The following is a 114,815-nucleotide window of genomic DNA, read 5'->3' as shown; positions in this document are numbered from 1 at the left end:
GTCGCTGCTGAACTTCTTGCCCCGATGTGCAGCGAAGTCTTCAGCACCCCACACGTCGGAAGGTTCCTGTTCGCCGTCACGGGGCCAAAGTACGTTTGCCGCGGCCGCCCACTGCTCGTTGGAGAAGACGTCCTCGATTTCGTTTTTGTCGCCGATGTAGTGGCTGTGCTTTGCCGGATTGAGTCCTTCTTTCTTCAGCTTCTCGTCGCTGAAGACGTGTTTTGCGTTCGTCCGCGAGTCGGCGTCGACGACGAACATCACGTTTCGGTTGTGGCGGACGAGGAACTTGGCGAACTTGACGGCGCCTTCGTTGTTGTCGCAGGGCCAGATGGCGATACCGCACGATTCAAGGTGCCGTCCCATCGCGAGACGGAAGAGGACCGGTAGCGCACGAGCTTCCGAGTCCCCTTCGACGCCAACGAACAGTCGTTCGTGGAGCAGGACTGTGTTGCGGAGACCGACGCTCGCGGCGATCGCCCCGAGGTGGTCGCCTACGCCCGCGTCCTCGGTGAGGCGTTCGACCACGGTCCGGTGTCCGACGTGCTTGATGTGCGCGACGTCGGAGATGTCGGTGCCGTCGATGAGGTTCATCGAGTGGGAGGCGATGATGACGGTGACGTTCGGGTTTTTTGTCTGCTCGTGGATGAGTCGCATCAGCTCACGCTGATGCCCGTAGTCGAGGTGCGTGTCGGGCTCGTCATATAGCAGAACGATGTCCTCGGTGGCGTCGGCGAGCAGCGTTGCGTTGTACTCCCAGACCGCCAGGGCGATACGTCGTGCGCGGCCGGCACCGGAGAGCCGCAGGTCGATCGCTTCGCCGCGGGAGTTCTGCACTGTGATCTGGGTGGCCTTCAACCCGTTGCCGTTGCCGAGGTTCACGAGCGGTCGGATTGTCACCTCTCCAACATCGGTGACCTTGTCGGTGATGTGTTCACGGATCGCTTGCGCATCGGCGACGAGCTTCTGCTCGAGACTCTCCTCGATGGCGCGAAGGTTCCCGCTGAACTCGTCCGACTCGAGGTGCGCCCTGAACTTAGTCTGGAGCGTCGATTGGATTGCCGCTTCTGCGTCGACGGCGCTACTCGCATCGAACCGCTTCACCGTCGGGAGTGCCCGATCGACGCTGGTAGGCGCACCAACCCAAAGTTTCTCTTTCGGCGCCGCACTGGCAGCGTCATTGAGGCGCTCGATGAGTTCCGGCTTCAACCCGGTTTGCGGCAAGTCGAGCGTAGCCAGACGGTCCCGCAGCGCTAGTACCGTCAGGCTTTCGTAGTCCCGCAGTCGAGCGTCAACTGGCGCCATCGTCAGCTGTTCGAGTTTTGCGGCATCACCTTCGAACGAGATGCGACGAAGTCGCAGTGTCGCCGCCCCGAAAGTGACGGCCTCATCGTCGGACAACGAGAACGTGGCGTCGACGAAGGTCTCCGCGACCCGGTCCGCCGCGTCCCTGGTCTCACCTTCCTCGGCATCTACGGCGGCAGCGTCGGCGTTCAAGTAGGTCCGGTCCGAGTCGGTGAGCTTGTAGGCGCCGAGGAGGTACAGGATCGCGTCGATGATGGTCGACTTCCCTGCATCGTTGTGCCCGGCAAGGACGAGCGGGGATCCGATACGGAGATCGTTGAGGTGCTCGATGGACCGGAATCCGGCGATCGATACGTTCTGAAGCTTCATCTCTCCCTGAGATTCGTGATGAGGGGATGCACGTAACACCGTCCGTTGACACACCCCGGAGCGGAAGGATCCACTGGTGGCAGCGTTGGTGAGGATGGCGGTGTCGAACTTGGGTGTTCAACCTACTACGGAATGAAACGGCGGTAGCGGTAGCTCGGGACGGCGTGCCGAGCCGTCGACGGAACGACTCAGCGACGCCCTCGAATTGGGCTACTTCTGCAGTCGCTTCCGCATGGTTCGCAGTTGGCCGGCGAACGCTCGATCACAAGGCCATGACGATGCCAGCCTGCCATCGACGCGCCAGGGGCAGGGTCGGCGGCGGCAGATCGAGTGCAACTTATCAACGCAAAGCTCCGACGCATGGGCCCTCCGACAGCAGGCGCCCCTTGAGTCGATCGAGACGCCGGCTCAACCGCCCGCGTTAGTAGCGCTGTGCCGCAGCCGTCACGAGGTTGCGGCGGCAGCGTACTGCGGGGGACGGCGATCGTAGAGGACGTCTAAGGGCGACCCGTCACTCCACATCCCTTGAAAGTCCAGCATCTCACTCGTGGCGAGTTGCAGGTCATCGTCAAAGGTGCCCGCCAGCGCGAGCGCCGCACAGTGCTGTCCGACTCCGGCGATGATGTCCGCGACCTGGATTCGCGAATCGGTTCGAGAGTCAGTTTGGCGGATTGCTTGCAGGTCTGCGGCTGGCAGCAATCGCCCGGTCACGGTGATTTCCTCACGTGCGGTTGAGACGATCGACGCGATGAGCGACTCGGTCAGGGACGAGTACCTGTCGACGAGCAGCTCGAACGGCACGTCGCCGAGGCGTATCCTCCAGTTCGCCGCCACGGCACGGAGCGTACTGAACATGGGGTCCATCTCACGCAGCTCCCCCAAGCGCGCTCCTTCGTAGTCGAACGCGAAGAAGCGCGCCGACCACAAGTCATTGAGCACCTCCTGCACGCTTGGGTCCCTGGAGCGTGCACGAGCTTCGGCAAGGATGGAAAAGAACTTTTCCGAGCTTGGTGGGACGGCGTTCGCTCTCGCGTACACCCGAATCAGGTCGTTGTAGCGCCGCAGAAGTTGCCGCCAGAAGGTTGCTCCGAGATCGACGGGAGCGAGGTTGAATAGCACGGACGCGTAGAATCGTCCGTAGCCGGTGCGTTCAATGTCGATGCCCCGCGCTTCTTGAGCGGCGGCCGTGAGCAGGGCAACCAACTTGGACGACACGTAGTAGGCCTTCTCGACGAGGTTGATGTTCACCCGTGGCGCGAGCGGCTCGAGCACCCGAAGAAGGCCCCCGCGATGGCGCGCGTCGAGAACGATCCCTGATTTCACTTCGTCCCGCGCCGAACCGGTGATTGTCCGCAGTTGTGTCATGACGTCGGCGGCCTCCTCCGTGTCGAGATGCACGCTGGCATGCACGAACACCGGATGCCGAGCGCGCATGAGGTTCTCACCCTCCGACCCCGACTCGTCACACGCAATCGTGACTGGCTCCGCAACTCGCACTGTCCGCCGCTCCCCTCCCGTTAGGCCTTTGACCACGGCGACGGGGTCGGGCCGGCCCGTTCCGGTACTGATCCGCCACGGTACGTCGACCGATGACGTACCGCCTGATCGTGACACATCGAACACCGAGGCAGACCCGCCCGACCCTCCACGGCGGAAGCAACCTCCACCATCGGCAAAACTATGTCGTTCAGCCAACTTTGTCGAGAGAGTCTTCCCAATGATGTCCCGGACGTGCAGGCCGCTGACGTCACCGGCGGTGAGGGAGTCTTGAACTCCGCGAAGGTGGGTGGCTAACAACGAGGACGGATGTGAGCCCTACCAGCGGTGCGGCAAAAGCGGTTGCAGTCCGGCGACGCCCGCCTGCGCCGGGACGGCGCTAGCGAGTTGACCTAGGCCGCTGTCGTGATGCGGCTGTCCGCGATGGTCAGGACACGGTCAGCCAACCGGTCAACGTATTCGCGCTCGTGACTGGTGAACACGATCGTCGTCCCCGCTTCCGCGGCCGCCTGGAGGCGGGCGGCAAGGGCCTCAGCGGACTCGGCGTCGAGGGCATTGAAGGGTTCATCAAGGATGAGTACCTCTGGCGACTCCATGAAGGCCTGGCAGAGTGAAAGCTTCTGCTTCATGCCGAGTGAGTAGTTCCGCACCCGTTGACGGGCTTCGGGGTCGAGCCCGAACGAGCGCATGGTGGTCGCGATGTCGTCGTCGCTGATCCGCTTACGGATTCTCGCGAGGGCTCGCAGGTTGTCCATGCCGGAGAGGTGGGCCAGCGCGCCGGGGCGGTCGATGATGACGCCGAAGTTGTCGGGGAAGGTGCGCCCGGAGTTCAGGTACCGGGGGTTGATCTCGACAGTTCCGGTGTCGGGGCGGAGGAACCCACAGAGCAGTCGGAACATCACCGACTTCCCTGATCCGTTGGGTCCGACGAGCGCGTGTGTTTGGCCCTGCTCGATGGTGAGGGTGACGTCGGTGTAGAGCGGTCGGCCTTGGTAAGCCTTTGAGACGTTGGTCAAGCTGATGACAGACACGATGATTTTCCTCCTGAATCAGCGGAAGGCTGCGGGGGTAGATGAACTGGCGACGAGGCGTGTGACTGCCAGGAGAACGACGGCCGCAACGGCTGGCGCTGTGGCGGCGGACAGCTGCACTCCGGGAACACCCGGGTTGATGCCGAGGCCGGCGAAGATGTTGAGTTGGCCGAGGTCAACGACGAACGGGTAACCGAGCACGAGCGACCCACCAACGGCGATCGGCCAGGCGACGTCAACCGGTGTGACCCAGAACAGGAAGAGGGCGAGAGCGCAGTAGAACAGCGTCTGCGCGGCGACGAGGCCCGCGACTGCTCCAATTGTGCGGAGTGAGCGCTGGTCTTGCTGATGTACAAGGAGGATGAGTGCTGCGCTGCCGGCTGCGACGCCTGTGAACGCGAGGCCGCGGGCGGCGGCGGCGGACACCCACCGGCCATACGTGCCTCGCCGGATCAGGTCGTACGTGAGAAATTCGCTGGTGCGGGCGGCGAGCCAGGCATAGAACACGGTCGCTGTTCCGATCGGTAGAAGCAGCGTGCGCGCATAGCCGTCCACGGACCCGTACGGTCCTGGGAGCAGCGAGGGCAGGATCGTGCTCACCCCGCCCGTGGCGATGAGCGCAGGGGCCATGGTGACCAACGCGCAACCGATTACGACGACGACGCCCCAGCGAGATGACAGCCATCCGATGAGTCCGGTCGTGTTCCGGTCGGCTCTGAGTACCAAGAGAAGTGAGCCGCCGACCATGACTGCGGCTGCGACGACCGCGCCCATCAACCGCTGCCAGCCAAGCGCCCATGCGAGGTTGAACAGCGGTGTCGGATCAAGCAGCGGAACGTTCGTGAGAACGCCGAAGCTTGCTATGGCGGTGAGACCGGCAAACGCGAACAGGAAGACTCCTGCGAGCCGCGGCGCTCTGATCGCGATTGCGTGATGCGCGATCGCGATGACGAGCAACCCGATGAGCAGGTGTCCGCTCTGCAGTATGGCTGCGAGAAGCGGTGCATCGACCGTGCCTGCCAATGTGGTTGGACCGATCACGAGTATCGGTTCTGCGTGCTGCACGGTCTGCAGAGTCACTGGACTCCACGACCAGCTGACTCCGGAGGGAAGTGCGATCACCACGTAGGCGATGTTGGCGAGCAAGATCGCCGCGGCAGCCGCACCCCCAACCTCTCGTAGGTGGGCTGCTGCTCCAGCAGCATGCGACCCGTACCGCATCAGCGCGTCTGGTCGACGAACTGCTGCAGATCCTCGAAGGAGGACGACGGTCCAGACGACGAGCGTCGCCATTCCCACAATCTGTGTGTTGGACGCTTCTACGAGATACAGGTCCCACATGTTCGCGCCACGCGAGGGAGGTCGCACGGCTGCATCTGCGAGCCCGATGAGCACGGCAACGGCTGTGAGCCCGACTACGGCCGGAGAGAGCAGCGCCCTCCCGAACGACTGAATCATGCGAACCGTTGGTTCGTCGGCGACCGGGCTATGAGGACGGTCGCAACTGCCACTGCACCGATCGCCAGGACGACGGTCGCGGCGGACGCAGCAACGATTGATAGGTGCTGAAGTCCGGTGGGGTACACCGCGGTCACCAAGAACGAATACTGCGATTGGCCAGCGATCTGCGCGACAACGCTCTGACCGAGGTACAACGCCACCGGCATCATGAGGGCGATCACGCGGCGGCGGATCAGTAACGCGCTGACGAAGGCCAGAGCGGCGAAGACGGCACCGTTGATGGCAAGCCACGAAGCCGCGGCGAGCCCGAACACCCAGTGGCCGCTGCTGAGGAAACGAGCGAGCGGGTCCGAAGCCTGGACCGCTGTCTGCACCGCCGCAGTGGATCTGCCGAATCCCGACGGGTCAACTGCGTGTGGCCAGGCGGACGGCGCAACGTATTCAGCGACGACGAACCAGACGATGCCGACAATGAAGAACGCGAGCGCAGCGGCGCCGATGCCGCTCAGCGCGCGGTGCGCAAGATGAGTGCGGATTGATCGTCGGGTTCTGCTTGACACGATCCAACGGTCGTGCAGCTCAGCAGCAACTTGCCACCCTCCAAGAAGGGAGGCTGCGATCGGAAGCAGAAGGCGAGTGGGGCCGTTGGCAAACTGGCCGTAGAGCCCAGCGAAGCTACTCACCTGGCTGGAGGCGATACTTGTCGCGCCACTCCAAAGGGTGAGACCTAGTATGACCACTGCGACAAGGACTGCGGCAAGAACATTCTTCATGACGTGCTTCCTGGGCGAGACCGGGCCGCGACGATCCTGCGTCGCGGCCCGGTGAAGGTGACTCAGTTGGTCTTGAACCAACCGGAGATAGCGACATCCACGACAACCCAGGCGTTGTTCGTGACGATCAGCCGGGTCCGCTGTCCCGACTTGGTCTTGTCCTCGATGGCGTAGGTGTAAGCCTCGCCAAGGCCCTTCTTTTCCGTGTACTGCGTGCCCGTCGTCACGTTCTGCGCCTTCACGTTGGCGCTCGAGTCGCCGCCCAGACCGCTGAAGCGAATCGACGCGTTCGCGCCTGTGTTCGCCTTCGTCTGCGTCGCGAAGTACCGCGACTGCTGATACGAGTTCATGATGCCGCCGAAGTCGGTCTGCGACGTGGAGGCTGATGCCGCGGTCGCACCCCCCGCGACAAGGATCCCTGCCAGCGCTACCCCTGCAAGCACGTTCCGAGTCTTGACCATATGAAATCCCCTCTGGTTCCAAAGTTGGGCGAACGCCCAACAGCAGTCTGGTGATCCTTCCGAGAGGTGTCAACCACGTGAGAGACCGAACGTGAGCAGCCCCCTTCCTCCGCTGAGCGAGCGGCTGGTCGACACACCCGTCTGACGTCAGCAGAGGAACGCGGTCACCCTCAGGGAGCGGCTTGCGTCCGCACCCAGCCGTCGGAAATCGGAGACAGGTAGAAGGGCTCGACGGTGTGCTGCGAGAAGGCCGCTTCGGAGAAGCCGGCCATGCACGTGCGGCAGCGGGAGTTACGTGACGACGTTCGCGGTAGCCGCAGGTACGGCGGAGTGTCGAGTGTTGCGCGTCGGTTGTGCTGCCCGCGAGCAGACATTCACCGCGCCGCCGTCTGCAACGCTATGAGTTCGCACCGGTCGCAGGGCCGATCCTCAAATAGCACCGCGCGGAGCGCTCCGTCGACTCTGTTTCGACGCCGGCGGCACCGAGGACAAAAGTAGGCGCCTTACGAAGGGTTCGGGAATCATGCCCGGATGGATCCACTCCGCGGCGCGGCGGGTTGCTTTGAGATACCGATTCCCCAGAAGTCGGCGGTGTCCATGCTGCTAGAGACGCCAAGCATGCTGAGCGCGTTTCGCGACACTCCTCTGTACTTGAGTGTCTCGTAGGCTTGCTCGACGGTCCTGACCGCTGTCGGGAGCGGCCGGCTCGCTGCACGAAAGGGCTGCCGCACGAGGTTCAGAACAGGTTCGGGGTCGATCTCAGCCGCGTGGACGACACCCGGCCGGTGTCCCCTGCCGATGAGGTCCGTCACCCCCACCGCTAATCGCTGCACGCTGATTGCAGCGACGGCAATGTCTGGGCCGCCAAGCCAGGCGTTCTCCGCGAGCATGAACTGCACAAGCGGTGGAACAACCCACCGGTCGCCCGGCCCGTGAATCACGTGCGGTCGAATGACGGTCCCGCCAGCCTCAAGGACGACGTCCTCGGCGGCGGCCCGAGCGACGGACAACGCCGAAGATGGGTTTCGCGGCATCCAACTCGGGTTGCCGAACCTTCCAGATGCTTGGCCGTACACACCGGTGGTGCTGATGTAGACAACCGGCGTATCAGTTCGATTCGCCGCCGCTGTCAGCCGATGCGTCGCACAGACGTTGCCATCCCACAGCAACTCGAGCGGCCCCGCCGTCGTCGACGCAGCGTGCACAACGACCTCGTACCCTTCGAGACCCCTGAGATCATCGTGTCGGAGGTCGGCGACGACAGCCGACGGGAAGGCCCGATTTCGCCTTCGGAACACCGGCGTAACTTCGTGTCCCGCCGCTTCAAGGGCAGTAAGCAGCTGTGCACCGATGAAGCCGCTGGCTCCGGTGAGAAGTGCCCTCATGCGCGCAGCCCAGCGGCCACGACGGTGGGACCGATACGCTCGCTACAACGGTTCAGCGGAAGGATGCACGGATGCCAGACGAACGAGCCCCGCAACAGGAGCGCTCGTTGGCGCGTCGCGCCGCGATTCTGGACTCTGCTGCGTCGGTTTTTGACCGGGTCGGTTATGGCACGGCCAGCTTGTCCCAGATCGCTAATGATGCACGCGTCGGTCAGGGTCTGATCTACTTCTACTTCCGCACCAAGGAAGCGATCGCGCTGGCCGTCATCGAAGAGCAGAACGCCCGAACCTTCGCCGTGATGCGTGAACATGCTGATACGGAGTCTCCACTGTCGATGCTGGTCCGCGCGTCGCGCGGCATCGGGCAGTTGCTTCTGGACGATGCCATCGTCCGAGCCGGCATCAGGTTGTCGCTGGAGCAGGGAATCTTCGCCGATCCGACTTCTGACTTCTACGACCAGTGGATCCAGGGAGTCATTGATGCGTTCGCTGCCGCCGATGCTGCCGGGGAGTTGGATACCGCTCTCTCTCCTGAGCGGCTCGGTGCGAATGTCGTCGCAACCTTTACCGGCGTGCAGCTGGTATCGAACGTCCGCACCGAGCGACGAGATCTGATGAGCTCGCTGGAGACGATGTGGACCGTCTTGGTGCACGGACTTGCAGCGGCGTCGAGCCAGGACCGGCTCAACGCTGTCGTTCGAGAAACCTTCAGCACTGCGAGCGGTATTCATGACCCGGTAGCCAAGGACGCGGTGACCTGAACTCCGAAGACGTCCTCAGCAAGAACATCTGCAGTGCCGACCGCGCGGCCACCCAACATGACGCTTCGGCGATTCTGCAACTGCAAATCAACGACGCTGGCTGACTGTGGGCGCGGCGTGTGCCGGACGAACCGTGCGCGGCGCATCCACATGTTGCCGCTGCGGTCACGCGCTTTCGGGTCACCACCGTAGAGCGCAACTTGCGACATCTGCGCCGTGAGCATCATCGCTTCGAGAAACGACATCAGCGAAGGCTCCGTCGCGCGCCGGGCGTAGGTGCACTGCACCCGGCAGTCCGCGTTAAGACGGATGTCGGAGGCTTCGCCGGGCCCCCAACCTTCGTCAACGATGGGCACTTCGGCCGCCCGGGCGAGCCGCGACTCAACCTTGAGCGTCCCAATCCTGTGCTGCAGGACAAGCTCGTCCTGCTCAGGAGCGAGCGCGACCACCGTGTGCACCGGGACAGCGCCAAGCTGTTCCCAGGGCCGAGCACCCGCGCGCACTGTCAGCGACCGTTCGTCGGCGAACTCCGCAAACGACCCGTGTCTCGTGAGAGACGCGCGAACCTTCCCGGCGACACGGATGGCGTCGACAGTACTGAGGTGCGGAGTGCGTTCAACGCCCGCTTTCTGCGACCAGTCCTCGGGATAAGTCATTCGCGCCGTGCATGTGAACTCGAGTGCTCGCTCCTGGGCGGGCTCGGACATCTGAAGCGCCACGCGACGGTGCCCGCTTCCCAGGTACCTGTTATGAGCCGCACCGAGGTAGGCGTCAAACCCCCGCTGAGGCTCATCGACGTGCTGAACCGTGGATTCAAAAAGTGACAAGGGAGCGCCTTTCAGGTGATCAAGCGTTAGTTGGTCGACCACCTGAATTTAGGGCAGCTCTAAACTTGGTTGAACACCCAGGAATGGGACTTGCGACGAAGGTGCTGTGGCGAGCGCGGCGACTCGGGGCGGGCATCACCCCCCCCCTCCGATGCCGTCATCCGTCGCGCTAGGCCGAGCGGGACGCCATGGCGCGGTCGGATAACCGCGGCTCTATCGCCTCCGAGACGGGTCTGTTCACGATCGTCACGCACGACGTCGCATGCCGACGTACAGACAGCTGCAGACGGCGGCGAGATACCACCTCTGCGAGAAGACCGCCACGAGCTGGAGGCCTCACTGGCCAGAGTTCACGACAAGCCAGACGCACCCAAATTCGCCCTTCACTCCACGCTTGGCCCTCCCGTTGCCCCGCTCTACACGCTTCGTCATAAGTTGGTCGTTCACACAACTATGCTCTGACGAAGGAAGGCCGCGATGGACTGGCGTCGGGGGGGGGGGGGGGGGGGGGGGAGGCCGCATCGCCAAGCGCCGACGGCGCGATGGCCTCGAACGCGACAGGTGCGCTCGAAGCGCAAGGCGTTGCAGGACCCACCCGTGCAAAGCCCCTTCCCTCGAGCTGGTCTGAGCACTGACCAACCGCTCTTCGTCACGCATCGCAGCACGACCCGGACCAGACCGGAAGGGTCGGCATGAACGGTGAACGTCGAGGCGCCCGCCGGAACATCGGAACGGGCCCTCTTCGTGGAAACAGTTCGCTCAGAGCGTCGCGCTCCTCCTGCACCACCCACAACTATTCGCAACCCTGAAAGAGGCACCATGTACGTCCCCTATCTGTATGGCCGCCAAGAGGAACTCCGAGCATTGGCAGACCTCGCGCCGGGATTGGCACAACACGGCCGAGTGATCCCGATGATTGAACCCACGGAGAACCGGTCGCTCCTGCACTCAAAGATCGCGGAGTCGCGCGGGGTCGGTGCTGAAATGATGATCGTGGCGAACCCGACCCGCGGAGATCTTGCCAACCCAGCCGCTGCTGCTGCAGTCCTTACAAGCCTTGCACCGGATCTCGCAGACGCCGCGCACGTGCGTCCAGTGTTCCGAGAGAGCCCGGGGCAAGGGGTCCCGGAACTCGCGGTGTTCCTCACCCAGTACCCGAACCGACCGGTAGGCATCGTGCTGACGTCCAACGCCATCGCCCCCGCGGCGCTCGCAACGGTGCTCGCCAGCAGTGACTACCTTGTTTTCTTCGCTCCGGAGATGGACCCGGCGCCGTACAACGCTTCGATACCAGCAGGGCGAAGCATCGTGATCAGCAACAACTTCCCGGGTCGAACGCGAAACATCGACTACACGGCGACGCTCGACGAGTACTTCAGCGACGAACTCATCGCTTGGCGAGGCGCTGGCTGGGCCGGTTTCTCAGACTTCACGGTCCTGCCGCCCGAGTCGTTCGCATCGTCGGGCGGTCCGGCATTGGCCCTCGCTATCCATCTCTCCTATATGGATGGGCAGCAGATGCGAGTCCGACACTTCGTTTCCGGCGCCGGAGCGCGCGGCCAAAATGCGCCAAAGTGGGCTGTCGTCCTCCCAGATCTGCAGGCCGTTGTGTCCACAAACCCCACCATGTTTGAGGACACCGCGGGCCTTCGAGCGTTCCTCGGCCAGGCCGGCGGAGCCTACACAAGTCCTGGAACCAGCAAGCGGCAGCAGATCGGTCACCACGTGGAGAGCGTCGCCGCGAACATGACACCCTGACGCGTGGCTCTTGCGGTTTGCTGCATGCATCCGCTTAAGCCATCCGGCCGCCGAGATGCTCGCCGAGTGCACCGTCCCGAGCATCTCGGCGGCCGTCGTGTCCATCGCCGCATAGCAGCGGTTGATGAACGAACTTCGCTACACGACTACACTCCCGGACGTGGATGGGACTCCGAATCGAACGCAGGGTGCCCTCCTGGCGTCCGTGTTCTCACCGGTCACCCTGCGAGAACTCAGCCGTGAGCAATTCGGAGGTCACGCCCGAAGGTTGGCAATCCTAGGTGAACTCGTTCGGTCGCGTCCGGAAGCTACGCTAGCTGATGCCTTCGACGCAGCGCGGGACCTTCTTGCTCGTGGCTACCGCAGCGAGTACGTGTTCAAAAACGACATAGTATCCCGCGCTGTGTTCGGTAGGCACAGTCCTCGAACAGCTTCGGCGCTGATCGAACAGCCCATGGGGGGTTCCATCGCGGATGTTGTCGTGCTCAATGGCACGACCACTATTTACGAGGTGAAGACTGACCTCGACGATTTCACTCGACTCCCGGCTCAGTTGCGGGACTACCGCTCCCGAGCGGAGCACGTGTACGTCGTGACATCCGTTGGGAGGGCCGCAGAAGCAGCAGCCATCGCGCCGGACGATGTTGGTGTGCTCGCGCTACGTCGACGGGGCAACCTCAGCACGATTCGTCAAGCATCGTCCAATATTGGGCGCTTAGTTCCGCAGCACCTCTTCGAGCTCTTGCGGACCCCCGAACGGCAAGACGCACTGCGCATCACCCACGGATACACTCCGAACCCACATCAGGGTCACGGGTGGGATGAGATGCAACACCTTTTCGCCGAACTCTCACCTCAGATTGCGCATGATCGCGCGCTTGAGCAGCTCCGGAAGCGCGCAAAGAACGTCGAACACCTAGTCAACTCGCCAACGTTCCCAGCGAGCCTCCGAGCGCTTGCATACGCCGCACCAACATCCGCTATCGGCGCGAGACGGATTGAACACCGGCTATCACAGCCGGCGGCGACCTTTCGATTGGTCGCGTAAGAACGCGTGCACGTGGGCCCTGCTCCTACCGGCGGCCGATATGGGCAAGTTGATTAGACGAATCGACCGCTCGGTCACCAGTCGACAATCTGTACGGGTTTTGCCCGGATCGGCGCGCCGGGTGCCGTGGAGAATAGCTGCTGGTGTCACAAATACAAGGAGCAGCAGGCGCCGTCACTCGACACCCTCGAGAATCTCCGATAACTGCCGAAGCGCCGGTCCAGGATCGCGCACCCTGCGGGTGCTTCGTTAAGACAACGAAGGCCATCGTATGCCACGCTGGGAGGAGTCCCCAACAGATTGGAGCCATCATGGCACAGAAGGTCACCACCCACCTCGTCGACGATCTCTCCGGCGACGTCATCGAACCCGGCAAGGGAAGCACTGTCCAGTTTGCCTTCGACGGCAGCAATTACGAAATCGATCTCACCGACGACAACGCCGATAACCTCCGCGAGGCGTTCTCCGACTACATCGCCGCGGCGCGCAAGGTCACCGGCCGAAGCGGCCGTTCGACGTCCGCGACCTCGTCCGCGAAGGGCCGCAGCAACCCGGACGAGCTGGCGAAGATCCGCGAGTGGGCTGCAGCGAACGGCCACGAGGTCGCCGCCCGCGGCCGCATCAGCCAGCAGGTCCGCGACGCGTACGCCGCGGCAAACTGACCGCCGCCGCTACGCTGAGTTCCGGCTCGCCATACTCGAGCCGAACGACCGGGTCGCCTCCCCCCAAGGCGTCCCGGTCGTTTCTCTTTCACGCTGCGAGGTACTCCCCCGTGTCGGCGTTTCGCCGCTGAGTACGGGTACGTCTGGTCCAGGCGTCCTTGAGCGCTCGCCGCCGCGATTGATTGGCGCAGTCCGGGCAGCCGCTCGGGCTGCCCATGTCGAGGTGGTTCGTGGGCCGCTGTGTGAACGCGCCGTGCGTTCGGCAAAGGATGGTGACCTCCGTGTGTTGGTCTACGAACTCGACTGCCGAGTAGTCGTACCGGTCGCCGTGCATTGCGGCGGCTTGAGTCTCGAACCGTGCACCGCGCACCGTCGCCTTTGAGTTGCGGCGGCCGGAGCAGTCGGGGCAGCGCTGCCCGCGCTTGTGCTCGTTGGGCTCCTGGTCGAAGTCGCCGTGGTCGGGGCAGCCGATGGTGACCTTCGTGTGCGCGTTGACGAACATGGCGGGCACCTGCTCGTAGTCGTACCTTCCGTCATGCCTGACAGTTGCAGCGTCGAGGAAGGCTTGAAGACGGACGTCCCGGGAGTGGGTGGGCATGGGCGGGTGCTCCTTCTGATGTGAGGTACCTGCCCTATGCGCGGTAGCGGGGGTGAGTTGTGCGAACTACTCGCGTCGTAATCGGTACGGTCGTTGCCGTGCATGAGAAGATCGCTCCGTTCCAGCCCGCTCGCCTCCGAGAGGTCTGGCGCTTGGCGTGGGTGAAGGCGGTAGCAACGAGTCCTAGCCAACAGGGCACAGCAGGTGCGGCCCGACGTCACAGACGCGGTGCTCGCAGAACGCAGCGCGAGCTTCGAGGCACCGGTGGAGCAAGACCCGTTCGTCATCGACGCGACTTCCAGGAGCGACCCAGCGACCATCGCAACCACCGCCGAGGCAATCGCGGCCGCCACCGTCCGGTAGGCGATCCTTGGGCCCCCAACCGGGACGCCCCTCCGGATATGTGCTCACGTATGCGGTGTGGAGTCCTTCTTCCGTAGAAGAAGGCCGAGCGGCGCGGTGATGAGGACGGCCAGCGTGAGTGTCATGAGGGATGCGACGTTTGCCTGGCGCGCAGCTTCTGCAGTACCTGCAGCAGTCACGTACTGCGTCCGGGTGAACAGCCTGAAGCAGATGTCCAGCGAGAGTGTGACGAGTAACGCAGTCAGGGGGAGGGCCCACGGCAGCCATGCCGCCGGCGGGCGCGACCAATGCAGGAGAAGACACGCCGCAAGACTGATGGCAATCAGGATCGCGAACGTCACGAACCAGCCCCACCCGAAGTAAGCGAACGCAGTTCGTGTAGCCGCGTTCGACCAGGATGCTTGTTCCGTGGGCCAGTAGCGAACGAGCAGGAGATTACCCAGGACCGTCGCGGCCAGCCAAGACAGAGCGACGACGATCCCGAGCGGCGCTGACCGACGGTCGCTAAACCGTCGAGTGTGCGCGACTGCGCGTGTTCGACTGGTCACGTCGCACATGGTCCCATGACCTCCGCAGATTGAAGAGCAACGCGAATCGCTTGGCAAGAGCATCCTGCCGCTGGGCCAAGTCTTCGAGGAACGCCTCCGCGATGAGTACCCTTGTGGTTTAGCGTCGCATCATGAGCGAGTTCTTCGTCGCAGGCAGCTGGCGGAATCGAGCAGCGGTCCTCACCGTCGTGGAAGCCTTGGAGAGCATCGGGGTGTCGTCCTACTCCTTCGTTCGGACTGAGTGCGACGAGGACGCGGCAGCACTGGCCGCTCCAGGAGGAGCAGATAACGCTGCGCTGGACTCGACGGAGGTGCGGAAGCTCTTCGAGCAAGACCTCGCCGCGCTTCGAGCGGCTGAGCACTTTGTGCTCGTGCTTCCGGCTGGCGCAGCGGCGCATATTGAAGCAGGGATTGCGTTCGGCCTGGGCAAGCGGTGCTGGGCCGTAGGTCCTGTTGATCGATCCGAGACTCTCTACCGATTCTTTGAAGCGATGCCTGCTCACGCGGTCGGTCTGGTCAAACACATCGCGGCTCTGTCAGCAGTCCGGTAGCCGATCCCGATGCGGTTAAGCGGAAGGATCATCTGCCCTCTGCAGCTCGCAGCGCGCGCAGGTGCACCGTGGCCCAGGAGCGATACGGCTTCCACGCCTCGGTGATCTCATCGAAGGAGCGATCGGTTCCGTATCGTCTCGTGATTTCGTCGCTCAGCTTGCCTTCGTGGTGTGGCAGCACGTCGGGGAAGTTCGCGCCGCGGATCACCACGAGCTCGGCCGAGAACGGTCCCATCCCCAGGATGCCCTGCACCTGCACGAACGCCTCAGCCGACGGCATCGATCGGAGGAACGAGCCGGAGAGTCTGCCGTCGAGCGCGGCCTCGGCGATCGCGTGCAGGTACTCCGCCTTGCGTCCGGGCAGGACCAGTGATTCCGCGAACAGCGCGGCAGGAGACGGGAAGGCTCCGTCGTCGCCGAGCTGCTGTGTGAGCCGTGTCTTGATCGCGGCCGCCTGCCGGATTTGCAGGCGTTGCGACAGCACCGACCAGACGGCGGCCTCGTAGGGCGAGAAGAAGCCGCACGGACGGAAGCCACGGAGCTGCGCCTGCGCCTCCGCGATGACCCCGTCGCGCATCGCGACGTCGGGCCAGCTGCGTCCGTCGATGTCGATCGACAGCAGCCGGCGGACCTGGTCGGTCGCGGCATCCAGATCCCCGGTGCCATCGACCACGATGCGGACGGACGGCCCGTCTTGGGTGATGACGGCGTCCACCCGCTGCCAGTCGGTGTCGCACAGGAAGGTGGTCTGGATGCCCGCTGCCTGCGTCTGGGACGCGAGCCTGCCGGGGGTGAAGCCCTCCCAGAACCGCCTGCTGGTGGCGAGCGACCAGGGCCCGACGACGTCGTGGACCGTCTCGAGTCGCGACACGGCGCTCAGTGCACGTACACCGCTGCCTCGGTGTCGGACACCTGGGGCAGCAGCTCGGACTTCGAACCACGGATGAACACGGCCGCGATGATCGACGCGAGCACCAGTCCGATCGCCGCAGCGAGGAACGCCACGGAGTAGCCGCTGGTGAGCGCGTCGAGTCTCGACCCGCCGCCGACGTCAGCCACGCGTGCGGCGTAGAGGGCGGTGAACACCGACAGCCCGATCGACCCGCCGATCTGCAACGCCGAGTTCAGCGTGGCCGAGGCAGCGCCGGCGTCGTGCGGCTCGACACCCGTCAGCGCGAGGTTCTGCAGTGGGACGAACACGAACGCCATGCCGAGCCCCAGCACGATCAACGCAGGCAAGACCTGCGCCAGGTACGAGCCGTCGGCAGTGACGCGGCTGAGGTAGGCGAGGCCGACGGCGGAGACCAGGGGTCCGCCGATCATCATGGGACGCGGGCCGATGGTGGACAGCAGCTTCGTCGCGATCGGCACCATGACCATGATGCTCAGCGTGATCGGCAGCGTCGCAAGGCCGGCGAGCAGCGGGTCCATCCCGAGCACGATCTGCAGGTGGAACGAGACGTAGAGCAGTGCCCCGATCATGACGCTGCCGACGATCATCTGGACCAGGAATGCGCCTCCTCGAACCCGGTCGGTGACGACCCGGAGCGGCAGCAACGGCTGCGCCACGCGGCTCTCGACCACCACGAAGAGCACCAGCAGACCGGCGCCGAGTGCGAGGAACCCGACCGTCTGGATCTGGCCCCAGCCGTGCTCGGCGAGGCTGAACCCGTACACCAGCGAACCCAGTCCGAGCGTGACAGTGACAGCCCCGACCAGGTCGTAGCGGTTGTTGCCCTCGGTCTTGGACTCCTGCACCAGCAGCATCCCGCCGATGAGTCCCACGACCACGAAGAACACGTTCACGAGCAAGCACCACCGCCAGTCGGCGAACTCGGTCAGCACGCCGCCAAGCACCAGTCCGACCGCCGCGCCGGCGCCGGCAACGGCTCCGAACACCGCGAAGGCAGTGTTGCGCTCGCGACCGCTCGGGAAGGTCACGGTCAGCAGCGCCAGTGCCGCCGGGGCCAGCAACGCGGCGAACACACCCTGCAGACCGCGAGCGACGATCAGCTCGGTGCCGTTCTGGGCGAGGCCGCCGAACGCGGAGGCCGCACCGAAGCCGAGCATGCCGACCAAGAAGGTGCGCTTGCGCCCCCAGTAGTCAGCGACTCGACCGCCCAGGAGCAACAGGGCACCGAACGCGAGGGCATAGGCGGTCACGACCCACTGACGTTCCAGGTCAGTGAGGCCGAGTTCCTGCTGCGCCTGCGGCAGCGCGATGGTGACGATCGTGCCATCGAGCACCACGACGAGTTGGGTGAGCGCAAGGACGACGAGCGCCCACCAACGCTTGGGAGAAGCGGATGTGCTGAGCGCGGTCCGCGACGACGTCGACATGGGAAGACCTCCGGGCTTCGATTGGGAACGCCGGAGGTTTTCAGCCCCGGATCGCCTGTGCTGATGCACGAGGTCGACCACACCGATGGGAATCGGTCAGAGCGCCACGATATCCCACATCCGACCCGGCCGCCTCACCTGGAGACCACTTCGTCAGCGATACGATCGACGCGTTCACCTTCGTGAAGCGGTCGTCCTGCAAGGGCGGTCCGGGGCTGGAAACCCTCGCATCCAGCCCCGTTGACCCCGCGTCGACCGACGTCGCGAGAGGTGGCTGGCGTGCGTTCCAAGCACAGGAAGCAGCCATACGCATGCACACCCACCACTCGTTCCCCGCCGCTCCGCTGACCGACCGGGTCGTCATCATCACCGGAGGCTCGAAGGGTCTCGGTGCAGCGATCAGCGCCAGCTGCGCGGCAGCAGGAGCCCGCGTCGTCCTTGTCGGCCGCAATGGTCAGGCACTGCGTGAGCACGCCGCGACGCTGGGGCAGGCTGCCAGCTGGATCCAGGCAGACCTGAACGACCCGGCGGCACCGACCGAGGTCCTCGCACAGACCCTGGAACGCCATGGACGGGTCGACGGGTTGGTCAACAACGCGGGCACCGCGCACTTCGCACCGATCGAGCGGATCAGCGCGAGTGACATCGACGCGACGATGTCACTCGACGTCCGCGCACCGCTGCTGCTGTCCGGCGCGGCCGCACCGGTAATGCGTGACGGCGGGAGCATCGTCAACGTCTCGTCCACGCTGTCTGCTGTCGGCAGCCCGGCAACGGCGCTCTACGCGGCAGCGAAGGGAGCACTCGACGCGGCCACTCGCGCGTTGGCAGCAGAGCTCGGCCCCCGCAACATCCGTGTGAACGGTGTCCGGCCCGGTCTGACCCGCACCGAGGCGACCGAAATCGCCCACAGCGACGGCGTCCTGTTCGAGACGTACCGAGCAACGGTTCCCCTGGGCCGCACCGGGACCGGCGACGAGGTCGGCGACGCAGTGGTGTTCCTCCTGAGCTCGGCCGCCGCGTTCATCACCGGGCAGACACTGGCTGTCGACGGAGGGCACACCACCTCCAACCTCGCCGTCCGCCCATCGGCCGATCGGCACTAGAGCAATCCAGAACAGGCCCCTCGCCCGCGTCGTTCAACCGAGCGACCGGTGAGGGCTCGGCCATGGGCCGAGCAGATCACAGGCGCCGCCCGGTGTTCTTGGACGTCTCGATAGACGTTCGTCTATCGAGACTGGCCCTCTCCGCGGTGCGCGGGCTTCAGGGTGCTGAGGTGGCGCTCGATGCGCGATGGATTGTGACGGCTTCGCAAATCAGGACGAACCGCCGATGCAGGGGTTCTGGAGAGCTAATCGCCGCTGAGGCGAGTACCGCGCCAAGCAGCAGCGCAACGACGTCACTGGTGTCAACGTCGTCGCGGAGCGTCCCGTCGACCCGTCCTGCTGTGAGGATGGCGTCGATTACGGCGGTGACTCGTTCTCTCGCTGACGGCACGCCACCAGCCTCAGTGGTCGCCGCGACCACGAGGACGTCCCGAATCTCCCTCTTGGCGAAGACGAGATCGGCATATCGTCGCGCCCACGCCACAAGAGCATCCGCGGCGGAACTCTTCTCGAGGAGGCCGGCCGCTGAGCTGGTGACCGCGTCCAGTTCCTCGCTGTAAACAGCGACGACGAGAGCCTCCCGAGTTGGAAAGTGTCGGTACAGCGTGCCGATTCCGACGTTCGCCTCGCGGGCGATCCGCTCAAGTGACACCACCTCTCCTGCCGTGAAGGCTGCCCGCGCGACAGTGATCAACCGTGCCCTGTTCTGGATGGCGTGCGCTCGCACCGGCAACCCACCAACAGGGCGTCGGACTGGACGTGACAAGGCCATAACGGAGGTCCCTCCGGTAGTGCTACGGTCGTGTTACCGGAGTGCCCTCCGATAACCCTATGGTAGATGAAGGCGGCGTTTCATGACTGGCACGAACACACCCTCACGCAGCGATGCAACGAAGCGGCCGGGAGGGGTCGGCAGCCTCGGTGGCCGCGCTGTTGCTCGGATCGGTTACGGCGCGATGGAACTCGCCCGGCTTACAGAAGATCGCGCCCAGGGTGTCGCGCTCGTTCGGCGTGCGATCGAGCTGGGCGTCGACCATGTCGACACCGCGGAGTTCTACGGCGGCGGAGCCGTGAACCAGATCCTGCACGACGCCATCCGTCCGTCCGACGGTGTCCTTATCGCCAGCAAGATCGGCGCCGACCCGAACCCCGCCGGTGGAATGGTGCTGGCGCAGCAGCCGAACCAGATCACGGCCAGCGTGGAGACACAACTCACCACGTTGGGAGTCGAGCAGATCGGTGTGATGAACCTCCGCCGACCTGGGGTCAATCCGGAGGTCCCCGCGGAACAACGAGTGGATCTCGATGCGCAGCTTGCTGCACTGCGCGATCTCCGGGACGCTGGCAAGATCGGTGCGATCGGACTGAGCAACGTCACGTTCGACGAGTTGCAGCACGCCCTCCCTCTCGGTATTGCTTGCGTTCAGAACTCCTACAGCCTGCTCGAACGTAGGGACGAGCCGATGCTCGAACTCTGTCGCGACGAAGGCGTCGCATGGGTGCCGTTTTTCCCGCTCGGAAATCGCCACCCAGGCCAACCGCGAGTCACCGACCAGCAGGTTGTACGGGCTATCGCAGAGGCGTCGGGATGGTCACCCGCTCAGATCGGCCTGGCGTGGCTGCTGCACCACGCACCCAACACCTTCGTGATCTCTGGCACAGCGAACCCCGCACATCTCGAAGCAAACCTCGCCGTGAGCGACGTCGTCCTTGACCGAGCGAGCATGGCGGCACTGGATCGCGCCTCCTGAACGACGCCGCCCGGTAGCGGATCGGCTACTTAACGAGAGTCATGAGCGACAGCGCACACTGTCGAGAGATTCAGCTGGCGAGGTGCTCCCGGAAGAAGACGTCGAGGGTCTCGGCGGCTTCGTTGACGTACTTGGGCTCGTCGTACATCTCGTAGTGGCCTGCCCTGTCGATGACGTGGAAGTTCTTGGCTCGGGCGCTTTCTCCCAGAGGGCGAGGCCGTCGGAGTGGGAGAACGTCGTTCCGAGGCGGCCGCCGACGTGCTGGACACGTTGCGCAGCGTCACCGCTTCTCTGGCCATGCCGGCAGATGTCGTCCAGGAGATTCGGGACAAAACCGAGGAGGACGGACGATTCCGCGGGTCGGATCGGGCACTCGATTGGGCGCTGAGAAACGGGCACATCGCAGAACTAGACTCTCGTTCAGGGGTCGATCCTGACGTGGACCGCTACGTCTCCGCGATCCTCGGAATGCCTCACGAACGCCAGCCAGCCCGCGCGAAGGACATCGGCGAACGGATGGTCATCGCTCACGCTCTGGCGCGGCGGAATCGCGGGGAGCGGGTGATCGTCCTCATCGACGACGGAGGAGGTCAGCTCCTTGCTCGTCAGCACGGATTCAAACCGAGGGGCACGCTGCACGTGCTGCACCGCGCAGCACGGCTTGGGTTAGTAGCTGACTGGCCCGAGATACGAGAAATCTACTTGCGCCTGCGCCCGGAACCGGGCTCATCGCAGGCGCCGAAGGATCACGGTCTGCTCCCGCTGACCGATTCGGACGTGCAGCGCGCCCTGCGTGACAAACGCATCTACGGCCGTGGCGCCGGCGCGGCCTAACAGGTCGGCCTCGAATCACCACGACCAAGTTGTCTTCGGTGGACTCGCAGCGGGCGCCGGCTGGAACTCGCAGGCGAGGACCTCCACTCCGGGTTTCGCGGCGCCCTTCCGCGCCCGACGGTGATCCTCGCTTGCGCACCGATGTGGTAGCGGTCGGGGAAGCAGAGCCAGCCGATTTCGTCCGCCTTTTCAAAGGATGCGGCGCTCTTGTGTCAGCCGAAGAACGTCCGTGAAAGCAAAGTGAGCCCGAGCGCTCCTAGAATCACCGAGGGCAGCACCCACCACCAGCGCAATCCGCCGGCTCCGGAACGGAGAGCGACTGCCCCCGCGACGCAGGGCAGGAACGTCAGCGGCATCGCAGACCAAACGAGTTCCGGATCGCGGGCTGAGCCGACAAGCAGCCCCGCAAACATCGCTTCGATCGCGGCCAGCGGAGCCAGGGATACCAGAACCGCGCACATCACCACCAGCGCCGAGCCGGGATCCCTCGCCGCGCACCGACCGGCGCGCGGCCTGGCATCACGAGCTGGAAGGCGCGCCGCCTGTTCTCTCAGGTCAGCGTCGGGCGTTAAGGGACGCTCGTCGAAGAGGGCGAGATGATTTGTCACAGTTCATTCATATGCGGCGGACGGCAGTGGCGATCCGCGTCTACTGTCGCGTTTCATCGTCCGGATACGCCGTGCCTGCTCCGCGATCATGGAGGATGGTGAGCGCTTCGGTGAGCGCAGCGACAACGTCGACGGTGTCGTCGTAGTCGAGTGTGGCGGTCCCGGTGCAGCTGACGATGGTGACGGTGGGTCGTTCGTTGATGCGCACTTCGAGGTCGTCGGTGATCGTTGCGATCTCCGTCCCGTCCGCGGCGGAAGCAAAGCGTGTCGAGTTCATCATCGGTCCGTTCTGCCGGAGCAGGGTGCGGCGGCGTCGACCGTATGCGCGGATCGATCCGGTTTCAGTGGAAGACGCTGGGGCTTGGAGACGACGGCGAGAATCGCGCAACTCCCTCTAGACACCCCCGTGAACGCTCGTTACTATGAGCGTCTGGCGGCGAGATGCAGTGGGCTCCGCCGCTTCGTGGTTAGGAGGCGTTTCGATGACCGATGAAGCTGACCCTGCCGGCGCCGAGAGCCAGAGAACCTCGGGACGAACAGTCCAGCGCGTGCCACTGTCATCTTTCCGGCACGAAGTTCCGCCGCACCTTCGGGAATTCTTCGTCGAGGTCCAAGCCGACGAAGCATTCATCGCAGGTCTGAAGATGGGGGTCGGCGCTCTCACGGTGCAGCGGTGGGACCCGTCTTATGCCGCCGCCGGTTGGACCCTCTACGGCGCGGACCTCACTCTCGACCAGGGTCATCCCTTCGGATCAATGTTCTACCGCAACAACACCGACGGCCGAGTCCTCCGCGTCGGGGTGAAGTGGCATCCGCCCGTGCAGCAGCTCGAGTTCCCCGCGCTGCACCCGTCGAAGCCGGAGCTGACGTCCGACTGCACTGCTGAGGAGGTCACCGCGGTGGCGTTGGATGCGCGGAGTCGGATAGGGACTCTTGTCGCGGTCAATGCGCAGATCGGGTCGTTCGTCGCTACCGAGGAGTCCGAGAACGCGATCCTCGACGCATCCGGGCTCGGGCTGGAGCGGCTGTCGGAGGACGACCCACAGTTGGCTGGCGATGGGTGAGCGTGGGGCGCCGCAGTTCGAGCCGGTGCCGTTGCGGCTGCTGTCGTTGTCGGCGCAGTTCGACGCTGTCATCTGGCCCACGTTGGCGGGGATGACGTTCACGAACTCCACCGGACCAGAGATCCTGCAACGGACCGTCAACGTCCGCACAACAGAGGACGGGTCGGCGTTCACGCTGCTCAACGGAGCACCGTTGACGGACCCTACGGACCCACTCCTGGAAGCAGCGACGCAGGTGCTCGCGGTGCTTTCCGAGCTGCGCGCCGTGGGCCGTGGACCGGAAGCGGTTGGGCCGGCTGATGTCTGACCGGCGATGGGTGCAGAACATCCGCCACGAGCAGACGATCCTGTCGTTGCCGTTCGGGCTTGCCTACACGATTGACGTCACCCAGACGCTCACAGCTCTCGCTGCTGCCGGTATGCCGGCCCGCATCGAAGCGTTCGACCGGCTCCGATTCGACGACGGCCGGACGGCGTTCCTCGCCACCCCGGACCCGACCACCACCGTCATTGACGGCGGTGCTGGCGGGCGTGTTGACGATGTGATCCTGCTGCCTGGCGGGTCCGAGGGTGGAGTGCTGTCGCTGGTGCGCCGATACCCGGACCTGGTGGTGGTGAACGGCAAACGGGGGTGGGTCTGGGCGGACGGCCGGCAGGTGCACGGCACGTCGATGCAGCGGGAAGCGACCCCAGGTTGGAAGACTGTGTTCGCGATCGCCCGCAGCATCGTCATGCACGGCGGCGGCACGCGCGCTATCGCGGACCGCACCGGCATCTCAATGGGCGAGGTCCGCACCGCGCTGCCGACCCTCGGTTCGCACGTGTTCGATACGCCCATCGGATGGGAAGCCACGGATGGGCCCGCGCTGGTCGACTGGGCACTCGCGGCGTATCCGGGGTATGGCGGGGTCCGGACCTGCTGGCGGCGTGACGACACCATCGACCAGCAGGCGGACCAGCTGATCGGGGTGGGTGGGGTGATGTCGGACCGGTGGGCGGCTCAGCAGTCCGGGGCGCTCGTTCCCCCGGACCGGTTGACTGCGTTCTTCGCCGAGCATCCGGACATGCAGGCGCTCGGCTACGAGCCTGCGTCGGCGGATCACGCAACGGTGTCGGTCGTCATCCCGCAGGACACCACGATCCTCACCGGCGCGGAGGGGTGCTGCACAGACGACTTCATCACCGCGCACGTCCTCTACGAGGACAGCTGGGTGACCGCGAACACGGATGCGGTCACCGGGCTGCGGCAGCTGCTGCACTTCCGATCCGACCTCGCCCACGACCTCCGCTGGCACCCCGGCAGCGATAACGGCAGCGGTAGCGGTGAGGGCGGGGTGGGCTGATGCTGCAGCTGCTGTCGCTGACGTTGGCGTACGACGACACCCGGTTCTTCGGCTCCGTCATGTTCACCGACCCCGACCACCCCGACGCGCCACCGTCCACGGTCCTCATCGATCATGCCGACGAGCCGCCCTGGTTCCGGCTCACCAACGTCGACCCGGACGGTCAGGACCCGACGTGGCCGGCGATGGTCGAAGCGGACCGGATCATGCGGTTCCTCCTCCGCTACACACCGGAACGTATCGGCCGCACGTCCACTGACTTTCCGCAGCTCTGATCCGCTCTGCTCACGCCCGACCTTTGGAGGTAGTTGCTGATGATGCGTCTGGTGTCCATGCACCTGTCGAACGACCGGATCCTCTGGGGGCACGTGCTCCTCGAGGACACCGAGAACTCGGACGCGCACCTGGCGCAGATCCTCGTCCGCCCCATCGACGTCGAGCCCGGGTACGAGCTCTACGACAAAACCAACACGGTCCTGTCGGACCTAAACGTGCCGGCGGTGCGGGAAGCGAACCGTATCGTGCAGACCCTCCTCATCCCCGCATCCGAGATCGCGAAGCGGGAGAAAGCCGTCCGGGCGGTGATCCACTCCGGCTACTTGGAAGGGTTCCCGGACGACATGCCGTGGCAGTCGCAGTTGTGGATGTACGCCCGCGGTGAAGTCACCCGCGAACAGCTGTCCGCGTACGCCGACGAAGGCCGACAGATCCCCCGCCAACCCGACCACAGCGCTGTTGGTCCGGCGGACGTGCCTGAGGACTGGTGGCAGACCACGCAGGCCCGCATCCGCCGGAACCTCCTCAACACAACTCTCACCGAGCCAGAAGTCGCCGCCGCGCTGCAGGTGAGCATTGAGGAGGTCGGTGAGCTGTTCGAGGCGAACCGGCTGACGAGCTTCGACCTCGGGGGCGAAGAACGCATCCCCGACTGGCAACTCGTCAAGCCCGTGCTCCCCGAGTTCGGCGACCCGTCATCGCTGCTGCCAGGCCTCGACGTCCTCTACGCGGCGGCACCGCAGCCGCTGCTCGACGCGGCGGCGATGACCGAGTTCATGACCACACCCCGCCGCTTCCTCACCATCGAGGATGAGCCGCTGACACCGTTGACCTGGATGTTGCAGGGCCGGCCGCTCGCGACGATCGTCGCCCTGTTCCGCGGACGGCGGTGGCGGCAGTGACCCGCCGGCCGGACCTGTTCCTCATCAGCGTCGCCTTCGACATGCACGGCGTCCACGGGCATCTCTTTTTCCGCGACACATCCGAGGCTGAACTGCGACGGGTCATCGTGTCCGGCTCAGGCGACGCCGCCACGTACCGGGTCGAACCCGCGCACGGGGACCCTCGGGACGGGTGGGAACCGTTCCTCACCGAAGCCAGTTGGTTGATGGCGCTCATCCGACCCGACACGCGGGAGGAACGCAGCTGATGGGGCCCGCTCTCGAATGGGTCACTGCCGCCTACGCCGGCCGGCCGCAGATCACGATGCCGTACGGGCTCGGCGACACCACCGACCTCACTGGCGCTCTCGCGGTCCTGAAGCTTGCTGGCCTGCCCGCGGTCGTGGAGTCGCAGGACACGATCCGCCTCGCCGACGGTCGCCGCGCACGTTTCCCAACGCTGACGCAACGACCACGCGCCGAGGCAGAAGCAGCCGTGGAGTTGCTGCTGCTGGCGCCACGGACGGTGACGACGACGCAGATCGCTCTCGCGGAGCAGACCGAGACCGTGCTGCTCGTCGACGTGAACCGGCGGCGGGTGTGGGTCGACGGAAAGCAGGTCCTGGGTGTGCTCGAGCGGTGGAAGGACGCCGCGCCGATCTACGTCACCTTCGCGGTCGCACGAATACTCGCCGTCAACGGCGCCACGTTCGACAAGATGGTTCGCGCCGGACTCACCGCGGGGCAGGTCGATGACGCGCTCGCACGCCTCGGGAAACGCGTTCACCGCACAGACATCGGATGGGAATCACGGAAGGTCGGCGGCCTCGTCGACTTCGCCATCGCCTGCTACCCCGGACCAGGCGGCGTCCGCACCCAGTGGACATCCGACCTGCCACTTCCTGAACAGGCAGAGCGGCTCATCAGTGCCGGGTGCCGTATCTCCGGACGCGCCATCTCGGAACTGCCCGGCTACCCGCTCATCACCAAGCGGGACATGCCGTATCGGCTCGTCGCCTTCACCGAACACGAACTCGACATGGCGACCCTCGGGTTCGAACCCGACACCGTCGGCTACTCCGGCACCGAACTGATCCTCCCCGCCGACCCCACCATCAGCCTCACAGCCACCCACGCCGGCTACAGCGACCGAACCGACGACATCATCACCGCCAACACGCTCCTCCGCGCCGACATGCGCAACGACGACGACACGAAAGCGCTGGAAGAAGTCCGGAGCCAGCTGTGGTTCTTGGCCGACACCGGGTACGACCTCCGATGGAATCTGCCGAACTGAGAATGGGGAATGAGAAGTCGAATCCAACATTGTTGCTTGCGCTCGCGCCGAGGGCGAACTGATCGTCTCCTCTACCGTGAACCGTGAACCGTGAACCGTGAACCGTGACGAGCGCAGTACGCCTTGGAGAGCTGGCGTGGTCGATGCCGGGAACGTCGACACCCGCGGCTTGAAGCGCTTCCACCAGACAACGTCCGTCCGGTAACGTCGTCTCTAGCTGCGCCCAGCATGCGTACTTTTAGGCCTAGTTCAGCGGCTGCAGCGGGCCTGGTTCGCGCCCCTGCCGCCGGACTGCTGCGTAAGTACACCCCACCCACCACTTCCCGGCCCAAACAAGTGTCTGGAAGCGGGTGCTTGTGTACACGTTCAGGCTGGCGCCGGCCTCTCTCGAACAGCACGTCTCTCGGTGCACCCCGAGCAAGTGCCCCGCCTCAACGACGTTCCCGGTCGACCATCCGAACCACGGCAGGAACCAGCGCAACAGCATTCGCGTATCTTTTGAAACATCGAGGCGTTGAGGAGATTTTGATGAAAATTGGTGTCATTGGGGCTGGCTCTGTCGGTGCCGCTACCATCTCGGCTCTGGTCCGAACAGGCGGGGTCAGCCCCGACGTCGTGATCGTCGACCGGGACGAGAAGAAAGCTGCGGGTCTGGCGGAGGACATGACCTATGTTGCAGCGTTGTCGTCTCTGTCGAGCGTCCGGGCAGGCGGCTACGACCAACTTGAGGGTGCGTCTCTGGTGATCGTGACCGCAGGAGTGAACGAGAAGAACGGGGGCGCGACGGATCGCAACGACCCGAAGGGACGGCTCAATCTGATTCCAGTGAACGCGAAGGCGTATCGGGAAATGATCCCGGCCGCGACGCATGCGGCCCCGGAGGCGACGCTGCTCGTCGTGACAGATCCGCCCGACCCGCTGGCGGATCTTGCCCGGGCGTTGGCGCCGACGACGAACATCGTGTCTGCGGGAACCGTCATCGACTCGTTGCGCCTTCGTCATCACATCGCGTTGCACCTCGGGGTACATGCCCGGGACGTGCAGGCAAGCGTCGTGGGAGAGCACGGCACCTCAAGCGTGGTGCTGTGGTCCACCGCAACCGTCGGCGGCGCACCTGTCTTGGACGAATTCCGCCGGCTCGGGGGCGTGCCGAAAGCGATCCAGAACCAGATCGAGTCCGATGTCCGTTTCGGCAACATCACCATCATCGAGGGCATCGGCGCGAGCCAACACGGCATCGGCGCCGTCGTTGGGCGCCTCGCCGAAGCGATCGTCACGGACGAGAACGCGGTCTTCCCCGTCGCTTCCTACCAGTCCGACTACGACGTCACGTTGGCACTGCCCTCGATCCTCGGCGCCGGAGGCGTTGTGCGGACGATCCTGCCCCGGTTCACCGACGAGGAGCTCGCCGGACTCCATCACAGCGCCGCCGTCCTCCGAGACGCGCGCGACATCGCTCTCGGTACCGCCCACTCCTGACCCAAAAACAGATACTGACCTGGCGCGCCGGAGCGGATTGCTCCGCTCCGGCCGCCCCGACTTGTCCCCGCGCGGACGCTCACTCCTGACCGCACCCCGAGACCTTCCAGCGCTCGAAAGACGAAACCTGAGCTCGGCTGCAGTGCCGCTTGTGCCGCTATCAGCACGTGAGGAACCGGCGGCGGTCCACATGTCAGCAATCGATGGCGTCAGCGACCCCAAGGTCGCCTCGTTCCACCGTGGAGGCGCGGAACCCGCCGGTGCGCGCCTCCAGCCCGTCACCGGGCCGCATCCGACGCTCGGCGGTCGCGTCAGCCCTTGACCGCCCCGCCGAGCCCTGCCGAGTTGAGGAACATCCGCTGGAACCCGAGGAACAGCACCACCGGGATGAGCGTTGAGATCGCCAGCGCCGCCAGGAAGACGTCGAGCTCGGTCGTGGACTGGATGCTCGGCAACCGCACCGACAGCGGCTGCATTGCCGGGTTCGGTAGGACGAGCAACGGCCAGAGGAAGTCCTTCCACGAGTTGATGACCGCGAATACGGACACCACTCCGAGGATCGGCTTCGACATCGGGAGCACCATCGACCAGAACATCCGGAAGGGTCCGGCGCCGTCGGTCGACGCGGCCTCGAAGACCTCACGCGGGAGGGCGTCGAAGAACCGCTTGACGAGCAAGATGTTGAAGGCGTTCGCCCCGGCCGGCAGCCAGACCGCCCAGTACGTGTTGATCAGCGACGTTCCGATCACCGGCGGGTGCAGGATCGTCAGGTAGAGGGGGACCAGGAGCACCACGGACGGGATGAACAGGGTTGAGAGCACCATGCCCTCGAGCACGCGGGAGTACGCCGGCCGCAGGATCGAGAGCACGTAGCCGCCGGTCGTGGCGACCAGGATCTGCATCACCCAGGCCCCGACCGCCAGAACGAGCGTGTTCCCGAAGTACAGGCTGATGTGGACGTCGTTCCACGCCGCGGAGACGTTCGCCCAGTCAACCCCGTTCGGGAACAGCGCGAGCGGCGTCCGGAGCGTGTCCTGGGTCGGCGTGATCGCGGACTTCGCGAGCCAGAGCATCGGCCCGAGTCCGAGACCGACCAGGCCGATGAGCAGGAGCCCGTTCAGCGAGAACAGCGACGCCCGAACCGACCGTCGACCGCGGTCGGCACGGGCGACGATCCCGCGCGTTGTGCTGTCCATCTGCCCGGACGAGAGGCGAACGGGCCGCCGGGGGCTCCGTCGCACTGGTGCGACGCTCGCGCCGGCGGGGTCGTCGGAGCCGAGGACCGGGGCGGAGGGAACCGTCGAGGTCATCAGACGCTCCACTTCTTCGTGAGTCGGAAGTACAGGATGCTGAGCGCCGCGAGCACGACCGCGAGCATGATGCTGAGCGCCGTCGCCGAACCGTAGTCGCCGCCGGTCGAGTTGGCGAACGCGTAGTCGTAAATCATCAGCAGGATCGTGGTGGTGGAGTTGTTCGGCCCGCCTCCAGTGAACAGGTAAGGCTCAAGGAACACCTGCGCGGTCCCGATCACCTGCAGGATGAGCGTCACGAACAACACGCCGCGCAACTGCGGCAGCGTGACGTGCCAGATCTTCCGCCAGACACGGGCGCCGTCCACCTCGGCGGCGTCGTAGAGCTCCGGCGGTACCGACAGCAGCGCCGCCAAGTAGATGATCACGGTGCCGCCAGCCGCTGCCCACGTCGCCTCGAGCACCAAAGACGGCATCGCCGTCCCGGCGTTCTGCAGCCACGGCTGCGGCGGGATGCCGACGAACCCCAGGATCGTGTTGAACACCCCGGTCGCGGAGCCGTCATAGAAGAACTTCCAGAGCAACACCGCGACCACCGGCGGCACGACCACCGGCAGGTACACCAGGGCGCTGAAGAAGCCCTTGGCCCGGCGGAGCTCGCTCATGAGCACCGCCATCACGAGCGGCAGCGGGTAGCCGAACACCAGGGCCAGCACCGCGAACCACACGGTGTTGCCCATGGCCGTCGGCAGAAGCGGGTCGTGCAGAACGTTGACGAAGTTGTCCCAACCGACGAACGTCGGCGCGGTCACCAGGTTCGTCTGCTGGAAGGACATCACCGTCGCGCGGACGATGGGCCACCATGAGAACAGTCCGAAGACGAGGATCAGCGGGAGGGCGAAGACGAGCGTCGAGAGCCCACCCCGACGCAACCAGGTCGCAGGAGTGCGCCGCCGGTCCCGAGGACCGTCACGGTCCGGACGGGAGGCTCGGCCCGGGTCCTGCAACCCGGTTGCGTTGGTCGTCATCTCACTTGGCCGAATCGAGCTTGGCCTGGATCTGCGTCTGCGCGTCCGACAGCAGCTTGGCCGGGTCCGCGGAATTGTCCGTGAGGACAGCCTGGACCACCGGGTCGAGCAGGCCGTAGAGCTCCTGCGTGTTCTTCGCCGGCTCCGGGACGATCGTCTGGTCGAACTGCTGCTCGGTGTACGGCTTCATCTGGTCGAGCGGGACGTTGATCCACTCCTTCGTCCACTCGAGGGTCTTGTCGTAGGTCGCCTTGTCGAACACCGGCACCTGCGGGGCGCCGACCGGCTGGTCGGAGGCGGCGAGGGTCTTCGCGTCGCGCTGGGCGTCAGCCTTCGTGAAGAGCTTCTGCATGTAGTAGAAGTCGATCCACTTGACCGCTGCCGCCTGCTGCTCGGCGGTCGACTTGGCGCTGACCGCGGCAAGGGTCCCGCCGCCGAGGGCTCCGGCGTCCTTCCCGCTGAGCGGCACGACCGTCTCACCGTACGACTTGGGGTCGATCTGGTTCTGCGAGATGAGCGAGCCGTAGTTGCCGCCGCCGGAGACGTACATGCCGACCTGACCGGAGGCGAAGGCCTGGTTGATGGCGTTCCAGTCGTAGAGGAAGTTGCCGCCCATGGAGTCGTCCTTCCACCGCATGTCCTTCATCAGCGTCAGGGCCTTCTCGAACGCTGCGCTGTCCACCGTCGCCTTCGTCTTCGCACCGGTTCCGGTCTCCGCACGGCCGCCCATCGCATAGGCGAGGGACGTGAGGATCCAGCCGCCCGTGTTGCCCTGCGTCATCGTCGCGTAGCCGGCTTTGCCGGTCTTGTCCGCGATCTGCTTCGCGTCGGCGCGCACCTCGGCCCACGTGGTCGGCGGGGAGTCAGGGTCCAGTCCGGCCTGGGTGAACAGGTCGCGGTTGTAGTGCAGCGCCTGGCCGTACGCCGCGATCGGGAGGGCTTCGATGTCGCCGTCCGCGTTCTCGCCGTTCTTCACGACATTCGGGTTGAACTTCTCCGCGTACGGCAGCTTCGAGACCAGGCCGGAGATGTCCGCGATCTGGTTCTGCTGGATGAGCGACTTACCGTCCGTGAACGGGATAGTGAACACGTCCGGCAGAGTGCCGCCGGCGAGCTCGGCGGCGAACGTCGTACCAGTCCACGTGTACTCACGGCTCGTCACCGTGATCTTCGGGTTCGCCTTCTCGAACGCCTTCACCTGGTTTTGGAAGGCGACCTTGGCGGGCTTCTCGAGGCCAGCGTCGACGGCGACGACGATCTTCGTCTTCCCGTCGGAGCTGGCGTCCGAGCCGGTGCTGCACCCGGCGAGCAGGCCAATGGCTGCGGTGGTGGCGATCGCGGCAAACGCGATCCTGCTACGTGACTTCATCGTCGGGTCCTCTTGTGTCGGGGTGTTCGGGTTCAGACGGAGTGGACGGCGAGCCAGACGCTCGTGTCCGGGGGGAGGGTGTGGTCGGTGAGGGGGCCGCTGGCGAGCACGACGTCGGCGTCGTCGGGCAGCGGCACATTGGTCGTCCCGCAGTTCGTGAGGTGGAGCAGTGCGCCCCGGCGGAACGCGATCACGTCGGACGTGTCATCCTGCCAAGAGAACGCGCCGTGCTGGAGGTCGTCGCCCCGGCGGAGTTCGAGCATCCGGCGGTACAGCGTGAGCGTTGACGTCGGGTCGTCCTGCTGCGCGGTCACCGAGTACCTCGCCCAGTCCGCGGGCTGCGGGAGCCAGGGCGCGGCATCTGTTCCGTCAGGGCTGAACCCTGCATTGGCGGCATCGTTCGTCCACGGAATCGGGACCCGGCAGCCATCACGGCCGGGGTCGACACCGCCGGACCGGAAGTGCATCGGGTCCTCGAGGCGGTCGAGCGGAATGTCCTCGACTTCGGGCAGGCCGAGCTCGTCCCCCTGGTAGACGTACAGCGCACCAGGGAGTGCGGCGACGAGCATCGCAGCAGCACGTGCACGGCGGGCGCCCACGACGAGGTCGCTCAGTGTTCCGAACCGCTTCGCATCGAACGCGAAGGCGCTGTCCGCCCGCCCGAACCGGGTCACCGGGCGGGTGACGTCATGGTTCGAGAGAACCCAGGTCGCCGGGGCCCCGACCGGCTCGTGCGCGGCGAGCGTCTCCGCGATCGCGGCACGGAACCCATCGGCGCCCCAGGGACGCGACATGAAGTCGAAGTTGAACGCCATGTGGATCTCGTCGGGCCGGAGGTACAGTGCGAACCGCTCGAGGTCCGCGAGCCAGATCTCCCCGACGAGCACACCGCTGTAGTCCTCGGCGATGGTGCGCCACCCGCGGTAGATCTCGTGCAGGTCGTCGCGGTCGAGGTTCGGGTGCTGCCCTGCGGCGTACTCACCGTCGATCTCCGGGAGCTCCGGGTCCTTCGCCACGAGGGCAGCCGAGTCGATCCGGACACCGGCAACGCCGCGGTCGAACCAGAAGCGCAGGACGTCCTCGTGTTCCCGGCGGACATCGGGATGGCCCCAGTTCAGGTCGGGCTGCTCGGGTGTGAAGAGGTGCAGGTACCACTGCCCCGGAGTCCCGTCGGGGTTCATGGTGCGCGTCCACGTGCTGCCCGAGAAGCTCGACGGCCAGTTCCCCGGGGGGAGGTCACCGTTCGGCCCCTTGCCGTCGCGGAACCAGAACCGCGCCCGAGCGTCGCTGCCGGGTTCGCTGGCGAGGGCCTCGCGGAACCACGCGTGCTGGTCGGAGACGTGGTTCGGCACGACGTCGACGATGGACCTGATGCCGAGCGCCGCGGCCTCGCTGATCAGCGCCTCGGCCTCGGCGACCGTCCCGAAGTCGGGGTGGATCGCACGGTAGTCCTCGACGTCGTACCCTCCATCTGCAAGGGGCGACCGGTACCACGGGGTGAACCAGATCGCGTCGATCCCGAGACTCGCGAGGTATCCGAGGCGGGACCGGACGCCGGCGAGATCACCGATGCCGTCGCCGTTGCCATCGGCGAAGCTGCGGACGTAGACCTGGTAGATCGCAGCGGTACGCCACCACTCTCGGTCCGTGACCGGCGTGGAGGCGGCTCGTGCCTCCAGGCCAGTGCGGGCCGCGGCGGGTCCACCGGGCGTGACCTCGGAGTCACGGGTCGGGCTGAGCGTCATCGTCCGGTCCTTCCGACGGTCGGGCGACGTCGCCTCGACCGGATTTGGTTTAGCGCTATACTTGGCGCTGGAGTGACAATATGGTGCTCCGATCTTCGATGTCAACTCCCACCCGAAACAGGATCGAACTGCCCGTGCCCGTCACCCTGAAGGACATCGCCGCCGAGGCCGGCGTCAGCCTCATGACGGTCTCGAACGTCGTCAACGGCAACCACGACAAGGTGTCCACCGGCACCATCGAACGTATTCGAGCAATTGTTGACCGCCGCGGATACGTGACGAACGCGTCCGCACGGAGCCTCGCCGCCAAGTCCTCGCGGCTCATCGGTCTGCTCGTGCCTTCGTCCGAGCACGACATCCTCGTACTCAGTCCGCACAACGTCGCAGTGTTCGGGTTCCTCGAGCGTCAGCTGCGCGATCGCGGGTACCACCTGCTGTTCCGCGGGGTGAGCGAGAAGGCGGAGGTCGACGTCGCCCTCCGGTCCTGGAACCTCGACGGCGCCGTGGTGCTCGGTTTCCTCGACGAGGAGGTCGACGATTTCCGGCCGACCGACGGCACGCCGATCCTCGCGCTCGACAGCTACTCGTCGAACCCACGGACCACCGGGGTGCGCTCGGACGACCATGAGGGCGGACGCCTGGCCGCCGCCCACCTGCTGTCGCTCGGGCACCGGCGGATCGCGTTCGCGGGCCCGAAGTTCTCCGACGTCGGCCTGGTCCGGCAGCGCTTCGAGGGGTTCCTGCAGGCGCACGCCGACGCCGGCGTGGAATGGGGCCCGGCCGACCGGATCGCCGTCGACCCGACGTGGGAGTTCGGGGTCGAGGGCGGGCGCTCGCTCGCGACGTCGCACCCGGCTGTCACAGCGGTGTTCGCGACCGCGGACATCCTGGCCGTGGGGTTCATGGAAGGTATCCGTCAGAGCGGACGATCGGTCCCGGGGAATGTCTCGGTTGTCGGGTTCGACGACATCGACGTGGCGCACTACGTCACGCCGAAGCTCACCACTGTGCGGCAGGACGTCGCGGCCAAGGGGTCGATCGCAGCGAGCATGCTGCTCGACGAGGTGCGCGGCGGCGGCGCCCCGGGAGACCCGGTCGTGATCCCTGTCGAGCTCGTGGTGCGAGAGTCGACCGCTCGGCCCTGACATCCGGGGCGTTGCTGCCGACCCTGCGGTCTGCTCTGGCGTGGGTCTTGCGGAAATGGTTCCAGCCCGTTTAGTTTAGCGCTCAACCGCAACGACGCGGTCCTGATTGAACGGAAAAGCACCGTGCGCAGACCCCCCACCACCACAGTCGGCCGAGCACTCGCCGGATCGCTCGCCGGAGCCGTCGCCGCTGCCTCAGCGTTGGCCCTGAGTCTCGGCGTCGCAGCCCCCGCGGCAGCCGCCACCACCACTCGCTACGAAGCCGAGTCTGCGAGCCTTTCCGGCGGCGCCGTCTCCACCTCAGACCACACCGGGTACAGCGGTGCCGGGTTCGTTGGTGGGTACACCGACGACAACAAGGGCTCCGCCGCCACGGCATTCCGGGTCACTGCAGCAGCAGCGGGCAGCGAGACGTTCGCGATCCGCTACGCGAACGGCAATGGGTCGGCAAAGACCCTGTCGTTCCGGATTGACTCCGGCGCCGTGCAGCAGGTGTCCCTGCCTGCCACCGCCAACTGGAACACCTGGGCCGCAGCCACGCTCACGAGCACGCTCACCGCTGGGACGCACACCATCACGGTCTCGTTCGGGTCCGGCGACACCGGCAACGTCAACCTCGACGCCCTCGACCTCACCCCGGCGACGACCGGCGCAGGTTCTTCCACCGGACCGCAGTTCGAGGCGGAGTCCGCCACGCTCACCGGGGGTGTGGTCGTCGGCACGGACCACACCGGGTTCACCGGCTCCGGGTTCGCCAGCGGGTTCACCGACGGCAACAAGGGCGCCGCGCAGGTCGCGTTCGCGGTGTCCAGGGCGGGCGCGGGGAGCACGGATTTGACGCTCCGGTACGCGAATGGCACCGGGTCCGCGAAGACGCTCTCGCTCGTCGTTGACGGAGGCGCCGCACAGCAGATCAGCCTCCCCGCCACGACCGACTGGAACACATGGGGCACCATCACCACGGCCGTGTCACTCGCGGCCGGCAACCACACGATCGCCTACCGTTTCGGCACCGCCGACACCGGGAATGTGAACATCGACGCGCTCACCGTCGCGACGACCTCGACGCCGACAGATCCGGGTTCACCCGGATCTGGCGGGTCGGCCGCGTCGCCCGCCGACGCCGAGTCGGCCTTCCGCTCGGGCGGCGCCACCGTCACCACGAGTACCACTGGGTACACCGGCACCGGCGCCGTGAACGGCTTCGGAACCGCCGGCGCCCGGATCATCCGCACCCTGACGATGCCCACGGCCGGGACAGCCACAACCACCCTCCGTTTCCAGAACACCAGCGGCACGACACGTACCCTCGCGCTGACCGTCAATGGCCGAGCGGCGGGCACGATCGCCCTCACCTCCGGCTCTGGATGGCGGACCGCAACCGCGAGCCTGCCGTTCACGGCCGGGATCAACACCGTCCAGCTCGCCGCGACCACCGCCGGCAGCGACGTCGCGATCGACAGCCTCGACGTCGCCGGAGTCGGTACGCTCGCGGTCCGCGGAGCCACCGTTCCGTACACCGAGTACGAAGCGGAGGCTGGGACCACGACCGGTACCGTCCTCGCCGCCGATCGCACGTTCGGCACCATCCAGGCCGAGTCGAGTGGCCGTCGCGCAGTGCGCCTCGACCAGACCGGGCAGAAGGTCTCCGTGACCCTGACGCAGCCGGCGAACGCGCTCACGATCCGCGCCTCGATCCCGGACACCGCTAACGGCGCCGGACAGACCGCGCCGCTCGCCCTCTACGCCAACGGCACCAAAGTCAAGGACGTGACCCTCAGCTCCGTCTACAGCTGGGTCTACGGCGCCTACCCGTACAACAACAACCCGTCCGGCGGCGGAGCGCACCGCTTCTACGACGACACCCGCGTCCAGATCGGATCGTTCCCGAAGGGCACCGTCCTCACCCTGCAGAAAGACGCGTCATCCACGGCCGCCTCGTACACGATCGACCTCATCGACGCCGAGACCGTGCCCGACGCGCTGACCGCCCCGACCGGTGCCCTGAGCATCACGAGCTACGGCGCGAAGTCGGACGGATCAGACTCGACCACCGCGATCACGAACGCCGTCGCCGCTGCCAAGGCGCAGGGCATGCCAGTGTGGATCCCGACTGGCACCTTCCGGATCACCTCGCGCATCAACGTTCAGGGCGTCACGATCCTTGGCGCAGGCGAGTGGTACTCCAACGTTCAGGGCACCAGCGGCAAGGGCGGGTTCTTCGCCACGGGCAGCAACGTCACGATCGCGAACCTCTCGATCCTCGGAGACGTCCGGTACCGCGACGACGCGGCCTTCGACGCCGCCCTCGAAGGCAACTTCGGAACCGGCTCGCTCCTGCAGGACATCTGGATCGAGCACACCAAGGTCGGACTCTGGGCAGACTCGGGCACGAACGGTCTCGACGTCGTCGGACTGCGCATCCGCGACACCTTCGCGGACGGCGTCAACCTGCACGCCAATGTCGTGAACGCCGTCGTCGAGCAGACCGTCGTCCGGAACACCGGCGACGACGCACTCGCGATGTTCTCCGACGGAGCGCCCGTCACCGACTCGGCCTTCCGGTTCGACACCGTCCAGGTCCCCGTGCTCGCCAACGGCATCGGCATCTACGGCGGCACGCGGAACTCGGCGACGGACTCGATCGTCAGCGACACCGTGACGAGCGCCTCGGGCATCGCCGTCGGCACACGATTCAACCCGGTGCCGCTCGCCGGCACGACCACCATCGCCCGCAACACCCTCGTCCGGACCGGCAGCCGCGAACCGAACTGGGCCACAAACCTCGGCGCGCTCTGGATCTACGCCGACACCGCGGAGATCACCACCCCTATCGTCGTGACGGACATGACGATCACCGACAGCACCTACCAAGCGGTGCTGCTCAGCTATCAGAAGACGATCTCGAACCTGTCCTTCGACAAGGTCACGATCAGTGGTGCGGGCACGTACGGGTTCGACCTGAACGCGGCCGGCAGCGCTGCAGTGTCGAACACCAGCGTCACTGGTGCGACCTCCGGTGGGCTCCTGAACGAAACCGGGTACACGCTGGTGCGAGGGGCGGGCAACAGCGGGTTCTGACCTGATTCGACTCCCGGCGGCTCCGGTCCTCCAGCGCTCACGCGTGGGGGCCGGAGCCGCCGCCGTGCGACCCGGCAGCGGATGAATGCGGGCGCAGCCGCGCGGTGAACGTGGCCCAGATCGACCACTCCGACCGAAACTCGACGGACTACTCCGCACCGCACTGCCCGCCAGACCCCGGCAGAAGCTTTCGAACGGTTGCTCTCGGACTCGAACCAACTACCCGTTCCAACGACCCCTTGGAACCGCCGATTCCTCGGCAGCTACCGCGACTGTGCGAGCAGCCGTTCCGATGCGTCCCAGAGCCAATCTGCTGCAACGGGGTCCAGTGCGTGCGGGAGAACTCCGTGGACTCCTCCCTGGATCGCTGCGACGACCTTGGCCGGATGGCAGTCCTCGTAGTAGGCGGGAGTCCCTGGCCCCAGTTCAGCGCGCGTTGCGACGTAGACGCTCGTCGCAGCACCTTGCTGGACGGTTTTGGTGCGGTACCGCCGCTTCATGCCTATAAGCACGGCAGGGTCCCAGTGGCGTTGCAGGTTGGTCCAGATGCCGCCGGGCATGACCGCTGATCCTGCGATTCCGTCGTCTTCCCACCGTCGGGTCGCCTCCAGGGCGAAGAGCACATTCGCTGTCTTGGATTGCCCGTAGGCGAGACCCGGGTCGTAGGGGTCTCTGTCGAAGAACAGATCGTCGAATCGGATGCCCGAGGATGCGTGCCCACTGGAACTCAGCGACACGATCTTCGCACCACCGGCCGAGCGCATCGCCGGGTGCAGACCTTGCGCGAGGGCGAAATGGCCGAGGTGATTTACGGCGAAATGCATCTCCCAGCCCTCGGGGGTCCGCTGCTCGGGTAGGTCCATGACGCCGGCGTTGTTCACCAGCAGGTGGAGTGGTCCCGACCACGAGCTCGCGAACGATCGGACGGATCCAACATCGGCCAAGTCGACGAACGCAGCACGGACGGCGTCGTTGCCAGTGCTCGCACGGATGTCTGCCGCGACTCGGTCCCCTGTCGCGACGTCGCGGACGGCGAGGGTGACCGCTGCACCGGCCGCAGCCAGGGCACGGGCCGTTTCAATACCGATGCCGGATCCTGCACCGGTTACGACTGCTGTTCTGTGGTGAAGGTCGATTCCGTCGATGACTTCGAGTGCGGTCGACTCGGCTCCGAACGGTTCTCGCAGGTCGGGCATCAGCCGAGCCGCGTGTTGGCGATTCCGCCGTCGACGTCGATGATCGTGCCGTGGAGGAACGAGGCCTCGTCCGAGACAGCGAACCGGACGGCGTAGGCGATATCGACGGGCCGTACCGGGCGCCCTGCGACTGTCACGGCAGTCATCGCCGCGAGAACTTCTTCGCTCTCAGCGTTGCCGGGAGTGCTCGTGGCCCCGGGAGCGATCGTGTTCACGTGAACCCCTTGAGGCCCGTATTCGGCCGCCCAGGTGCGCGTCATCTGCTCGAGTGCCGCCTTCGACCCGGTGTACATGGCTCCGAAGGGCAGGCCGACTCGGGCCATCCACGATCCGATGTTGACGATCGATCCGCGGCCGCGCTCCGCCATGGCTGGCGCGAGGGCCGCCACGAGGACGTGTGGGGCACGGATGTTGATGGCGAGGACCGCGTCGAGGTCGTCGTCAGCGAGATCGGCGGTCGCGGTCGCCGGGTAGATCCCGGCGTTGTTCACCAGGATGTCGATCTGGCCACCGGCGAGGGCCGAGGCTTCAGCGGCGAACCGGCGGACATCGGAGGCCGATGTACCGAGATCGGCGACGAGCGGTGACGCTTTGCCGCCCGCACGTTCGATCGTGGTGACGACAGCCTGCGTGCGCTCGGCATCGCGACCGTTGACGATGACATGGGCACCGGACGCGGCGAGTACTCGGGCGATCGCTTCGCCGATACCGCTGCTCGAGCCGGTGACGAGTGCGGTCTGACCGGAGAGTCGGTCATCGGATACCAGAGAGACGAGTTCTTCTTCGTTGGACTGCATGGCCCAGTCCTACCACGGACTGGACCGCATGGTCCAGCGGCGTACGCTGAACTCATGCAAGGGGCCAACATCACGGAACGCGGTCGCGCTACTCGCCAGCGCATCATCGAGGCGACGGGTCGGGAGATTCTCGCTTCCGGCATCGGCGGCACCACTCTTGACACCGTCCGTGCGGCGACGCTCACGAGCAAGAGCCAGCTCTTCCACTACTTCCCCGGCGGCAAAGCTGAACTCGTCCGTGAAGTCGCCATCTGGGAGGGCGGCGAGCTCCTCGCTGCGCAGAAACCGTACATCGACGACCTCTCGAGCTGGGAGTCGTGGCACGCCTGGCGCGATGCCTTGGTCGATTACTACATCGGGCTTGGCCGGTGGGCCTGCCCGATCGGTTCAATGGCGACACAGGCAGCCATGACAGATCCCGAATTGGCTCAGATCATCACGGACAGCATGACGAACTGGCGGCTGTCGCTTGCCTCCGGGGTTGCCAAGATGCAGAGCGCCGGCGAGGTCGAATCCGATGCCGACCCGCAACGGATCGCCGTCGCCATCCTCGCCGCCCTCCAAGGGGGTCTCATCTTGAGCCAGCCGGAGAGATCACCCTGGCCCCTAGAAGCCGCCATCGATGCCGCGCTCGACGTCCTGCACAAGGTCGCCCACGAACGCTGACCCCGCCATTACTTCCGATACTCCGAGCCGGGGTAACGATCCTCTTGCTGCTTTCGTGCTCAAAGGGTGCCGCCGTGGAAAAGGAACGGTGTGTGTGTCAGTCGATCTTGTGACTGACCGCGCATGGTTCATTCGCGGACTCCGTCGCCGATCAGATTGACGGGGTGAATCTGTCCGTCGACGACGCTGGTCGGACGGGGTCTCGCCATGCCTCGAGAGCTGCGCCTGAGAGGAATGGCCGGTCTCGCGCGGCCGTTCTCACCGTGCCGAGCGTCTTGCGCCTGTCCGGCAACTCGCCTCGCGACAGTGGTGTCCACGCCGACTGCACAGCTGCTACGTCACGGCAGGGTCCAGCTAGGGCCGTTGGGGGCGCTCCACCGGGCTCTGTCTCATGAGCCGATCCCCTGTTCACCGAGAGCGTCGCCTCGGTTCCTGTCGTGCCAGGGAACGCGGCAGTCGCGAACGTGGCCGGGATGGCGGGCTGGCGCACGTCGAAATCGCCGGTGGAGAAGCTCAGCGTCGACGAGTCACGCAGAAGCCACTTGACGGACGGTGAGAACGACCGCCGGGCCGCCTCCGCGGACCGGTAGGGTGAAGGGATGCGGGTATTGGTATCAGTCGACATGGAAGGTACCGCCGGGGTTGTCGACCGGTCGGATATCACCCCGGGCACTCCCGGGTGGGAACGCGCACGCGAATTCATGACAGACGAAGCATCTGCCGCAGTGCGTGGAGTGTTCGCTGAAGGCGGTGGGGCCGAGGTCACGGTGTGTGATTCTCACGCAAAAGGATTGAACATCCTTCCGGGAAGGCTGGACCCGCGTGCGCGTCTGATTCGCGGCACCCCTCGCCCCTTAGACATGGTCGCAGGCGTGGATCGTGGTTTCGACGCACTGCTCCTGCTGGGATATCACGGCCGAGCAGGCCTGACGGACGCCGTACTTCCGCACACCCTCAGCGGCCGCACCATCGATTCTGTTCGGATTAACGGAATGGTCCTGGGTGAGATCGGGCTGAGCGCGGCAGTGGCGAGATCGTATGGTGCGCCGACGGCGCTCGTGACCGGCGACGACGGAGCAGCAAGGGAGGCCGCGGACGTTCTGCCTGGTGTGGTAACGGTGACGGTGAAGCGAGCACTCGGTGTCAGGGCAGCGGACAGCGTCCATCCGGAAGTGGCGTGTTCGCTCATCGAAGACGCGGTACCGAAAGCTCTGGCATCCGTCGACCTGACCAGCCAGCTTGCCTTTCCTGCTTCGATAGACCTCGAAGTAGATTTGCGCATGGCGGAAATGATGGAACGAATTCTATTGATCCCAGGATCGGAACGTCGCGGCGCTCGGACTTTCGGCTATCCCGACATCGCCTTGCCCGCCGCTTACGGCTTGGTCGGCCTCGTGGCGGACATCGCGGAGATCAGCTGAGCCAAGACCCCATTTCTCCTCGCCGCCCGTCGAGCGTGAAGAGCGAGCTGGCCAGGTGTTCGTACCTCCTCGAGCACGAGGGATGACGTGGTCGATGGTGTTGCCGTGCTTGAAGCAGTAGGCACACGTGTAGTCGTACATCTCGAGCACAGCGCGCCGGGTCATCGGCACGGATCGACGAGGCACCCGGATGAACTGCCGCAGAAGCACAAACTCGGGCTCTGCGTACTTGCCCACCACGCTGTGCACGATCCGATCGCTCTCGACGAGGACAGACGCCTTCTCGTTGAGGACCAGGAGAAGAGCTCGCCGAGACGAGACGACCGCCATTGGTTCGTAGCTTGCATTGAGGACCAGGGTTCGACGCTCGCTGCGCTTCATGCGGTCACCTCCATGCCCTTCCCCATGCGACGGAGGGCAACGAGAGTGAACAGCGAGAGCAGTGCCGGTAGTTCAGAAAACAGGCACGAAGCGCTTCCGAAGGTCGGCCGAACACGTCGAGCATCTGACAGGCCGCACTGGCGGGGCAGCGGAACGACTTTACTGACTACCCGCAGTCAGCGGCCGACCGGCACGGCCTTCATCGGTGCGTGCCGGTAGCCGATTGCTCACCGCACGCCTGTTGCGCCCTGAATCGCGCCTCGCCGCCATCAACGCTCGGCGACCAACCTGACTGCAGCGGTCTGAAGACGTTCCTCGTCCGCGGCGGCACTGTCGCTCTGACCCTGCACCTCAGCTCCTCATGGCTTCAGTAGAGCGTTGCAGATGCGCCTGAAGGGCGGTGTCAAAGCTGTCGGCGTCCTCATTGCGCAGGAGGACGAGGAGTCCATCGTGCTCCTTCAGGATCTCGTCGAGGCGTTCAGCGACCGCAACGACACCACGAGTGATGAGCAACGCTTGCCGGTCGCGAAGACGGTCGTAGAACCCTGTCAGCAAGGGGTTGCCGGCCGCATCGACGAAGCCACGGTGAAACGCGATGTCCGATTCGACGAAGGCCGCCACGTCACCGGCCAGAGCTGCTTCACGTTGATTAGCTAGCACCGGCTCAAGGCTGTCCGCCAGCCTGCGGAGATCGACCGCCCGTCGGGCTCCGAGTGCTTCCAACGCGTGCCGAGCGTCAGCCAAGTCTTCCGCCTCTCTTGCTCCGATCTCTCGAACCAGGGCTCCCCGCTTCGGGTACACCGTGATCCAGCCTTCGTCCTGCAAGCGCGAAAGTGCAGTGCGAATAGGCGTGCGACTCATCGCCAGGCGCGTCGCGAGGTCTGACTCACTCAGCATCGCACCTGCTTCGAACTCGCCACCCGCGATGGCAGCTCTGATTCCCCGATGAGCGCGATCAGCCGCACTCTCGGCCTTCCCGGCGAACTCGTCCATCCGCAGCACCTCCGTGGCCATCTTCCCAGAACCTCTTGAACAACTCGGATACAAGTTGTATCCTACAATCTCATCGCGGAAGGAACCATCATGACGACCACCAAGCTCTCCTACGACGAGTTGATGCTGAGTACTGCCGAGGCGGTTGCACAGTCCGACGACCGGACTGCGGCCCGCTCCGAAGCAGACTGCGTCGCCATCCTGCGGAACGGCAGCCTCGGGAACGACCGGGTCCTGCGGATCCCGACCATCGACGGCCGACGCCCCTCCCACATCCTGATCGGCGACCAGCCTGACGGCGCTGTGGGGTGGACGCTCCTCGACGACTCCGGTATCTCCGCCGTGTACGAGCACCGCGCGCCGAGGCTGCTGATGGCGGGCGACACCGCCTCGCACCGGTGAGCCGCACGATCACAGTCCACGGTGCGCGCCGGCATTCGCTCGCGCGACCGCTTCGAACATGGCGCTCTGGCGTTCCCGCAATCGCGGTGATGGCGTGGGGAGGCAACCACTTCACGCCGTTGCTCCCGATGTACGAACGCCAGTTCGGCTATTCGACTGAGGCTGTGGACGAGATGCTCGCCGTGTACGTGCTCGGGCTCATACCGGGGTTCCTCGTCGCCGGCCCGGTGTCCGACCGATACGGCCGGAAGCGACTCATCGCGTTCGGCCTTGGGTGCGGTGCAGCGGCGAGCTTGGTGCTGATGACGTTCCCGAGCAGCCTCGCTCTGATGGCTGTCGGACGTTTCCTCGCCGGTGTCAGCGTCGCGATCGCGATGGTGGTCGGGACGAGCTGGATCAAGGAGCTGTCACCTGAGACCGGCACCCCCGGGCTCGCAGCCCGCCGAGCCACACTCACGCTGACCGTCGGCCTTGGAGTCGGAGCGGGGGTGTCGGCAGCGCTTGCGCAGTGGGCGCCGCTCCCCTCGGTTCTTCCGTACGTCGCCCACCTTGCCGTCACACTCGTCGCCAGCGTGGTGCTGCTCCGAGCGCCACGCTCACGGCCATACGACGCAGGGGTCCGTTCTCTGATCGCCGACCTTCGCATCCCAGCCGTGAGCCGTCGCGTCTTCTGGCGCTCGATCGTGCCAGTCGCTCCGTGGGTCTTCGGAGCAGCCGCAATCGCGTACGCGGTGATCCCGTCGACCGTTGAAGCCGAGGTCGGCTCCGACGCGATCTTGTACGCCGGAGCGCTGACCGTGATCACGCTCGGTTCCGGAGCGATCGCGCAAACCGTCGTTCCCCGTCTCGCCGTGTGGACTCACGGTCATCAGTCCACCGTGGGACTCTCCGCGACCATCATCGGCACGCTCCTCGCGGCACTCGTCGCCGCCCGGCCGTCGGTGGCGCTCGGCGCCTTCGCCGCGACCGTGCTCGGCATCGGTTACGGCATCTTGATGGTCTCGGGCCTCAGCCGGATACAGTCACTCGCGAACGGGAACGACCTCGGCGGGCTGACCGGCGTCTACTACTCCTTGGCGTACAGCGGCTTCGTGCTCCCCACCGTCATCGCCTCGACGTCGGTCATCGCGCCGACATCCGCAATCCTGATCGTCATCGCGGTGATCATCGCTGCCTGCCTCGTCATTTCTTCCCGACCCGCTCCGCCGGAGCTCTGACCGAGGCTTCAATCCGGTATCGGACCCAAAGACGTCACGTCCGTCCTACTGTCATCGACAGAACACCTCCCGGTAGTGCGCGATCGATGGGTGTCTACCGCGCCAAACCCAGGCCGGTGAGAAATTCCATCCTCAGATCGAGCTCAGTCGGCAGACCCCATCACGCTCGAGATGCCAGGAGCCGTTGCCTGACGCTCTCGCCACGCCCCAGGACGCCCTGCCGCTGCCGCTCCCCCAAGCGAGATCCTCCATTCGGATGCCTCTGCCAGTACGAGCGGTCTCAGACCAGGTCACTAAGTCGCGTCGCGCAGACAGCGGAAACCCCGATGCCTGTAGACCCCAACACTTATCAGGCGATCGCGACAACCACCGATGCCCTGAGGTCTGAAAGTGCGACGAGCGATCACTCAGCGGGAAAGCTGGTGGCGCTGCCGGCCGACACTCGCATGAGAGTCTCCGACGAGTTCATGAACCCCGTCATGGGCGACGCGCTCATCTTCATCGACGGCCGTACCCACTTTCAGCCCCACAGACCTCAGCGGGGCACAGTTCTCCCGTCCGTTCCATGGTGATCCGAACGCATCATCACTATATGGCTCGTCGCCTCCTCAATCGCTCCGCTACCGGTCCGAAGGGTGGGCGATCGCGGACGCTGCGGCAACGAGCTGCGCATTGGACGCCGCCGGTGAACCGTCCTCGAGTACGAGGGTGTCCTCAAGTCCAGTCCTGATGCTGTGCCCATTGCTGACCGCGCGTCGCATGATCGTCCACGACGCGAGTCCGACACCGTGATGCAGCTCGGGCAGGCTCACTTCCGCCGCTCGGAGTTCGGATTCCATCTGTTCCGCGAGGGCCACCGCGTCTTCCGCGACGGGTTCTAGCGGTTCGACCACCAGCCGAGCGAAGCGCGACCAGGACCCGCGGCGCAGAAACGTGCGGACATCGTCGACGCTCAGGACACACGCCTCGATCCCGACGCCTCGCCCCGAGAGCAACGCGCTCACATCGTCGATACCCTCCTCCCCTTGATTCGCAGCGATGAGATCTGGCAGCACCGTCCATCCATCGATGAGGCGAAGACGATGAACGGGGTCGGAAACAATGGAGGCGAAGGTCGTCACGTTGATCGCGACGCCCGGACACGCAGCGCGGACCGCAGTGAGCATCCGGCCCACCGGCTCAGCTTCGAGAGTCTCCTGACCATCATCGTCGAACGCATGCAGGTGCAGGAGAGTCGCCCCAGCCTCGACACAGGCCGCCGCGTCTGCGGCAATTTCCAATGCGGTCTGTGGCATCGCAGGATGGTCGACATCGCCATTGGCCGCTAGTTGCAGATCAGTCACGGCACTGACGTTACGCCGCTCTCGTCGCCTGAACGGTGACCGAAGCTCCGGCTCGAATACGAACTTGGTCTCATGCGGACCAGGCGCATTGGACACGTTCAAGTGGTCTGTGCTCCGGTACCGAAGAGGAGACGTCCGGCGATCAGCCGTAGGCGGCGGTCCTACACAGGTGGTGATGCTGCCGCCGACAAGACGCCGACGACGTGAGCGGGGCCTACTTGCTGCGTGGAGCCGGGGGGTGCGGTGTGGCCATGCGATTGGTAATGAGGACGTCGATGACGACGAACGCGAGGAGGGAAACGCCGAGCGCGGGCAGGAACGCGCCAATGACGATCGCGCCGACCGCGACGAGCCCGGACCCCCACCACGGCGCGCGCGTCAGCGCGCCTGCGGCCGGTGACTTCCCGAAGCGCTTGCCGGTCGGGCGGCGCTTCCACCACATGGCATAGCCGAAGACGACCATTGCGGCGATCCCGAGCGCGGTGATGAAGAGCAGGATCTGGTTCGGTAGCCCCCACATCGTTCCCATGTGGGTGTCAATGCCCCATTGGGCGAGCTTGGCGGGGATCGAGAAGGTGTCGAAGTTCGTCTCGGACAGCACGCTCATGTCACGTGGGTCGATCGCGACGGAGTTCACTGCCGTCGGGTAGGACCGCTTGATCTCCGCGACCGTCCAGGCCTGATCCGCGGCCGCCGGTGGGCTGATCTGCAGCTCCGACGAGTGGATGTTCGCAGCCTTTGCCGCGCCGAGAACTTCGTCAAACAGCGCAGGCGTGATGGTCGCTGGTTCCGCATCGGTCCCTGGTGCGGGGCTCCCGTGGTGGAGAGCATGCTCGCCGCCGTCAGGAGCGGCATCGGGGCCGGTGAGGGTGGTGGCGAGTGCGGGGGTGCCCCAGCTGAGGGCGGAGCGCAGCTGGTCGACGTTGCCGCCGCCGTAATGGGACCAGGTGATTCCGGTCGCGGAAAGGAACAACGCGCCGAGGAGCAGCCACACCCCGGTGGAGGCGTGCCAGGAGAAGATCCGCCGGTAGCCGCGAACGCCACGTGCGGGGCGGACCATGTCGCGCTTGGCACGGGCCTTCCTGATCCGGATCACCCACAGGCCAAGACCGGCGAGTGCGACGACGCCGAGCCAGGACGCAGCGGTTTCACTGTAGAGCCGGCCGATGTCGCCGAGGAACAGGGACCGGTGGAACGTGTCCACCCAGGTGCGGAACGGCAGCGCCCCGGACGTGCCGTAGACGAGTAGGTCGCCGCGGACCTGGGCGGTGCCAGGATCGATGAACACCGCACGGTTCTGCGACTCCATCAGCCCAGCCTCGGAGTACATCACCCGTGTCGTGGAGCCCTGCTCGGGTGCGGGGCGGACGGCGGCGAGGGTGTCTTCGGGGTGGTGCTGGTCCACGTAGGCCTGGGCGGCGTCGATCTGCTCGGCCAACGGCTTCGCGGCCGCGGTGGACGGTGCGGTGAGTTCGTGCCGGTACATGCCCTGCTCGATCGTTGGACCAAGCGCGTACACGGCGCCGGAGAGCGCGGCGATGAGGATGAACGGTCCGATGAAGAGCCCGGCGTAGAAGTGCAGTCGCAGCAGGAACTGTCCGAACCAGCCACGCTGTGTGTTCCGTGGCGGCCGTGCCGTCGCCGGCTCGGCCGCGGGCGCAGTGGTGGGGCGGTTGTCGGTTGCGGTCATGACGGTGGCCCTCAGCTCGTGGGAATGAATGCGAGCGCCATGCCGGCACTCATCAGCAGCAGGAGCACGCCATCCAGGCGCGCCAGGGGGTGTTGCCGGACGTGAGCGGAGGCGATCAGCCGCCCCAGCATCCAGACGGTCGCGGCCGCGAACACGACGACGAGGATCCAGGAGATTGACGTCCACCCGGACCAGGAGGCGTGCATGCTGTGTCCGCTGCCGGTCATGTTCATCCCCGGCATCGACATCGAAGCCCCACCAGCCATCGGCAGCATCATCACGCCCATGACGACCATCGCCGCCATCATCACCACGTGGTAGCCCAGCACCAGCCGGCCGGAGCCGCCAGGTCCGTGGTGCGCGTGGCCGCCGTACCGAGTGCTACCGAGCGTGAGGACGAGGTAGAACAGCGTCGCGACGGCGAACACGATGATCTGCAGCGTCGGCGGCGCGAGGGTCATCCCCCAGGCCCACGGCATCGCCAGCATTGCGACGCTCATCAGCACATGAAAGACATCACTCACCCGAGACACTCCGTCGCTGCCGGGTCGAAACGCGAAGCCGAGGTACCCCGCGGCCGTCACGGTGAACAGCACTGTGAGGAGAACGGACAGCGTCAGGCTGTGTGACACGAAGGGAACCTCTCGTCGAGAACGGGTCGGGCGGCGCCACTCTACAAGTTGTAGAAGCAGGTTTCTACTTGATGTAGAGTCAGCGCATGGTCGACACAGTCGGAGGACGCCGATGAGTCCGCGCCGTGCGCACGGGTCCCTCGAGGCGAACGTGCTGCAACTCCTCTGGGCGCGCGACGCTGCGCAAAACGGGCGACAGATCCGCGACGCCCTCGCCGACAACGGCGACCCGCTGGCCTCCACGACAGTGCTGACCGTCCTCGCCCGGCTCGAGAAAAAGGGCCTCGTCGAGCGGGACCCGGTATCTAGGGCGTACTGCGCCACGAAAGCCGACCCTGCCGAGACAGCCGATTCGATGGCGGAGGTCCTCGGTAGATCCAGCGATCGCAGGGCGGTACTGCAGCGTTTCACCGGCGCGCTCCGCGCGGAGGACCTGCACGTGCTGCGCGCCGCCCTCGACGGCTCCGGGAACAACGAGTCCGGGATCGACCGCACGACGGGAGAATCGGTGGCGTGATCACCGTTCTCGCCCTCGTGGCGCTCGCGGTCGTCGTCACGCTGCTCGCGCCAGTCATCCTCACCCGCGGCACCTGGTGGCTGCACCGCCCACAGCTCGCCCTCCGCTTGTGGCTCAGCGCGCTGACGATCGCTGCGATCTCACTGCTGCTGAGCGTCGGCATCGCTGCAGTCATCGTCGCAACGAACACGCACGCGCACGGGATCGGATCTCCCGCTGCCGGCCTCTTCGCCTGGTGCGGGCTCGGCATCGCAGGCGGTGTCGCCGCGCTCCTCGCCGCAAACGCGGAACCGATCTCGGCCGCGAAGCGACGCACCGACGTCGCGGTGACACTGCTTGTCGCCCGCTCCACCGCCCGGACAGAACACATCGGCGGCCAAGAGGTCGCCTATCTGCAGACAGCGGACCCCATTGCCTGCTCTACCGCCGACGGTCGTGTGCTGATCTCGACCGGCGTCGAAGACGCGATGCCGCCAGCCTGCGTCCGGGCGGTGATCGAGCACGAACGAGCGCACGTGCTCGGACGGCACGATTTCATCGGCCGCGTCGCGGCACTGAACGCTGCTGCATTCCCGCGGCTTCGGACCGCCCGGGAGTTCCGCCGAACGGTCGCACTGCTGATCGAGCTCGTCGCAGACGACGCAGCCGCCCGCGTTTGCGGGCCCGCAACCGTCTGCAATGCATTGACCCTGATGGACCACGTTGACCCGAACCCTGCCCTCGAGCTCCGAGCCGCGCGACTGGCGTCCTCTCCCGTGAAGAGCTGGCCGCACCGACGCCACCTGGCCCCGATCCTGCGGTCCCGCTGACCAAGCCTCTCCGGCATGGCTCGCATCTCCTTCTACGTTTTGTAGAATGCGGGTATGGAGCGATTCGAGTACCACGTCGTCGGGATGACCTGCGAGCACTGCGAACGCCGCGTCACGGGTGAACTCGAAGCGATCGCGGGCGTCGAATCCGTCACCGCGGACGCCGCAACCGGCCTCGTCATCATCACCTCACCGACCCAGCCGGATGCGGCCGCGGTCGCCGAAGCCGTCGACGAGGCAGGCTACGAGCTCGCCAGTGCCTGACACCACCCGGGCCACCCTCGACCGGCCGGCAGTAGTTGTCGCTGCGGAACGTTCGGGCGCAGTGGTGCGCGCGCTTCCGTGGGCGGGCGCTGTCGTCGCAGTCGTCATCGTCGTGGTCGTGGTCGCGGTCGCGGTCGCGGTCGCGGTCGCGGTCGAGATGCTAGGCGCTTCCTCGTACGACCGGCTGAGCCGCGGCTACCCGGGCATGCTCACCTCGATGCTGAGCGCCCTGCTCCGACTCACCGCCGACATCACCGGCGGCCTCACCGTCGGTGGCCTTGCCGCCGCCGCATTCCTGACGCCGCGCCGCTCCCGCACACTCATCGACAACCGCCGCGACCTCAGCATCGTCCGCCCCGCCGCCACCGCTTGGCTGATCGCCGCGGTACTGCTCATCCCGGTTGACGCTGCCGACGCCAATGGACAGCCGTTGACGAAGCTCCTCACCCCGGGCGCGATCGGCTACCTGGTGCAGGCCAGCTACCTTCCCGGTGCGTGGATCGTCGTCTCCTGTGTCGCGGTGACGATCCTCGTCGCCGCCTACCTCGTGCGCAGCTGGGTCAGCACGCTGCTCCTCGCTGGCATCGGCGTCATCGGGCTACTCGCACCGGTTCTGGTGACGCAGGTCCTCGTCGGCCCGAACCACGACTTCGGCGGCGACGCCGCCATATTCGCCACCCCCGCCCTCGGCATCTGGATCGGCGCCACCGCAGCCCTCGCCCGACGGTGGCGGGCAAGCCGGCCCGGCATCACCACCATCCGCCGGCACCGCGTTCTCGCGCTCGCTGCCTGGATCACATGGACCCTTGGGTCGGTCATCATCGCCGCCGTTGAACTCGCCGGCACGACGCTGTGGGCAGCGCCGACGGGGATCCTGTTCGCCGTTCAGATCCTCCTCGTCGCCGCAGTCGCTGGACCGATCCTGCTCCGCCGGCCTTGGTTCGCCACCCGCACTGCACCGTCTGTGCTCCTGTCAGTGCTCCTGATCGCGGCAGGGATCGGTGTTGTGATGGCCCGAATCCCGCCGCCGGTGTACTTCGTCCCCACCGACGGGCAGCAGCTCTTCCTCGGCTACCAGGTCAACACCCCACTCACCCCGATCACCCTCTGGACCGCGGGCCGGGTGAACATCCTGTTCCTCGTCATCGCGATCGCCGGGATAGCCTCGTACGCGGCTGCCGTCGTCCGGCTCCGGATACGCGGAGACCACTGGTCGAACGGCCGCACCAGCGCGTGGATGCTCGGCTGGGCTTCCGTGATCATCACCACCTCATCCGGGGTCGGCCCGTACTCGTCGGCGTCGTTCGCTGTCCACATGGGCCTGCACATGAGCCTGAACATGCTGTGCCCGCTGCTGCTCGTGCTCGGTGGTCCCCTCACCCTGTTCCTCCGCGCCACCACCGCGCACCGCCGCGACGGGTTCGCTGGCCCCCATGAGTGGCTTGCCGCGCTGACCCACTCGAAGCTGTTGCGCGTCACCTATAACCCGATGTACGTCCTCGCCGTGTTCGTGGGTTCGTACTACGCGATCTACCTCACTCCGTTCTTCGACTGGGCGATGCGGTACCACTGGGCGCACCAGGCGATGACGCTGCACTACCTCGCCATCGGATACGTCTTCTACGCCCTCATCATCGGCGTCGATGCGCCGCCGCGTCCGTTGCCGCACATCGGCAAGCTCGGGCTGGTGCTCGCAGCGATGCCCTTCCACGCGTTCTTCGGCGTCGTCGTCATGACCAGTACCGACCTGCTTGCGGGCACCTACTTCCAGTACCTCGACATCCCGTGGATCGGCAGCCTCGCACACGACCAGTACGTTGCCGGCGGCGTCGCGTGGGCCGCCGGAGAGCTGCCGTTGATCGTCGTCGTCATCGCCCTCGTCACCCAGTGGGCGAAGCAGGACTCCCGTCAGGCGAAGCGCATCGACCGGCACGCAGACCGGGGCCTCGACGACGACTACGAGCAGTACAACGCCATGCTCGGCAAACTCACCACCCGCGACACCGGTACGGCCATCGCGCAGCCGCGCGAAGTATCCGCGCCGGGCGAGCACCAGACCACCGATCGGGCAGGCGTGGGCGACCGGCCGACCCTGACCGTCACCGATCATCGGAAGCAACTGTGACCACCACCACACCGTCTCGCACGACGCCGCAGCTCGAGCAGCGGCTTGAGCTCGACATCGGCGGGATGACGTGTTCCGCCTGCGCGAACGCCATCGAGCGCAAGCTCGGCAAGCTCGACGGCGTCACCGCGTCGGTGAACTTCGCCACGGAACGCGCCACCGTCGCAGGTCTCGGACCCGATGACGCCGATACCGCCATCGCTCAGGTCGAACGAGCCGGCTACACTGCCGCCGTCCACACTCCAGGCGATGATGCTTGGAGTGCCCGCGCCGCCGAGACCCGCACCACGACCCTCCGCCGCCGCCTCGCCGTCGCGGCACTGCTCACGATCCCGCTGTGCGACATCACCATCATCCTGGCGCTTGTTCCTGCCTGGCGGTTCCCCGGCTGGCAGGCGCTCTGCGTCCTCCTCGCCTTCCCCATCGTCACCTGGGCAGCGTGGCCGTTCCACAAGGCCACGCTCCGCGGGCTGCGACACCGCAGCACCAGCATGGACACCCTCGTCTCCCTCGGCGTCGTCGTGTCCTTCGGATGGGCGCTCTGGACACTTCTCGTCGATCCCGCCACCGCCCCCGGGTACTGGCTCGGCTTCGGAAAGACCCCCGCCGGGGCGGACTCGATCTACCTCGACGTCGCCGCTGGCATGGTCACCTTCCAGCTCGCCGGACGCTACTTCGAAAGCCGCAGCCGGCGCCGCGCCGCCGACGTCCTCGAGGCCATCGGCGACCTCGGCGTCACCGAAGCGCAGATCGTCACCGACGGTACCGAGCGCACTGTTCCGCTCAGTTCCGTCCGCGTCGGAAACGTTGTCGTCGTCCGCCCCGGCGGCCGAATCCCCGTCGACGGCACCGTCACCGACGGCGCCGCCACGCTCGACATGTCCGCGATGACCGGAGAGTCCGTCCCCGTCGAGGCCACCGCTGGAGCCGCCGTCATCGGCGGCACCCTCGTCCAGGGCGGTCGGCTCATCATCCGCGCTGACGCCGTGGGCACGCGCACGCGCTTGGCGCAGATGGCCGCGGTCGCCGACGACGCCCAACGCCGCAAGGCCGCGGTGCAGCGAACCGTCGACCGCGTTACCAGCGTCTTCGTGCCTGTCGTGATCGGCGTCGCGATCCTCGTCGCCGCGGTCTGGCTCATCAGCGGCGCCGCCGCAGGCACCGCGATCGCGAACGGTGTCGCCGTGCTCATCATCGCCTGTCCCTGCGCCCTCGGCTTGGCGACTCCGACAGCGCTCGTGGTCGGCGTCGGTCGCGGCGGTCAGCTCGGTGTCCTCATCAAGGGACCCGACGCACTCGAAGCAAGCGGCCGCATCGACACCGTCGTCCTCGACAAGACCGGCACCCTCACCACTGGGCGGATGACCCTCACCGCCATCGACACCTTCACCACCGACGCCGACACCGCCCTGACACTCGCTGGCGCCCTCGAAGCAGCGTCTGAGCATCCAATCGGCACGGCGATCACCACCGCAGCCCACACCCGGTTCGGCTCGCTGGAACGGGTGTCGGACTTCACCGCACACACCGGTCTCGGCGCCGCCGGCAGGATCGGCCGCCGCCGCTGTGTGATCGGCCGCCGCGAGCTCCTCAAGCAATCAGGCGTTGCCGTTGACGAGCGTGTGGCCGCGGTCATCGAGCAGCGCGAAGCGTTCGGTGCGACCGTGGTGCTGCTCGCCATTGACGGGGAAGTCGGCGCAGTGCTCACCGTCCAGGACACGCTGCGTCCCGGCGCGATCGAAGCAGTCGCGCAGCTGCGCGCCCTCGGTCTCCGCACCGTCCTGCTCTCCGGGGACTCAGAGTCCGCGGCCACTGCAATCGGTACGGAAGTCGGCGTCGACGAGGTCATCGCCCGCGTCCTGCCCGACGAGAAGGCCGAAAGGATCGCCCAGCTCCAAGCAGCCGGACACCACGTCGCGATGGTCGGCGACGGTGTCAACGACTCCGCCGCACTGGCGACCGCCACCCTCGGCGTCGCCGTCGTGCAGGGCACCGACATCGCCATGAAAGCCGCCGACGTCATCATCGTCCGCGAGGACCTTCGCGCCGTCGTCGACGCAGTCCAGCTCTCCCGTGCGACCCTGCGTACTATCCGGATGAACCTCGTGTGGGCGTTCGGCTACAACATCGCCGCCATCCCACTCGCCGCGGCTGGCCTTCTCAACCCCCTCATCGCCGCCGCCGCGATGGCGCTGTCCTCAACGCTGGTCGTCTCGAACAGTCTCCGACTCCGCTCCTACGGAGGGCATTAGGAGCTGGTGGGTGTGCCGACAAACCAGGAAGCACCCGCTGAGGCGAAGGAAGCCGCGATGATGCCGCCGCTCTTCGGTGCCCCTTCGCGAGCACGTCGACCACGGCGTGGACTTTGATACGTCTGGCAGGTGGCCGTGCCCGCAGGGGCCCATCGACGCTCTCCTCGAGAAGGCAGAGGAGCTGGCTGGAGACCGCAATGGGCCCCATCGGACTCTTGTCCGCATGAAGGCCGGCGGTGACCACGGCCAGCCCGGGAAGCGGCACTGCTCAAAATCGACCTCTCGTCGCTGACTTACATTCCCTGACAGATAAGTGGGCTCGATGCCTGTGGGGGACTTTGACGTCGCCCCTCGCCGTTGGCCCCTGATCAGCAGGCGGGCGGCTGCAGTTCAGAACCTGTCACCATCCGGACTCCTGGGTCTGGAGGGAGGGCTGCGTCGAAAGTTTCGGATCCTCCGGTCGGTGACGGCGACCAGCGGGCCGACGAGGCAGACAACCGCGCAGCTGATGAGCACCGGTGTTCGTCCCACTGCTTCGGCAGCTGGACCGATCAGCGCGATCCCGACCGGGGCCAGACCGTACGAGACCAAGAAGTCGAGGGAGGACACACGTGCTCGAAGTGGTGGCGGGACCTCTCGTTGGATCGCCGTGTACCAGGGGACGTTGAACAGTTCGACGCCGATGCCGGCCAGCACGTAGGCGGCGAGTACTGGGAAACGCTCAGTCGACACCGCAAGTGCCAGCGGCACACCGGCGTATAGCGCCAGACCGAGCATGGCGATCAAGCCGGGATGGCGAGGGTGCCACTTGGCCAGGAGCAGTGCTCCGAGGAGGGCACCGACAGTGAACGATGTGAGCGCAGTCGCAAGCATTCCGGTACCGCCGAATCGGTCTCGGCTGATCAGCGGCAGCAGTACGGACGTTGCGGCATAGCCGGTGGCGAGCTGCGTGGCCAGCACCGCAAGGACCGGGAAGAACCAGCGGTGCCGCCGTGCCTCTCGCACTCCGAGGATGAAGTCCGAGAACATTCGGGTCCGTCGCACGGTGGCCTCCGGTCGGTCGGTCAGGGCAGGGGGCGTCATGGCGGGGGCAGCGAGAGCAATGAGCCAGAGGGCAGAGCTCGCGGCGAGTACTGGTCGAGCACCGATCCAAGCCGTCAAGCCTGCGGCGATAGCGGGTGCCAGAACGGCGCTTCCGCGTGCGCCGAGCGTCGAGAGCGCATTTGCTGCCTGGTGCTGACCCTCCGCGACGACGTCGGCGAGTGCAGCTTGGTACGTCGGCCGGTATGAGCCCTGCCCGGCGCCAGCTAAGAGTGCAGCAGCAAGCACGAGCGAGCTGGCGCCGTCGACGGTCACAGCAAGAACGAACGTGCCCGTCGCCGCGGCCATCGAAGCCGCCTGGATCATTCGTCGTCGTGGTAGGCGGTCGGCGAGCACGCCCGCGACTGGCGTCAGGGCGACGTATCCCACGGTGCGCGCCGCGATGGCCAAGCCGAGCAACGTCACAGATCCACCGCGACCAAGTACAGCAAGCGCAAGAAGCACCGGGAGCGCAGCCGTCGCGGTACCGGCCGCCGTGTTGCCCAGCCACAACCGCACGAAGACAGGGTCTCGGAAGGGAGTCATGTAACTGAAGTTATACCGATAGACAGTTACGAAGCTATGGGACACTATCGATGTGGATGAACCTGGTCACTTCGGCGGTTTGGTCGCCGCGGCCATCGACCTCGCCAACGCCGCTGGTCCCGAATCGGCTTGGGGCCGCCCCCACCGCGCGCCGACGGGCAAGCCAGCGCAGAAAGCAGTCGGGAACGCCCTGGCCCTTATCCCCGCCAGCCAGCACGCTCTGGCGCCCGCCGACGTCGAGCAACTGCTCAGTACGGGCCAGCACCTCTGGCGTGCCATGTTCATCGCGGCCGCAGGCGACCTTCCCGCGGCGGCTGGACTTGTCAACGAGATGCTCTCGAGAGTCTCGACCCAGCCTCACTTGACCCAGCATGGAACGCAGCCCTGGCATCTCCACTTCGCCCCTCCAGGGAGCGGTCCAGGGCGGGAATGGTCGGCTGAACTCGTCGTCGCGGTGGCAAGCCTGTTCGGAACAAGGATGACCGACCGGCTTCGGAGCTGCGCGGCACACCAGTGCGATCGCGTCCTGGTGGACGAAACACGCAACCACACTCAACGCTATTGCTCCGTCAGCTGCCAGAACCGAACCAAGGTCGCAGCATTCCGAGCTCGCACCGGGCACGCCGCAAGCAACGAGTGAACTCGGTTCAAAGGGCTTGACAGACAGCTCGGAGAAAATCGGCGACCCGCGCGAACGCGATCTGGCGAACGCCGTTCAACCGGGACCGCAGGGCGCCGAAGGTGGGACTGTTCGAGCAGATGACGAGCGGGAGCGGCCCGGACGGCATCACCCTCAACTCAGAGGCAGCCTCGTCCAGCGCACGACGTCTGCGTCTGCGTCTGGATCTTCGACAAGCTCGGCGATCTCGTCCTCAAAATCACCACACCACACGCGTCGCCTACCGGCCGGACCCCGGAACGCTCTACTTCGCCGAGTCGCACAGCGATACGGTAAACACCACACCCATCCGAGTTGCCGGCAGCTTCATCTGACGCGCTCTGTCAGCGCCTGCTGGCGCGGTCCGAGGACGGCGGATACCAGAGATGCAGCGGACGGGAGGAAAAGGTCCGGCCCGACCAGCGCCTCCCGTCCGTCGGTCGCCCGGCACGCCTGTTGGCGGCGTCAGACATCGTCAAGACCCAGCGGGTGCTACGTCACGTCCGGAACAGCATGATCCGCCACAACTGACAAGACCTAGCGAAGGCCGCACGGTTCCCGCGCGGCCTTCGTGTTGACCTCGCGCACTCACGCGGTGGTGAGCTCCACTTCGGGCTCCGCAGCGACGCTGACGGTGACCGAGCGCAAGTTCGAACCGGCGATGTACTCGGCCAGTCGGACGACCTGAGCGCTGTAGCCGAACTCGTTGTCGTACCAGACGTACACGACGGCGGAGCGACCGCCGGGGGCTATCGTCGCCAGCCCGTCGACGACGCCGGCGTGCCGCGAGCCCAGCATGTCGGTAGACACGGCTTCCGGCGACTCGACGTAGTCGATCTGACGGCGCAGCGGAGACGCGAGTGAGGCCATGCGAAGGTGGTGGTTGAGTGCCGTGCGCGTGACGTCCCGATCGAACTGCAGGTTCAGCACCGCGAGGGAGACATCGGGCGTCGGCACGCGGATGGCATTGCCGGTCAGTTTGCCGGCGAGTTCTGGGAGTGCCTTCGCGACCGCGCTCGCGGCACCGGTCGCGGTGAGCACCATGTTCAGCGTCGCCGCTCGACCACGGCGGTCGCCCTTGTGGAAGTTGTCTGTGAGGTTCTGGTCGTTGGTGAACGAGTGCACCGTCTCGACGTGACCCGACACGACCCCGTACTCGTCGTGGAGCACCTTGAGGACCGGGGTGATGGCGTTCGTCGTGCACGAGGCAGCCGTGACGATCCGGTCGTCGTCGGTGATGACGTGGTGATTGATACCGAAGACGACGTTCTGCAGGTCTCCCTTGCCGGGCGCGGTGAGGATCACACGATCGACGCCCTGCGCGCGGAGGTGCTGTTCGAGGCCGTCCCGGTCTCGCCACTTCCCCGTGTTGTCGATGACGATCGCACGGTCGATGCCGAACACCGTGTAGTCGATCTCCGCCGGGTCGCTGGCGTAGATCACCTGGATGACGGTGCCGTTGGCGGTGATCGTCTGCGCGTCCTCGTCGATCGAGATCGTGCCATCGAAGGCGCCGTGCACGGAGTCACGACGGAGCAGGCTGGCGCGCTTGCGGAGATCACCGGCCGAGCCGGGGCGCAGCACGATCGCACGTAAGCGGGAGCCACGGGCGCCGGAGTCGTGCTCGATGAGCAGCCTCGCGACGAGCCGACCGATGCGACCGAAGCCGTAGAGGACGATGTCGCGGGCGCCCCCCTCGGCGTGTGCGGCCAGCAGGTCGGTGTCGTCGCGGAGGAACTCGGCGGCGGTCTTCTTGCCGCCGCCGGCGCGGTGCCGGTAGTAGTCGTAAGCAAGCTGGCCGACGTCCACCGACACCTGGCGGGGCTTCAGCTGTGCGACGGCGGCGATGATCGGCATCGACTCCGCCAGCGCCAGCACACGCTCGTCGGTGTGACGGGCGAAGCGGTGCGCCTTGAGGATGTCGATCGCGGACTTGTGCACGAGCGACCGGCCGTGAACGTTCAGCACCACGCCCTGGTCGCGGTGTAGCGCGCCGATCGTCGGGATTAGGCCTTCAGCAAGGGCTTCCGCGCGTCGCCAATGGCGGGTGTGCAGACCTGGGTCCTGGGTGCTCACTGTGTTCTCCTTTGAACGTCTGTTGCCGCGACAGGTCGGGTCAGGGCAGCGCGGCGCCGGTCTCCGCCGCGAGCTTCTCGAGGTCTTCCCACGTGTTCTCCGGGAGCTCGACACCGCCGGCGGCGATGTTCGCGGCCGCAGTGCGATCCTCGATCTCGCCGGGATAGAAAATCTCGTCGTACCCGACTGCGAGCGGCGTCGATTTGACCTCGTCGATCATCTGCCCAACGCGCTCCGCGAAGCCATCGGCGTCGCCGAGCGCGTTCACGTCGATGGCGAGGAACAGGTGGCCGGCACCACTGCGAGCGGTCGGTTCATACGGCCCGTGGACGCTCTTCCCGACCGCCGATCCAGTGAGCGCCCCGGACAAGACGTCCATCATGAAGCTGATCGCATACCCTTTGTGTCCGGCCATCGGCAGGATCACACCGTGGACGGCCTCGGCGGCGTCCGTCGTGGAGTGGCCGTCCTCGGTCAGCGCCCAGTTCTCGGGGATCGGCTGCTCCTTCTGCCGGGCGAGGTAGATCTTCCCGCGGGCGACCGCGGTGTTCGCGATGTCCAACGCGACGACCTTGTCCTCCCATGGGGCGGCGATCGACCACGGGTTCGTGCCCACGGCCTTCTCGCGGCCACCCCACGGCGCCATCGCCGGGGAAGCATTCGTGGTGAGGATCGAGACGCATCCGTCCGCTGCGGCGCGGCGGGTGTAGTACATCGCGGTACCGAAGTGGTTCGAGTTCCGCACCCCGACCGCGCCGATCCCGTGCTCACGAGCGCGCTGCACGGCTTCGACCCGAGCATGCTCCGTGAGCACCTGGCCGATGCCGTCGTGCCCGTCGAGGAGGAGCAAGGAGCCCGTGTCGATCAGCGTCTCCGGTCGGGCGTCGGCACGCATCGCGCCGGAGCGGATCCGCGCCACGTACCACGGCAGGCGCAGCAGCCCGTGCGACTGGTGCCCCCACAGGTCGGCCTGGAGCAAGCTGTTCGCGATGAGCGCCGCGTCGGCCGCTGCGACGTCGGAGCGGCGAAGGACGTCAGCCGCGAACGCCTCGAGTACGTCTGCGCTGACACGATTCCGGGTGATGGTTGGTCCAACCATGGGTGTAAGCCTTTCGATCACGAGCGACGTCGCTCGGTCCTGTACACCTTAGGGTATACCCGTTCGGACTAAGGAGGAAGTATGTACAGCGTTTGGGTCACCGTCGAGGTCGTTCCGGGGCGAGAGAACGCGTTCTTGGAGGCGATCAAGGCGAACGCCGCCGCGACCGTTGCTGACGAACCCGGGTGCTCGTCGTTCGACGTCGTCGAGCTGGAGCCTGGTCGTCGCTACGGCTTTTACGAGGTGTACGACGACGAGGAGGCGTTCACGGTCGCGCATCGGTCGGCGCCGCACTACGCCGCGTGGCGACGCGCGGTCGACGAGACAATCGCCCCCGGCACGCAGATCGTCACGCGTGGCCCACGGATCGTCGCGGAGCGGTAGCGCCGACGCCGGCGCCACCGAAGACTGGCCGATCGGCTGGTTGCTCAGGTCAGAGGTCGACGATCGCTTGGTCCATCCGAGAGGATGCCAGGAGCGCGTTGAAGATGGCTTGGTCGACGTGGAAGAGGTGGTGGGTGCATGCGGCGGCCGCCCGTTCGGCGTCGCCCGACTCAATCGCCCTGCACATCTCGATGTGTTCCCGGATCGACTCCGACAGCCGGCCGATGTCCTGATGCGCGATGTGCCGCAGGCGTGCGGTGTGCGGGCGAAGTTCGTGGATCGCCTGCGAGAGGTACTCGTTCGGCGTCAGCTCCACCACGTTGTCGTCGAACCGTGCCGTCAGTTCCGAGAACCGGTCCGCGAAGGCCTCGGAGTACTCCTGGATGCTGAGGTCCTCGAAGTCCGCGGCGATGCCGGCGAAGAGATGTCCGATGCGGGGCTCGCGTGTTGCACGCCCTACGACCTCGCGCATCGCCGCCGGTTCGAGGATCCGCCGGAAGTCGAACAGCGCCCGTGCGCCCGCCAGCGAGAGCCTGGTCACCATCGGGGCGCGACGTGGCTGGATCTCGACGAGGCCGTCCGCGGCGAGGCGTCGGAGTGCCTCCCGTACCGGCGTCCGCGACATGCCCGTGTGTTCCACGAGCATCACCTCGGGCAGGATCTGCCCGGGTCGGAAGGTGCCGTTCTGGATGTCGTGCTTGAGCTGCTCGTAGACCCGCTCGGTCTTGCCCATCCGGACGCCGTTCAACTCGACGGCTTGCGATGCCGGAACCATCTGCATGTCGCTCATACCAACAGTCTACGTTTGCGGCCAGGTATACCTGTGTGCATACTGTTCACACGTCGCGCATGGCGGCGTTCTGGTTCGTCCTGAGCAAGGGAGCAACGATGCTCGTGATACTCGGCTTCTGCATGATCGCCGTCTTCATGGTCCTGGTGATGGCCAAACGGATGACGCCAATCGCGGCGCTCATCATCGTTCCGATCATCTTCGGACTCTTCGCCGGCCACGGCCTCGACATGGGTGACATGGTCATCGAGTCGCTGCTGAAGCTGGCGCCGACCGCCGGTCTGCTGTTCTTCGCCATCATCTTCTTCGGCACCATGATCGATGTTGGGCTGTTCGACCCGCTGATCCGTCTCATCCTCCGGTTCGTCAAGGACGACCCGGTGCGCCTGGTCGTCGGGACGGCGCTGCTGACCACGATCGTGTCGCTGGACGGTGACGGTTCGACGACGTTCATCATCGTCACCTCCGCGCTGCTGCCGATCTACATGCGACTTGGGATGAACCCGGTCACCCTGACGGTGGTCGCGGCGATGTCGAACGGTGTCCTCAACACCGTCCCATGGGGCGGATCGACCGCCCGCGCGTCGGCGGCGCTGAACGTCTCGCCGATCGACATCTTCGTGCCGATGGTGCCGGCCATCGCGGCTGGTCTAGTGACGGTCCTCGTGCTCGGCTACTTCATGGGCATCCAGGAGCGGAACCGTCTCGGCAAGCTGGAACTGCAGGCCTCTCCCGGCTTCCTCCGGAAGGCGCGCGTCGGTGAGCCGGAGATCATCGGCGCCGACAACGGTCGCAGTTTCACCCGTGCCGTCTACTCGGAGCGCACCGCCACCGGGTCTATCGGCACCCCGCGGACCGGGTCCTCGGTGGTCATCAGCAACAACTTCGCCGCTGAGCTCGACGGCGTCAAGGGCATCCTCGACCGCCCGAACGCTCGGCCGAAGCTGATCTGGTTCAACCTGATCCTGACGCTCGCCGTCATGGTTACCCTCGTGGTCGACGTCACCGAGCCGGTCGTGATCTTCATGATCGCCGCGTCGGTAGCGCTGGTGATCAACTTCCCGCGCATCAAGCAACAGTCCGAGCAGCTCAAAGCACACGCCGACAGCGTCATCAGCGTCGTCGGCATGGTCTTCGCCGCATCCGTGCTCACCGGCGTCCTTGACGGTACCGGCATGGTCGACGCGATGGCGAAGTGGCTCGTAGGCATCGTGCCCGACCAGATGGGGCCGTTCATGGCACTCATCGCCGGCGCGCTCTCCGTCCCGCTGACCTTCATCATGACGAACGACGCGTTCTACTTCGGCGTCCTGCCGATCCTCGCCCAGACCGCGGAACACTTCGGGATCGGCGGCGTCGAGATGGCTCGCGCGTCGCTGGTCGGGCAGGCGCTGCACCAGTCCAGCCCGCTCGTCGCCTCGTTCCTGCTGCTCATCGGCCTCGCCAACGTCAACCTCGCCGACCACTTCAAGAAGGTCATCTGGCGCGGCGCCATCGTCGCCGGCGTGATGCTCCTCGTCGGCGGTCTGACCCTCGCCTACCCACTCTTCTGACGGCTGCGTCCGCAGAGAACTAAAAGGAGAACCATGATCACCTCGGTGGATCCCCGCAACGGGGCCCAGCTCGCCACGTACGACAACACTCCGGCGACGGAGGTCGACATCATCCTCGATGACGCGATCACCGCGCAGCGCGCTTGGCGACGAACCCCCATCGGCGAGCGGTCCGCGCTGCTGCATCGTGCGGCGGCAGTGCTCCGTGCGGGCGTGCCGCGCTTCGCCCACACCATCACCGCGGAGATGGGCAAGCCGATCGTCGAGGCGGAGGCGGAGATCGAGAAGTGCGCGCTCACTCTCGACTTCTACGCCGACCACGCGGCGGAGTTCCTCGCCGACACCCCCGTCGCGTCGTCCGCAGCGGACAGTCGCGTGCTCTACGAGCCGCTCGGAGTGGTGCTGGCGATCATGCCGTGGAACTACCCGTTCTGGCAGTTCTTCCGCTTCATCGCTCCCGCACTCGCCGCCGGTAACGGCGCGATCCTCAAGCACGCCAACAACGTCCCCGCCGCAGCGCTCGCGGTCGAGGAGGTCATTCGCGAGGCGGGCGCCCCCGCCGGACTCTTCAAGAGCGTGCTGATCAACTCGTCCGAGGTCGCAGGACTCATCGCTGACGACCGGATCGCGGCGGTCACGCTCACCGGTTCCACCGAGGTCGGGGCGATCGTCGCCAGCCAGGCGGGGACCGCGCTGAAGAAGCAGGTACTCGAGCTGGGCGGCTCGGACCCGTTCATCGTCCTCGCCGACGCGGACGTCCCCGCAGCTGCGAAGGCGGCGGTGAAGGCGCGCTACACCAACAACGGGCAGTCGTGCGTGAACGCGAAGCGGTTCATCGTCGAGGAGTCCATTGCGGACGAGTTCGTTGCGGAGTTCAAGGCGAACGTCGAGGCGCTCAAGCTCGGCGACCCGTTCGAACGCGACACCAACATCGGGCCGATGGCGCGGGGGAACCTCCGTGACGAGTTGCACGACCAGGTCACGCGCACCCTCGACGCAGGCGGAGTCCTCGTCACCGGTGGCGTACCGGTGGAGGGCCCCGGGTTCTACTACCCGGCGACGATCATCGACCACGTCACCCCGAAGCACGCGGCATTCGTGGAGGAGACCTTCGGGCCGGTCGCCGCCGTCATCCGCGCGAAGGACGCGACCGAGGCCGTCGAGCTGGCGAACGACACCGAGTTCGGGCTCGGCGCGGCGGTCTGGTCGGCCGACCTCTCCAAGGCGGAGGACCTGGCTCGGCAGATCGACGCCGGCGCCGTGTTCGTCAACAGCGTCGTCGCGTCGGACCCGCGTCTGCCGTTCGGCGGTATCAAGCGTTCCGGGTACGGCCGTGAACTCGGCGTCAACGGCATCCGCGAGTTCGTCAACGTGAAGACCTTGTCGATCGGCACGACCGCAGCGCCGAAGCCGGTCGCGGCTACGGTCACCGAAGCCACGGAGTGATGGACATGCGAGACACAACGTCGATCAGCTCGTGGGAACCGGTCATCTTCCGACCGGACGAGCTCCCGACCATCGACCGCGGCAACGGTGCACGCACCACGCCCATGGTCACCTCGGCACGCGGTGGCACCGGGTTCCTGAACGGGGTCACGACGTTCGAGCCTGGCGCCGCCATCGGGCTGCACACGCACAACTGCGTGGAGTCGGTAATGATCATCGAGGGTGACGCAATCGTTGACATCAACGGCGAGGAGACGCCGTTGACGTTGCACGACACCACGTTCGTTCCCGCGAACATCCCCCACCGGTTCAAAAACGCGTCGGACACGAACCGGATGCGGATCCTCTGGACCTACGCCTCCTTGGACGCGACCCGGACGCTGATCGCGTCCGGCGAGACCGGACGGATCGATGCGGAGCAGGCCCTCGACACGGAGGGACGGTCAGCATGAGTGTCACCGAGATCGCCGAGATCAACATCCTCGACGGCACCACGAACCGATTCGAGGCCGCGGCTGCGGAAGCCGCCGCGCACTTCCAGACCGCGCCAGGATGCCGCACGTTCGAGCTGCGTCGATCGGTCGAACACCCCAACCGATATCGGTTGTTCGTCGGCTGGGACAGCGTCGAGGCGCACACGATCGACTTCCGTCAGTCCGAGGGATTCGCCGCGTGGCGCGCACTCGTCCACACCTTCTTCGCAGAACCGCCCCGGGTCGAGCACGTCAGCACCGTGCTCAAGGCTTTCTGACCGGGAGCACCGACCGCCCTGGCCGGGTCGTGACACACCCGGCCAGGGCATCAACAAAGGGAACACCCGTGAGCGAGACAGCAGACGTCGTCCTGATCGGCGGCGGAGTGATGAGCGCCACCCTCGGCGCGATGCTGAGTCGGCTCGAGCCGACCTGGACCATCCATATCTACGAGAGCGGCCCCAAGCTCGCACTGGAGAGCAGCGGACCGTGGCGGAACGCCGGGACAGGACACAGCGGCCTCTGCGAACCCAACTACATGCCCGAGGGGCCGCACGGCGAGCTCGACGGCACGAAAGCGACCACCATCAACGCCCAGTTCCAGCTGAGCCGTGAGTTCTGGTCCACCTTGGTCCGGGAAGCGACGCTGCCGGAACCCCACACGTTCATCAACTCCGTGCCCCACATGACCTTCGTGCGCGGCGACGACGACGTCGACTACCTGCGCCGGCGCTTCGAGATCTTGCGGACGCGTCCACTCTTCGCGGAGATGGAGCACACCACCGACACCGCGCAGATCGCCGAGTGGGCGCCGCTGCTCACCCAAGAACGTGGTACCGAACCGATCGCCGCGACCCGGTCGACAGCCGGCACGGACGTCGACTTCGGGAGGCTCACAGAGGCTCTCGTGACCGACATCGAGCACCGCGGCGGCGTCGTCCGAACCAACGCGAAAATTGTCGGTCTACGGCGACCGCAGCACGGTCCCTGGTCGGTGACGGTCCGCGCGGCGGGCGAGGCCACACGGAGCGTCTCAGCACGGTTCGTGTTCGTCGGCGCGGGCGGGGCATCGCTCAGCCTTCTGCAGCAAACGGGAATTCCCGAGATCCGGGGGTACGGCGGATTTCCCATCTCAGGCCTGTTCCTGAAGACCACGGCGCCCGCCATCGTCGAACAGCACCACGCGAAGGTGTACGGCAAGGCCGCGGTCGGTGCTCCGCCGATGTCCGTTCCCCACCTCGACACCCGCGTCGTCAACGGCCAGCGTTCCCTGCTGTTCGGCCCGTACGCCGGATTCAGTCCCAAGTTCCTCATCGGCGGCCGCGTCACCGACCTACCCGGATCGATCAGGGGGCACAACCTCGGCCCGCTGCTCTCCGTCGCTGCCGGCAACCCCGGCCTCCTCAAGTACCTCGTAGGAGAGATCCTCGCCAGCCGGCGCAAACGCGACGGTGCCCTCCGTGACTTCGTCCCGAACCTGCAGGCCGACGACTGGGAGCTGATCACCGCCGGTCAACGCGTCCAAGTCATCAAGCCCGACTCACGCGGCCGCGGATCCCTTCAATTCGGCACCGAAGTCGTCGTTGGCGGCAATGGCAGCATCGCCGGCCTGCTCGGGGCCTCACCTGGAGCGTCGACCGCAGTCGCGATCATGCTCGACCTGCTCCGACGGTGCTTCCCCGGGCGCTGGGACGGCTGGCAGCCGACACTCGACGCCCTCATCCCCTCGCACCGCCACGACCTCACCACCGACGCCGCTCGCGCCGAAGCCTCCATCGCCACCACCGCTGACACGCTCAAGCTCACTCCGGTCTGGCACCGTAACGGAAGGACTGCCCCATGACCATCACCCCGCCCTCCGACACCGTCACCCCGGCAGACGTCCGCGCCGATATCGCCGACTGGGTCGACGAAGTCGCGGGTCTCACCCAGCCGAGCGACATCCGATGGTTCGACGGTTCCGACCAGCAGCGCGACGTCATCGCCGACGAGATGGTCGCCGCCGGCACCCTCATCCGGCTGAACGAGGACCTCCGCCCGAACAGCTTCCTCGCACGCTCTGCACCGGAGGACGTCGCACGGGTCGAGGAACGGACATTCATCTGCTCCTTGGACCGGGACGACGCAGGCCCGACGAACAACTGGCGAGCCCCCGCGGCGATGAAGGACGAGCTCCGCAGCCTGTTCGACGGCAGCATGCGCGGTCGGACCATGTGGGTCGTGCCGTTCTCCATGGGCCCCGTCGGGGGAGCGATCTCGCAGATCGGGATCCAAATCACCGACTCCCCATACGCGGTGCTCAGCATGGCGCTGATGACGCGCGCCGGATCCGAAGCGCTCGAGGCGATCGGCCACGACACCGAGTGGGTCCCGGCCCTGCACAGCGTCGGCTACCCGCTCGAGACCGAAGGTGGCATCGCCCGACCGGACGTCGCCTGGCCGCACAACCCGGTGAAGTACATCTCGCACTTCCCGGAGACGCGCGAGATCTGGTCGTTCGGATCCGGGTACGGCGGAAACGCGCTGCTCGGCAAGAAATGCTTCTCGTTGCGCATCGCGTCGGCGATGGCACGCGACGACGGCTGGCTCGCCGAGCACATGCTCCTGATCAAGGTGACCACTCCCGAGGACGCGGTGTTCCACGTCGCCGCAGCGTTCCCGTCCGCCTGCGGCAAGACGAACCTCGCGATGATGACCCCGTCGATCCCCGGCTGGAAGGTCGAAACCATCGGCGACGACATCGCGTGGATGCGTCCCGGAACCGACGGCCGCCTCCGCGCCATCAACCCGGAACGAGGATTCTTCGGCGTCGCACCCGGCACCGGATACACCACGAACCCGACCGCGGTGCACACGCTCTGGGGAAACGCGATCTTCACCAACGTGGCACTCACCGACGACGGCGACATCTGGTGGGAAGGTCTCACCGATGAGGCGCCCGCGCACCTGATCGACTGGCAGGGCAACGACTGGACGCCGAACGCCGGTCGCCCCGCGGCGCACCCCAACGCACGATTCACTGTCGCAGCCGACCAGTGCCCCTCGATCGCGAACGACTGGGACGCGGCAGACGGCGTGCCCGTCGATGCGATCCTCTTCGGCGGACGTCGGGCAACCAACGTGCCGCTCGTAATGCAGGCCCGCGATTGGGACCACGGCGTCTTCATGGGTGCGACGATCTCATCGGAGCAGACCGCCGCCGCAGAAGGCACGGTCGGAGAGCTCCGCCACGACCCATTCGCGATGCTGCCGTTCTGCGGGTACAACATGGCCGACTACTGGGCGCACTGGATCAAGATGCGGGATGTCCTGAACGGGAACACACCCGAGGTCTTCCAGGTGAATTGGTTCCGGAAGGACGCGCGCGGCAAGTTCCTATGGCCGGGCTTCGCCGAAAACTCGCGGGTGATCGAGTGGATCATCCGACGCCTCGAGGGGAAGGTTGCCGGCGTCGTAGACGCCATCGGCCTGCTGCCGCGTCCGGACCAGATCGACACCGACGGCATCGACGTCTCACGGCGACAGCTTGAGCAGCTGTTCGAGATCGACCCGACATCGTGGCTCGAGGAGTGCGACCAGCTGGACCGGCTATTCGACCGATTCGGCCACCGCGTGCCGACGCAGCTGCGCACTCAGCTTGAACTGAATCGGTCCAACCTCCGTCACGCGCAGGACGACGCAGCGCCGTCTCTCCGCGGCCCTAGGTGAAGGTGATTCCGCGGTGTTGCAAGGAGGAGGTCATTGTCGTGCTTTCTGTTCGGGACGTTCAGTGAGATAAGGCGGCGGCATCACGCCACGCGGCGAGTGTGCCCATCAGCAGCGGAGCCAATCGCGCTCCGGATGGAGGACGACACGGATTGCCCTGGTGCCGCTAGTGGCACAGGGCATTGTGCGGCCGCAGTCGTCGCTGGTGAGGCCGACGAGGGATCCGGTCGTGATGCCGCCGACCGTGCCGATCGCGTTCGCGATGATCACTGCCGCGAGCGGGTTGTGCAGGGCGCTTAAGGGTCCCGGAACCCACCAAGGGGGCTATGCTCGTTCTTATGAGCAATCGGGGATCGGACCCGAGACGGACGGACGGACGCTCCGCAGTAGGGGTCTCCTGGCCGACGAACGTAACCATCCCCTCCGGTGTGGCGGTCTGGGCACGGGAGCAAGCGGGACGGTTGACCATCAGCGGACGCGGGTCGGATGCGTCAGCGTTTCGGGTGGTCGACCTCAAGACGTGGGAATCCGTTTCGGACTTCTTCGGCGACCTCGTCGAGCGAGGCGCTCTCGATCGACTTCTCGAGGAGCTCGCCGGGGACCGCTTGCGCGATGCGTCGCGGCGTCGGCAGTCGATGCAGCCTGTGGCCCGGATGGATCCGAACGACCTTGCCACGTGGTCCCCGATGCAGATACTCGCCGCGACGACCGCTGCCCGTTGGTCGTTGCCGGAAGCGTTGGGCGGAACGCCGGAGGAGATCCGCAGGGTGAATCGCGCCTTCCTCACCGTCGTTTGGGGGCTCTAATGAGCCTCGCGTCCAGGCCACAGTTCGGCGTCCAGGCCAGCTTCGAGCCGCGCAATGGTCGCCAGGTCCGGCCACGCCTTCCCCGCGAGCACCGTGAGCAGGGTTACGTTACCCATGCCGACCTCGGCGGCGACAGACCGAACGCTCCGGCCGTTCATCGCCGCGCGGAGGTTGACGACGAACTGCCGCGCCACCTCAGCGAGTGGGTCGGTCGCGGGGACTTCCGGCCAGGGCTCGCCGGCGAGCTCTACCGGCAGTTGCCGCATCGGACGTCCCATAGACCCAGCGTATTGGGCGCCACCGCCACGACACGTCGTTCCCGCTCGTGCGATGAGGTCACGGCCTGCAAAACGGAGCGGCGATGGTGAGAGAAGTCTCCGCGACCGCCTACCGGCCGAAGCTGCCCGCCGATGACTGGGCAGCGATCGAGGAGTACGTGCGCAGCGTCATCCACCGCGTCGAACCGGAGGTCGTTTACTCCGCGCGAGAGCTGTATCCGGCGGTCACACAACTCGTGCACTTCACTCGCACCTCATCAGCCCCGGTCGAAGACGACGTCGTGTTCGACCCGGTACACATCGGCCGGTTCATCAACCACCACCTTGCGTCCTACAACCGGGCGAGTCGGAACACCATCCGCGCACGGCTCCGTCGCGTCTCCGAAACGCTCCTCGGCGACGGCGCCGCAGGAAAGTTCAAGGCGCTAGGGAAGGCTGACGCCTCCAGGCCGTATGTCCGGGCAGAACTCGCCGTCCTCGACGCATGGGCATGGCAGCAGCGGACGATAGAGCGGCGCACCTCGGCGGGTGCACTGCTCGCGTTAGGGCTCGGCGCCGGATTGACCGGAGCGGAGATCATCGCAGCGCGCACGTCCGACATCACTGATGATGGGACGAGCGTCAGCGTGCACGGCGCCGCTTCGCGGACTGTGCCGTTGCTCCCCGAGTGGACCGCCCGCATGCGGGAACGGACGGACTTCATCGGCTCCGACGGGTGGGTGTTCCGCGCGGAACAACGAGGTGGGAACGTCAACCTCATCACCGACTTCGCCTCCCGGAAAGGCCCGACGGTCCAGCTCCAGGCGCGACGTATGCGCGCGACGTGGCTCGCGCATCACCTCGAAACCGGAACACCGCTGAAACAACTGCTGCGCGTCGCCGGACTGCGATCCGCGGAAGCACTCGATCGAGTACTGCCGTTCGTGGATGAGTGAGCGCCCCATCGCCGTCGACGAGTACCGCAAAGCACGTCCATCGGGATGGGTGTGTCTCTACTCGCGTGTTGAGTACTACTGCTGTGGCGTATTGGGAACACTGCAACACGCGACAAACGTCCTGTATCCGGAACACACTGCGATCGAAGTCTTCCGTGACAGACGATGAGGCACGGTCATGGAACTCCCCATCGCCCAGGGGGTTCGAAGCGAGCCAGATGGATCGCGAAGTACGGCGACCTTCGACACTTTACGGCGCGTCAGGCCTCGTCCACCCTCGCCGCCGGCGTCTTCTGGTCATCGATTGGAAGCCACGATCTACACTTTGGCATCACGCCGTTCGTTGATCGTCCAGCTGCGGGACCCCGGGCCATCCCCCGACGGCAAGATGGTCCGAGCTGTCGGAAGAGAAACCCAACCCCGTCAGGTGATCGTGGATCTGCTCGGCTCGACGCGGCGAAGCCATCACAGCTCCGTAGAAACTCCATCGAACGTCCTCTGCCCAATCTGCGTTGGTCGTGCTTGACGTGAGGACGGGGCCCGCTGCCACGAGCGGATCTCCGTCGCGCCCGAAGTCCCACGCTCGAAGCACATCTCGATACGCCCGGAATTCTCGGAGGCCGAGACGAGTGCAGGTGCCAGTGGGAAGGATGAACTCCGAGCCAAACAGGTCCGGAACCATCGCCCAGTCGCGGTACCAGCCCACACTCGTCAACCGACGCTCGAGGACTTTGCTCAGTACGGCCGAAAGCGTCCCCGGCCCGGGCTCGCGGGCATCGAGTGCGACAGCGACCGGACGACCAGCGGCACCCCGGCAGACCTGTCGCCAGAGGTCGTACCAGACGCCTCCCGGCGCGACCGCCGGAATTGCATGAACCGCGATTGAGGCACCGCTCGGATGCGCGTATCGGCGGCGCTGGACAATGAGTTCGTTGCCGTTGGTACGCAGCCACGATGTGCGCGACACGTCAACAGGACTCGGTGTGGTCATACCGACCGATATGCGGCGAAGACGCTACTCCGCGGGCCGGAGCGCTGGAGGCCACAAGCTCTCGGCGTTCTCTTGCTTGCCAGGGTGAACTGGACAGAGGACACCGTTACGGCACGGACCCGTGGCGGTGGGGATTCCGCACTTCTTCTGCATGGCCACGACTCTACGGGGCTGGGACCTGACCCCGCCAAGGACACGATGCTGAGCGTCGGTGCCGACATCGACGTCTGCCACGCGCGCACGCCGCCGCCGTATCGATCGCTCGCGGATGCCGGAAAAGGTGGGGGATCCCGGTCTGTCAGGTCAGAGGTTGGTACGACACGCGTCAACACGACACGCCCGAGCCGCATGCCCCGAAGTGATCTCTGATCTGGCATTTCTTTCGTAAGATCCAGCCGGTTCCGACGTCCGCGCATACAACGGTCATGCAGAACCCGACCGATACCTCAGCAGCAAGCCCTTCCCTTGCGCCCACTTCTGTAGCACACTCTGCTCCAAGAAACGAGCACAACACGCGGGTGCGGGAGGCTCTGATGCGATATCGCCCCGTCCACGTCGCGCCCGCGGACTGGCTCGCCGTCCGGCAGTTCGTCATCGACGCGGTCCTCACCTACGGCCCTACCGATGCTCGAATCGCTATCGAGCTCGTCTCTACCGTCGGACAGTACGTGCTCTGGGCGACGAACGAGCAGCACGCTCCGTTAGATAGAAATGACCTGTTCTACCCGTCGATGATGAATCGCTTCATCCGCAGCCGAACCGGCGCGGAGAGCACGCGAACGATGCTGCGTTCGCGGCTCTACCGTGTTGCGAACGCTGTCGCCGGTGTCGAACGTCACCGCGGTGGTGTGGGTGGCCGCCCGACGACCCCGCTCACCCCGTACTCGCGTCGTGAGCTCGCGGAGCTGGAGTCGTGGGCACGCACCGTCCGCAACCGCCAGAAGCGGCGCGCGGCGCACATCGCGCTCGCTTTCGCCGGCGGCGCCGGCCTGACCACCGGGGAACTGCTCGACCTGCGCGGTGAGGATGCCTTCCGGACCGCGCGCGGCATCTCCGTTCGGGTCGCCAGTGGGCCCCACCAACGGACGGTGCCCGTCCGAGCCGACTGGACGCATTACCTCGACGAGTACGTCCACATGTTCCCCGACGACGAACTGTTGCTCTACCCGACGAATACCGGCAAAGGCCGCCCGAGCGCCTTCAAAACCGTCTACATGGGAGGGCACCCCGCACCGAACCTCCAGCGGCTCCGCGACTCGTGGCTGATGGACGTCATCAACCGGTTCCCTCTCCCCATCGTTCTGGCTGTCGCCGGTGGTGGTCTCAGTTCGCTGCAGCGCTACCTCGACGCGGTGTCCCTCGACAACGTCGGCGAGTACGAGACGGCACTCCGCACGCCACCCCAAGACGCCTCCACCCACACACCCGAATCGAACACGTCACCGGCCCGCGCGCGCACCCACACCACGCAGTCGGCCACCAGCAGTGCAGGCGACTCCCGATGAGCGCCTACGAATCTGGGAACGCTTGGGACACGCAGGTCGCAGCGAGCTTGCCTCCGCAGCGGGTATCCACCGGCGACTCGGTCACGGACCGGGAGGTGAAAGCCGGTGCGGGTGCGCAATCCCTCATCGACGCGGACTTGGTGCTGACCTGGCTCAGCCGGGTGCACATGTCGAAGGTGGTTCCGCGCATCCAAGGATGGCGTGCTGGAGACCGTGCCGCCTCCGGGGCCGCCCCCGGGGGGCGCAAAGCACACATCGACGACACCGTCATCCTCACCATCGCACTCATCCTCGTCATCGAGAACTCCACCGTCCGTGTCCGCGACATGGGCCGCGTGCTCGAGTCGCGTCTCACCCCAGAAGCCCGCGAAGCACTCGGTATCAGCCACCTCTATGACGGCAAGTACCGCGACTGGTACTTCCTGGCGTTCCGCGCACTGCACCGCCTCATCGACACGTTCGACGGGTGGAACCGCAAGCACTGGGCATCGATGACGTACGCCGAGCGCACCGAGTGGGAGAAGAACCTCGACCTGGACCACGTCGACAAGATGCGTGCCCGCGGCGAGTGGTTCACCAACGCGCTCATCGAGATGACGCTCATGCAGCAGCCGCGGAAGTGGCGTCGGAAGCGGACCGCGCTCTCCGTCGACCAGACGACCATGCGAGCCGGCAGCCAGCAGTCCCGGTGGGCACGCGACCGCTACACCAAGCAAGAACTGCCGATGCAGAACCAGTACACCGGCAAGGAAGTCGACAGGCCAGTCCTCGAACTGGAAGCGGACCTCTTCCCACGGAAGAAGAGCCGGAAGAATCGCGACCCCGCAGCCGAAGGCGACACCATCAAAGCTTCGGACTGGGAGATGGTGTTCATGGGGAACATCATCATGGACGTCCACGAAGACCCCGACGCGGACAAGGAAGGCGCTCCACCGCCCCTCATCCGCGCGGCGAGCCTCAGCACCCCGAACAAGCGAATCGGTGAGCACACGATCGCCCTCGTCGACTCACTCCTCGACCGTGGGTACGACATCACCCGGCTCGTCTTCGACCGTGGCTACAGCCAGCTCACGACCGAGCAGTTCCACCAGCCCCTCGCCGACCGCAACATCGACGTCGTCAAGGACTACAAGGGCGGCAAGCACGGCTCGCAGCTCGGCATCAGCAACGGCGTCGGCGGTGCGCCCTTCGCGGACGACCGTTTCTTCTGCGCCGGCACCCCGAAGAACCTGCTCGAGACCGGGAAGAACTTCGACGAAGGAACCATCACCGAAGAACAGCACCGGAAGGAACTCGCTCAGCGCGAAGACTACGAGCTGCGCCTGCACGACCGCGCGAAGGACGGTTCGAAGATGCGGTTCGCATGCCCTGCTCTGGGACCGTCACCGACGGTCGACTGCCCGCTGCGCGAACTGCACGCCAAGGCGAAACCGTCCGAGGAAGCCGACCGGCCGAACATCTACAAGCGAGACATGCCACAGCTTGTGGAGGAGAACCGGGTCTGCTGCCAGAGCACCATCACGGTGAAGGCGAGCGACAACGTCAAGAACCGGCAGAAGCTCCGCTGGCACAGCAAGGAATGGTGGCGGACCTACCGGGTCGGCCGAAACACCATGGAGAGCCTCAACGACACTGTCAAGGACGACATCGAGCTCGACAAGTCTTCCCACCGCCCCATGCGCGGCATGGCCGCGCAGCAGTTCGCCTTCGCGCTCCTCATGGTCGCGACGAACATGAAACGCATCATCGAGTTCGAGCACCAGCTCTACATCCTCGACAAGCGCACCCGGGAAGGTCGTCCGCCCCAGCGTCGCAAGCAGAAGCACGAGCTCCTGCAGCGTCGCCGCGACCGGCTCGGGCGCTCCAACTACAAGGCCAACCCCGACCCCGTGAAGCTCATCCCACTGCAGCGCACGTAAGCCGACACCCCGCCCCGAACCGAACAAGCACCACCAGCACCCCGGACGCATTACCGCGCCCAGAAACGCACCAGAGGCGCCCGGGGTGCTTCAGCGCGCCAGAAAACTCGAGCGCGGAGCCCTTCGGCGGCACGACACGACCCAGACCGCCCCTCCGACGTCCCCTATCGTCCGACAGAAGACCCCGAGAACAAGAAGAACCCCCGGCCGGAGCCGGGGGTTCTTCTTTTGAGCCGAGTTTCGCAAACCGTTGAGGTCAGAAACACAAACGGCCCTGTGGCGGTACCGGTGGGATTTGAACCCACGGTGGAGTTGCCCCCACACATGTTTTCGAGACATGATCCTTCGGCCGCTCGGACACGGTACCGGGAAAGAGTTTACACGATCCGGGAGGCACGTCGAACCACCGCGGGTCGGCCTCCCCTCCACAGGTGGTGCTGTCAGCACGCTCCTCCACAGACGGCCAGCGGCAGGGCCGGGCCCGAGCCGGTCCGCGTACCGTCCTCGGCATGAAGAACCGCACCCTCGTCGCACTGCTCACCTCGGTCCTCGGCGGCGCCGTCGTCATCGGCGGCGGCGCGTTCGGTGCGCGGGCGGGCGTCCGCGGGCAACGGGCGGCCTCGCAGCGGGTCGTCGACATGCTCCCGGTGCACGCCGACTGGTGGCGCGAGCGGCTGCAGCACGAGGGTCAGCTGACCTACCTGGCGATCGGTGACTCCGCCGCCCAGGGAGTAGGAGCGACGGCACCGGCACGGGGTTACGTCGGGCTCCTCGCACGACGGATCCGTCACCGGTCCCGCATGTCGGTCCGCGTCGTGAACCTCAGCGTGTCCGGGTCGACGACGTGGGGCGCGAAGCGGGACCAGCTGCCGAAGCTCCGGAACTACACGCCCGACGTCTGCACCGTGTCGATCGGCGCGAACGACATCGCGGACTTCCACCCGGACAAGTTCGAGCGGAACATCCGGGCGATCTACGGCGCGGTGCCGTCGCACGCGATCGTCGCGGAGCTGCCGTGCATGTGGGTGCCGGACCGGGAGCGCAAGGTGGCGGTCGCGAACGAGATCGTGCACCGGGTCGCCGAGGAGTACGGGTTGACCGTGGCCCCGCTGCACGTGATCACGAAGCGGGTCGGGCTGCGGCGCACGTTCTTCAACAGCTACGGGGACCTGTTCCACCCGAACGACCGCGGGTACGAGATCTGGGCGAGTGCCTTCGAGCCTGCGGTGGACGCGCGAGTCGACACGGTGGCAGCGATCCGGCACTACCTGTCCGCGCGGGAAGCCGAGGACCTCGGCGCCGAGGCCGCTGCGGTCGCCGCCGCCCGCGCGGACCAGGACAACGAGCACGCGGCGGGGTTGGAGCACGCCGCGGCGCTCGAGCACGCCGACCGTCCGACCCGTGCCGAACGGTTCCGGCAGCGCATGACCGGATCGATCCCCCTGCCGCACCACGGTGGTGTCGCACCCGCACCCACCGACGACGAACAGACCGACGTCGACGAACAGACCCGCGTCGAGGACGCCGACGGCAGCACCTCGGACCGGCGTCCCGGTGATGTCGGCGGGGACGCCTAGCCTCGACGCATGGCCCGCACCCAGTCCCTCTACCGCTGCACCGAGTGCGGGTGGACCAGCATCAAGTGGGTCGGCCGCTGCGGCGAGTGCCAGGCGTGGGGCACCGTCGAGGACACCACGGCGGCGGCGGCGAGCTCACGCGGTACCGCAGCGGTCGCGGTCGCCGGTGACCGCACGGCCCGTCCGATCACCCAAGCGCGCGGCACCGCGGTCCAGCGCTGGAACACCGGCATCGGCGAGTTCGACCGCGTGCTCGGCGGCGGCATCGTCCCCGGCGCGGCCGTGCTGCTCTCCGGCGAACCCGGCGTGGGCAAGTCGACCCTCCTGCTCGAGGTCGCCTCGCGCGCCGCGGCGACGGGCAAGCGCGTCCTCTACGTCAGCGCCGAGGAGTCCGTCGACCAGGTGCGACTCCGCGCCGAGCGCACGAACGCCATGCACGACCAGCTGTACCTCGCGAGCGAGGTCGACCTCGGCGTCATCCTCGGTCAGATCGACCAGGTGCAGCCCGACCTCGTGATCGCCGACTCCGTGCAGACGATCTCGTCGAGTTCGGTGGACGGGATCGCGGGCGGCACGTCCCAGGTCCGCGAGGTCGCGTCGACGCTCATCCGGGTGGCGAAGGACCGCGGACTGCCGGTCCTCATCGTCGGCCACGTGACGAAGGACGGCACGATCGCCGGGCCCCGACTGCTCGAACACCTCGTCGACGTCGTGTGCCACTTCGAGGGTGACCGGCAGACCGCCCTCCGCTTCGTCCGGGCGTTGAAGAACCGCTTCGGCCCGACCGACGAGGTCGGCTGCTTCGACATGGCCGGCGACGGCATCCACGAGGTGCCCGACCCCAGCGGGCTGTTCATGTCGCGCAACGGCACGCCCGTGTCCGGCACGTGCGTGACCGTCGCGCTCGAGGGCCGACGCGCGCTCCCCGTCGAGGTGCAGGCCCTCGTCGTGCCGAGCTCGGCGCCGCAGCCGCGCCGGGTCGTGAACGGTGTCGACGCGTCGCGCGTGGCGATGCTGCTCGCCGTCCTCGAACGCCGTGCCGGTCTGAAGCTGTCCGACGCGGACGTCTACGTATCGACGGTCGGCGGCATGAAGCTCACCGAGCCCGGCGCCGACCTCGCGATCGCCCTCGCGCTGGCCAGTGCGGCACGCGACCGCCCGTACCCGCACACCCTCGCGGCGATCGGTGAGATCAGCCTCGCCGGCGAGATCCGTCCCGCGAACGGCGCGAAGCAACGCGCGAGCGAGGCTGCTCGGCTCGGGTTCACGACGGTCCTCGGGGCGGGCTCCGAGCACCTGCGCGAGGCGCTCCGCGTCGCGTTCTCGCTCACCCAGTCGGCGCGCGAGCGGGAACTCGACCGCGCGTTCTGACCGGCCCGATCCGCGCAGTGGCGGGCCGGACGCACGGGGCGGAGGCGAGCCGCGCCTCCAGGCCGGCTACGCGCGCAGCGCGGCCAACAGCTCGGCGGGCGACGACTGCATCGTGTGCGGCCCCGCGATGTCGAAGAACACACCCTCGAGCGAATCGAGGTGCGCGGCGAGGAACTCCTCGAGCCGCGGCGCGTCGTAGACCATGACCTGCCGGATCTTCTCGTCGGGCACCATCGCCGTGTAGGCGTCCGCCGACGAGAACAGCAGCAGGATGCGTTTGTCCGACCCCTCACGGCCGAACACCCGGACCTGCATGTCCTTCTTCCCCGTGACGAGCCGGGGGACGATCACGATGTCGTTGCGCAGGGCGAACGCGACCGCGGCCACGTCCTGCTTCGCGAGGGCCTCCTCGAGCTGCTCGCTCCGGAAGCGCTGTTCCTTGTCTGCCATCGCCCCTAGTCCACCAGATCTCGCCGGTCCGCGCGGACAGCCGGACCGGACGCCGGGAGGCGGTCGTCCTCGACCCCGAGGCCCGCGACGGCGTTCGCGAAGCCGCGGCGGTCCCGCGTCGCGATCAGGCCGACGACGGCGGCGACGGCCAGGGCCGTCCCGACGAGGCCGGAGAACGGGAACGTCACGGCGCCGGCGAACGACCAGCCGCCGGATCCGAGTGCCCACCTCGCGAGTCGGCGGCCGGGGTCGGGCACCGGGGTCGGTCGGAGCCGGACGACGTGCTCGCCCAGCGTCCGGCCGGTGACCAGCACGACCACGAGCTGGCCGAGGGGCGCGACGAGTGACGCCGCGGTGACGGTGCCGGTCGCCAGGAGCGACCGCTCGTCCACCTCCAGGAGCGCGAGTGTGATCGCGGCACCCGAGGAGAGCAGGCCGGTCGTGAACACGACGGCCAGCAGGTCCGCCAGCATGCCGAACGCACGCCGGAGGAACGTGACCGGTCTGGGTGCGGACGCGTCGGACGGGCGGTCCGAACCGGCGAGCACCGCGACGAGGGGCGCGGCGAACGTCCCGAGTGCGGCTCCGGTGGTGTTCGCGAGCAGGTCGTCGACGTCGAACAGCCGGTAGGCGCACTCGTAGAGGAACCAGTCGCCGGTGAGCTGGGTGGTCTCGACGAGCAGCGACACGACGAACCCGACGGCCGCGCCGACCAGGAGACCGGTGAACCAGCGGTGCCGCAGGACCGCGTGCCGGACGAGCGCGCCGAGCGGCACGAACAGGACCACGTTCAGCAGGACCTGTGCCGCGGCGGGGTTGGCGAGCAGGGACCGCGGGCCGCTGATGCCGCCCTCGCGGGCGATGTCCTGCAGGAAGGTGAACGGCACGAGCTGCGGCGAGGGGCTCGGGCACAGGGATGCGGGGTCGTCCGGGAGCGGCAGGAGGGTGTACGTCACGAGGGCCAGCGCGTACACGAGCGTCCCGAACGCGACCACGCCACGCCGGAACCCGAGGACTCCGTGGCGCCGGTACTCGAGCGCCGCCCAGGGTACGAGCGCGGCGACCGCGAGGGCCGTCCCGGCAACGAAGGCGATCACTCCCGGCAGCACACTTCCCACGTCGGACAGGGTACGCAAGTCAGATTCTCGGGACGGATCTCGCCAGGGGACTCCCGCAGAGGCCACTCGGCACTGTAGGTTGGTCTCAACCGCTCCGGCGGGAGTCCATCGTTCTTCTGGTGCTCTGCACCTTCGAGCGCCAACGGTCACTGACCTTCCCAGGTCGCCTGGCCCCGAACCCGTTCCGCCGGCCCATGCCCGCGGGGCGCATCGATCTACGACATCCGTCGGTGGATCGGCGGCAGTACGTGCCGCCTCGCAAGACAGGCAGCGATATCTCGCCTGGCAAGAAAGTAAGGAAACGCCATCATGGCAACTGGCACCGTCAAGTGGTTCAACAACGAAAAGGGCTTCGGCTTCATCGCTCCGGACGACGGCAGCGCCGACGTCTTCGCGCACTTCTCCGCGATCGGTGGCAACGGCTACAAGTCGCTCGAGGAGAACCAGAAGGTGGAGTTCGAGATCACCGAGGGCCGCAAGGGCCCGCAGGCGGAGAACATCACCGTCATCGGCTGATCACCGCATCTGCTCGAACGGGCTCGTCGTCTTCGGACGGCGGGCCCGTTCTGCGTCTGCGGGGAGCGACCGGAGCGCAACGTCGCGCCCCCGCACCCCGCGCCCCCGCGCCCCCGCGCCCCCGCGCCCTAGTTCAGGACGAACTGCGCCGCCTTCGCCGACTGCAGCTCCCCCACCGCCACGGTCAGGTGGTAGCTCGCCCCGCCACCGGTGACCGCCGGCCGCGAGCTGTCGCACGTGGTCGTCGACGAGCGCGTCCGGTCCCAGGTGATCGACGGCGTCGTGAGGGTCTGCCCCGCCTTGATCGTCACGTCCTGGCTGGTGCCGTTCGTCTGGCAGTCCTTCGACGACCAGTACTGCTCGTCGCCGGAGCTGATCGTGAGCACCTGCTGCGCCGACCCGAGGTCCATGTGGCACGTGGTCGATCCGGTGTTCGTGATCGACATGGCGATCTTCGGGTCCTCGGTGGGGCCGTACGAGCTCTTGTCGAGGACCGGCTTCAGTGCGATGTCGTCCTTCGTGCAGGTGTCCCCGTCGCCGGCGGCCGCGGCCGATGCCGACGGGGACGGCGACGCTGCGTCAGCAGCGCCGGCTGCGTCGGACTTCGCCGATGACGCGGCCGGCGACGCGGATGCCGACGGTGACGCCGACGGACCGGTCGCCGACGTCGCTCCGCTCCCCCGGCCCACGACGATCAGCACGACCACCACGACCACGAGGAGCAGGACCCCGAGCACGAGCGCCCGGCGGCGCCAGTAGACACGGGAGGACTCGGGTCCGACGGGGTGGCGCAGGGAGGACATGCGCACAGGGTAGGGCGAACGCGCCGCACCCCGGGGAGCGACGCCGGGGCACCGCGGAAAGCGTCAGAGGATCTTCAGCATGCGGGTGTTGCCGAGGGTGTTCGGCTTGACCCGGGCGAGGTCGAGGAACTCCGCGACCCCCTCGTCGGACGACCGCACGAGCTCGGCGTAGACGTCGGGGTCGACGACCTGCTCGCCGATCTCGAGGTAGCCGTGCTTCGTGAAGAAGTCGACCTCGAAGGTCAGGCAGAAGATCCGGGCGACCCCGAGCTCGCGGGCGTCGTGCTCGAGCGCCTCGAGCATGCGGTGGCCGACGCGCTTGTGGATCCACGCCTCGTCGAGGGCGAGTGTGCGCACCTCGGCGATGTCGTCCCAGAACACCGCGAGCGCACCGCAGCCGATCGGCACACCGTCCGGACCCTCGGCGATCCGGAACTGCTGGATCGAGCCGTAGAGGGCGACGTTCTCCTTGCCGAGGAGGATCCGCCGGTCGACGTACGGGGCGATGAGCCGCTGGATGTGCGGCACGTCCGACGCGAGTGCGGGTCGCACGCGGATGCCGTGCTCGTCCCGCTCGTCGAACGCGTGCTTCCCGTGTGCAGTCATCCTCCCGAGCATAGGACGGCGGAGCGTGCACCGCCGCAACGCGCCAGCACCCACGCTCCGCGCCGCCCGAGGGGGACACCGCCCTGGACCCCGTCCAGCCGCACCCGCCTACCGTCCCAGGTGCAGGCAACACGCCACGAACACCCCAGTACGACGAAACGAAGGAGCGGCCGTGCCCCAGATCATCGAGACCGTCGACGTCAACGTCCCCGTCCGCCAGGCCTACGACCAGTGGACCCGGTTCGAGGAGTTCCCGCACTTCCTCGACGAGGTCGAGAAGATCGTCCAGGTCGACGACACCACCACCGACTGGACCGTGAAGGTGGCCGGCCAGGAGCGTCAGTTCCGTGCCGTCATCACCGAGCAGCACCCGGACGAGCGTGTCGCGTGGACCGTCAAGGACGGCGACACCGACCACGCGGGCGTCGTCACGTTCCACAAGCTCGCGGACGCCGAGACCCGCGTCACCGTGCAGATCGACTGGGAGCCCTCCGGCATCCTCGAGAAGCTCGGTTCCGCCGTCGGCGTCGGCGGCCACGCCGTCAAGAAGGACCTCCAGAACTACAAGGAGCGCGTCGAGAACGCCCCGACCGAGCCGGGTTGGCGCGGCGACGTCCAGGCCTGACGCCCGGGCGTCCTGAAGCAAGGACCCACAGACGGGAGGCGCGGTGCCAGCTGGCACCGCGCCTCCCGTCCGTCGTGTGGTCGCGGCAGACCGCCGACCGCACCGCCGCGCACATCGCACGCTGGCAGAGTGGCTGGCATGAAGCTCCTGCGCACCGCACTCACCGGCACCGCGATCGCCACCGCGGGGAGCGTCGCGCTCGGCGCCGCTGCCGCGCGACGCCTGCTCCACCCCGCGCCGTTCACGCCGCCGGAGTCCGAGCTCGTGTGGACGACGGCCGACGAGGTCCCGGGCACCGAACCGGACGGCATCGCCGAGACGCACGTCGTGCACGTCCACGGGCAGTCGATCGGGCCGCAGCAGGTCCTCCGCGGGCTGCGGGTGTGGCGGGAGCTCGGCGCCTCGAACCAGGTCGTGGACACGTCGGGGCTGCCGCTGCGGTCCCTCGACCCGACCGCGGTCGACCGGATCGCCGCCGCCGCACACGCTGCCCGGGCACGGGGCGCCCGCCGGGTCGTGCTGCAGGGCTGGTCCGCCGGGGCCCTCGCGGCGTCCGCAGCCGCCGCACGGACGCCCGTGGACGGCATCGTCGGTGTCGCGCCGTTGCTCGACGTCCGGTCGGCCCTCCGCGGCGCCGTGACCGCGTCCCGGTTCCCCGCGGCCGTCGGGACCGTGGCGGTGCGTGTGGCGACCACCTCGGGCCTGAGCCGGCTCGCCGGTGTGCCGTACCCGCTCAGCGTCACCCGGTGGCAGGACGAGGGCACACCGACCCTGCTGCTGCACTCGGCGGCCGACCCGCTCGTCGACCCGGACGACGTCGCCACCCGGCGTGCGCACGGGGCCGAGGTCGTGACGTTCGCCACGGCGCGGCACACGCTCGAGTGGAACGAGGACCCGGAGCGCTGGGAGCAGGCCGTCCGCACGTTCGCCGCTGCCCTGCCCGCCTGAGCCCGCCTGGACGGGACCGGGCCGGGCCGCCGGGCCGGGCCCGCGCACGGATGGAGCAGACAACGTCGCCCGGACCGGGCCGACCCGACGTCTGCTGCTCCATCCCGGAGCGTGCATGACGGCGGGGGACCCCCGAACGCGTAAGTGGCCCCGATCCGAAGGGACCGGGGCCACTGACGTCCAGCCAGTTGGGGGGAACAGCCGGACATCGTGCACGAGGCGTTGGGGGGAACCCCTCGCACAGGGACAACGGTACCCCCGGACGAGGGTCAGGTCCGGCTCCGACGCGAAGTCATCCCGTATCCGCACTCCGGACGGACGGAAGGCGCAGCACCCGGGGGTGCTGCGCCTTCCGTGCCGGACCCGGGGGTCGGCCTGGGCCGGAGGGGCCTAGGACTCGATCTCGCCCTGCGGGGTCTCGGGTGCCTTCTCGAGCGACGGGGCCCCGGCGAGGACCTCCTCACGACCCGGCTGACGCCCGGTCTCGAACTGGAACGCGCCGTCGGCGAAGTCGACCTTCACGTGGTCGCCGGCCGTGAGCTCACCCTGCAGGATGTGCTCGGACAGCTGGTCCTCGACCTCGTGCTGCATCGCGCGACGCAGCGGGCGTGCACCGAGTGCCGGGTCGAACCCGACCTTGATGAGCTGCTCCTTGGCCGGGAGCGTGAGCTCGACGGTCATGTCGCGGTCGAGCAGACGGTCGGCCAGACGCTTCACGAACAGGTCCACGATCTGCAGCAGCTCGGGCTGCGACAGCTGCGGGAACACGATCGTGTCGTCGACGCGGTTCAGGAACTCGGGCTTGAAGTGCTTCTTGAGCTCCTCGTTCACCTTCGAGCGCATGCGGTCGTAGCCGACGGCCGAGTCGCCCTCGACCTGGAAGCCCACCGGGCCACCGGCGATGCCCTGCGAACCGAGGTTCGTGGTCATGATGATGACGGTGTTCTTGAAGTCGACCACGCGGCCCTGGCCATCGGTCAGACGACCCTCTTCGAGGACCTGCAGCAGCGAGTTGAAGATGTCCGGGTGGGCCTTCTCGATCTCGTCGAACAGGACCACGGAGAACGGCTTGCGGCGCACCTTCTCGGTGAGCTGGCCGCCCTCCTCGAACCCGACGAACCCGGGAGGGGCACCGAACAGGCGCGAGACCGTGTGCTTCTCGCCGAACTCCGACATGTCGAGGGAGATCAGTGCGCCCTCGTCGTCGAACAGGAACTCGGCCAGGGCCTTGGCGAGCTCGGTCTTCCCGACGCCCGTGGGGCCGGCGAAGATGAACGAGCCGGAGGGACGGTTCGGGTCCTTCAGGCCGGCGCGGGTGCGGCGGATGGTCTTGGAGAGCGCCGAGATGGCTTCTTCTTGACCGATGACGCGCTCGTGCAGGGCCTTCTCCATGAAGACGAGACGCGAGGTCTCCTCTTCCGTGAGCTTGAAGACCGGGATGCCCGTGGCCTGCGCCAGGACCTCGGCGATGATGCCCTCGTCGACGGTGCCGGACGCGGCGACGTCACCCGCACGCCACTGCTTCTCGAGGCGGAGACGCTCGCCGAGGAGCTTCTTCTCCTCGTCGCGCAGGCTCGCGGCCTTCTCGAAGTCCTGCTCCTCGATCGCGGCTTCCTTGGACCCGCGGACCGTCGAGATCTTCTCGTCGAACTCGCGGAGCTCCGGTGGCGCCGACAGGATCGACAGGCGGAGGCGTGCGCCGGCCTCGTCGATCAGGTCGATGGCCTTGTCCGGCAGGAAGCGGTCCTGCACGTAGCGGTCGGCCAGGTTCGCCGCGGCGACGATCGCGCCGTCGGTGATGGACACCTTGTGGAACGCCTCGTACTTGTCGCGGAGGCCCTTGAGGATGTTGATCGCGTGCGGCAGCGACGGCTCGTTGACCTGCACCGGCTGGAAGCGGCGCTCGAGTGCGGCGTCCTTCTCGAAGTGCTTGCGGTACTCGTCGAGCGTGGTGGCGCCGACGGTCTGCAGCTCACCGCGGGCGAGCAGCGGCTTGAGGATCGAGGCCGCGTCGATCGCGCCCTCGGCGGCACCGGCACCCACGAGGGTGTGGATCTCGTCGATGAAGACGATGATGTCGCCGCGGGTGCGGATCTCCTTCGTGACCTTCTTCAGGCGCTCCTCGAAGTCACCGCGGTAGCGGGAACCGGCGATGAGCGAACCGAGGTCGAGCGAGTAGAGCTGCTTGTCCTTGAGCGTCTCCGGGACGTCGCCCTTGACGATCGCCTGGGCGAGGCCCTCGACGACCGCGGTCTTGCCGACGCCGGGCTCACCGATCAGGACGGGGTTGTTCTTGGAACGGCGGGAGAGGATCTGCATGACCCGCTCCATCTCCTTCTCGCGCCCGATGACCGGGTCGAGCTTGCCGTCACGCGCGGCCTGGGTGAGGTTCCGACCGAACTGGTCGAGGACCTGCGAACCCTGCTGGGCGTTCTGCTGCGTCTCGCCACCGACGGCGACCGCTTCCTTGCCCTGGTACCCGGACAGGAGCTGGATGACCTGCTGGCGGACGCGGTTGAGGTCCGCACCGAGCTTGACGAGCACCTGTGCGGCGACGCCCTCGCCCTCGCGGATGAGGCCGAGCAGGATGTGCTCGGTCCCGATGTAGTTGTGACCGAGCTGCAGCGCCTCGCGCAGGGACAGCTCGAGCACCTTCTTGGCGCGCGGCGTGAACGGGATGTGCCCGGTCGGCTGCTGCTGCCCCTGCCCGATGATGTCCTGGACCTGCTCGCGGACGGCATCGAGCGAGATGCCGAGCGACTCCAGCGCCTTGGCGGCGACGCCCTCGCCCTCGTGGATGAGGCCGAGGAGGATGTGCTCGGTGCCGATGTAGTTGTGGTTGAGCATCTTCGCTTCTTCTTGAGCGAGGACGACAACACGACGGGCTCGGTCGGTGAATCTCTCGAACATGTGCTCTCCCTTGCCGGACCGGTGGAGGCCCGGTGACGTACGTCGAGACTAACCAGCGCACCCCCGGAGGGCTGCCCCTGTTCGCCGTGGGCGTGACCTCGCTTCGCACCGTGCGCAGACCGGTCCTCCCGGCGGCCGCTGGGTACGCTCGGGGCATGGAGCAGCCCGTCGTCGGCCTCGTGGTCCACCCGACCAAGAACGTGCAGGAGTCCGTCCGGACACTGCAGCGCTGGAAGGGGTCCGGGCAGGGTCGGCTGATCGCCCGACGTGCGGACGCGCAGCGCATCGGCGGCGAGGTCGAGGTGCTCGACGACGACGACTTCACCGAGCGGGTCGACCTGGTCGTGGCACTCGGCGGCGACGGCACGATGCTCGGCGCCATGCGGCTCGTGGCGAAGCGCCCGGTGCCGGTGCTCGGCGTGAACTACGGCAACGTCGGGTTCCTCGTGGAGATCGAGCCGCCGGACCTCGAGGCCGCCCTCGACCGACTGTCCGCCGGCGACTACCAGCTCGAACCGCACCACGCGCTCGAGGCCCGACTGTCCTGGAGCGGGGCCCGCACCGACTACCTCGCGTTCAACGACCTGACCGTCGTGCGGCGTCCCGGCGCGGGTCAGGTCTCGGCGGACCTCAGCGTCGGCGGACTCGGCTACGGCTACTACCGCGCGGACGCCATCGTCGCCTCGACGCCGGCGGGCTCCACCGCGTACAACTACGCCGCGGGCGGACCGGTGCTCTCCCCCGCGCTGTCGGGCTCCGTCGTGACGCCGGTCGCCCCGATGGCCGGCATCGACCGCTCGGTGGTGCTCGCGGCGCGGGAGCGCTACCGGCTCGACATCGCCGAGGGCACCCGGAGCGCCGCGCTCGAGGTCGACGGGCTCGTCGTCGGCGAGGTCGCGACCGGGGCGCAGATCGACGTCCGGCTGCGCAAGGACGCCGGGAGCGTGGTGCGACTCGACGCCGAGCGGCACGGGCGCACCGGACGCGTGAAGCTCAGCCTGCTCGACCTGCCGGTCCGTCCGGACCAGCTCATCGAGCTCATCCCGCACGACCTGCGGCAGCGCCTGAACCGCGACGTCGAGGACTGACCGGAGCGGTCCGCCGACCGGGCCGACGAGACGACCGACCGGCACGGACCACCACCCGCGCAGGGGGGACCCGGACCCGGCCCCGGACAGACGAGTGGCCCGCCCAGGCAGTGCCTGGACGGGCCGTCCCATCACCCCACCGGACCGCCTTCCCACGGAACGGCCCGGTTCCCCGTGCCGACGCTCACACGTCGGCCGAAGCCTGCTGACCTCAGTCGGTCAGGTACAGCTGCATGTCCTGGCTCACGGCCTTCGCGAACAGGCGCAGCTTCGCACGCGACTCGACGCGGCTGACCGCCTGGCGCGTGGTGTGCACGATCTTCGAGATCTCGTCGAGCGTCATCGGCTTGTCGTCGTCGAGGCCGTAGCGCATGCGGATGACGTTGGCCTCGTCGCTCGGCAGCTCGGCGACGATGGAGCGGATGTCGCGGTGGAGCAGCGTCGTCTCGGTCAGCTCGTTCGGGCTGGCGGCGTCCTCGTCCTCGATGAAGTCACCCAGCTCGCTGTCGTCGGAGTCACCGACGACGGTGTGGATGGACACGGGCTCGTGCGAACGGCCCTTGAGGTCGGTCAGCTCGTCGACGCTCATGCTGAGCTCCGCGGCGACCTCGTCGGGCATCGGCGCACGGCCGAGGTCGACGGTCAGGTCGCGCTCGGTGCGCGAGATCTTGTTGATCAGCTCGACAGTGTGCACCGGGATGCGGATCGTGCGTGCCTTGTCGGCGAGCCCACGCGAGATGGCCTGGCGGATCCACCAGGTCGCGTAGGTGGAGAACTTGTAGCCCTGCGTGAAGTCGAACTTCTCGACCGCGCGGACGAGCCCGAGGTTGCCCTCCTGGATGACGTCCATGAACGGCAGGCCACGCTGCGAGTAGCGCTTCGCGATGCTCACGACCAGGCGGAGGTTCGACGTGATCATGCGCTCCTTGGCGCGCTCACCGTCGCGGACGAGCCAGCGGAGTTCACGCTGCAGGGTCTTGTCGAGCCCGGCCTCGGTGTTCAGCTTCTCCTCGGCGAAGAGACCGACCTCGATGCGGCGGGCGATGTCGGCTTCTTCCTCGGCGGTGAGGAGGGACAGCCGGCCGATGTGGCGGAGGTAGTCACCGACCTGGTCGACCGAGGCGCCACGGACACCCGCGAGCTGCTCGTCGGCTTCGACCTCGGTGTCGAGCGTGGTGGTCTCGACCGTCGGGTCGACGGTCTTGAGGGAGGCGGGCTTCTTGGTGCGGCGCGCGGTGGTGGCGCTGGTCGTCGTCTTCGGTGCTGCTGTGGTGATCGTCATGGTGACGCTCCCTGTGTTCGACGGTGATGGCCTCGTGAGGGGGGTGTTCATGAGTAAAGCGGTCACGATGCGTACCCCACAAACCCGCGGGATCGATTCCCAGGTGACTTCGTGCTTCACCCCTCCGGACGTCCCCCGTGGGGTACGTCCCGGTCGCCAGCATGGCCCGTCCCGACACCCGCACACAAGGGGATTGCGCCGAGTTTCCGGTGTTTCACGGGTGTTTCGAGTCCCCCGCCGAGGGTGTACCCCGGTCGACCGCGCTCCCTGGACACGAGAACGGGGTACGTCGATCCGGATCGTCGCGATCCGGTCGGCGTACCCCGTTGCGGGTGACGAGGTGGGTGTCACCAGGACGGTTCGAGCCAGCCCTCCCGGCGCTTGGAGGTCTCGAGGTCGGCGTCGCGGTCGAACTCGTCGTACTCGCTCTCGATGTCACCGACGAGGCTGCGGCCGGTGAAGAGGTTCGTGATGGACATGCGCACCACCCTCGCTCGGTCGCGCGACGACACGACGACGGAACGGTGAACGGCGGGTGACCGTCGCCGGGCGCTCAGACGTCCTGGTCGTCCTCGTCGCCGTCCGTCCACACCGCGTCCCGGACGGGGTCGGGCAGCGCGGGGTGCCCGAAGGCGTCCTCGGGGTCGGTCTCCGCCGGATCGGGGTCGATCGGTCGCGCGTGCACGGGGCGAGTCCACCAGCCCGGGGTGAACGGACGGTGACGCGGGAGCCGCGACCTGCGGCGGTGGCTACTCCGCGGAGGTCGGCGCGGGGGCGGGTCGGCCGTGCTCGCGCTCGAACCGCGCACGCTCCTCGGCCTCGACCTTCGCGTACGCCGAGCGCTCGGTCCGGTCGGCGCGCATGATCGCGCGCATCACGAACCAGAAGATCAGGCCGACGACGACCGTCGGCGTCACGGCGAAGACGATCCCGGTCACGACTCCATCAGGCACCGGAGCATCGTACCTCGCTCCGTCGGGACGCACGGTGCGAGACGGACGCACACCGTGCCTCCAGGCCGCCGGTCACGACGGGGGACGGACGGGAGGCGCGGTGCGGGTCGGACCCGCACCGCGCCTCCCGGGGTGGTCACTTGACCAGCGGGAACAGGATCGTCTCACGGATGCCGAGCCCGGTGATCGCCATGAGCAGGCGGTCGACGCCCATGCCCATGCCGCCCGACGGCGGCATGGCGTGCTCGAGGGCCCGCAGGAACTCCTCGTCGACCCGCATCGCCTCGGGGTCGCCGCCCGCGGCGAGCTTCGCCTGCTCGACGAAGCGCTCACGCTGCACGACCGGGTCGACGAGCTCCGAGTACGCCGTCGCGAGCTCGAAGCCGCGCACGTACAGGTCCCACTTCTCGACCACACCGGGGCGGGTGCGGTGCTGGCGCGTGAGCGGCGAGGTGTCCACCGGGAAGTTCATCACGAACGTCGGGGCGTGCAGCTCGTCCGAGTTGAAGTGCTCCCAGAGCTCCTCGACGTACTTGCCGTGCGTCGCGTGCGCGACCTCGACGCCCTCGGCGTCGGCGAGCGCCTGCAGCTCGGACAGCGGGGTCTCCGGCGTGATCTCGTGGCCGGACGCCTCGGACAGCGACTCGTACATGTCCATGCGTGCCCACTCGCCGCCGAGGTCGTAGTCGGTGCCGTCCGGCAGCGTGACCACGAGCGAGCCACCGGTCACGGCGCGCGTGGCGTTCTGCACGAGCTCCTGCGTCAGGTCGGCCATCTGCTCGTAGTCGCCGTACGCCTGGTAGGCCTCGACCATCGCGAACTCGGGCGAGTGCGACGAGTCGGCGCCCTCGTTCCGGAAGTTGCGGTTGATCTCGAACACGCGGTCGATGCCGCCGACGACCGCGCGCTTGAGGAAGAGCTCGGGCGCGATGCGGAGGTACAGCTCGGTGTCGAACGCGTTCGAGTGCGTCACGAAGGGACGGGCCGAGGCGCCGCCGTGCTGGGTCTGCAGCATCGGGGTCTCGACCTCGAGGTACTCGTGCCCGGTGAAGGTGCTGCGCAGCGAGGCCATCACGGCGGCGCGGGCACGGACGGTGGCGCGGGCCTGGTCGCGGACGATGAGGTCGAGGTACCGCTGGCGGACCCGGGTCTCCTCGTTGAGCTCGTTGTGCAGGTTCGGCAGCGGCAGGATCGCCTTCGCCGCGATCGCCCAGTCGTCGACCATGATCGACAGCTCGCCGCGGCGCGAGGAGATCACGCGGCCGTGCACGAAGACGTGGTCGCCGAGGTCGACGAACTCCTTCCAGCGGGCGAGCGACTCGTCGCCCACCTCGGCCAACGACACCATCGCCTGGATGCGGGAGCCGTCGCCGGACTGCAGCGAGGCGAAGCAGAGCTTGCCCGTGTTGCGCGAGAACACGATGCGGCCGGCGATGCCGACGACGTCCTGGGTCTCCTCGCCGGTCCCGAGGTGCTCGTACTGCGCGCGGACGGCGGGGATCGTCGTCGTGATCGGGAGCTCGGCGGGGTAGGCGTCGATCCCGGCCTCGAGGAGCTTCGCCCGCTTGTCGAGCCGGACCTGTCGCTGCTCGCTGGTCTCGGCGGCCTCGATTTCGGCGGCGGAGGGCTCCGTGGCGGGTGCGGTCTCGTCGGTCATGCTGGTGCGGCTCCGATGGGGTCGTGGGGGATGCACCGATGGTACCGGCCGGGACGGCCCGCCCGACGACGTCCCGTGGCCGCGCCGACTACAGCGCAGCCTGCCCGTCCGCCGCCGCGAGCGCGTTGTCGACCGCCGAGCGCACGAGCGCACCGAGCACCCGCCCCGGCCGCTCGACCCCGATGCCGGCGAGGGTCCCCGCCGACTGGTCGACGATCGCGGTCGAGAACGACACCGCGGCCCGCACGGCGTCGGCGTACGCGGGGCGGTCCTCCTCGGCGACCACGAACGGCTCCGCGCCCATCTCGACGACGAGCGCCTGCGCGATCGGCAGCACCGGCGACGGCGCGGTCACGGCGCAGTAGGCGTCGCGCAGGCGTGTCAGGTCGACGCTGGTGCCGGTGAACGCCATCGCGGGGTGGATCGCGAGCGGGATGGCCCCGGCCGCGCGTGCGGGCGCGAGGACCTCGACGCCGTGGTCCGGGCTCGTGTGCACGACGAGCTGTCCGGGCTGCCAGATGCCCGCCTCCGCCAGACCCCGCACGAGTTCGGCGAGCTGGTCGTCGGGCACCGCGAGCAGCACGAGTTCACTCCGCTCGACGAGCTCCGGCGTCGTCAGCACGGGGGCTCCTGGCAGCATCGCGCCGGCTCGGTCGCGGCCGGCCTCGGACACGGCGGTCACCCCGACCACGGCGTGCTCCGCGTTGGCCAGCGCGGCGCCGAGCACGGGTCCGACCCGTCCGGCGCCGACGATGCCGACGCCGAGTCGTCCCGCCCTCACCGTGCAGCTCCGGGCGGCGGGACGTCGGACCACGGGGCGGTCGGGGGGACGTCGGGCCACCGGCCTGGAGGCGCGGCTCGCGTCCCCGCGTCGGCCTGCGCCGGTCCGCGGGTCGCGTCACCGAGCGGGTCGGCCTGCGTCGGTCTGCCGGTCGCGTCACCGGACGGACCCGCCTGCGCCGGTCCGCCGGTCCCGTCACCGAGCGGACCTGCCGGCGCCCACGGCGCCGTGGACCCGACCGGCTGCGGCACCGCGGCCTGCGTGGCGGCGGCGTCCCGGGCCTCCCGTTCGCGCCACCGGTGGGACGTGTCCGCGGCGGCCGCCTCGACCGCCCGCCGGGCGGTCCCCGACCACAGGCGCTGCGCGTCCTGCGCGTCGAGCGCCCCGATGCGCGCCGAGACGGGACCGGACACGGTGTGCACGTGCACCGAGGCCACCCGCAGCCAGCGCTCGACCGGGCCCTGCTCGACCCGCACGCTCTGCACGCGGGGCAGCGGGACGATGACGAGCGACCGCCAGACCGCGCCGAGGCGCAGCAGCACGGCCCCCTGCACGAAGCGGTACCCGTTACGGCGGAACGACAGCGGGCGGAGCCACGCACCCCGACCCGGCGAGTGCACGAAGCCGCCGCGGTCACCCGTCGTGGTGAGGCTGTCGTCGACCACGTCGACCGCCTCGGACGACCCCTCGCGGAGCTCCTCGCGGGAGGCGTCCGGGCCGGCGACGGCCGAACCGACCAGGCCCGGCAGGATGATGTCGAGGACCTCGCGGACGTCGGCGGCCCGGCCGACGGGCAGCACGATCGACGACACCTGCTGGTTGCTCGAGGCCCCGTTGCCGGCGTTCGTCGCACGGTTGATCCGGACGTCCCACCAGCCGAACGGACGCCACAGCAGCGGCTGCGCGACGCTCACCGCGTGGATGCGCCCGGGCGGGAGCGTCTCGTTCGAGGTGGACACGAGTCCGAAGCCGATCCGGATGCCGTCGCGGGTGTCGGCGATCGTGTACTGCAGCGAGCGCGAGAACTTGCGGACGTAGTAGCCGCCGGCACCGATCACGGCCGGGAACAGGCCGAACAGGATCCCGGACTCGCCGGTGAGCGCCACGCTGACCACCATCGCGGCGATGGCCAGCAGGATGAACACCGTCGTCCCGGACAGCAGCATGGAGGCGATGAGCCGCCCCGGGTGCACCTTGACGATCCGGGTCGCGTGCACCGCGGCGGGGTCGAGCTCGGGCGAGAACAGCTCGTCGACGCGGTCCTGCAGCACACCGTCGGACCGGCGCACGGCACGGGGGTCGTCGTCCTTCGCGCCGGACGCGAGCACGAGGATGCGCTGCCGCAGGTCGTCGGCGGCACGCGCCCCGAGGTACGCGAGCTGCACGTTCGCGTCGTTGCCGGCCTGCGCGATCTCGAGCTTCGCGGTCCCGAGCACCCTGGCGACGAGGGGCCGCGAGATGTTGATGCCCTGGATCCGGTCGAGCCGCGCCCGGCGGTTGGTCCGGAAGAGCACGCCCGAGCGCACCTCGACGATCTCGCCGGTCACGCGGAACTCGTGCATCCGCCAGGACAGCCAGAACAGCCCGGTGAGCACGACGAGCAGCACGACCACGCCGAGCACCACCCAGCCGACCACGCCGTGCTCCCACACGTAGCGCACCGGGTCGCCGCTGTCCTGCGGGCCGGTGCCGGGGATGAAGAACTCGACGAGCTGGTCCCGCAGGTTGTTGAGCACGTACCCGAGCACCACGATGAGCACGATGCCGCCCTTGAGCAGCGGCGTGAGCGGGTGCAGACGGTGCCACTCGCCGTCGGTGAGCGGAGCGGCTGCGGCGGCGTCGCCCTTCGTGGGCGGGGCGGGCGGCGGTGGTCCGGGGCGGAACGTCACGCGGTCCCCCTAGAGCCCGGCGCGGCGGGACTCGGCGAGCTCGACGAGCCGGTCGCGCAGCACGTCGGCGTCCGCCGCGACGATCCCGGGGATGCGCACGTTGGTCGAGGCGGCGGCGGTCACGAACTTCAGCTCGCTGAGCCCGAGGACCCGGTCGAGCGGCCCGCGGTTCACGTCGACGAGCTGCATGCGGCCGTACGGCACCGCGGTGAACCGCTGCCACATCAGCCCGCGGCGCAGCACGAGGTCGTCGTCACGCAGGGCGTAGCCGATCGCCCGCACCCGACGCGGGGTGAGCACGGCCGTGACGATCGCGGAGACGGCCACCACGACGGACACGAGGACCCAGACGAGGCCCGCGGTGCTGCCCGTCCCGTCGTTCAGCACGGCGAAGAGCACGCACCCGGCGGTGATGACGAGGCCGACCACGACGGTCGTCACGAGCTCCGTCCAGACGAGCTTCGGCGACACCCGCGTCCACGTGGTCCCGGTCAGGCCGAGGCCCGGCTCGTCGAGTCGTTCCAGCGGCATCGCGGCCTCCTGCGGTCGTCGGTCAGGTCGCCGACGTGCCACCCCTCGGCAGGTCGTCATCGTCGTCGCCGGGCGGCGGGGCGATGCACATGCGCTCGGCGACGATCGCGCACACCACGAGCACGGCACCGCCCCCGAGCGCCACGGCGTTCGGCAGGACCGAGCCTAGCGGCGGCAGGGCGGATCGGGTCAGGAGGTACACGAGCAGGCCCCCACCGAACCCGCCGAACAGCGCTCCCGCGATGCTCGAGGCCTTCGCGAGCACCACCACGCGGGTCGCGTAGAGCGGGTCGACCGGGCGCTGCCGGGTCGCGCCGTCCCGCGCGTGCCGACGCACCGGACGGGCCATCGCGACGATCGCGACGCCGATCAGGGCCAGGGTCGCCCCGAGCGGCGTGGAGAGGAACAGCGTCGGCGCCTGGCGGGACGCCAGGACGGCGTCGAGGGCGAAGCCCGCCACCGCGGCGACGAACGCGACGCTGACCAGGGTGGAGGCGCGGGTCGGCTTCACGGGGTCGGCCCGGTCGTCGGGGTCGGGCCGCTCGTCGAGGTCGGCCCGGTCGTCGGGGTCGGGCCGCTCGTCGAGGTCGGCCCGGTCGTCGGGGTCGGCGTCCGGGTCGGCCCCGGGACCGTTCCGGTCGCCGGTGTCGGCTCGGTCACCCGGGTGGGCTCCGGATCCGGTCGGGAGGCGCGGGTCGCCCCGTCGAACAGGCGCGGCTCCTCGACGCGCTCGGTGTCGTCGCCCAGCGCGGCCAGCAGGTCGGCCACCGGTCCGGCACCCGGCAGCACGGCGTCCGGGTCGGCATCGAGCCACGGCGCGAGCACGAACGCCCGCTCCCCCGCGCGCGGGTGCGGCACCGTCAGGGTCGCGGTGTCGAGCCGCAGGTCGTCGATCGCCACGACGTCGAGGTCGAGCGTCCGGTCGCCCCACCGCACCTCGCGGGTGCGGCCGTGGGCGTCCTCGATGCCGTGCAGCGCTTCGAGCAGCTCCTGCGGCGCCAGGTCGGTGTCCACGACGACGACACCGTTGCGGTAGCGCGGCTTCGTCTCGTCGAGCCCGTCCAGGGTCAGGGCGACCGACTCGACCTCGCGGCTCGACGCCACCGGGCGCACGCCGGGGAGCGCGGCGATCGCGTGGGCCGCGGCGCGCAGGGTGCTCCCCCGGTCGCCGAGGTTCGCACCGAGGGCGACGACCGCCCGGCTCACTCTTCCTCCTCGTGCACCGCGGAGGCACCGCGGGTGCGACGGATCGTGATCGAGACGTCGGAGAACGGCACCGTGATCGGGGCCTGCGGCTTGTGCACGGTCACCTCGGTCGCACGGGCCGCACGGTGGGTCAGGACGGCCGCGGCGATGCGCTCGGCGACGGTCTCGATGAGATCCACCGGGTCCCGCTCGATCTCGGCGACGACCTGCTCGGCCAGCACGCCGTAGTGCACGGTGTCGGCCAGGTCGTCACTGCCGGAGGCGGTCCGGGCGTCGAGCTCGACCGCGACGTCGACGACGAAGTCCTGGCCGTCCTCGCGCTCGTGGTCGAACACGCCGTGGTGGCCCCGGGCACGGACCCCGGTCAGTCGGATGGTGTCGTTCATGTGCGCGCTGCCCTCCAGGCATCCCAGACGTCGAGCACGGCACGCGTCGGTGCCGGGTCGTGCACGCGGACGCCCCACGCGCCGCGCTCGGCGGCGAGGAGGCTGATCGCGGCGGTGGCGAGGTCGCGGTCGGCGGGCGGGGCGCCGGCTGCGCTGCCGACCCCGTCCAGGAACCGCTTGCGTGAGGCGGCGACGAGCACCGGCAGACCGAGCGAGGCGAAGCGCTCGTACCCGGCCAGGATCTCCCAGTTCTGGGCACCCTGCTTCGCGAAGCCCAGGCCCGGGTCGATGACGACCTGTTCCTGGCGGACCCCGAGCACGATGAGCTCGGCGACCCGCATCTCGACCTCACGGCGGACCTCGTCGACGGCGTGCGTGTACTCGGCGTTCCGGTACATCCGGTCGCTGTGCCCGCGCCAGTGCATGACGACGAAGCCGGCCCCGGTGTCCCGGACCACGCGGGCCATGTCCGGGTCGGCCAGGCCACCGGACACGTCGTTGACGATCACGGCACCGGCCTCGACCGCGCGCTCGGCGGTCTCGGCGTTCATGGTGTCGACGCTCACCGGGATGCCCTCGGCGACGAGGCTCCGGACCACGGGCAGCACGCGCTCCTGCTCGACCGCGAGCGGCACGCGGTCGGCGCCCGGCCGGGTGGACTCGCCACCGACGTCGACCAGGTCGGCGCCGGCCGCGACGAGCGCCCGGGCGTGCGCGACCGCGGCGTCGTGGGCCTGGTGCAGGCCGCCGTCGCTGAACGAGTCGGGCGTGACGTTGAGGATGCCCATCACGCGGGTCCGCTCGGGCGACGCACCCTGGTCGGGCGAGCGGTCACGCCGGCGGCCGGTCACGATTTCCGGCACCGGTGCTGGTGCACGGAGGTCGATCGCGACCGTCGGCGGTTCCGCTGCGGCGGTGCGGGCCTCGGTCTCGGCGGCCCGGGCACGGTCGGCCTCGGCGAGCCGGCGTTCGCGCCTCGTCGGGAGGTCGGTCATGCCGGCCTAGGCGGGGGCGATACCGGGGTTGCCGAACGGACGACGACGGGGCTTCGACGACGACTCGGGGTCGCCCTGCTCCGCTGCGGTCGACGCGGCCTTGCCCGGGAACTCGATCGCCGGCAGGTTCGAGACCGGCCGCTTGTCGCTCGAGAGCCACTGCGGGCGCTCGGGCAGCTTGCGGACGTCCTTGAAGATCTCGACGAGCTCCGGGGCGTCCAGCGTCTCCTTCTCGAGGAGCTCGCCGGCCAGCCGGTCGAGGATGTCGCGGTTCGCGTTGAGGACCTGGTAGGCCTCGTCGTGCGCGGACTCGAGCAGGGCGCGGGTCTCGGCGTCGACCGTCTCGGCGATGTTCTCCGAGTAGTCGCGGCCGGTGCCGCCGCTCATGTCACGGCCGACGAACGGCTCGCTCGAGCCCGACCCGAGCTTGACGGACCCGACCGCACGGCTCATGCCGTACTCGGTGACCATCTTGCGTGCGGTCGACGTGGCCTTCTCGATGTCGTTCGACGCACCCGTGGTCGGGTCGTGGAAGACGATCTCCTCGGCAACGCGGCCACCCATCGCGTAGGTGAGCTGGTCGAGCAGTTCGTTGCGCGTGACCGAGTACTTGTCCTCGAGCGGGAGCACCATCGTGTAGCCGAGGGCACGTCCGCGCGGCAGGATCGTGATCTTCGTGACCGGGTCGGTGTGCCGCATCGCCGCTGCCGCCAGGGCGTGGCCGCCCTCGTGGTACGCGGTGATGAGCTTCTCCTGGTCGGACATGATCCGGGTCCGACGCTGCGGACCCGCCATCACGCGGTCGACGGCCTCGTCCAGCGCGCGGTTGTCGATGAGCTGTGCGTTCGAGCGGGCGGTGAGCAGTGCGGCCTCGTTGAGGACGTTCGCCAGGTCCGCGCCGGTGAAGCCCGGCGTCTTGCGGGCCAGCAGTTCGAGGTCGACGCTCGCGGCGAGCGGCTTGCCCTTCGCGTGCACCTCGAGGATCTGCTTGCGGCCCTGCAGGCCCGGGGCGTCGACGCCGATCTGGCGGTCGAAGCGGCCCGGACGCAGGAGCGCGGGGTCGAGCACGTCGGGACGGTTCGTCGCGGCGATGAGGATGACGTTCGTCTTGCCGTCGAAGCCGTCCATCTCGACGAGGAGCTGGTTCAGCGTCTGCTCGCGCTCGTCGTTGCCGCCACCGATGCCGGCGCCGCGGTGACGACCCACGGCGTCGATCTCGTCGATGAAGACGATCGCGGGGGCGTTCTGCTTGGCCTGCTCGAAGAGGTCGCGGACACGGCTCGCACCGACACCCACGAACATCTCGACGAAGTCCGAACCGGAGATCGAGTAGAACGGCACGCCGGCCTCACCGGCGACGGCGCGGGCGAGCAGGGTCTTGCCGGTGCCGGGAGGGCCGTACAGCAGCACGCCCTTCGGGATCTTGGCGCCGACGGCCTGGAACTTCGCGGGCTCCTGCAGGAACTCCTTGATCTCGTGGAGCTCCTCGATCGCCTCGTCCGAGCCGGCGACGTCGGCGAAGGAGACCTGCGGGTTCTCCTTGTTGTTCATCTTCGCGCGCGACTTGCCGAACTGCATGACCTTCGAGCCGCCGCCCTGGGCGCTCGACATCAGGAACCAGAACAGGCCACCGATGATGAGGAACGGCAGGACGATGCTGAGCAGCGAGAGGAACCAGTTCCCCTGCTGGACGGTGTCGTTGTAGCCCTTCGGCAGGTTGGCGTCGTTGACGGCCTGCACGACCTCTTCACCGCGCGGCGTGGAGTAGTAGAACTGCTCCTTCGCGTTGCCGTCCTTGAGGGTGAGGTCGACGCGCTGCTCGGTCGAGTTCACCACGACCGACGAGACCTTGCCGTCGGCGAGCTGTTCGAGGCCCTTCTGGGTGTCGATCTGCTGCGTGCCCGACTGGCTGATCACGCTCCAGCCGATGAAGATGCCCGCCAGCGCGATCAGCACGTAGAGGTACGGGCCGCGGAAGATGCGCTTGAAGTTCATGTGATCCGGGCGCGATGGCCCGACACCTTTCTCTGCCGGAGTTGCGTGGGGTCAGCATACGGCTGGGACTCTGTGGCGAGAATGGGTGTCCTCTGCGGGCGAACTCCACCCGCGCCCGGAGACGACCGGGAGCCCCCCAGCCGGTCGTCCCGGGAACTCCGTCAGGAGTAGACGTGCGGCGCCAGGACGCCGATGCCGCGCAGGTTGCGGTAGCGCTCGTCGAAGTCCAGGCCGTAGCCGACCACGAAGGCGTCCGGGATCTCGAAGCCGGCGTACTTGACGTCGACCTCGACCTTGGCGGCCTCGGGCTTGCGGAGCAGGGCGACGATCTCGACGCTCGCGGCACCGCGGGACTCGAGGTTCTGCTTGAGCCACGACAGCGTCAGCCCGGAGTCGATGATGTCCTCGACGATGATGACGTCGCGCCCGTGCAGGTCGGTGTCGAGGTCCTTGAGGATCCGCACCACGCCCGACGACTTCGTGCCGGAGCCGTAGGACGACACCGCCATCCAGTCCATGCGCGCCTGCATCTTGAGGTGTCGCGAGAAATCGGCCATCACCATGACGGCACCCTTCAGGACACCGACGAGCAGCGGGTCCCTGCCCGCGTAGTCGCGGTCGACCGCCGCGGCGAGGTCGGCGAGCTTCTCGTCGATCTGCTCGGGCGTGAAGAGCACTTCGGACAGGTCTGCCTGGACGTCGGAGAGTTCCACCGGTCCAGGGTAACCGTCACGACGCGGCGCTGAACGCCAGCCGGTCGCCGTCCCGCGAGGCCGTCACGCCCGGCAGGTCGATCGGCCCCTGACCGTGCCAGTCGGTGACGAGCCGGCACACCTCGAGCGTCTGGGTGCGCGACAGCGTCACGCCGAACTCCCCCTCGACCGCGAGTCGGACGAGCCGCTGCCGGAGTGCCGCCGGGTTCGCCAGCAGTCCCGCGACCGACAGCGAGATGCCGGCCTCCGAGTGCTCGGCGAGGTCCTCGGCCAGCTCCTCGGCGAAGTGGTCGAGCGCCTCGGCGTCCTCCCGCAGCTGCTCGGCGGTCCGGGCGAGCGCCTCGGGCACCCCCGCACCGAGCTCGCGCTCGAGCACGGGCAGCAGTGCGGTGCGCACCCGGACGCGGGCGAACGCCGGGTCGTCGTTCTGCGGGTCGTCCCACGGGGCGGTCCCGGCGGCGACGCACGCCTGTCGGGTGGTGTGCCGGCGGACGCCGAGCAGCGGCCGGCCGTAGGCGGGTCCCGACGACCGCCGCGTCAGCGGCGTCATGCCGGACAGCGCGTCCGGGCCGCTGCCCCGCAGCAGCCCGAGCAGGACCGTCTCGGCCTGGTCGTCCAGTGTGTGCCCGAACAGCACCAGGGGTGACCCGGTGGCGGCGGCGACCTCTGCGACGGCCGCGTGACGCGCCTCCCGTGCGGCCGCCTCCGGACCGCCGTCGGAGCCGACCGCGACCCGACGGACGGTCACCGGGTCGAGTCCCAGCGCGGACGCCTGCCGGGAGGCGCGGCCCGCCACCGCCTCGCTGCCCGCCTGGAGCGCGTGGTCGACGACCACCGCGCCGGCCCGCAGGTCCTGCTTCGGCGCCTCGAACGCGGTCGCCGCGGCGAGCGCGAGCGAGTCCGCGCCGCCGCTCAGCGCGACGGTGACCAGGTCCCCCGGTCGGAGGACAGCGTCGGCCAGGGCCTGCGCGAGCAGGCCGCGCACGGCGCGACGGGTCTCGGCGACGGCGGGGTCGAGCCGGGGGCGCGGAGCGTTCACCCGGTAACGTTAGCCGCGCTTTCGGAACCACCGACAGCCCGATCGACAAACCAGGAGTGCAGACATGGCCGCGTACGACGTCGTCGTCGAGATCCCCAAGGGCAGCCGCAACAAGTACGAGGTCGACCACGAGACCGGTCGCGTCTACCTCGACCGCGTGCTGTTCACGTCGTTCGTCTACCCGACCGACTACGGCTTCTTCGAGAAGACCCTGGCCGACGACGGTGACCCGGTGGACGCACTGCTCCTGCTCGAGTACCCGACCTTCCCGGGCGTGGGCGTCAAGGTCCGCCCGGTCGGCGTCTTCAAGATGAGCGACGAGGCCGGCAACGACGCGAAGGTGCTCGTCGTCCCGGCGAAGGACCCGCGCTGGGCCCACGTCCAGGACATCTCGGACGTCGACGACCAGACGAAGGCCGAGATCGCGCACTTCTTCGAGCGCTACAAGGACCTCGAGCCGAACAAGTGGGTCAAGGCCGAGGGCTGGGGTGACGCCGCCGAGGCCGAGGCCATCGTGCAGGCCGGCCAGGCAGCGTTCGTGCCCGCCGGTCACTGACCGCCAGCACCACGCACGACGGCGCCCGCGCTCCCCGAGGGGAGGGCGGGCGCCGTTCTCGTGGGCGCTGCGCCCTCGTAGCGCGTCGCCCCGCTCGCTCGGCTAGAGCGAGCCGCTCGGGCGGGCGACGTACGGCAGGAGTTCGCCCGGCGTCCAGACCGCGCGCTCGAGCACGCCGCGCTGCGGGTTGGCCGCCTCGACCATGCGACCGCCGCCGGTGTAGATCGCGTCGTGGTACGCCCCGCTGGCCGTGCCGGTCTTCGAGTAGAACAGGATGTCGCCGGGCTGCCGCTGCGACATCGGGACGAGTCGGCCGATCGACTGGAAGTAGTTGTACTGCCAGACGACGTTGTGCCCGCCGGTCGCGATGCCCTGCGAGTTGTAGGCCATCATCACCAGGCCGGAGCAGTCCCACGTGTTCGGCCCGGCGCCGCCCATGACGTACGCGTCCCCGATCTGCGCGCGCGCGAAGGCGATGGCGCCGGCGGCCTTCGACGGGCTGCTCTGGACGGGAGCCGGGGCCGGTGCTGGTGCCGGTGCGGGAGCCGGCTTCGGGGCGGGCGCGGGAGCCGGTGCCGGAGCCGGAGCCGGGTTGGCTGCGGGCTGCGACGGGGTGCTCGTGGAGGGCTTCGACTGCGCGGGCGTCTGGTTCGAGCCGCCACCCGTGCTCGGTGCGGTGCCGCCCTGGTTGCCGCCGGAGCTGTTCTGGTTGGCGGGTGCCTGGTTGCCGGATGCCTGGTTGCCGGATGCCTGGTTGCCGGATGCCTTGTTGCCGGATGCCTTGTTGCCGCCGGAGGAGGCTGCCGGCGTGCTGCCGCCGCGGCTCGACTGGGCGGCGAGCTGCTGCTCGGCACGCTTGGCCTGCTGGTCGTTCCAGTAGGCGGTCTCGGTCGCGACGCTCGTGTCCTTGAGGAACGCCAGCTGCTCGAGCACCTCGGCCTGCTTCGCCTGCTCGCGGTCGACGCGGTCGCGGGCAGCGGCGGTGACGTCGTTCGCCTGCTCGAGGGCACGCTCGGACTTCGCGGTGGCCTCGGCGAGGGCCTTGGTCGCGGCGGACTGCTGTGCGGCGAGGGAGTCGACCGTGTTCTGGTCGGCCTGGGCCGTGGCGAGGACCGTCGCGGAACGGGAGGACAGGTGCGACATGGTGCCGACCCGGTAGAGCAGGTCCTTCGAGTCCGACGCGTCGACGAGCATCGAGGTCGACAGGTCGCCGCCGCCCGTGCGGGACAGCTCGACCACGAGGCCGGCGACCTGCGCCGCGGACTCGTCGGCGCGCTGCTGTGCCCGCTTCGCCTGCGCCGTGAGGTCGTCGAGCGTGCTCTTCGCCTCCTGCTGCAACGACGCGGCCATCGCGTAGTCCTGGCCCGCCTCGAGCTCGGCCACCTGGGCGGAGTCGGCGGCGTCCTGCAGCGTCTGCATGCGCGTCGAGAGCTCGTCGACGGTCTGCTGCACGTCGGCGGCGTCGGACTTCGCCTGACGTACCTCGTCCCACGTGGGGGCGGACGGGGCTGCCTGTGCGGGTCCGGCGAGCATGACGGACAGGCCGACGCCGAGGACGGCGACCATCGCGGTGCAGCCGGACAGCTTCCGGGTGGAGGGCTTCATGGTTCCTCGGTGTCTCTCGACGGCGCGCTCGTTCACACCGAGATCCCCCGCGCTGCCATGAAGGGGACCGGGTCGACGGCGGAGCCGTTCACCCGGGTCTCGAAGTGGAGGTGGCAGCCCGTCGACCAGCCGGTGGACCCGACCATCGCGATCTGCTGCCCGGCCTGGACCTGCTGGCCGACCGACACGAGGATGCCCCCGTTGACGATGTGGCCGTACGCGGTCGAGATACCGCCGCCGTTGTCGAGGATCACCTCGTTGCCGTAGCCGCCGCCGTTCGCCGCGAAGGTCACCCGACCCGCGTGGGCTGCGTAGATCGGCGCGGAGCACGCGGGAGCCAGGTCGACACCCGCGTGGAGTGCCTCACGGTGCGTGTACGGGTCGACACGCATGCCGAACGGGCTCGTCTGGTACCCGCCGGCGGGGCGGACCCACCCGGAGCTGCTCGGGGCACCGCCACCGCTGCCGCCGCTCCCGTTGCCGCCGCCCTGGTTCCCGGCGGCCTGCGCTGCCTCCTGCGCCGCCTTCGCCGCGGCCGCGGCGGCCGCTGCCTGGCGGGCCTTCTCGGCGGCGACGCCCTTCTCGTAGTCGGCCTCGACGCCCTGCTCGTTCGTGGTGAGCAGCACGAGCTGCGCCTGGAGGCGGGCCTCGTTGTCGTTCTGTGCCTGGACGGCGGACTGCGCTTCGTCGGCTGCGCGCTGCGCGGCCTGCATCGACGACTGCGCCTGCTGGGCGAGCGCGCCGAGCGCCTGCTTCGCCGACTGCGCCTTGTCCGCGAGGCCCTGGGCGACCCCGCGGTCCTGCGAGGCGTCGGCGTAGATGCCGTCCGCCTGCTCGGTGAGCTTCGACATCGCGCCGAGCTCGTAGAGCAGGTCGCCCGAGCCCGACGGGTGGGTGAGGATGTCGGTCGTCACGTCCTGCGAGCTCGCGCGGCCGAGCTGCGCAGCGAGGGCGCCGGCCTGGGCCTCGGAGCGCTTCGCCGTCTTCTCGGCTTCGTCCGCCTGCGCCTGCAGCGTCTGCTGGGCGAGGGTCGCCTCGTCGTACTTCGTCTGTGCCGTCTGGTAGGCCGCACCCGCTGCGTCGGCCTGCTGCTGGGCCGCGGACGCCTTCGTGCCGAGGTCGGCGATCAGGCCCTTGATCTCGGTCACCTTCGCCTGCTGCGCGGCCTGCGAGGCCTTGGCCTGCTGCACGTCGGACCAGCTCGGGTAGCTCTCCGCCGAGGCGCTCGTCACCGGCGCGAGGGCCGCGAGGGTCCCGCCCGCGAGGGCGACGGCGACCGCCGCGGCGAGGGTGCGACGGCGGTGGAGGGCGAACCGGAGGGTGTGGGGCAAAGTGTCTCGATCTCGTAACAGCGTGGCGAGGCTCACGCGAGTAACACTGACAACAGGTGCAACAGTAACAACACGCCGAACACTCGGGACACCCCCGAGTGAGGGGTCGGGGCCCAGCGCACGCTCGAATGCGGGGATTCGTGGGTGCGGAAGGCCTTCGTCGCTGGCGCTGTCTCGCGTTCCCGCCGGGTGCGACACGCCGGGAGATCCGCGGATCGGGCACTCGATTTGCAGGACCGCCCACCCGTCCGTATGCTTGTCAACCGGTAGCGCACGGCGCAGCTTGCGGCCCTATCGTTTAGTGGCCTAGGACACCGCCCTTTCACGGCGGCAGCACGGGTTCGAATCCCGTTGGGGTCACTCCACGTGAGTGAGCAAGCAAGCCGAGCACCACCGAAACAGCACAACCACAACAACACATGGCCCTGTAGCGCAGTTGGTTAGCGTGCCGCCCTGTCACGGCGGAGGTCGCGGGTTCAAGTCCCGTCAGGGTCGCCACGGCTGGATAGCTCAGTTGGTAGAGCGTTCGACTGAAAATCGAAAGGTCCACGGATCGATGCCGTGTCCAGCCACGGTGAAGAGCCCCTCACGAGAGTGAGGGGCTCTTTTGCGTTGCCGGGGGCGGTCGCCGTTCCCGGGGCGTGTGGCAGGTGCTGCCTGCTCCGGGCGCTTCCGTGGTGTGACGTGTCCCCGCACAACGGGAAGCACCTCGCGCCACGAGGTTGCGTGGCGCGAGGTGCTTCCCGTTGTGCGAACCGCGGTCGTCGGGGACGACGGCTCGTCGCCGCGGACGATCAGCCCGCGGCCGTCCCGACGGGCGCCTAGGTGTAGTTCCCCGTGAGGTTGTGAACGCGATCTGATGGGGTTTGGCCGCCGAGGCCGGTGTGTGGTCGGTGGTGATTGTAGTGATGCAGCCAGTCCGCGTAAGTCGCGGTTCTGGCTGCATCACTTTCGTAGTGGCAGGCGTAGGCCCACTCGGCTGCGAGGGTCCGGTTGAACCGCTCGACCTTGCCGTTGGTCTGTGGCCGGTAGGGGCGGGTGAAGCGGTGCTTCGCCTGACCGAGCGCGGCGGCGAAGTCCCGGGACCGGTAGCAGGCGCCGTTGTCCGTCATGACCGCCTCGACCCGGATCCCAGCAGCGGCGAAGAACGTGTTCGCGCGCTCCCAAAACCCGGCAGCGGTGGTCCCGCGTTCGTCATCGAGGACCTCTGAATACGCCAATCGGGAGTGGTCATCGACGGCGTGGTGGAGGAACCTGAACCCGCGAGAACCACGCGCACCACCTCGGGCAGCACGATCGCGAGCGGACCCCGCTGATCGGTCCTGCGCAGACCCGCGGCCATGGAAACGCCACCCGCCACCGTCCGGGATACGGCCTTGTTTTCGGACCGGTATCGGCCGGCGGACGGGCAGCCCTGTTGCTTGGTCAATGTTTGCGCAGTAACGGCATCCGAAACCGTGTCAGGACTCGACCGACGGTTGAGCGCGCCAGGTGCAGGTGAAACGCGATCCGGTGCGGACCCCAACGCCTTGTCACGCGCAACGCGATGATGCGGCGCTCCAGCCGTGTGGGCAGTCGTTTCGGACTGGTCAACGGTCGTGATGACCGATCTTGCATCGAGGTTCCAGCCCGGTATCGGGCCGCCCATCTGGCAGCAGTCGCGGGCGAGCACTGGAACCGTTCCGCAGCGCGACGAACGGGCCAACCATCTTCGACAATCAGCCGAGCAAGACGTTCCCTGCCGGTCGGGGTGAACGGGGCGTTAGCGTGAGTCACGAAGACCTCCGGTGCGACGTGTTGGTGTGGTAACCCACATCGTCCCGGAGGTCTTCTTCTACGTCACCCGTTCACAACGTCCCGAGGAACTACACCTAGGCCTCGCGGGTCTTCGGGCTGCTGTCATTCGTCTTCGCCGGGTCACGCTCGACGACCGACCCGAGGGCGTCGTCGATGCGGGACATCAGCTCGGCGGGGATCGCGACCCCCGCAGCGCCGGCGTTGTCGTGCACCTGCTCCGGTCGCGACGCACCGATGATCGCCGAGGCGACGTTCGGGTTCTGCAGCACCCACGCCACGGCGAGCTGCGCCATGGACAGGTCGAGCTCCTTCGCGATCGGCTCGAGCTCCTGCACGGCGGACAACACCTCGTCGCGCATGAACCGCTTGATCATGTCCGCGCCGCCCTTGTCGTCGGTCGCACGCGACCCCTCGGGCAGCGGCTGGCCCGGCTTGTACTTGCCGGTCAGCACCCCCTGGGCGATCGGCGACCAGACGATCTGCGAGATGCCGAGTTCCTGCGACGTCGGCACGACCTCACCCTCGATCACCCGCCAGAGCGCCGAGTACTGCGGCTGGTTCGAGATGAGCTGGAAGCCGAGGTCCTTCGCGAGCGCGTGACCGGCGCGGAGCTGGTCGGCCGTCCACTCCGAGACGCCGACGTACAGGACCTTGCCCTGACGCACCACGTCGGCGAACGCCTGCATGGTCTCCTCGAGGGGCGTCTCGTGGTCGTAGCGGTGCGCCTGGTACAGGTCGACGTAGTCGGTCTGCAGCCGCTCGAGCGAGCCGTCGATCGACTCGAGGATGTGCTTGCGGGACAGCCCGGTGTCGTTGTGGCCCTTCGGACCGGTCGGGCCGAAGACCTTCGTCGCGATCTCGAGCGACTGCCGACGCTCCCCCTTGAGGGCTTCGCCGAGGACGGTCTCGGCGCCGGTGTTCGCGTAGACGTCGGCGGTGTCGAACGTCGAGATGCCGACGTCGAGCGCTGCCCGGACGCAGGCGATCGCCGCGTCGTTCTCGACCTGGGAGGCGTGGGTCAGCCAGTTGCCGTAGGTGATCTCGGAGACCTTGAGGCCCGAGTCGCCGAGGTAGCGGTACTCCATGTGCGTGTCACTCCTGTCGTGGAGCGCGGCGGTGCGCTCCGAGCGGGACGGTAGTCCACAGGTTCTCGGGACGGGCCGATCCAGCGGTGGTACGTGGTGTATCAGTAGGGGGTATGAGCGCTCAGACACCGAACCGATCCCGCCCGTTGTCCGTCGTCGTCGCGTGCTGCGCACTGCTCCTGTCGCTCACCGCGTGCTCGGGCCCCGGCAACTCCGCGCACACGTCCGCCTCGGCCACCGCGGCCACCACCGCCCCGTCGGCCCCGAGTGGGACCGCGCGCTCCGCGGCCATCCGGTCGGTCGTCGCCCTGGTCGTCGAGCGACTGGGCACCGCTCCGCAGGTCGCCGCGGCGAAGTTCCACTCCGGCCAGGCGGTCGACGATCCCGCACGCGAGCGGGTCGTCCTCGACGCCGCACGGTCGGCCGCCGAGCAGGCCGGGGTCGACCCGGACTGGGTCGAGGCCGTCTTCGCCGACCAGGTCGCCGCGAACAAGGTCGCGCAGTACACGCTGCTCGCGTCGTGGACGCGGGACCCCGACCGGGCGCCGGCGACGGCTCCCGACCTGGGTGCCACGGTCCGCCCGGTGCTCGACCGCATCACCCCCGAGCTGGTGTCGGGACTGGCGTCGGCCCGGGCGGCACGGTCGAGTCCGCGGTGCGGAGCGGACGTGCGTGCAGCCGTGGCCGGATCGGACGTCGACGAGTCGGCGGTGCGCGACGCCCTCTCCACGGCGGTGGCGCACCTGTGCGGAGCCGGTCGGGCCTCGGGAACCCACGGCAGGGGCGCTCGGGAATGACCGCGCCGCCCGGGCGAGGGTGGTCGGGGATGACCGCCACGCCCCGGCGAGCGCGACGCACTGTCGACGGCCCCAGCCCGTGCGGGGCAGGATCGCAGGGGCGCGGTGCACGGGAGCACCGCCGGGAGCGAAGGAGCATCCATGTCGGGACCGAGCGTGCTGTTCATCGGCGGCAGCGGCATCATCAGCGCCGCGTGCGTCCGCGAAGCCGTCGAGCAGGGGTTCGACGTGACCGTGCTCAACCGGGGCGAGACGGACAAGCGGCCGATCCCGGAGGCCGTGACGCGCCTCCAGGCCGACGTGTCGGACCGGACCGCGCTGGAAGGCGCGCTCGGAGACGGACGCTGGGACGTCGTCGTCGACTTCGTGGCGTTCACACCCGACCAGGTGCAGCGCGACGTCGAGGTGTTCACCGGACGGACGCAGCAGTACGTCTTCATCTCGTCGGCCTCGGCGTACCAGACGCCCGCGACCCACCTGCCGATCACCGAGTCGACGCCGTTGAAGAACCCGTTCTGGCAGTACTCGCGGGACAAGATCGCGTGCGAGGACCTGCTCGTGCGGGCCTACCGGGAGGACGACTTCCCGATGACGATCATCCGGCCGTCGCACACGTACGACGAGACCCTGGTGCCGTTCTCCGGCGGGTGGACCGTGCTCGGGCGGATGCGCGCTGGCAAGCCGGTCGTGGTGTGCGGCGACGGCAGCTCGCTGTGGACGATCACGCACGCGCGGGACTTCGCGGTCGGGTTCGTCGGACTGCTCGACCGTGCCGAGGCGATCGGCGAGGCGTTCCACATCACGGGCGACGAGGCGCCGACCTGGGACCGGATCGCGCACGAGCTCGCCGCGGCGGCCGGGGTCGAGGACCTCGAGATCGTGCACGTGCCGAGCGACGCGATCGACGCCCTCGACGCGGAGTGGGGCGCGAGCCTGCTCGGGGACAAGGCGAACACGTCGGTGTTCGACAACACGAAGGTGCAGACCCTCGTGCCGGAGTTCGCGCAGACCACGTCGATCCGGCAGGGCGCGCGGGAGATCGTCGCGTGGTTCGACGCCGACCCGTCGCGGCAGGTCGTGGACGAGCGGCTCGACGGGCTGATGGACCAGCTCGTCGAGCGGTGGCGCGTGCGCTGACGCAGCGCAGGGGCACCTCGCGGAGGTGCGGTCGCGGGAGCCGGCGGGCGCCGGCGCGCGCCGGCGCGACGCGCTCGCGCACAACCGGAGGCACGTCGCACCACGGAATCACGTGGTGCGACGTGCTTTCCCTTGTGCGGGACGCACGACGAAGCGGGCGAGGCGAGGCGGGCAGGGCGAGACGGGCAGGGCGACGCTACGCGACGCGACGCCCGCCACACGCAGCGACGGCCGGGAGGCGCGGTGCGGGTCCGACCCGCACCGCGCCTCCCGGCCGTGGTCGCGACTACCGCGCGGCGAGCACCTCGCCGAGGGTCCCGATCGCCAGGCGCACCTCGTCGTCGGTGACGACGAGCGGCGGCGCGAAGCGGATCGTCGACCCGTGCGTGTCCTTCACGAGCACGCCCCGGTCGGCCAGGTCGTGCGCGATCTCCTTGCCGGTGCCGAGCGCCGGGTCGATGTCGATCCCCGCCCAGAGCCCGGCCACGCGGTGCGCGACGACCCCGCGACCGACGAGGTCGTCGAGCAGCCCGCGCAGCAGCGGCTCCCCGGCGAGGGAGCGCTCCTGGAAGGTCCCCTCGGCGAGCATCGCCACGACCTCGGACCCGACGGCCGCCGCGAGCGGGTTGCCGCCGAACGTGGAGCCGTGCTCCCCCGGGCGCAGGACGCCGAGCACGTCCGCACGACCGACGACGGCCGAGACGGGGACGATCCCGCCGCCGAGCGCCTTGCCGAGCGTGACGAGGTCCGGCGTCACGCCGACCCGCTGCACCGCCAGGGTGTGGCCGGTGCGGCCGAGCCCGGACTGGATCTCGTCGGCGACGAACAGCGCGCCGAACTCGTCGCAGACCGCGCGGACCGCCGGCAGGTAGTCGGCGGGCGGGATGACCACGCCGCCCTCGCCCTGGATCGGCTCGAGCAGCACGGCCACGACGGTGTCGTCCATCGCGGCGCGCAGGGCCTCGGCGTCGCCGTACGGCACCGTGCGGAAGCCCGGCGTGTACGGCCCGAAGTCCTCGCGGGCGGAGGGGTCGTCGGAGAACGACACGATCGTCGTGGTGCGGCCGTGGAAGTTCCCGGACGCGACGACGATCGTGGCACGGCCGGCCGGGACGCCCTTCACGCGGTAGCCCCAGGCGCGGGAGACCTTGATCGCGGACTCGACGGCCTCGGCACCGGTGTTCATCGGGAGCACGAGGTCGGTGTCCGTCAGGGACGCGAGCGCCGCGGCGAACGGGCCGAGCCGGTCGTTGACGAACGCGCGGCTCGTCAGGGTCACCCGGTCGAGCTGGGCACGCGCGGCGTCGAGCAGGCGGGGGTTGCCGTGGCCGAAGTTCACCGCGGAGTACGCGGCGAGCCCGTCGAGGTAGCGCTTGCCCTCGACGTCGGTCACCCAGGCGCCGTCCCCGGACGCGATGACGACCGGGAGCGGGCTGTAGTTGTGGGCGAGGGAACGGTCCTCGACGGCGAGCGCGGCGGCGGTGGCGTCGCCGGACGCGCCGGTGCCCGCGCGGGCACCGGCTCCGGTCGCGGTGGTCATCAGGACCGCGCGACCGAGGTGCCGGTGCCGACGGGGTGCAGGTCGAGCGTGCAGCACTTCACGCCGCCGCCGCCGAGCAGGAGCTCGGACAGGTCGACGCCGATCGGGTTGTAGCCCTTCTCGCGCAGCTGCTCGGCGAACCGGACGGCGCGGGACGCGATCACGACGTTGTAGCCGTCGGAGTAGGAGTTCAGGCCGAGGATCGCGGCGTCCTCCTCGGTGGCGATGATCGCGTCCGGGAAGCGCTCGCGCAGGATCGTCAGCGACGCCTCGTCGAAGGCGCTCTCGAGGTACGCGATGTTCGAGGTGCCGTCGGCCGCGGGCTCCGGGTCGAGCACGGCGATCGCGGTGTCGAGGTGGTAGAAGCTCGGGTTGATGAGCTTCAGGGTGACGACCTCGCGGCCGGTGATGCGCGCGAGCTCCTCGTGCGAGGTGCTGTCGGAGCGGAAGCCGGTCCCGGCGAAGATGGTGTCGCCGACGAGCAGGAAGTCGCCCTCGCCCTCGTTGGTCTCCTCCGGCTCGGCGACGGTCAGGCCGGCCTGGCGGAACCAGTCCATGTACGCGGGACCCTCGGGCTGGCGCTCGGGGTACTGGAACTTCGCGCCGTACGCGACACCGTCGAGCACGAACCCGCCGTTCGCCGCGTAGACCATGTCCGGCAGGCCCTCGATCGGCTCGATGTACGCGATGTCGAAGCCGAGCTGCTCGTAGACGTCGACGAGCGACTGCCACTGCTCGACCGCCTTCGAGGTGTCGGTCGGCTCCTCCGGGTGCATCCACGGGTTGATCCGGTAGCTCACCGTGTAGTACGTCGGCTTGCACATCAGGATCGAGCGCTTGGTGGCGACACGCGCCGGTGCTGCGGTCGGTTCGGTTGCGGTGTTCGACATCAGTCCTCCTGGGACCGGGGCCCGAGCCTGCCAGGAACCACCACGGGTGAAGCACTCCGGCGAGACGCAGGCTCACTCACCGCAGCGGACCAGGTCGACGCCGGCTCGATCCTCGCACGAACCGTCCGCCCCGTGCAGCAACAGTTCGGTCACGGGCGCCCCGCAGCGGAACAGCACCACCACGAGCTCCGACGCCGGTCCCGACCGGAACCGTCCGCCCCGTGCAGCAACGGTTCGGTCACGAGCCTCGCCCTGCCACCCGTTCTGGGCACGCAGGAATCGTGCGTGGGACCCACCGGACTCGCACGGAACCGCGCGTACGATGGTCGTACATGGACACGCTCGACCACCGCATCCTGGACCAACTCCGGGAGAACGCCCGCGCCGGGTACGGCGACATCGGGTCGGTGGTCGGACTCTCGGCCTCGGCGGTCAAGCGCCGGGTCGACCGACTCGTCGCCGACGGGGTCATCCAGGGGTTCACGATCAAGGTCGACCCCGCCGTCGAGGACCGCGGCACCGAGGCCTGGGTCGAGCTCTACTGCCGCGGAACCGTGTCGCCCGACGAGCTCCGCGCGCTGCTCGACACCGTCCCCGAGGTGGTCGACGCCGGCACCGTCACGGGCAGCGCCGACGCGGTCGTGCACATGCGGTCGCGGGACCTGCCCGCCCTCGAGCTCGCGCTCGACCGGGTGCGGCTCGCACCCCAGGTCGACCACACCCGCAGTGCGATCGTGCTGTCGAAGCTCGTCTCGCGCGAATCCGCGTAGGGTCGCGTCCGTGGGACGCAGGACGACAGCCGGGAGGCGCGTGGAGCCTCCCGTCCGGCCGCTCGCGGCCCGCCGTCTGGTCACCGCAGCGGCCGTCGCCTACCTGGTCAACTGCCTCTGGGGCACCGCCGTGGCGGTGCGGCTCATCCGGACGAAGAAGCTCCGGGTCGTGCACCACGGGCTGTTCGTCGTGACCGCGACGCTGACCGGCGTCGCCGCGACGACCCCGGTGTGGTCGCGCGACCGGTCCGCCCTGTTCCTGCTCCCCGCGCTCGTGCCGCTCGCGGTCGCACCGCGCACGAACCCGCGGTCGCGAGCACACTGGAGAGTCGCGGTCGCCGCGGCACCGTCCTACCTGGGGGCGCTGCTCGCACGCGGGCGACCAGGAGGGTGATCCGTGGAGCTGTTCGAGGCGATCCGACGCCGACGCACGACGAACGGGGCGTTCCTGCCCGACCCGGTCTCCGAGGAGCACCAGCGCTTGCTCGTCGAACTGGCCGGTCGCGCGCCCTCGCAGCTGAACAGCCAGCCGTGGCGGTTCGTGCTCGTCGAGGAGCGGGACACGATCGACCGGGTCGCCGAGATCAGCGGCCGGTCGATGACGCGGACGATGGCCGAGGGCACGTTCTTCCAGCGGTACAAGCCGTACTTCCGGTTCTCGCAGGCCGAGATGGACGAGCGGCGCGACGGGATGCTGTTCGACAAGCTCCCCGGGCCGCTCAAGCCCTTCACGAAGCAGGTGTTCACGAAGCGCGGCCAGCTGCTCATGAACACGCTCCGGGTGCCGCAGACCCTCGGTGAGGAGAACCGGAAGCTCGTCGCCGGGTCGCCGCTGCTGCTCGGCGTGATGCTCGACCGGCACGAGTACCGCAAGGAGGAGCTGTCCGGCTTCTACTCGGTGTTCAGCATGGGTGCGGCGATGGAGAACGTCTGGCTCGCGACCACCGCGCTCGGGCTCGGCATCCAGTTCGTGTCGTTCCCGATGGAGACCCCGGGCGCGTGGGCCGAGATCGAGGGGCTGCTCCGGGTGCCGGAGGACCTCGAGCTGATGGCCGTGTACCGGATCGGGTACCTGCCGCCCGAGCGCCGCCGACCCGCGATCGACTGGACGTCGAGCGAGCGGAAGCGCCCGTCGCAGTACGTGTTCCGCGGGACCTGCGACACCCCGCAGCAGGGGTGGGACGACGCACCGGCGGCGACCCACCTCGACGACGGGAGCGCGTCGTGACCGCTGGCCGGTCCGCCGGGGCCGAGCCGGGCCTCCCGCCCGTCGCCGCCGTGGCGCCGCCGCTGCGGGGGCGACCGTGGATCTCGCAGGACTGGCTCGACGTCGTGTTCGTGCACTGGCGGGTCGACGTGTCGGCGGTCGCGCCGCTGCTGCCGGCCGGTGCGCGACCGGACACCATGGCCCCGGACGGCACCGACGACGGCGTGACGACGTGGGTCGGGCTGATCGGCTTCCGGTTCACCGACACCCGGTTCCCGCCGCTCGGTCCGCTCGGCCGGGCCGGCAGCGTCGGCGACTTCGTCGAGGTGAACGTGCGGGTCTACACGCGTGACGACCAAGGTCGACGCGGGGTCGCCTTCCTGTCGCTCGACGCGGGCAAGCTCCTGCCGACCATCGGCGCCCGGGTGGCGACCGCGCTGCCCTACTGGTGGGCGCACGCCGACGTGCGCACGGGCGGCGGCCGTGTCGGGTACGCGATGCGGCGGCACGGGACGCACCTGCGGTCGACGTTCGAGGTGGAGGTCGGCGCGGCCGTCGACGAGCCGAGCGCCCTCGAGACCTTCCTGACGGCGCGCTGGGGCATGCACGTGCGTCGGGCCGGGGCGACCCGGTACTGGCCGAACGAGCACGAGGCGTGGCCGCTGCACCGGGCGACGCTCCGGACGCTGCGGGACGACCTCGTGGCCGCGGCGGGGCTGCCGTTCGGGCTCGCGGGGCTGGAGCCGGACTCGGTGCTGTACTCGCCCGGGGTGACGACGCGGTTCGGGCGGGGGCGGTGACGCGGGTGCCGGGCGCGCGGCGCGCACGGCGCGAGCATTCGCGATCGCGATCGCGCTCGCGCTCGCGCTCGCGCTGAGCGGCGTGCCCGGCGGGCGTGAGTAGCGTCCGACCGGTGAACGACAGCACGCACCAGCAGGACGTCCGACGCCGTGCGGGATGGCTCCCGCAGGACCAGTCCGGGCTCGAGGGGTGGCTCCGCGGCCGCCGCGAGCGCCTCGACGAGCGCGACCCGGACCGGGTCCTGCACCCCGCCGTGGCAGCGCTCCGCGACCTGGTCGAGGGCGATCCCCTGCTGCGGATGCAGGCCGCCGAGATGATCGCGCAGGTGCCGCAGGGCCGTGCGTACGAGGAACGGCACCTGCGGAGCTTCGACGAGCTGCTCATGCTCGTCGACGACGTCGTCACGACCGCCCCCGAGTACAGCGACGAGCAGATGGTGATGACCCCGCTCGACGGCGTGCTCGACTGGACGAAGGCCACGCCGGCCGGGTTCGCCTTCTACCGCGACCCCCGGGTCAACGAGGCGATCCGAGGCATCCTGCAGGGCTGGTGCACGTTCCTCGACAGCGAGAACTCCCTCATGGTCCTGGTCGACGAGCCCTCGGGCTGGTTGAGCGACGGCGCACGTCGGGCCGTCGGCATGGACCAGTTCGTGCACGACCCGGACGCCGAGCACTGGGGCTTCACGTCGTGGAACGCGTTCTTCACCCGGGAGTTCCGCGACGGCGAGCGCCCCGTGGCGTCGCCGGACGACGACGCCGTGGTCGTCAGCCCGTGCGAGGCGTCCCCGTACCGGATCGCCAGCGGCGTGCACCGCCGCGACGACTTCTGGATCAAGGCCGAGCCGTACTCGGTCGAGGACCTGCTCGCCGGTGACGAGTCGGTCGACCTGTTCGTCGACGGCACGGTGTGGCAGGCG

At 67.9% G+C, this 114,815-nt stretch carries 108 protein-coding genes, 4 tRNA genes and 1 pseudogene (2 of these 113 running past the window's edge); 56 read left to right on the top strand and 57 right to left on the bottom strand.

All coding sequences use genetic code 11. The features are described from left to right. From QOL16_RS01115 to QOL16_RS01085, 7 genes are all read right to left on the bottom strand, one after another. A protein-coding gene (locus QOL16_RS01115) for an ATP-dependent endonuclease (RefSeq protein ID WP_071282780.1) crosses the window boundary here: on the bottom strand, positions 1-1,671 show its 5' portion. Its footprint begins 150 nt before the window's first position; the window shows 1,671 of its 1,821 coding nt (coding positions 1-1,671); the start codon lies at positions 1,669-1,671; its stop codon lies beyond the left edge, outside the window. A gap of 444 nt (positions 1,672-2,115) precedes the next feature. Beyond that, a complete protein-coding gene (locus QOL16_RS01110) occupies positions 2,116-3,105 on the bottom strand; it encodes a hypothetical protein (protein ID WP_139266323.1) in 990 nt (329 codons plus the stop codon). A gap of 455 nt (positions 3,106-3,560) precedes the next feature. Further along, positions 3,561-4,199 (bottom strand): ABC transporter ATP-binding protein, encoded by a 639-nt coding sequence (locus QOL16_RS01105; RefSeq protein WP_071282776.1) that lies wholly within the window; start codon positions 4,197-4,199, stop codon positions 3,561-3,563. An 18-nt stretch (positions 4,200-4,217) separates the two neighbouring features. Continuing rightward, positions 4,218-5,657: a hypothetical protein gene (locus QOL16_RS01100; RefSeq protein WP_139266322.1), complete on the bottom strand. Its 1,440-nt coding sequence runs from the start codon at positions 5,655-5,657 to the stop codon at positions 4,218-4,220. Further along, complete coding sequence (locus QOL16_RS01095; RefSeq protein WP_139266321.1) at positions 5,654-6,220, bottom strand: hypothetical protein; 567 nt, start codon at positions 6,218-6,220, stop codon at positions 5,654-5,656. Before QOL16_RS01095 ends, QOL16_RS01100 begins: the two co-directional genes overlap by 4 nt. Positions 6,221-6,495: 275 nt before the next feature. Next, a complete protein-coding gene (locus QOL16_RS01090) occupies positions 6,496-6,876 on the bottom strand; it encodes a hypothetical protein (RefSeq protein ID WP_139266320.1) in 381 nt (126 codons plus the stop codon). Positions 6,877-7,415: 539 nt separating this feature from the next. After that, positions 7,416-8,279: an NAD(P)-dependent oxidoreductase gene (locus tag QOL16_RS01085; protein ID WP_083394919.1), complete on the bottom strand. Its 864-nt coding sequence runs from the start codon at positions 8,277-8,279 to the stop codon at positions 7,416-7,418. Positions 8,280-8,350: 71 nt separating this feature from the next. Here QOL16_RS01085 and QOL16_RS01080 point away from each other — a divergent pair, with 71 nt between their 5' ends. Further along, positions 8,351-9,040 (top strand): ScbR family autoregulator-binding transcription factor, encoded by a 690-nt coding sequence (locus QOL16_RS01080; RefSeq protein WP_071282769.1) that lies wholly within the window; start codon positions 8,351-8,353, stop codon positions 9,038-9,040. Here the strand turns inward: QOL16_RS01080 and QOL16_RS01075 are convergent. Continuing rightward, the gene (locus tag QOL16_RS01075) at positions 9,007-9,909 is read right to left on the bottom strand and encodes an AvrD family protein (protein ID WP_175473043.1); all 903 of its coding nucleotides are present in this window, start codon (positions 9,907-9,909) and stop codon (positions 9,007-9,009) included. The two genes, QOL16_RS01080 and QOL16_RS01075, sit on opposite strands and share 34 nt — an antisense overlap. Before the next feature lie 777 nt (positions 9,910-10,686). On the opposite strand from QOL16_RS01075, the gene QOL16_RS01070 reads away from it, so the two are divergent. The 3 genes from QOL16_RS01070 to QOL16_RS01065 all read left to right on the top strand — a co-directional run bounded on the left by QOL16_RS01070 (position 10,687) and on the right by QOL16_RS01065 (position 13,335). After that, complete coding sequence (locus QOL16_RS01070) at positions 10,687-11,625, top strand: sce7725 family protein (protein ID WP_139266318.1); 939 nt, start codon at positions 10,687-10,689, stop codon at positions 11,623-11,625. A gap of 124 nt (positions 11,626-11,749) precedes the next feature. Continuing rightward, entirely contained in the window at positions 11,750-12,673 is a 924-nt protein-coding gene (locus QOL16_RS17235; RefSeq protein ID WP_139266317.1) for a sce7726 family protein, read from the top strand. A 311-nt stretch (positions 12,674-12,984) separates the two neighbouring features. Next, on the top strand, positions 12,985-13,335 hold the full coding sequence (locus QOL16_RS01065; RefSeq protein WP_071282762.1) for an Lsr2 family protein: 351 nt from the start codon (positions 12,985-12,987) through the stop codon (positions 13,333-13,335). Positions 13,336-13,423: 88 nt separating this feature from the next. Here the strand turns inward: QOL16_RS01065 and QOL16_RS01060 are convergent, their stop codons facing one another. Then, on the bottom strand, positions 13,424-13,933 hold the full coding sequence (locus QOL16_RS01060; protein WP_071282760.1) for a DUF723 domain-containing protein: 510 nt from the start codon (positions 13,931-13,933) through the stop codon (positions 13,424-13,426). 407 nt (positions 13,934-14,340) lie between these two features. Further along, positions 14,341-14,844: a hypothetical protein gene (locus QOL16_RS01055; RefSeq protein WP_139197388.1), complete on the bottom strand. Its 504-nt coding sequence runs from the start codon at positions 14,842-14,844 to the stop codon at positions 14,341-14,343. 131 nt (positions 14,845-14,975) lie between these two features. Between QOL16_RS01055 and QOL16_RS01050 the strand changes: the two genes are divergently transcribed. Beyond that, positions 14,976-15,395 carry a hypothetical protein gene (locus QOL16_RS01050; RefSeq protein WP_139266316.1) on the top strand — a complete coding sequence of 140 codons (420 nt, stop codon included), beginning with the start codon at positions 14,976-14,978 and terminating at the stop codon, positions 15,393-15,395. Positions 15,396-15,423: 28 nt separating this feature from the next. Here the strand turns inward: QOL16_RS01050 and QOL16_RS01045 are convergent, their stop codons facing one another. Continuing rightward, entirely contained in the window at positions 15,424-16,266 is an 843-nt protein-coding gene (locus tag QOL16_RS01045; protein ID WP_071246326.1) for a DNA-3-methyladenine glycosylase, read from the bottom strand. A 5-nt stretch (positions 16,267-16,271) separates the two neighbouring features. Then, positions 16,272-17,816 (bottom strand): MFS transporter, encoded by a 1,545-nt coding sequence (locus tag QOL16_RS01040; protein WP_305411215.1) that lies wholly within the window; start codon positions 17,814-17,816, stop codon positions 16,272-16,274. Positions 17,817-17,917: 101 nt separating this feature from the next. On the opposite strand from QOL16_RS01040, the gene QOL16_RS01035 reads away from it, so the two are divergent. Then, positions 17,918-18,841, top strand: coding sequence for an SDR family NAD(P)-dependent oxidoreductase (locus QOL16_RS01035; RefSeq protein ID WP_139266315.1), 924 nt, complete (start codon positions 17,918-17,920; stop codon positions 18,839-18,841). A gap of 157 nt (positions 18,842-18,998) precedes the next feature. Here QOL16_RS01035 and QOL16_RS01030 read toward each other — a convergent pair whose 3' ends face one another. Continuing rightward, positions 18,999-19,493, bottom strand: a complete 495-nt coding sequence (locus QOL16_RS01030) for a TetR/AcrR family transcriptional regulator (RefSeq protein WP_175473042.1) — start codon at positions 19,491-19,493, stop codon at positions 18,999-19,001. Positions 19,494-19,695: 202 nt separating this feature from the next. Between QOL16_RS01030 and QOL16_RS01025 the strand changes: the two genes are divergently transcribed. After that, the gene (locus QOL16_RS01025) at positions 19,696-20,592 is read left to right on the top strand and encodes an aldo/keto reductase (RefSeq protein WP_083393897.1); all 897 of its coding nucleotides are present in this window, start codon (positions 19,696-19,698) and stop codon (positions 20,590-20,592) included. 258 nt (positions 20,593-20,850) lie between these two features. Then, positions 20,851-21,426, top strand: coding sequence for a hypothetical protein (locus QOL16_RS01020; RefSeq protein WP_139266314.1), 576 nt, complete (start codon positions 20,851-20,853; stop codon positions 21,424-21,426). Between the two features lie 212 nt (positions 21,427-21,638). Here QOL16_RS01020 and QOL16_RS01015 read toward each other — a convergent pair whose 3' ends face one another. Next, complete coding sequence (locus tag QOL16_RS01015; RefSeq protein ID WP_139266313.1) at positions 21,639-22,034, bottom strand: hypothetical protein; 396 nt, start codon at positions 22,032-22,034, stop codon at positions 21,639-21,641. 40 nt (positions 22,035-22,074) lie between these two features. Further along, positions 22,075-22,314 (bottom strand): hypothetical protein, encoded by a 240-nt coding sequence (locus QOL16_RS01010; RefSeq protein ID WP_071282748.1) that lies wholly within the window; start codon positions 22,312-22,314, stop codon positions 22,075-22,077. Between the two features lie 202 nt (positions 22,315-22,516). Here QOL16_RS01010 and QOL16_RS01005 point away from each other — a divergent pair, with 202 nt between their 5' ends. From QOL16_RS01005 to QOL16_RS00970, 8 genes are all read left to right on the top strand, one after another. After that, a complete protein-coding gene (locus QOL16_RS01005; RefSeq protein WP_139266312.1) occupies positions 22,517-23,098 on the top strand; it encodes a hypothetical protein in 582 nt (193 codons plus the stop codon). After that, complete coding sequence (locus tag QOL16_RS01000) at positions 23,091-23,405, top strand: hypothetical protein (RefSeq protein WP_071246343.1); 315 nt, start codon at positions 23,091-23,093, stop codon at positions 23,403-23,405. The genes QOL16_RS01005 and QOL16_RS01000 overlap by 8 nt, the downstream gene beginning before the upstream one ends. Before the next feature lie 10 nt (positions 23,406-23,415). After that, positions 23,416-24,441, top strand: coding sequence for a hypothetical protein (locus QOL16_RS00995; RefSeq protein WP_139266311.1), 1,026 nt, complete (start codon positions 23,416-23,418; stop codon positions 24,439-24,441). Continuing rightward, positions 24,441-24,716, top strand: coding sequence for a hypothetical protein (locus QOL16_RS00990; protein ID WP_071246349.1), 276 nt, complete (start codon positions 24,441-24,443; stop codon positions 24,714-24,716). Before QOL16_RS00995 ends, QOL16_RS00990 begins: the two co-directional genes overlap by 1 nt. Positions 24,717-24,767: 51 nt before the next feature. Next, the gene (locus QOL16_RS00985) at positions 24,768-25,619 is read left to right on the top strand and encodes an antitoxin VbhA family protein (protein WP_139266310.1); all 852 of its coding nucleotides are present in this window, start codon (positions 24,768-24,770) and stop codon (positions 25,617-25,619) included. Beyond that, the gene (locus QOL16_RS00980; RefSeq protein ID WP_139197393.1) at positions 25,616-25,867 is read left to right on the top strand and encodes a hypothetical protein; all 252 of its coding nucleotides are present in this window, start codon (positions 25,616-25,618) and stop codon (positions 25,865-25,867) included. The genes QOL16_RS00985 and QOL16_RS00980 overlap by 4 nt, the downstream gene beginning before the upstream one ends. Next, positions 25,867-26,895: a hypothetical protein gene (locus QOL16_RS00975; protein ID WP_071282738.1), complete on the top strand. Its 1,029-nt coding sequence runs from the start codon at positions 25,867-25,869 to the stop codon at positions 26,893-26,895. The genes QOL16_RS00980 and QOL16_RS00975 overlap by 1 nt, the downstream gene beginning before the upstream one ends. Positions 26,896-27,423: 528 nt before the next feature. Further along, entirely contained in the window at positions 27,424-28,374 is a 951-nt protein-coding gene (locus tag QOL16_RS00970; protein ID WP_071246357.1) for an NAD(P)-binding domain-containing protein, read from the top strand. A 311-nt stretch (positions 28,375-28,685) separates the two neighbouring features. Here QOL16_RS00970 and QOL16_RS00965 read toward each other — a convergent pair whose 3' ends face one another. The 4 genes from QOL16_RS00965 to QOL16_RS00950 form a co-directional block, all read right to left on the bottom strand. Then, entirely contained in the window at positions 28,686-29,570 is an 885-nt protein-coding gene (locus tag QOL16_RS00965; RefSeq protein WP_071246359.1) for a carbohydrate ABC transporter permease, read from the bottom strand. A gap of 113 nt (positions 29,571-29,683) precedes the next feature. After that, positions 29,684-30,652, bottom strand: coding sequence for a carbohydrate ABC transporter permease (locus QOL16_RS00960; protein ID WP_175473041.1), 969 nt, complete (start codon positions 30,650-30,652; stop codon positions 29,684-29,686). Position 30,653: 1 nt separating this feature from the next. Next, entirely contained in the window at positions 30,654-32,021 is a 1,368-nt protein-coding gene (locus tag QOL16_RS00955; RefSeq protein ID WP_071282736.1) for an ABC transporter substrate-binding protein, read from the bottom strand. Between the two features lie 32 nt (positions 32,022-32,053). Further along, positions 32,054-33,766 carry an alpha-amylase family glycosyl hydrolase gene (locus tag QOL16_RS00950; RefSeq protein ID WP_071282734.1) on the bottom strand — a complete coding sequence of 571 codons (1,713 nt, stop codon included), beginning with the start codon at positions 33,764-33,766 and terminating at the stop codon, positions 32,054-32,056. Positions 33,767-33,900: 134 nt separating this feature from the next. Here QOL16_RS00950 and QOL16_RS00945 point away from each other — a divergent pair, with 134 nt between their 5' ends. Both QOL16_RS00945 and QOL16_RS00940 read left to right on the top strand, forming a co-directional pair. Then, positions 33,901-34,911: a LacI family DNA-binding transcriptional regulator gene (locus QOL16_RS00945; RefSeq protein ID WP_083394918.1), complete on the top strand. Its 1,011-nt coding sequence runs from the start codon at positions 33,901-33,903 to the stop codon at positions 34,909-34,911. A gap of 123 nt (positions 34,912-35,034) precedes the next feature. After that, positions 35,035-37,992 (top strand): CBM35 domain-containing protein, encoded by a 2,958-nt coding sequence (locus QOL16_RS00940; RefSeq protein WP_217637610.1) that lies wholly within the window; start codon positions 35,035-35,037, stop codon positions 37,990-37,992. A gap of 263 nt (positions 37,993-38,255) precedes the next feature. Here the strand turns inward: QOL16_RS00940 and QOL16_RS00935 are convergent, their stop codons facing one another. Together QOL16_RS00935 and QOL16_RS00930 are read right to left on the bottom strand one after the other, a co-directional pair. Next, complete coding sequence (locus QOL16_RS00935; RefSeq protein ID WP_071282729.1) at positions 38,256-39,188, bottom strand: SDR family NAD(P)-dependent oxidoreductase; 933 nt, start codon at positions 39,186-39,188, stop codon at positions 38,256-38,258. After that, complete coding sequence (locus tag QOL16_RS00930; protein ID WP_071282727.1) at positions 39,188-39,985, bottom strand: SDR family NAD(P)-dependent oxidoreductase; 798 nt, start codon at positions 39,983-39,985, stop codon at positions 39,188-39,190. The genes QOL16_RS00935 and QOL16_RS00930 overlap by 1 nt, the downstream gene beginning before the upstream one ends. 54 nt (positions 39,986-40,039) lie before the next feature. Here QOL16_RS00930 and QOL16_RS00925 point away from each other — a divergent pair, with 54 nt between their 5' ends. Together QOL16_RS00925 and QOL16_RS00920 are read left to right on the top strand one after the other, a co-directional pair. Further along, the gene (locus tag QOL16_RS00925; protein ID WP_071246372.1) at positions 40,040-40,651 is read left to right on the top strand and encodes a TetR/AcrR family transcriptional regulator; all 612 of its coding nucleotides are present in this window, start codon (positions 40,040-40,042) and stop codon (positions 40,649-40,651) included. A 599-nt stretch (positions 40,652-41,250) separates the two neighbouring features. Then, positions 41,251-42,072 carry a M55 family metallopeptidase gene (locus QOL16_RS00920; protein WP_071246374.1) on the top strand — a complete coding sequence of 274 codons (822 nt, stop codon included), beginning with the start codon at positions 41,251-41,253 and terminating at the stop codon, positions 42,070-42,072. 732 nt (positions 42,073-42,804) lie between these two features. Here the strand turns inward: QOL16_RS00920 and QOL16_RS00915 are convergent. Next, a complete protein-coding gene (locus tag QOL16_RS00915; RefSeq protein WP_083394917.1) occupies positions 42,805-43,467 on the bottom strand; it encodes a GntR family transcriptional regulator in 663 nt (220 codons plus the stop codon). A gap of 69 nt (positions 43,468-43,536) precedes the next feature. On the opposite strand from QOL16_RS00915, the gene QOL16_RS00910 reads away from it, so the two are divergent. Both QOL16_RS00910 and QOL16_RS00905 read left to right on the top strand, forming a co-directional pair. Continuing rightward, positions 43,537-43,848 (top strand): hypothetical protein, encoded by a 312-nt coding sequence (locus QOL16_RS00910; protein WP_071246376.1) that lies wholly within the window; start codon positions 43,537-43,539, stop codon positions 43,846-43,848. Positions 43,849-43,937: 89 nt separating this feature from the next. Then, the gene (locus QOL16_RS00905; RefSeq protein WP_139266342.1) at positions 43,938-45,065 is read left to right on the top strand and encodes an MFS transporter; all 1,128 of its coding nucleotides are present in this window, start codon (positions 43,938-43,940) and stop codon (positions 45,063-45,065) included. A 620-nt stretch (positions 45,066-45,685) separates the two neighbouring features. On the opposite strand, the gene QOL16_RS00900 is transcribed toward QOL16_RS00905, so the two are convergent. The 3 genes from QOL16_RS00900 to QOL16_RS00890 all read right to left on the bottom strand — a co-directional run bounded on the left by QOL16_RS00900 (position 45,686) and on the right by QOL16_RS00890 (position 48,730). Further along, on the bottom strand, positions 45,686-46,408 hold the full coding sequence (locus tag QOL16_RS00900; RefSeq protein ID WP_139266309.1) for a 3-keto-5-aminohexanoate cleavage protein: 723 nt from the start codon (positions 46,406-46,408) through the stop codon (positions 45,686-45,688). A 214-nt stretch (positions 46,409-46,622) separates the two neighbouring features. Next, positions 46,623-48,098: a PepSY domain-containing protein gene (locus QOL16_RS00895; protein WP_071282723.1), complete on the bottom strand. Its 1,476-nt coding sequence runs from the start codon at positions 48,096-48,098 to the stop codon at positions 46,623-46,625. A gap of 11 nt (positions 48,099-48,109) precedes the next feature. Next, entirely contained in the window at positions 48,110-48,730 is a 621-nt protein-coding gene (locus QOL16_RS00890) for a DUF5134 domain-containing protein (RefSeq protein ID WP_071282721.1), read from the bottom strand. Between the two features lie 112 nt (positions 48,731-48,842). Here QOL16_RS00890 and QOL16_RS00885 point away from each other — a divergent pair, with 112 nt between their 5' ends. The 5 genes from QOL16_RS00885 to QOL16_RS00865 are packed head-to-tail and all read left to right on the top strand — an operon-like array spanning position 48,843 to position 54,697. Continuing rightward, positions 48,843-49,247 (top strand): BlaI/MecI/CopY family transcriptional regulator, encoded by a 405-nt coding sequence (locus tag QOL16_RS00885; protein WP_071246384.1) that lies wholly within the window; start codon positions 48,843-48,845, stop codon positions 49,245-49,247. Beyond that, positions 49,244-50,056, top strand: coding sequence for a M56 family metallopeptidase (locus QOL16_RS00880; protein ID WP_071246386.1), 813 nt, complete (start codon positions 49,244-49,246; stop codon positions 50,054-50,056). Before QOL16_RS00885 ends, QOL16_RS00880 begins: the two co-directional genes overlap by 4 nt. A 54-nt stretch (positions 50,057-50,110) precedes the next feature. Beyond that, positions 50,111-50,320, top strand: coding sequence for a heavy-metal-associated domain-containing protein (locus QOL16_RS00875; RefSeq protein ID WP_071282719.1), 210 nt, complete (start codon positions 50,111-50,113; stop codon positions 50,318-50,320). Then, positions 50,313-52,445: a cytochrome c oxidase assembly protein gene (locus QOL16_RS00870; protein ID WP_139266308.1), complete on the top strand. Its 2,133-nt coding sequence runs from the start codon at positions 50,313-50,315 to the stop codon at positions 52,443-52,445. Before QOL16_RS00875 ends, QOL16_RS00870 begins: the two co-directional genes overlap by 8 nt. Beyond that, entirely contained in the window at positions 52,442-54,697 is a 2,256-nt protein-coding gene (locus tag QOL16_RS00865; RefSeq protein WP_083394914.1) for a cation-translocating P-type ATPase, read from the top strand. The genes QOL16_RS00870 and QOL16_RS00865 overlap by 4 nt, the downstream gene beginning before the upstream one ends. A 390-nt stretch (positions 54,698-55,087) precedes the next feature. Here QOL16_RS00865 and QOL16_RS00860 read toward each other — a convergent pair whose 3' ends face one another. Further along, positions 55,088-56,323, bottom strand: a complete 1,236-nt coding sequence (locus QOL16_RS00860) for an MFS transporter (RefSeq protein ID WP_071283179.1) — start codon at positions 56,321-56,323, stop codon at positions 55,088-55,090. 52 nt (positions 56,324-56,375) lie between these two features. Between QOL16_RS00860 and QOL16_RS17230 the strand changes: the two genes are divergently transcribed. Further along, positions 56,376-56,963 (top strand): CGNR zinc finger domain-containing protein, encoded by a 588-nt coding sequence (locus QOL16_RS17230; protein WP_083394913.1) that lies wholly within the window; start codon positions 56,376-56,378, stop codon positions 56,961-56,963. Positions 56,964-57,569: 606 nt separating this feature from the next. Here the strand turns inward: QOL16_RS17230 and QOL16_RS00850 are convergent. Both QOL16_RS00850 and QOL16_RS00845 read right to left on the bottom strand, forming a co-directional pair. Further along, positions 57,570-59,057, bottom strand: coding sequence for a glyceraldehyde-3-phosphate dehydrogenase (locus QOL16_RS00850; RefSeq protein WP_083394912.1), 1,488 nt, complete (start codon positions 59,055-59,057; stop codon positions 57,570-57,572). A 40-nt stretch (positions 59,058-59,097) separates the two neighbouring features. Beyond that, positions 59,098-60,156, bottom strand: coding sequence for an Ldh family oxidoreductase (locus QOL16_RS00845; protein ID WP_083393906.1), 1,059 nt, complete (start codon positions 60,154-60,156; stop codon positions 59,098-59,100). An 81-nt stretch (positions 60,157-60,237) separates the two neighbouring features. Here QOL16_RS00845 and QOL16_RS00840 point away from each other — a divergent pair, with 81 nt between their 5' ends. Continuing rightward, positions 60,238-60,540 (top strand): putative quinol monooxygenase, encoded by a 303-nt coding sequence (locus QOL16_RS00840; protein ID WP_071246394.1) that lies wholly within the window; start codon positions 60,238-60,240, stop codon positions 60,538-60,540. Between the two features lie 49 nt (positions 60,541-60,589). Here QOL16_RS00840 and QOL16_RS00835 read toward each other — a convergent pair whose 3' ends face one another. Then, positions 60,590-61,330, bottom strand: a complete 741-nt coding sequence (locus QOL16_RS00835; protein WP_217637609.1) for a GntR family transcriptional regulator — start codon at positions 61,328-61,330, stop codon at positions 60,590-60,592. A gap of 59 nt (positions 61,331-61,389) precedes the next feature. Between QOL16_RS00835 and QOL16_RS00830 the strand changes: the two genes are divergently transcribed. The 7 genes from QOL16_RS00830 (at position 61,390) to QOL16_RS00800 (ending at position 69,313) form a co-directional block, all read left to right on the top strand. Continuing rightward, positions 61,390-62,883, top strand: coding sequence for a CitMHS family transporter (locus QOL16_RS00830; RefSeq protein WP_254780171.1), 1,494 nt, complete (start codon positions 61,390-61,392; stop codon positions 62,881-62,883). Positions 62,884-62,916: 33 nt separating this feature from the next. Then, on the top strand, positions 62,917-64,329 hold the full coding sequence (locus tag QOL16_RS00825) for an NAD-dependent succinate-semialdehyde dehydrogenase (RefSeq protein WP_071282715.1): 1,413 nt from the start codon (positions 62,917-62,919) through the stop codon (positions 64,327-64,329). Between the two features lie 104 nt (positions 64,330-64,433). After that, complete coding sequence (locus QOL16_RS00820; RefSeq protein WP_254780169.1) at positions 64,434-64,781, top strand: cupin domain-containing protein; 348 nt, start codon at positions 64,434-64,436, stop codon at positions 64,779-64,781. After that, positions 64,778-65,080, top strand: a complete 303-nt coding sequence (locus QOL16_RS00815; protein ID WP_071282713.1) for an antibiotic biosynthesis monooxygenase — start codon at positions 64,778-64,780, stop codon at positions 65,078-65,080. Before QOL16_RS00820 ends, QOL16_RS00815 begins: the two co-directional genes overlap by 4 nt. A 68-nt stretch (positions 65,081-65,148) precedes the next feature. Next, positions 65,149-66,645: a malate dehydrogenase (quinone) gene (gene mqo, locus QOL16_RS00810; protein WP_071282711.1), complete on the top strand. Its 1,497-nt coding sequence runs from the start codon at positions 65,149-65,151 to the stop codon at positions 66,643-66,645. After that, positions 66,642-68,510 carry a phosphoenolpyruvate carboxykinase (GTP) gene (locus QOL16_RS00805; protein ID WP_071282709.1) on the top strand — a complete coding sequence of 623 codons (1,869 nt, stop codon included), beginning with the start codon at positions 66,642-66,644 and terminating at the stop codon, positions 68,508-68,510. Before mqo ends, QOL16_RS00805 begins: the two co-directional genes overlap by 4 nt. 500 nt (positions 68,511-69,010) lie before the next feature. Then, positions 69,011-69,313, top strand: coding sequence for a hypothetical protein (locus QOL16_RS00800; RefSeq protein ID WP_071282707.1), 303 nt, complete (start codon positions 69,011-69,013; stop codon positions 69,311-69,313). On the opposite strand, the gene QOL16_RS00795 is transcribed toward QOL16_RS00800, so the two are convergent. After that, positions 69,310-69,591: an XRE family transcriptional regulator gene (locus QOL16_RS00795; RefSeq protein WP_139197397.1), complete on the bottom strand. Its 282-nt coding sequence runs from the start codon at positions 69,589-69,591 to the stop codon at positions 69,310-69,312. The two genes, QOL16_RS00800 and QOL16_RS00795, sit on opposite strands and share 4 nt — an antisense overlap. A gap of 83 nt (positions 69,592-69,674) precedes the next feature. Here QOL16_RS00795 and QOL16_RS00790 point away from each other — a divergent pair, with 83 nt between their 5' ends. The 3 genes from QOL16_RS00790 to QOL16_RS00780 all read left to right on the top strand — a co-directional run bounded on the left by QOL16_RS00790 (position 69,675) and on the right by QOL16_RS00780 (position 74,941). Next, positions 69,675-70,526 carry a hypothetical protein gene (locus tag QOL16_RS00790; protein ID WP_071282705.1) on the top strand — a complete coding sequence of 284 codons (852 nt, stop codon included), beginning with the start codon at positions 69,675-69,677 and terminating at the stop codon, positions 70,524-70,526. Between the two features lie 1,524 nt (positions 70,527-72,050). Then, a complete protein-coding gene (locus QOL16_RS00785; RefSeq protein WP_305411198.1) occupies positions 72,051-73,022 on the top strand; it encodes a hypothetical protein in 972 nt (323 codons plus the stop codon). Between the two features lie 167 nt (positions 73,023-73,189). Beyond that, positions 73,190-74,941: a hypothetical protein gene (locus tag QOL16_RS00780; protein ID WP_175473039.1), complete on the top strand. Its 1,752-nt coding sequence runs from the start codon at positions 73,190-73,192 to the stop codon at positions 74,939-74,941. A gap of 277 nt (positions 74,942-75,218) precedes the next feature. On the opposite strand, the gene QOL16_RS00775 is transcribed toward QOL16_RS00780, so the two are convergent. Further along, positions 75,219-75,308: transfer RNA gene (locus tag QOL16_RS00775), tRNA-Ser, on the bottom strand. A 142-nt stretch (positions 75,309-75,450) separates the two neighbouring features. On the opposite strand from QOL16_RS00775, the gene QOL16_RS00770 reads away from it, so the two are divergent. Then, positions 75,451-76,518: an SGNH/GDSL hydrolase family protein gene (locus QOL16_RS00770; RefSeq protein ID WP_071282699.1), complete on the top strand. Its 1,068-nt coding sequence runs from the start codon at positions 75,451-75,453 to the stop codon at positions 76,516-76,518. A 9-nt stretch (positions 76,519-76,527) separates the two neighbouring features. Beyond that, positions 76,528-77,889, top strand: coding sequence for a DNA repair protein RadA (gene radA / locus QOL16_RS00765; RefSeq protein WP_071282697.1), 1,362 nt, complete (start codon positions 76,528-76,530; stop codon positions 77,887-77,889). Between the two features lie 66 nt (positions 77,890-77,955). On the opposite strand, the gene QOL16_RS00760 is transcribed toward radA, so the two are convergent. Then, complete coding sequence (locus QOL16_RS00760) at positions 77,956-78,339, bottom strand: SseB family protein (RefSeq protein ID WP_065963950.1); 384 nt, start codon at positions 78,337-78,339, stop codon at positions 77,956-77,958. A 5-nt stretch (positions 78,340-78,344) separates the two neighbouring features. Beyond that, entirely contained in the window at positions 78,345-79,457 is a 1,113-nt protein-coding gene (locus tag QOL16_RS00755) for a VanZ family protein (protein WP_175473038.1), read from the bottom strand. A 309-nt stretch (positions 79,458-79,766) separates the two neighbouring features. On the opposite strand from QOL16_RS00755, the gene QOL16_RS00750 reads away from it, so the two are divergent. After that, positions 79,767-79,973 carry a cold-shock protein gene (locus QOL16_RS00750; RefSeq protein ID WP_065963953.1) on the top strand — a complete coding sequence of 69 codons (207 nt, stop codon included), beginning with the start codon at positions 79,767-79,769 and terminating at the stop codon, positions 79,971-79,973. A 128-nt stretch (positions 79,974-80,101) separates the two neighbouring features. Here the strand turns inward: QOL16_RS00750 and QOL16_RS00745 are convergent, their stop codons facing one another. Both QOL16_RS00745 and QOL16_RS00740 read right to left on the bottom strand, forming a co-directional pair. Then, on the bottom strand, positions 80,102-80,776 hold the full coding sequence (locus QOL16_RS00745; RefSeq protein ID WP_071283170.1) for a hypothetical protein: 675 nt from the start codon (positions 80,774-80,776) through the stop codon (positions 80,102-80,104). Positions 80,777-80,839: 63 nt separating this feature from the next. Then, positions 80,840-81,382 carry an amino-acid N-acetyltransferase gene (locus tag QOL16_RS00740; RefSeq protein WP_065961751.1) on the bottom strand — a complete coding sequence of 181 codons (543 nt, stop codon included), beginning with the start codon at positions 81,380-81,382 and terminating at the stop codon, positions 80,840-80,842. Positions 81,383-81,554: 172 nt separating this feature from the next. On the opposite strand from QOL16_RS00740, the gene QOL16_RS00735 reads away from it, so the two are divergent. Together QOL16_RS00735 and QOL16_RS00730 are read left to right on the top strand one after the other, a co-directional pair. After that, positions 81,555-82,007, top strand: coding sequence for an SRPBCC family protein (locus tag QOL16_RS00735; protein WP_065961749.1), 453 nt, complete (start codon positions 81,555-81,557; stop codon positions 82,005-82,007). A gap of 138 nt (positions 82,008-82,145) precedes the next feature. Beyond that, entirely contained in the window at positions 82,146-82,955 is an 810-nt protein-coding gene (locus QOL16_RS00730) for a hypothetical protein (RefSeq protein ID WP_139197400.1), read from the top strand. A gap of 390 nt (positions 82,956-83,345) precedes the next feature. Here the strand turns inward: QOL16_RS00730 and QOL16_RS00725 are convergent, their stop codons facing one another. Next, on the bottom strand, positions 83,346-85,865 hold the full coding sequence (locus QOL16_RS00725) for an ATP-dependent Clp protease ATP-binding subunit (RefSeq protein ID WP_071282693.1): 2,520 nt from the start codon (positions 85,863-85,865) through the stop codon (positions 83,346-83,348). Between the two features lie 155 nt (positions 85,866-86,020). Between QOL16_RS00725 and QOL16_RS00720 the strand changes: the two genes are divergently transcribed. After that, positions 86,021-86,953, top strand: a complete 933-nt coding sequence (locus tag QOL16_RS00720; protein WP_065961741.1) for an NAD(+)/NADH kinase — start codon at positions 86,021-86,023, stop codon at positions 86,951-86,953. Positions 86,954-87,164: 211 nt separating this feature from the next. On the opposite strand, the gene QOL16_RS00715 is transcribed toward QOL16_RS00720, so the two are convergent. From QOL16_RS00715 to tilS, 15 genes are all read right to left on the bottom strand, one after another. After that, positions 87,165-88,235, bottom strand: coding sequence for a sigma-70 family RNA polymerase sigma factor (locus QOL16_RS00715; protein WP_065961736.1), 1,071 nt, complete (start codon positions 88,233-88,235; stop codon positions 87,165-87,167). A 347-nt stretch (positions 88,236-88,582) separates the two neighbouring features. Continuing rightward, positions 88,583-88,714, bottom strand: coding sequence for a hypothetical protein (locus QOL16_RS00710; RefSeq protein WP_290439177.1), 132 nt, complete (start codon positions 88,712-88,714; stop codon positions 88,583-88,585). A 74-nt stretch (positions 88,715-88,788) separates the two neighbouring features. Further along, positions 88,789-88,920 (bottom strand): hypothetical protein, encoded by a 132-nt coding sequence (locus QOL16_RS00705; protein ID WP_290439176.1) that lies wholly within the window; start codon positions 88,918-88,920, stop codon positions 88,789-88,791. Positions 88,921-88,984: 64 nt separating this feature from the next. Continuing rightward, entirely contained in the window at positions 88,985-89,188 is a 204-nt protein-coding gene (locus QOL16_RS00700; protein ID WP_065961734.1) for a hypothetical protein, read from the bottom strand. Positions 89,189-89,324: 136 nt separating this feature from the next. Next, a complete protein-coding gene (lysS, locus tag QOL16_RS00695) occupies positions 89,325-90,845 on the bottom strand; it encodes a lysine--tRNA ligase (RefSeq protein ID WP_071282690.1) in 1,521 nt (506 codons plus the stop codon). Between the two features lie 88 nt (positions 90,846-90,933). Continuing rightward, the gene (locus tag QOL16_RS00690) at positions 90,934-91,626 is read right to left on the bottom strand and encodes a Rossmann-like and DUF2520 domain-containing protein (protein ID WP_253181619.1); all 693 of its coding nucleotides are present in this window, start codon (positions 91,624-91,626) and stop codon (positions 90,934-90,936) included. After that, a complete protein-coding gene (locus QOL16_RS00685) occupies positions 91,623-93,515 on the bottom strand; it encodes a PH domain-containing protein (protein WP_071282687.1) in 1,893 nt (630 codons plus the stop codon). Before QOL16_RS00685 ends, QOL16_RS00690 begins: the two co-directional genes overlap by 4 nt. 9 nt (positions 93,516-93,524) lie before the next feature. Then, on the bottom strand, positions 93,525-94,046 hold the full coding sequence (locus QOL16_RS00680; RefSeq protein ID WP_071282684.1) for a PH domain-containing protein: 522 nt from the start codon (positions 94,044-94,046) through the stop codon (positions 93,525-93,527). Positions 94,047-94,068: 22 nt separating this feature from the next. Next, positions 94,069-94,557 (bottom strand): DUF3180 domain-containing protein, encoded by a 489-nt coding sequence (locus QOL16_RS00675; RefSeq protein WP_065961722.1) that lies wholly within the window; start codon positions 94,555-94,557, stop codon positions 94,069-94,071. Next, the gene (folK, locus tag QOL16_RS00670) at positions 94,554-95,252 is read right to left on the bottom strand and encodes a 2-amino-4-hydroxy-6-hydroxymethyldihydropteridine diphosphokinase (RefSeq protein ID WP_305411194.1); all 699 of its coding nucleotides are present in this window, start codon (positions 95,250-95,252) and stop codon (positions 94,554-94,556) included. The genes QOL16_RS00675 and folK overlap by 4 nt, the downstream gene beginning before the upstream one ends. Next, a complete protein-coding gene (gene folB, locus QOL16_RS00665) occupies positions 95,249-95,638 on the bottom strand; it encodes a dihydroneopterin aldolase (protein WP_071282682.1) in 390 nt (129 codons plus the stop codon). The genes folK and folB overlap by 4 nt, the downstream gene beginning before the upstream one ends. Further along, positions 95,635-96,633 carry a dihydropteroate synthase gene (folP, locus tag QOL16_RS00660; RefSeq protein WP_254780167.1) on the bottom strand — a complete coding sequence of 333 codons (999 nt, stop codon included), beginning with the start codon at positions 96,631-96,633 and terminating at the stop codon, positions 95,635-95,637. Before folP ends, folB begins: the two co-directional genes overlap by 4 nt. Positions 96,634-96,639: 6 nt before the next feature. Beyond that, positions 96,640-98,628, bottom strand: coding sequence for an ATP-dependent zinc metalloprotease FtsH (gene ftsH, locus QOL16_RS00655; protein ID WP_071282680.1), 1,989 nt, complete (start codon positions 98,626-98,628; stop codon positions 96,640-96,642). 161 nt (positions 98,629-98,789) lie between these two features. Then, positions 98,790-99,341, bottom strand: coding sequence for a hypoxanthine phosphoribosyltransferase (gene hpt, locus QOL16_RS00650; RefSeq protein ID WP_065961717.1), 552 nt, complete (start codon positions 99,339-99,341; stop codon positions 98,790-98,792). A 16-nt stretch (positions 99,342-99,357) separates the two neighbouring features. Then, the gene (gene tilS, locus QOL16_RS00645) at positions 99,358-100,380 is read right to left on the bottom strand and encodes a tRNA lysidine(34) synthetase TilS (RefSeq protein WP_065961715.1); all 1,023 of its coding nucleotides are present in this window, start codon (positions 100,378-100,380) and stop codon (positions 99,358-99,360) included. A gap of 64 nt (positions 100,381-100,444) precedes the next feature. On the opposite strand from tilS, the gene QOL16_RS00640 reads away from it, so the two are divergent. Then, the gene (locus QOL16_RS00640) at positions 100,445-100,936 is read left to right on the top strand and encodes an inorganic diphosphatase (protein ID WP_071282678.1); all 492 of its coding nucleotides are present in this window, start codon (positions 100,445-100,447) and stop codon (positions 100,934-100,936) included. A 102-nt stretch (positions 100,937-101,038) separates the two neighbouring features. On the opposite strand, the gene QOL16_RS00635 is transcribed toward QOL16_RS00640, so the two are convergent. Both QOL16_RS00635 and QOL16_RS00630 read right to left on the bottom strand, forming a co-directional pair. Continuing rightward, the gene (locus QOL16_RS00635) at positions 101,039-102,541 is read right to left on the bottom strand and encodes an NlpC/P60 family protein (protein WP_071282676.1); all 1,503 of its coding nucleotides are present in this window, start codon (positions 102,539-102,541) and stop codon (positions 101,039-101,041) included. Positions 102,542-102,573: 32 nt separating this feature from the next. Next, entirely contained in the window at positions 102,574-103,872 is a 1,299-nt protein-coding gene (locus QOL16_RS00630; protein WP_083394908.1) for a M23 family metallopeptidase, read from the bottom strand. A gap of 287 nt (positions 103,873-104,159) precedes the next feature. Between QOL16_RS00630 and QOL16_RS00625 the strand changes: the two genes are divergently transcribed. The 3 genes from QOL16_RS00625 (at position 104,160) to QOL16_RS00615 (ending at position 104,444) form a co-directional block, all read left to right on the top strand. After that, positions 104,160-104,232, top strand: a tRNA-Glu gene (locus QOL16_RS00625). Between the two features lie 61 nt (positions 104,233-104,293). Next, positions 104,294-104,370, top strand: a tRNA-Asp gene (locus QOL16_RS00620). A gap of 1 nt (position 104,371) precedes the next feature. After that, a tRNA-Phe gene (locus QOL16_RS00615) sits at positions 104,372-104,444 on the top strand. A gap of 249 nt (positions 104,445-104,693) precedes the next feature. Here QOL16_RS00615 and QOL16_RS00610 read toward each other — a convergent pair. Both QOL16_RS00610 and QOL16_RS00605 read right to left on the bottom strand, forming a co-directional pair. Then, positions 104,694-105,648: pseudogene (locus tag QOL16_RS00610) on the bottom strand (IS481 family transposase). Between the two features lie 95 nt (positions 105,649-105,743). Further along, positions 105,744-106,754 (bottom strand): aldo/keto reductase family protein, encoded by a 1,011-nt coding sequence (locus tag QOL16_RS00605; protein WP_071249390.1) that lies wholly within the window; start codon positions 106,752-106,754, stop codon positions 105,744-105,746. Positions 106,755-106,867: 113 nt separating this feature from the next. Between QOL16_RS00605 and aroQ the strand changes: the two genes are divergently transcribed. Together aroQ and QOL16_RS00595 are read left to right on the top strand one after the other, a co-directional pair. Then, the gene (gene aroQ, locus QOL16_RS00600; protein WP_139266268.1) at positions 106,868-107,551 is read left to right on the top strand and encodes a gamma subclass chorismate mutase AroQ; all 684 of its coding nucleotides are present in this window, start codon (positions 106,868-106,870) and stop codon (positions 107,549-107,551) included. Between the two features lie 141 nt (positions 107,552-107,692). After that, positions 107,693-108,688 (top strand): SDR family oxidoreductase, encoded by a 996-nt coding sequence (locus QOL16_RS00595; protein ID WP_071281972.1) that lies wholly within the window; start codon positions 107,693-107,695, stop codon positions 108,686-108,688. A 286-nt stretch (positions 108,689-108,974) separates the two neighbouring features. On the opposite strand, the gene rocD is transcribed toward QOL16_RS00595, so the two are convergent. Together rocD and ddaH are read right to left on the bottom strand one after the other, a co-directional pair. Further along, complete coding sequence (rocD, locus tag QOL16_RS00590) at positions 108,975-110,228, bottom strand: ornithine--oxo-acid transaminase (protein WP_071281978.1); 1,254 nt, start codon at positions 110,226-110,228, stop codon at positions 108,975-108,977. Further along, the gene (gene ddaH, locus QOL16_RS00585) at positions 110,228-111,118 is read right to left on the bottom strand and encodes a dimethylargininase (RefSeq protein ID WP_065961705.1); all 891 of its coding nucleotides are present in this window, start codon (positions 111,116-111,118) and stop codon (positions 110,228-110,230) included. The genes rocD and ddaH overlap by 1 nt, the downstream gene beginning before the upstream one ends. Before the next feature lie 332 nt (positions 111,119-111,450). Between ddaH and QOL16_RS00580 the strand changes: the two genes are divergently transcribed. From QOL16_RS00580 to QOL16_RS00560, 5 genes are all read left to right on the top strand, one after another. Then, a complete protein-coding gene (locus tag QOL16_RS00580; RefSeq protein ID WP_065961704.1) occupies positions 111,451-111,888 on the top strand; it encodes an Lrp/AsnC family transcriptional regulator in 438 nt (145 codons plus the stop codon). Between the two features lie 40 nt (positions 111,889-111,928). Continuing rightward, positions 111,929-112,282, top strand: coding sequence for a hypothetical protein (locus QOL16_RS00575; RefSeq protein ID WP_071281969.1), 354 nt, complete (start codon positions 111,929-111,931; stop codon positions 112,280-112,282). Positions 112,283-112,285: 3 nt separating this feature from the next. Continuing rightward, positions 112,286-113,116, top strand: a complete 831-nt coding sequence (locus QOL16_RS00570; protein ID WP_071281967.1) for a nitroreductase family protein — start codon at positions 112,286-112,288, stop codon at positions 113,114-113,116. After that, positions 113,113-113,895, top strand: coding sequence for a YqjF family protein (locus QOL16_RS00565; protein WP_071281965.1), 783 nt, complete (start codon positions 113,113-113,115; stop codon positions 113,893-113,895). The genes QOL16_RS00570 and QOL16_RS00565 overlap by 4 nt, the downstream gene beginning before the upstream one ends. Before the next feature lie 113 nt (positions 113,896-114,008). Further along, positions 114,009-114,815: the 5' portion of a phosphatidylserine decarboxylase family protein gene (locus QOL16_RS00560; protein ID WP_071281962.1), read on the top strand. The gene runs 489 nt beyond the window's last position; the window shows 807 of its 1,296 coding nt (coding positions 1-807); the start codon lies at positions 114,009-114,011; its stop codon lies beyond the right edge, outside the window.

It is taken from the genome of Curtobacterium sp. MCBA15_004 (assembly GCF_001865055.2).
Taxonomy (GTDB): Bacteria; Actinomycetota; Actinomycetes; order Actinomycetales; family Microbacteriaceae; genus Curtobacterium.
The sequence above is the reverse complement of the archived record's forward strand: the minus strand, read 5'-3'. Positions and strand labels throughout refer to the sequence as shown.

Bases quoted from the DNA above. Each gene is read 5' to 3' on its own strand.
- QOL16_RS00715 (WP_065961736.1), bottom strand. From the start codon at position 88,235: ATGACGATCACCACAGCAGCACCGAAGACGACGACCAGCGCCACCACC.
- QOL16_RS01085 (WP_083394919.1), bottom strand. From the start codon at position 8,279: ATGAGGGCACTTCTCACCGGAGCCAGCGGCTTCATCGGTGCACAGCTG.
- QOL16_RS00950 (WP_071282734.1), bottom strand. From the start codon at position 33,766: ATGACGCTCAGCCCGACCCGTGACTCCGAGGTCACGCCCGGTGGACCC.
- QOL16_RS00780 (WP_175473039.1), top strand. From the start codon at position 73,190: ATGTCGAAGGTGGTTCCGCGCATCCAAGGATGGCGTGCTGGAGACCGT.
- QOL16_RS00815 (WP_071282713.1), top strand. From the start codon at position 64,778: ATGAGTGTCACCGAGATCGCCGAGATCAACATCCTCGACGGCACCACG.
- folP (WP_254780167.1), bottom strand. From the start codon at position 96,633: ATGACCGACCTCCCGACGAGGCGCGAACGCCGGCTCGCCGAGGCCGAC.
- QOL16_RS00970 (WP_071246357.1), top strand. From the start codon at position 27,424: ATGAAAATTGGTGTCATTGGGGCTGGCTCTGTCGGTGCCGCTACCATC.
- QOL16_RS01070 (WP_139266318.1), top strand. From the start codon at position 10,687: ATGTACGTCCCCTATCTGTATGGCCGCCAAGAGGAACTCCGAGCATTG.
- QOL16_RS00960 (WP_175473041.1), bottom strand. From the start codon at position 30,652: ATGACGACCAACGCAACCGGGTTGCAGGACCCGGGCCGAGCCTCCCGT.
- QOL16_RS00790 (WP_071282705.1), top strand. From the start codon at position 69,675: ATGGTGAGAGAAGTCTCCGCGACCGCCTACCGGCCGAAGCTGCCCGCC.
- QOL16_RS00720 (WP_065961741.1), top strand. From the start codon at position 86,021: ATGGAGCAGCCCGTCGTCGGCCTCGTGGTCCACCCGACCAAGAACGTG.
- QOL16_RS00990 (WP_071246349.1), top strand. From the start codon at position 24,441: ATGCTGCAGCTGCTGTCGCTGACGTTGGCGTACGACGACACCCGGTTC.
- QOL16_RS00875 (WP_071282719.1), top strand. From the start codon at position 50,111: ATGGAGCGATTCGAGTACCACGTCGTCGGGATGACCTGCGAGCACTGC.
- QOL16_RS00965 (WP_071246359.1), bottom strand. From the start codon at position 29,570: ATGGACAGCACAACGCGCGGGATCGTCGCCCGTGCCGACCGCGGTCGA.
- rocD (WP_071281978.1), bottom strand. From the start codon at position 110,228: ATGACCACCGCGACCGGAGCCGGTGCCCGCGCGGGCACCGGCGCGTCC.
- QOL16_RS00805 (WP_071282709.1), top strand. From the start codon at position 66,642: ATGACCATCACCCCGCCCTCCGACACCGTCACCCCGGCAGACGTCCGC.
- QOL16_RS01010 (WP_071282748.1), bottom strand. From the start codon at position 22,314: ATGATGAACTCGACACGCTTTGCTTCCGCCGCGGACGGGACGGAGATC.
- QOL16_RS00795 (WP_139197397.1), bottom strand. From the start codon at position 69,591: ATGGGACGTCCGATGCGGCAACTGCCGGTAGAGCTCGCCGGCGAGCCC.
- QOL16_RS00955 (WP_071282736.1), bottom strand. From the start codon at position 32,021: ATGAAGTCACGTAGCAGGATCGCGTTTGCCGCGATCGCCACCACCGCA.
- lysS (WP_071282690.1), bottom strand. From the start codon at position 90,845: ATGACCGACGAGACCGCACCCGCCACGGAGCCCTCCGCCGCCGAAATC.
- QOL16_RS00635 (WP_071282676.1), bottom strand. From the start codon at position 102,541: ATGAAGCCCTCCACCCGGAAGCTGTCCGGCTGCACCGCGATGGTCGCC.
- QOL16_RS00640 (WP_071282678.1), top strand. From the start codon at position 100,445: ATGGCCGCGTACGACGTCGTCGTCGAGATCCCCAAGGGCAGCCGCAAC.
- QOL16_RS01110 (WP_139266323.1), bottom strand. From the start codon at position 3,105: ATGCGCGCTCGGCATCCGGTGTTCGTGCATGCCAGCGTGCATCTCGAC.
- QOL16_RS00975 (WP_071282738.1), top strand. From the start codon at position 25,867: ATGGGGCCCGCTCTCGAATGGGTCACTGCCGCCTACGCCGGCCGGCCG.
- QOL16_RS00760 (WP_065963950.1), bottom strand. From the start codon at position 78,339: ATGGCAGACAAGGAACAGCGCTTCCGGAGCGAGCAGCTCGAGGAGGCC.
- QOL16_RS00595 (WP_071281972.1), top strand. From the start codon at position 107,693: ATGTCGGGACCGAGCGTGCTGTTCATCGGCGGCAGCGGCATCATCAGC.
- QOL16_RS00860 (WP_071283179.1), bottom strand. From the start codon at position 56,323: ATGACTCCCTTCCGAGACCCTGTCTTCGTGCGGTTGTGGCTGGGCAAC.
- QOL16_RS01000 (WP_071246343.1), top strand. From the start codon at position 23,091: ATGGGTGAGCGTGGGGCGCCGCAGTTCGAGCCGGTGCCGTTGCGGCTG.
- QOL16_RS01100 (WP_139266322.1), bottom strand. From the start codon at position 5,657: ATGATTCAGTCGTTCGGGAGGGCGCTGCTCTCTCCGGCCGTAGTCGGG.
- radA (WP_071282697.1), top strand. From the start codon at position 76,528: ATGGCCCGCACCCAGTCCCTCTACCGCTGCACCGAGTGCGGGTGGACC.
- ftsH (WP_071282680.1), bottom strand. From the start codon at position 98,628: ATGAACTTCAAGCGCATCTTCCGCGGCCCGTACCTCTACGTGCTGATC.
- QOL16_RS00745 (WP_071283170.1), bottom strand. From the start codon at position 80,776: ATGTCCTCCCTGCGCCACCCCGTCGGACCCGAGTCCTCCCGTGTCTAC.
- QOL16_RS00785 (WP_305411198.1), top strand. From the start codon at position 72,051: ATGCGATATCGCCCCGTCCACGTCGCGCCCGCGGACTGGCTCGCCGTC.
- QOL16_RS00725 (WP_071282693.1), bottom strand. From the start codon at position 85,865: ATGTTCGAGAGATTCACCGACCGAGCCCGTCGTGTTGTCGTCCTCGCT.
- folB (WP_071282682.1), bottom strand. From the start codon at position 95,638: ATGAACGACACCATCCGACTGACCGGGGTCCGTGCCCGGGGCCACCAC.
- QOL16_RS01005 (WP_139266312.1), top strand. From the start codon at position 22,517: ATGACCGATGAAGCTGACCCTGCCGGCGCCGAGAGCCAGAGAACCTCG.
- QOL16_RS00905 (WP_139266342.1), top strand. From the start codon at position 43,938: ATGGCGTGGGGAGGCAACCACTTCACGCCGTTGCTCCCGATGTACGAA.
- QOL16_RS00605 (WP_071249390.1), bottom strand. From the start codon at position 106,754: ATGGAGTACCGCTACCTCGGCGACTCGGGCCTCAAGGTCTCCGAGATC.
- QOL16_RS00895 (WP_071282723.1), bottom strand. From the start codon at position 48,098: ATGACCGCAACCGACAACCGCCCCACCACTGCGCCCGCGGCCGAGCCG.
- QOL16_RS00935 (WP_071282729.1), bottom strand. From the start codon at position 39,188: ATGCCCGACCTGCGAGAACCGTTCGGAGCCGAGTCGACCGCACTCGAA.
- QOL16_RS00740 (WP_065961751.1), bottom strand. From the start codon at position 81,382: ATGACTGCACACGGGAAGCACGCGTTCGACGAGCGGGACGAGCACGGC.
- QOL16_RS01060 (WP_071282760.1), bottom strand. From the start codon at position 13,933: ATGCCCACCCACTCCCGGGACGTCCGTCTTCAAGCCTTCCTCGACGCT.
- QOL16_RS01025 (WP_083393897.1), top strand. From the start codon at position 19,696: ATGACTGGCACGAACACACCCTCACGCAGCGATGCAACGAAGCGGCCG.
- QOL16_RS00885 (WP_071246384.1), top strand. From the start codon at position 48,843: ATGAGTCCGCGCCGTGCGCACGGGTCCCTCGAGGCGAACGTGCTGCAA.
- QOL16_RS00750 (WP_065963953.1), top strand. From the start codon at position 79,767: ATGGCAACTGGCACCGTCAAGTGGTTCAACAACGAAAAGGGCTTCGGC.
- QOL16_RS00820 (WP_254780169.1), top strand. From the start codon at position 64,434: ATGGTCACCTCGGCACGCGGTGGCACCGGGTTCCTGAACGGGGTCACG.
- QOL16_RS00840 (WP_071246394.1), top strand. From the start codon at position 60,238: ATGTACAGCGTTTGGGTCACCGTCGAGGTCGTTCCGGGGCGAGAGAAC.
- QOL16_RS00930 (WP_071282727.1), bottom strand. From the start codon at position 39,985: ATGCAGTCCAACGAAGAAGAACTCGTCTCTCTGGTATCCGATGACCGA.
- QOL16_RS00910 (WP_071246376.1), top strand. From the start codon at position 43,537: ATGACGACCACCAAGCTCTCCTACGACGAGTTGATGCTGAGTACTGCC.
- QOL16_RS00730 (WP_139197400.1), top strand. From the start codon at position 82,146: ATGAAGCTCCTGCGCACCGCACTCACCGGCACCGCGATCGCCACCGCG.
- QOL16_RS00925 (WP_071246372.1), top strand. From the start codon at position 40,040: ATGCAAGGGGCCAACATCACGGAACGCGGTCGCGCTACTCGCCAGCGC.
- QOL16_RS00680 (WP_071282684.1), bottom strand. From the start codon at position 94,046: ATGCCGCTGGAACGACTCGACGAGCCGGGCCTCGGCCTGACCGGGACC.
- QOL16_RS00920 (WP_071246374.1), top strand. From the start codon at position 41,251: ATGCGGGTATTGGTATCAGTCGACATGGAAGGTACCGCCGGGGTTGTC.
- QOL16_RS00845 (WP_083393906.1), bottom strand. From the start codon at position 60,156: ATGGTTGGACCAACCATCACCCGGAATCGTGTCAGCGCAGACGTACTC.
- QOL16_RS00830 (WP_254780171.1), top strand. From the start codon at position 61,390: ATGGCGGCGTTCTGGTTCGTCCTGAGCAAGGGAGCAACGATGCTCGTG.
- QOL16_RS00915 (WP_083394917.1), bottom strand. From the start codon at position 43,467: ATGGCCACGGAGGTGCTGCGGATGGACGAGTTCGCCGGGAAGGCCGAG.
- QOL16_RS00710 (WP_290439177.1), bottom strand. From the start codon at position 88,714: ATGTCCATCACGAACCTCTTCACCGGCCGCAGCCTCGTCGGTGACATC.
- ddaH (WP_065961705.1), bottom strand. From the start codon at position 111,118: ATGTCGAACACCGCAACCGAACCGACCGCAGCACCGGCGCGTGTCGCC.
- QOL16_RS01065 (WP_071282762.1), top strand. From the start codon at position 12,985: ATGGCACAGAAGGTCACCACCCACCTCGTCGACGATCTCTCCGGCGAC.
- QOL16_RS00580 (WP_065961704.1), top strand. From the start codon at position 111,451: ATGGACACGCTCGACCACCGCATCCTGGACCAACTCCGGGAGAACGCC.
- QOL16_RS00835 (WP_217637609.1), bottom strand. From the start codon at position 61,330: ATGAGCGACATGCAGATGGTTCCGGCATCGCAAGCCGTCGAGTTGAAC.
- QOL16_RS17235 (WP_139266317.1), top strand. From the start codon at position 11,750: ATGAACGAACTTCGCTACACGACTACACTCCCGGACGTGGATGGGACT.
- QOL16_RS01050 (WP_139266316.1), top strand. From the start codon at position 14,976: ATGAGCGAGTTCTTCGTCGCAGGCAGCTGGCGGAATCGAGCAGCGGTC.
- QOL16_RS00825 (WP_071282715.1), top strand. From the start codon at position 62,917: ATGATCACCTCGGTGGATCCCCGCAACGGGGCCCAGCTCGCCACGTAC.
- aroQ (WP_139266268.1), top strand. From the start codon at position 106,868: ATGAGCGCTCAGACACCGAACCGATCCCGCCCGTTGTCCGTCGTCGTC.
- QOL16_RS00770 (WP_071282699.1), top strand. From the start codon at position 75,451: ATGAAGAACCGCACCCTCGTCGCACTGCTCACCTCGGTCCTCGGCGGC.
- QOL16_RS01080 (WP_071282769.1), top strand. From the start codon at position 8,351: ATGCCAGACGAACGAGCCCCGCAACAGGAGCGCTCGTTGGCGCGTCGC.